This window comes from Nocardioides segetis (assembly GCF_051390595.1).
GTDB lineage: Bacteria > Actinomycetota > Actinomycetes > Propionibacteriales > Nocardioidaceae > Nocardioides.
Genome location: NZ_JBNINR010000002.1, coordinates 74,889 through 186,638, shown reverse-complemented (window position 1 = coordinate 186,638; position 111,750 = coordinate 74,889). Strand labels below are relative to the sequence as shown.

General features: G+C 72.9%; 115 protein-coding genes and 1 riboswitch (1 of these 116 cut by a window edge). Of the genes, 64 read left to right on the top strand and 51 right to left on the bottom strand.

The genetic code is table 11. The annotated features are described in order from the left end of the window. On the bottom strand, positions 1-479 hold the 5' portion of the coding sequence (locus ACPZVR_RS04560; protein ID WP_436698388.1) for a BCCT family transporter. It extends 1,339 nt beyond the left edge of the window; the window shows 479 of its 1,818 coding nt (coding positions 1-479); the start codon lies at positions 477-479; its stop codon lies off the left edge, out of view. Between the two features lie 238 nt (positions 480-717). Then, complete coding sequence (locus ACPZVR_RS04555) at positions 718-1,233, bottom strand: class I SAM-dependent methyltransferase (RefSeq protein ID WP_436698387.1); 516 nt, start codon at positions 1,231-1,233, stop codon at positions 718-720. A gap of 51 nt (positions 1,234-1,284) precedes the next feature. Between ACPZVR_RS04555 and dapB the strand changes: the two genes are divergently transcribed. Next, positions 1,285-2,061 carry a 4-hydroxy-tetrahydrodipicolinate reductase gene (dapB, locus tag ACPZVR_RS04550; protein WP_436698386.1) on the top strand — a complete coding sequence of 259 codons (777 nt, stop codon included), beginning with the start codon at positions 1,285-1,287 and terminating at the stop codon, positions 2,059-2,061. 188 nt (positions 2,062-2,249) lie between these two features. Here the strand turns inward: dapB and ACPZVR_RS04545 are convergent, their stop codons facing one another. Genes ACPZVR_RS04545 through ACPZVR_RS04535 form a run of 3 tightly spaced genes read right to left on the bottom strand, consistent with a single transcriptional unit; the run spans position 2,250 to position 3,793 of the window. Next, positions 2,250-2,555: an AzlD domain-containing protein gene (locus ACPZVR_RS04545; RefSeq protein WP_436698385.1), complete on the bottom strand. Its 306-nt coding sequence runs from the start codon at positions 2,553-2,555 to the stop codon at positions 2,250-2,252. Beyond that, complete coding sequence (locus tag ACPZVR_RS04540) at positions 2,552-3,250, bottom strand: AzlC family ABC transporter permease (protein ID WP_436698384.1); 699 nt, start codon at positions 3,248-3,250, stop codon at positions 2,552-2,554. The genes ACPZVR_RS04545 and ACPZVR_RS04540 overlap by 4 nt, the downstream gene beginning before the upstream one ends. A 6-nt stretch (positions 3,251-3,256) precedes the next feature. Next, complete coding sequence (locus ACPZVR_RS04535; protein WP_436698383.1) at positions 3,257-3,793, bottom strand: GNAT family N-acetyltransferase; 537 nt, start codon at positions 3,791-3,793, stop codon at positions 3,257-3,259. Between the two features lie 53 nt (positions 3,794-3,846). Here ACPZVR_RS04535 and ACPZVR_RS04530 point away from each other — a divergent pair, with 53 nt between their 5' ends. Beyond that, positions 3,847-4,857, top strand: coding sequence for an aldo/keto reductase family protein (locus ACPZVR_RS04530; protein WP_436698382.1), 1,011 nt, complete (start codon positions 3,847-3,849; stop codon positions 4,855-4,857). A 26-nt stretch (positions 4,858-4,883) separates the two neighbouring features. Here ACPZVR_RS04530 and ACPZVR_RS04525 read toward each other — a convergent pair whose 3' ends face one another. From ACPZVR_RS04525 to ACPZVR_RS04510, 4 genes are all read right to left on the bottom strand, one after another. Beyond that, a complete protein-coding gene (locus ACPZVR_RS04525; RefSeq protein ID WP_436698381.1) occupies positions 4,884-5,543 on the bottom strand; it encodes a hypothetical protein in 660 nt (219 codons plus the stop codon). A 10-nt stretch (positions 5,544-5,553) separates the two neighbouring features. Continuing rightward, positions 5,554-6,144 carry a DUF3043 domain-containing protein gene (locus ACPZVR_RS04520; RefSeq protein WP_436698380.1) on the bottom strand — a complete coding sequence of 197 codons (591 nt, stop codon included), beginning with the start codon at positions 6,142-6,144 and terminating at the stop codon, positions 5,554-5,556. 27 nt (positions 6,145-6,171) lie between these two features. Beyond that, on the bottom strand, positions 6,172-7,347 hold the full coding sequence (nadA, locus tag ACPZVR_RS04515) for a quinolinate synthase NadA (RefSeq protein ID WP_436698379.1): 1,176 nt from the start codon (positions 7,345-7,347) through the stop codon (positions 6,172-6,174). 62 nt (positions 7,348-7,409) lie between these two features. Next, positions 7,410-8,282, bottom strand: coding sequence for a GNAT family N-acetyltransferase (locus ACPZVR_RS04510; RefSeq protein ID WP_436698378.1), 873 nt, complete (start codon positions 8,280-8,282; stop codon positions 7,410-7,412). 35 nt (positions 8,283-8,317) lie between these two features. Between ACPZVR_RS04510 and ACPZVR_RS04505 the strand changes: the two genes are divergently transcribed. From ACPZVR_RS04505 to erpA, 4 genes are all read left to right on the top strand, one after another. Then, on the top strand, positions 8,318-9,403 hold the full coding sequence (locus tag ACPZVR_RS04505; protein WP_436698377.1) for a glycerate kinase family protein: 1,086 nt from the start codon (positions 8,318-8,320) through the stop codon (positions 9,401-9,403). Positions 9,404-9,456: 53 nt separating this feature from the next. Next, positions 9,457-9,927: a DUF4334 domain-containing protein gene (locus ACPZVR_RS04500; protein ID WP_436698376.1), complete on the top strand. Its 471-nt coding sequence runs from the start codon at positions 9,457-9,459 to the stop codon at positions 9,925-9,927. 67 nt (positions 9,928-9,994) lie between these two features. Then, a complete protein-coding gene (locus ACPZVR_RS04495) occupies positions 9,995-11,113 on the top strand; it encodes an NAD(P)-dependent alcohol dehydrogenase (RefSeq protein WP_436698375.1) in 1,119 nt (372 codons plus the stop codon). 71 nt (positions 11,114-11,184) lie between these two features. Further along, positions 11,185-11,601, top strand: a complete 417-nt coding sequence (erpA, locus tag ACPZVR_RS04490) for an iron-sulfur cluster insertion protein ErpA (RefSeq protein WP_238408528.1) — start codon at positions 11,185-11,187, stop codon at positions 11,599-11,601. Between the two features lie 120 nt (positions 11,602-11,721). Here erpA and ACPZVR_RS04485 read toward each other — a convergent pair whose 3' ends face one another. Next, on the bottom strand, positions 11,722-11,931 hold the full coding sequence (locus ACPZVR_RS04485; RefSeq protein ID WP_436698374.1) for a hypothetical protein: 210 nt from the start codon (positions 11,929-11,931) through the stop codon (positions 11,722-11,724). A gap of 140 nt (positions 11,932-12,071) precedes the next feature. Here ACPZVR_RS04485 and ACPZVR_RS04480 point away from each other — a divergent pair, with 140 nt between their 5' ends. Beyond that, entirely contained in the window at positions 12,072-13,007 is a 936-nt protein-coding gene (locus tag ACPZVR_RS04480) for a carbohydrate kinase family protein (RefSeq protein WP_436698733.1), read from the top strand. Between the two features lie 52 nt (positions 13,008-13,059). Here ACPZVR_RS04480 and ACPZVR_RS04475 read toward each other — a convergent pair whose 3' ends face one another. Both ACPZVR_RS04475 and ACPZVR_RS04470 read right to left on the bottom strand, forming a co-directional pair. Continuing rightward, complete coding sequence (locus ACPZVR_RS04475) at positions 13,060-13,287, bottom strand: sulfurtransferase TusA family protein (RefSeq protein ID WP_436698373.1); 228 nt, start codon at positions 13,285-13,287, stop codon at positions 13,060-13,062. After that, entirely contained in the window at positions 13,284-14,402 is a 1,119-nt protein-coding gene (locus tag ACPZVR_RS04470) for a cysteine desulfurase family protein (RefSeq protein WP_436698372.1), read from the bottom strand. Before ACPZVR_RS04470 ends, ACPZVR_RS04475 begins: the two co-directional genes overlap by 4 nt. A 138-nt stretch (positions 14,403-14,540) precedes the next feature. Between ACPZVR_RS04470 and ctaC the strand changes: the two genes are divergently transcribed. From ctaC to ACPZVR_RS04445, 5 genes are all read left to right on the top strand, one after another. After that, a complete protein-coding gene (gene ctaC, locus ACPZVR_RS04465) occupies positions 14,541-15,416 on the top strand; it encodes an aa3-type cytochrome oxidase subunit II (protein WP_436698371.1) in 876 nt (291 codons plus the stop codon). Further along, on the top strand, positions 15,413-17,101 hold the full coding sequence (ctaD, locus tag ACPZVR_RS04460) for an aa3-type cytochrome oxidase subunit I (RefSeq protein WP_436698370.1): 1,689 nt from the start codon (positions 15,413-15,415) through the stop codon (positions 17,099-17,101). Before ctaC ends, ctaD begins: the two co-directional genes overlap by 4 nt. Then, complete coding sequence (locus ACPZVR_RS04455; protein WP_436698369.1) at positions 17,101-17,517, top strand: cytochrome c oxidase subunit 4; 417 nt, start codon at positions 17,101-17,103, stop codon at positions 17,515-17,517. The genes ctaD and ACPZVR_RS04455 overlap by 1 nt, the downstream gene beginning before the upstream one ends. A gap of 476 nt (positions 17,518-17,993) precedes the next feature. Next, complete coding sequence (locus tag ACPZVR_RS04450; RefSeq protein ID WP_436698368.1) at positions 17,994-19,205, top strand: L,D-transpeptidase; 1,212 nt, start codon at positions 17,994-17,996, stop codon at positions 19,203-19,205. 24 nt (positions 19,206-19,229) lie between these two features. Next, on the top strand, positions 19,230-20,126 hold the full coding sequence (locus ACPZVR_RS04445; RefSeq protein ID WP_436698367.1) for a class I SAM-dependent methyltransferase: 897 nt from the start codon (positions 19,230-19,232) through the stop codon (positions 20,124-20,126). Here the strand turns inward: ACPZVR_RS04445 and ACPZVR_RS04440 are convergent. The 11 genes from ACPZVR_RS04440 to ctaE all read right to left on the bottom strand — a co-directional run bounded on the left by ACPZVR_RS04440 (position 20,119) and on the right by ctaE (position 32,449). Next, positions 20,119-20,646, bottom strand: a complete 528-nt coding sequence (locus ACPZVR_RS04440) for an acyltransferase (protein WP_436698366.1) — start codon at positions 20,644-20,646, stop codon at positions 20,119-20,121. The genes ACPZVR_RS04445 and ACPZVR_RS04440 overlap by 8 nt on opposite strands. A 6-nt stretch (positions 20,647-20,652) precedes the next feature. Next, positions 20,653-21,645, bottom strand: coding sequence for a hypothetical protein (locus ACPZVR_RS04435; RefSeq protein ID WP_436698365.1), 993 nt, complete (start codon positions 21,643-21,645; stop codon positions 20,653-20,655). Positions 21,646-21,854: 209 nt separating this feature from the next. Beyond that, positions 21,855-23,069: a glycosyltransferase family 4 protein gene (locus ACPZVR_RS04430; protein WP_436698364.1), complete on the bottom strand. Its 1,215-nt coding sequence runs from the start codon at positions 23,067-23,069 to the stop codon at positions 21,855-21,857. Then, positions 23,066-24,136, bottom strand: coding sequence for a glycosyltransferase family 4 protein (locus ACPZVR_RS04425; protein ID WP_436698363.1), 1,071 nt, complete (start codon positions 24,134-24,136; stop codon positions 23,066-23,068). Before ACPZVR_RS04425 ends, ACPZVR_RS04430 begins: the two co-directional genes overlap by 4 nt. Before the next feature lie 41 nt (positions 24,137-24,177). Beyond that, positions 24,178-25,323 carry a glycosyltransferase family 4 protein gene (locus ACPZVR_RS04420; RefSeq protein ID WP_436698362.1) on the bottom strand — a complete coding sequence of 382 codons (1,146 nt, stop codon included), beginning with the start codon at positions 25,321-25,323 and terminating at the stop codon, positions 24,178-24,180. Next, positions 25,316-26,368: a glycosyltransferase gene (locus ACPZVR_RS04415; RefSeq protein WP_436698361.1), complete on the bottom strand. Its 1,053-nt coding sequence runs from the start codon at positions 26,366-26,368 to the stop codon at positions 25,316-25,318. The genes ACPZVR_RS04420 and ACPZVR_RS04415 overlap by 8 nt, the downstream gene beginning before the upstream one ends. Before the next feature lie 79 nt (positions 26,369-26,447). Beyond that, on the bottom strand, positions 26,448-27,911 hold the full coding sequence (locus ACPZVR_RS04410; protein ID WP_436698360.1) for a sugar transferase: 1,464 nt from the start codon (positions 27,909-27,911) through the stop codon (positions 26,448-26,450). Positions 27,912-28,057: 146 nt separating this feature from the next. Continuing rightward, positions 28,058-29,773: a cytochrome bc1 complex cytochrome b subunit gene (qcrB, locus tag ACPZVR_RS04405; RefSeq protein WP_436698359.1), complete on the bottom strand. Its 1,716-nt coding sequence runs from the start codon at positions 29,771-29,773 to the stop codon at positions 28,058-28,060. Then, positions 29,763-30,866 (bottom strand): cytochrome bc1 complex Rieske iron-sulfur subunit, encoded by a 1,104-nt coding sequence (gene qcrA / locus ACPZVR_RS04400; protein WP_436698358.1) that lies wholly within the window; start codon positions 30,864-30,866, stop codon positions 29,763-29,765. Before qcrA ends, qcrB begins: the two co-directional genes overlap by 11 nt. Next, positions 30,863-31,738 (bottom strand): cytochrome bc1 complex diheme cytochrome c subunit, encoded by an 876-nt coding sequence (qcrC, locus tag ACPZVR_RS04395; RefSeq protein WP_436698357.1) that lies wholly within the window; start codon positions 31,736-31,738, stop codon positions 30,863-30,865. Before qcrC ends, qcrA begins: the two co-directional genes overlap by 4 nt. Positions 31,739-31,795: 57 nt before the next feature. Further along, positions 31,796-32,449 carry an aa3-type cytochrome oxidase subunit III gene (ctaE, locus tag ACPZVR_RS04390; protein ID WP_436698356.1) on the bottom strand — a complete coding sequence of 218 codons (654 nt, stop codon included), beginning with the start codon at positions 32,447-32,449 and terminating at the stop codon, positions 31,796-31,798. A 106-nt stretch (positions 32,450-32,555) separates the two neighbouring features. On the opposite strand from ctaE, the gene ACPZVR_RS04385 reads away from it, so the two are divergent. Genes ACPZVR_RS04385 through trpD form a run of 3 tightly spaced genes read left to right on the top strand, consistent with a single transcriptional unit; the run spans position 32,556 to position 34,982 of the window. Continuing rightward, positions 32,556-33,521 carry a cytochrome c oxidase assembly protein gene (locus ACPZVR_RS04385; RefSeq protein WP_436698355.1) on the top strand — a complete coding sequence of 322 codons (966 nt, stop codon included), beginning with the start codon at positions 32,556-32,558 and terminating at the stop codon, positions 33,519-33,521. A gap of 10 nt (positions 33,522-33,531) precedes the next feature. Then, positions 33,532-33,933 carry an Rv3143 family two-component system response regulator gene (locus tag ACPZVR_RS04380; RefSeq protein ID WP_436698354.1) on the top strand — a complete coding sequence of 134 codons (402 nt, stop codon included), beginning with the start codon at positions 33,532-33,534 and terminating at the stop codon, positions 33,931-33,933. A gap of 26 nt (positions 33,934-33,959) precedes the next feature. Then, positions 33,960-34,982 (top strand): anthranilate phosphoribosyltransferase, encoded by a 1,023-nt coding sequence (gene trpD / locus ACPZVR_RS04375; protein ID WP_436698353.1) that lies wholly within the window; start codon positions 33,960-33,962, stop codon positions 34,980-34,982. Between the two features lie 44 nt (positions 34,983-35,026). On the opposite strand, the gene ACPZVR_RS04370 is transcribed toward trpD, so the two are convergent. The 4 genes from ACPZVR_RS04370 to ACPZVR_RS04355 all read right to left on the bottom strand — a co-directional run bounded on the left by ACPZVR_RS04370 (position 35,027) and on the right by ACPZVR_RS04355 (position 39,864). Next, the gene (locus ACPZVR_RS04370; RefSeq protein ID WP_436698352.1) at positions 35,027-36,448 is read right to left on the bottom strand and encodes a hypothetical protein; all 1,422 of its coding nucleotides are present in this window, start codon (positions 36,446-36,448) and stop codon (positions 35,027-35,029) included. 5 nt (positions 36,449-36,453) lie between these two features. Beyond that, positions 36,454-36,732: an Lrp/AsnC family transcriptional regulator gene (locus ACPZVR_RS04365; protein ID WP_141798319.1), complete on the bottom strand. Its 279-nt coding sequence runs from the start codon at positions 36,730-36,732 to the stop codon at positions 36,454-36,456. After that, a complete protein-coding gene (locus ACPZVR_RS04360) occupies positions 36,729-38,450 on the bottom strand; it encodes a DEDD exonuclease domain-containing protein (protein ID WP_436698351.1) in 1,722 nt (573 codons plus the stop codon). Before ACPZVR_RS04360 ends, ACPZVR_RS04365 begins: the two co-directional genes overlap by 4 nt. 64 nt (positions 38,451-38,514) lie before the next feature. Then, positions 38,515-39,864 carry a glycosyltransferase family protein gene (locus ACPZVR_RS04355; protein ID WP_436698350.1) on the bottom strand — a complete coding sequence of 450 codons (1,350 nt, stop codon included), beginning with the start codon at positions 39,862-39,864 and terminating at the stop codon, positions 38,515-38,517. Positions 39,865-39,958: 94 nt separating this feature from the next. On the opposite strand from ACPZVR_RS04355, the gene ACPZVR_RS04350 reads away from it, so the two are divergent. The 4 genes from ACPZVR_RS04350 to ACPZVR_RS04335 all read left to right on the top strand — a co-directional run bounded on the left by ACPZVR_RS04350 (position 39,959) and on the right by ACPZVR_RS04335 (position 44,059). Further along, the gene (locus tag ACPZVR_RS04350) at positions 39,959-40,165 is read left to right on the top strand and encodes a hypothetical protein (protein ID WP_282399995.1); all 207 of its coding nucleotides are present in this window, start codon (positions 39,959-39,961) and stop codon (positions 40,163-40,165) included. A 166-nt stretch (positions 40,166-40,331) separates the two neighbouring features. Beyond that, positions 40,332-40,496, top strand: a riboswitch (cyclic di-AMP (ydaO/yuaA leader). A gap of 26 nt (positions 40,497-40,522) precedes the next feature. After that, entirely contained in the window at positions 40,523-41,518 is a 996-nt protein-coding gene (locus ACPZVR_RS04345) for a C40 family peptidase (RefSeq protein WP_436698349.1), read from the top strand. After that, positions 41,515-42,750 carry a hypothetical protein gene (locus ACPZVR_RS04340; protein WP_436698348.1) on the top strand — a complete coding sequence of 412 codons (1,236 nt, stop codon included), beginning with the start codon at positions 41,515-41,517 and terminating at the stop codon, positions 42,748-42,750. Before ACPZVR_RS04345 ends, ACPZVR_RS04340 begins: the two co-directional genes overlap by 4 nt. A gap of 4 nt (positions 42,751-42,754) precedes the next feature. Beyond that, positions 42,755-44,059, top strand: a complete 1,305-nt coding sequence (locus ACPZVR_RS04335) for a M48 family metalloprotease (protein ID WP_436698347.1) — start codon at positions 42,755-42,757, stop codon at positions 44,057-44,059. Here the strand turns inward: ACPZVR_RS04335 and ACPZVR_RS04330 are convergent. From ACPZVR_RS04330 to ACPZVR_RS04285, 10 genes are all read right to left on the bottom strand, one after another. Then, positions 44,049-44,198, bottom strand: a complete 150-nt coding sequence (locus ACPZVR_RS04330; RefSeq protein ID WP_436698346.1) for a Flp family type IVb pilin — start codon at positions 44,196-44,198, stop codon at positions 44,049-44,051. The genes ACPZVR_RS04335 and ACPZVR_RS04330 overlap by 11 nt on opposite strands. Before the next feature lie 128 nt (positions 44,199-44,326). Further along, the gene (locus ACPZVR_RS04325) at positions 44,327-44,515 is read right to left on the bottom strand and encodes a Flp family type IVb pilin (RefSeq protein WP_436698345.1); all 189 of its coding nucleotides are present in this window, start codon (positions 44,513-44,515) and stop codon (positions 44,327-44,329) included. A 176-nt stretch (positions 44,516-44,691) separates the two neighbouring features. After that, on the bottom strand, positions 44,692-45,354 hold the full coding sequence (locus ACPZVR_RS04320) for a response regulator transcription factor (protein ID WP_436698344.1): 663 nt from the start codon (positions 45,352-45,354) through the stop codon (positions 44,692-44,694). After that, complete coding sequence (locus ACPZVR_RS04315) at positions 45,351-46,925, bottom strand: sensor histidine kinase (RefSeq protein WP_436698343.1); 1,575 nt, start codon at positions 46,923-46,925, stop codon at positions 45,351-45,353. The genes ACPZVR_RS04320 and ACPZVR_RS04315 overlap by 4 nt, the downstream gene beginning before the upstream one ends. Positions 46,926-46,955: 30 nt before the next feature. Beyond that, on the bottom strand, positions 46,956-47,876 hold the full coding sequence (locus tag ACPZVR_RS04310) for a type II secretion system F family protein (protein WP_436698732.1): 921 nt from the start codon (positions 47,874-47,876) through the stop codon (positions 46,956-46,958). After that, on the bottom strand, positions 47,876-49,825 hold the full coding sequence (locus tag ACPZVR_RS04305) for a type II secretion system F family protein (protein WP_436698342.1): 1,950 nt from the start codon (positions 49,823-49,825) through the stop codon (positions 47,876-47,878). Before ACPZVR_RS04305 ends, ACPZVR_RS04310 begins: the two co-directional genes overlap by 1 nt. Beyond that, a complete protein-coding gene (locus tag ACPZVR_RS04300) occupies positions 49,825-51,384 on the bottom strand; it encodes a TadA family conjugal transfer-associated ATPase (protein ID WP_436698341.1) in 1,560 nt (519 codons plus the stop codon). Before ACPZVR_RS04300 ends, ACPZVR_RS04305 begins: the two co-directional genes overlap by 1 nt. Then, a complete protein-coding gene (locus ACPZVR_RS04295) occupies positions 51,384-52,571 on the bottom strand; it encodes a CpaE/TadZ family protein (protein ID WP_436698340.1) in 1,188 nt (395 codons plus the stop codon). The genes ACPZVR_RS04300 and ACPZVR_RS04295 overlap by 1 nt, the downstream gene beginning before the upstream one ends. A 9-nt stretch (positions 52,572-52,580) precedes the next feature. Continuing rightward, positions 52,581-53,273, bottom strand: coding sequence for a CpaB family protein (locus tag ACPZVR_RS04290; RefSeq protein ID WP_436698339.1), 693 nt, complete (start codon positions 53,271-53,273; stop codon positions 52,581-52,583). Positions 53,274-53,488: 215 nt separating this feature from the next. Continuing rightward, on the bottom strand, positions 53,489-55,279 hold the full coding sequence (locus ACPZVR_RS04285; protein WP_436698338.1) for an AMP-dependent synthetase/ligase: 1,791 nt from the start codon (positions 55,277-55,279) through the stop codon (positions 53,489-53,491). Positions 55,280-55,319: 40 nt separating this feature from the next. Between ACPZVR_RS04285 and ACPZVR_RS04280 the strand changes: the two genes are divergently transcribed. The 5 genes from ACPZVR_RS04280 to ACPZVR_RS04260 are packed head-to-tail and all read left to right on the top strand — an operon-like array spanning position 55,320 to position 59,347. Further along, positions 55,320-55,775, top strand: coding sequence for an SRPBCC family protein (locus tag ACPZVR_RS04280; RefSeq protein WP_436698337.1), 456 nt, complete (start codon positions 55,320-55,322; stop codon positions 55,773-55,775). Positions 55,776-55,783: 8 nt separating this feature from the next. Next, positions 55,784-57,001: an ArsA family ATPase gene (locus ACPZVR_RS04275; protein ID WP_436698336.1), complete on the top strand. Its 1,218-nt coding sequence runs from the start codon at positions 55,784-55,786 to the stop codon at positions 56,999-57,001. After that, positions 56,998-57,426, top strand: a complete 429-nt coding sequence (locus ACPZVR_RS04270) for a hypothetical protein (RefSeq protein WP_436698335.1) — start codon at positions 56,998-57,000, stop codon at positions 57,424-57,426. The genes ACPZVR_RS04275 and ACPZVR_RS04270 overlap by 4 nt, the downstream gene beginning before the upstream one ends. Next, positions 57,423-58,379 carry an ROK family glucokinase gene (locus ACPZVR_RS04265; protein ID WP_436698334.1) on the top strand — a complete coding sequence of 319 codons (957 nt, stop codon included), beginning with the start codon at positions 57,423-57,425 and terminating at the stop codon, positions 58,377-58,379. Before ACPZVR_RS04270 ends, ACPZVR_RS04265 begins: the two co-directional genes overlap by 4 nt. 2 nt (positions 58,380-58,381) lie before the next feature. After that, entirely contained in the window at positions 58,382-59,347 is a 966-nt protein-coding gene (locus ACPZVR_RS04260; RefSeq protein WP_436698333.1) for an ROK family protein, read from the top strand. 37 nt (positions 59,348-59,384) lie between these two features. Here ACPZVR_RS04260 and ACPZVR_RS04255 read toward each other — a convergent pair whose 3' ends face one another. Both ACPZVR_RS04255 and ACPZVR_RS04250 read right to left on the bottom strand, forming a co-directional pair. Further along, positions 59,385-59,828: a hypothetical protein gene (locus ACPZVR_RS04255; RefSeq protein ID WP_436698332.1), complete on the bottom strand. Its 444-nt coding sequence runs from the start codon at positions 59,826-59,828 to the stop codon at positions 59,385-59,387. Positions 59,829-59,837: 9 nt separating this feature from the next. Beyond that, positions 59,838-60,635: an alpha/beta hydrolase gene (locus ACPZVR_RS04250; RefSeq protein WP_436698331.1), complete on the bottom strand. Its 798-nt coding sequence runs from the start codon at positions 60,633-60,635 to the stop codon at positions 59,838-59,840. An 85-nt stretch (positions 60,636-60,720) separates the two neighbouring features. Here ACPZVR_RS04250 and ACPZVR_RS04245 point away from each other — a divergent pair, with 85 nt between their 5' ends. The 6 genes from ACPZVR_RS04245 (at position 60,721) to ACPZVR_RS04220 (ending at position 66,164) form a co-directional block, all read left to right on the top strand. Further along, entirely contained in the window at positions 60,721-61,440 is a 720-nt protein-coding gene (locus ACPZVR_RS04245) for a lysophospholipid acyltransferase family protein (protein WP_436698330.1), read from the top strand. An 11-nt stretch (positions 61,441-61,451) separates the two neighbouring features. Further along, on the top strand, positions 61,452-62,579 hold the full coding sequence (macS, locus tag ACPZVR_RS04240) for a MacS family sensor histidine kinase (protein WP_436698329.1): 1,128 nt from the start codon (positions 61,452-61,454) through the stop codon (positions 62,577-62,579). Next, entirely contained in the window at positions 62,576-63,088 is a 513-nt protein-coding gene (locus tag ACPZVR_RS04235; RefSeq protein ID WP_436698328.1) for a flavin reductase family protein, read from the top strand. The genes macS and ACPZVR_RS04235 overlap by 4 nt, the downstream gene beginning before the upstream one ends. A gap of 98 nt (positions 63,089-63,186) precedes the next feature. Further along, positions 63,187-64,539, top strand: coding sequence for an alpha/beta hydrolase family protein (locus tag ACPZVR_RS04230; protein ID WP_436698327.1), 1,353 nt, complete (start codon positions 63,187-63,189; stop codon positions 64,537-64,539). A 28-nt stretch (positions 64,540-64,567) separates the two neighbouring features. Then, positions 64,568-65,218, top strand: a complete 651-nt coding sequence (locus ACPZVR_RS04225; RefSeq protein ID WP_436698326.1) for a response regulator — start codon at positions 64,568-64,570, stop codon at positions 65,216-65,218. A 55-nt stretch (positions 65,219-65,273) separates the two neighbouring features. Beyond that, positions 65,274-66,164, top strand: coding sequence for a hypothetical protein (locus ACPZVR_RS04220; RefSeq protein ID WP_436698325.1), 891 nt, complete (start codon positions 65,274-65,276; stop codon positions 66,162-66,164). 45 nt (positions 66,165-66,209) lie between these two features. On the opposite strand, the gene ACPZVR_RS04215 is transcribed toward ACPZVR_RS04220, so the two are convergent. Continuing rightward, positions 66,210-67,028, bottom strand: coding sequence for a DUF1028 domain-containing protein (locus ACPZVR_RS04215; protein ID WP_436698324.1), 819 nt, complete (start codon positions 67,026-67,028; stop codon positions 66,210-66,212). Between the two features lie 35 nt (positions 67,029-67,063). Here ACPZVR_RS04215 and ACPZVR_RS04210 point away from each other — a divergent pair, with 35 nt between their 5' ends. Continuing rightward, the gene (locus tag ACPZVR_RS04210; protein WP_436698323.1) at positions 67,064-68,092 is read left to right on the top strand and encodes a 6-phosphofructokinase; all 1,029 of its coding nucleotides are present in this window, start codon (positions 67,064-67,066) and stop codon (positions 68,090-68,092) included. On the opposite strand, the gene ACPZVR_RS04205 is transcribed toward ACPZVR_RS04210, so the two are convergent. Continuing rightward, a complete protein-coding gene (locus tag ACPZVR_RS04205) occupies positions 68,049-68,858 on the bottom strand; it encodes an endonuclease/exonuclease/phosphatase family protein (RefSeq protein ID WP_436698322.1) in 810 nt (269 codons plus the stop codon). The genes ACPZVR_RS04210 and ACPZVR_RS04205 overlap by 44 nt on opposite strands. On the opposite strand from ACPZVR_RS04205, the gene ACPZVR_RS04200 reads away from it, so the two are divergent. The 3 genes from ACPZVR_RS04200 (at position 68,851) to ACPZVR_RS04190 (ending at position 72,575) form a co-directional block, all read left to right on the top strand. Further along, positions 68,851-69,549, top strand: coding sequence for a nucleotidyltransferase domain-containing protein (locus ACPZVR_RS04200; protein WP_436698321.1), 699 nt, complete (start codon positions 68,851-68,853; stop codon positions 69,547-69,549). The two genes, ACPZVR_RS04205 and ACPZVR_RS04200, sit on opposite strands and share 8 nt — an antisense overlap. A gap of 43 nt (positions 69,550-69,592) precedes the next feature. Continuing rightward, a complete protein-coding gene (locus ACPZVR_RS04195; protein ID WP_436698320.1) occupies positions 69,593-71,038 on the top strand; it encodes an APC family permease in 1,446 nt (481 codons plus the stop codon). 199 nt (positions 71,039-71,237) lie between these two features. Next, a complete protein-coding gene (locus ACPZVR_RS04190) occupies positions 71,238-72,575 on the top strand; it encodes a class II 3-deoxy-7-phosphoheptulonate synthase (protein WP_436698319.1) in 1,338 nt (445 codons plus the stop codon). 39 nt (positions 72,576-72,614) lie between these two features. On the opposite strand, the gene ACPZVR_RS04185 is transcribed toward ACPZVR_RS04190, so the two are convergent. From ACPZVR_RS04185 to pknB, 3 genes are all read right to left on the bottom strand, one after another. After that, positions 72,615-73,661 (bottom strand): discoidin domain-containing protein, encoded by a 1,047-nt coding sequence (locus ACPZVR_RS04185; RefSeq protein WP_436698318.1) that lies wholly within the window; start codon positions 73,659-73,661, stop codon positions 72,615-72,617. Positions 73,662-73,712: 51 nt separating this feature from the next. Continuing rightward, positions 73,713-74,195, bottom strand: a complete 483-nt coding sequence (locus ACPZVR_RS04180) for an SRPBCC family protein (protein ID WP_436698317.1) — start codon at positions 74,193-74,195, stop codon at positions 73,713-73,715. A gap of 92 nt (positions 74,196-74,287) precedes the next feature. Next, positions 74,288-76,414 (bottom strand): Stk1 family PASTA domain-containing Ser/Thr kinase, encoded by a 2,127-nt coding sequence (gene pknB, locus ACPZVR_RS04175; RefSeq protein WP_436698316.1) that lies wholly within the window; start codon positions 76,412-76,414, stop codon positions 74,288-74,290. A 185-nt stretch (positions 76,415-76,599) separates the two neighbouring features. Here pknB and ACPZVR_RS04170 point away from each other — a divergent pair, with 185 nt between their 5' ends. From ACPZVR_RS04170 to ACPZVR_RS04160, 3 genes are read left to right on the top strand one after another with little or no spacing between them, the layout of a single operon-like run. Beyond that, positions 76,600-76,971 (top strand): Rv2175c family DNA-binding protein, encoded by a 372-nt coding sequence (locus tag ACPZVR_RS04170; RefSeq protein WP_436698315.1) that lies wholly within the window; start codon positions 76,600-76,602, stop codon positions 76,969-76,971. A 10-nt stretch (positions 76,972-76,981) separates the two neighbouring features. After that, positions 76,982-77,494, top strand: coding sequence for a guanyl-specific ribonuclease (locus ACPZVR_RS04165; protein ID WP_436698314.1), 513 nt, complete (start codon positions 76,982-76,984; stop codon positions 77,492-77,494). Next, positions 77,491-77,907 carry a barstar family protein gene (locus ACPZVR_RS04160; RefSeq protein ID WP_436698313.1) on the top strand — a complete coding sequence of 139 codons (417 nt, stop codon included), beginning with the start codon at positions 77,491-77,493 and terminating at the stop codon, positions 77,905-77,907. Before ACPZVR_RS04165 ends, ACPZVR_RS04160 begins: the two co-directional genes overlap by 4 nt. A gap of 28 nt (positions 77,908-77,935) precedes the next feature. On the opposite strand, the gene ACPZVR_RS04155 is transcribed toward ACPZVR_RS04160, so the two are convergent. After that, positions 77,936-79,024, bottom strand: a complete 1,089-nt coding sequence (locus ACPZVR_RS04155; protein ID WP_436698312.1) for a polyprenyl synthetase family protein — start codon at positions 79,022-79,024, stop codon at positions 77,936-77,938. 76 nt (positions 79,025-79,100) lie between these two features. On the opposite strand from ACPZVR_RS04155, the gene metF reads away from it, so the two are divergent. Further along, positions 79,101-79,991, top strand: coding sequence for a methylenetetrahydrofolate reductase [NAD(P)H] (metF, locus tag ACPZVR_RS04150; protein ID WP_436698311.1), 891 nt, complete (start codon positions 79,101-79,103; stop codon positions 79,989-79,991). A 3-nt stretch (positions 79,992-79,994) separates the two neighbouring features. Here metF and ACPZVR_RS04145 read toward each other — a convergent pair whose 3' ends face one another. Then, positions 79,995-81,311 (bottom strand): phytoene desaturase family protein, encoded by a 1,317-nt coding sequence (locus ACPZVR_RS04145; RefSeq protein WP_436698310.1) that lies wholly within the window; start codon positions 81,309-81,311, stop codon positions 79,995-79,997. Positions 81,312-81,317: 6 nt separating this feature from the next. Beyond that, positions 81,318-81,797 (bottom strand): YbaK/EbsC family protein, encoded by a 480-nt coding sequence (locus ACPZVR_RS04140; RefSeq protein WP_436698309.1) that lies wholly within the window; start codon positions 81,795-81,797, stop codon positions 81,318-81,320. 47 nt (positions 81,798-81,844) lie between these two features. On the opposite strand from ACPZVR_RS04140, the gene ACPZVR_RS04135 reads away from it, so the two are divergent. From ACPZVR_RS04135 to ACPZVR_RS04110, 6 genes are all read left to right on the top strand, one after another. Next, positions 81,845-82,390, top strand: coding sequence for a hypothetical protein (locus ACPZVR_RS04135; RefSeq protein WP_436698308.1), 546 nt, complete (start codon positions 81,845-81,847; stop codon positions 82,388-82,390). Between the two features lie 73 nt (positions 82,391-82,463). Next, entirely contained in the window at positions 82,464-82,922 is a 459-nt protein-coding gene (locus tag ACPZVR_RS04130) for an SAV_6107 family HEPN domain-containing protein (protein WP_436698307.1), read from the top strand. Between the two features lie 47 nt (positions 82,923-82,969). Then, on the top strand, positions 82,970-83,686 hold the full coding sequence (locus tag ACPZVR_RS04125; RefSeq protein WP_436698306.1) for a methyltransferase domain-containing protein: 717 nt from the start codon (positions 82,970-82,972) through the stop codon (positions 83,684-83,686). A gap of 48 nt (positions 83,687-83,734) precedes the next feature. After that, positions 83,735-84,940: a DNA polymerase IV gene (gene dinB, locus ACPZVR_RS04120; RefSeq protein WP_436698305.1), complete on the top strand. Its 1,206-nt coding sequence runs from the start codon at positions 83,735-83,737 to the stop codon at positions 84,938-84,940. A gap of 140 nt (positions 84,941-85,080) precedes the next feature. Further along, entirely contained in the window at positions 85,081-85,503 is a 423-nt protein-coding gene (locus ACPZVR_RS04115) for an SCO2097 family morphological protein (RefSeq protein WP_436698304.1), read from the top strand. 265 nt (positions 85,504-85,768) lie between these two features. Next, the gene (locus tag ACPZVR_RS04110; protein ID WP_436698303.1) at positions 85,769-86,095 is read left to right on the top strand and encodes a DUF433 domain-containing protein; all 327 of its coding nucleotides are present in this window, start codon (positions 85,769-85,771) and stop codon (positions 86,093-86,095) included. A gap of 16 nt (positions 86,096-86,111) precedes the next feature. Here the strand turns inward: ACPZVR_RS04110 and ACPZVR_RS04105 are convergent, their stop codons facing one another. From ACPZVR_RS04105 to ACPZVR_RS04095, 3 genes are read right to left on the bottom strand one after another with little or no spacing between them, the layout of a single operon-like run. Continuing rightward, positions 86,112-88,463, bottom strand: a complete 2,352-nt coding sequence (locus ACPZVR_RS04105) for a transglutaminase TgpA family protein (protein ID WP_436698302.1) — start codon at positions 88,461-88,463, stop codon at positions 86,112-86,114. After that, positions 88,460-89,704 carry a DUF58 domain-containing protein gene (locus ACPZVR_RS04100; protein WP_436698301.1) on the bottom strand — a complete coding sequence of 415 codons (1,245 nt, stop codon included), beginning with the start codon at positions 89,702-89,704 and terminating at the stop codon, positions 88,460-88,462. Before ACPZVR_RS04100 ends, ACPZVR_RS04105 begins: the two co-directional genes overlap by 4 nt. A 10-nt stretch (positions 89,705-89,714) precedes the next feature. Next, entirely contained in the window at positions 89,715-90,650 is a 936-nt protein-coding gene (locus tag ACPZVR_RS04095) for an AAA family ATPase (protein ID WP_436698731.1), read from the bottom strand. 299 nt (positions 90,651-90,949) lie between these two features. On the opposite strand from ACPZVR_RS04095, the gene mraZ reads away from it, so the two are divergent. From mraZ to ACPZVR_RS04030, 13 genes are all read left to right on the top strand, one after another. Beyond that, entirely contained in the window at positions 90,950-91,396 is a 447-nt protein-coding gene (gene mraZ / locus ACPZVR_RS04090) for a division/cell wall cluster transcriptional repressor MraZ (RefSeq protein WP_425489756.1), read from the top strand. Positions 91,397-91,678: 282 nt separating this feature from the next. Continuing rightward, positions 91,679-91,831 (top strand): hypothetical protein, encoded by a 153-nt coding sequence (locus tag ACPZVR_RS04085; RefSeq protein WP_436698300.1) that lies wholly within the window; start codon positions 91,679-91,681, stop codon positions 91,829-91,831. Between the two features lie 5 nt (positions 91,832-91,836). Further along, complete coding sequence (gene rsmH / locus ACPZVR_RS04080) at positions 91,837-92,820, top strand: 16S rRNA (cytosine(1402)-N(4))-methyltransferase RsmH (protein WP_436698299.1); 984 nt, start codon at positions 91,837-91,839, stop codon at positions 92,818-92,820. Continuing rightward, complete coding sequence (ftsL, locus tag ACPZVR_RS04075) at positions 92,820-93,353, top strand: cell division protein FtsL (protein ID WP_436698298.1); 534 nt, start codon at positions 92,820-92,822, stop codon at positions 93,351-93,353. Before rsmH ends, ftsL begins: the two co-directional genes overlap by 1 nt. A gap of 24 nt (positions 93,354-93,377) precedes the next feature. Continuing rightward, complete coding sequence (locus tag ACPZVR_RS04070) at positions 93,378-95,201, top strand: peptidoglycan D,D-transpeptidase FtsI family protein (RefSeq protein WP_436698297.1); 1,824 nt, start codon at positions 93,378-93,380, stop codon at positions 95,199-95,201. Continuing rightward, entirely contained in the window at positions 95,198-96,742 is a 1,545-nt protein-coding gene (locus ACPZVR_RS04065) for a UDP-N-acetylmuramoyl-L-alanyl-D-glutamate--2,6-diaminopimelate ligase (protein ID WP_436698296.1), read from the top strand. The genes ACPZVR_RS04070 and ACPZVR_RS04065 overlap by 4 nt, the downstream gene beginning before the upstream one ends. After that, entirely contained in the window at positions 96,739-98,157 is a 1,419-nt protein-coding gene (locus tag ACPZVR_RS04060; protein ID WP_436698295.1) for a UDP-N-acetylmuramoyl-tripeptide--D-alanyl-D-alanine ligase, read from the top strand. Before ACPZVR_RS04065 ends, ACPZVR_RS04060 begins: the two co-directional genes overlap by 4 nt. Then, positions 98,154-99,224, top strand: coding sequence for a phospho-N-acetylmuramoyl-pentapeptide-transferase (gene mraY / locus ACPZVR_RS04055; RefSeq protein WP_436698294.1), 1,071 nt, complete (start codon positions 98,154-98,156; stop codon positions 99,222-99,224). The genes ACPZVR_RS04060 and mraY overlap by 4 nt, the downstream gene beginning before the upstream one ends. A 12-nt stretch (positions 99,225-99,236) precedes the next feature. Continuing rightward, positions 99,237-100,706: a UDP-N-acetylmuramoyl-L-alanine--D-glutamate ligase gene (murD, locus tag ACPZVR_RS04050; protein WP_436698293.1), complete on the top strand. Its 1,470-nt coding sequence runs from the start codon at positions 99,237-99,239 to the stop codon at positions 100,704-100,706. Continuing rightward, entirely contained in the window at positions 100,622-101,986 is a 1,365-nt protein-coding gene (gene ftsW / locus ACPZVR_RS04045; protein WP_436698292.1) for a putative lipid II flippase FtsW, read from the top strand. Before murD ends, ftsW begins: the two co-directional genes overlap by 85 nt. 25 nt (positions 101,987-102,011) lie before the next feature. Next, on the top strand, positions 102,012-103,106 hold the full coding sequence (gene murG / locus ACPZVR_RS04040; protein WP_436698291.1) for an undecaprenyldiphospho-muramoylpentapeptide beta-N-acetylglucosaminyltransferase: 1,095 nt from the start codon (positions 102,012-102,014) through the stop codon (positions 103,104-103,106). Then, positions 103,103-104,527 carry a UDP-N-acetylmuramate--L-alanine ligase gene (gene murC / locus ACPZVR_RS04035; RefSeq protein WP_436698290.1) on the top strand — a complete coding sequence of 475 codons (1,425 nt, stop codon included), beginning with the start codon at positions 103,103-103,105 and terminating at the stop codon, positions 104,525-104,527. Before murG ends, murC begins: the two co-directional genes overlap by 4 nt. 46 nt (positions 104,528-104,573) lie before the next feature. Beyond that, on the top strand, positions 104,574-105,275 hold the full coding sequence (locus tag ACPZVR_RS04030) for a cell division protein FtsQ/DivIB (protein ID WP_436698289.1): 702 nt from the start codon (positions 104,574-104,576) through the stop codon (positions 105,273-105,275). Here the strand turns inward: ACPZVR_RS04030 and ACPZVR_RS04025 are convergent. Continuing rightward, entirely contained in the window at positions 105,236-106,219 is a 984-nt protein-coding gene (locus tag ACPZVR_RS04025; protein ID WP_436698288.1) for a phosphatase PAP2 family protein, read from the bottom strand. The genes ACPZVR_RS04030 and ACPZVR_RS04025 overlap by 40 nt on opposite strands. Positions 106,220-106,497: 278 nt before the next feature. On the opposite strand from ACPZVR_RS04025, the gene ftsZ reads away from it, so the two are divergent. The 7 genes from ftsZ to ACPZVR_RS03990 all read left to right on the top strand — a co-directional run. Further along, positions 106,498-107,700, top strand: a complete 1,203-nt coding sequence (ftsZ, locus tag ACPZVR_RS04020; RefSeq protein ID WP_436698287.1) for a cell division protein FtsZ — start codon at positions 106,498-106,500, stop codon at positions 107,698-107,700. Positions 107,701-107,703: 3 nt separating this feature from the next. Beyond that, on the top strand, positions 107,704-108,429 hold the full coding sequence (locus tag ACPZVR_RS04015) for a purine nucleoside phosphorylase YfiH/LACC1 family protein (RefSeq protein ID WP_436698286.1): 726 nt from the start codon (positions 107,704-107,706) through the stop codon (positions 108,427-108,429). Then, the gene (locus ACPZVR_RS04010; protein WP_436698285.1) at positions 108,426-109,130 is read left to right on the top strand and encodes a YggS family pyridoxal phosphate-dependent enzyme; all 705 of its coding nucleotides are present in this window, start codon (positions 108,426-108,428) and stop codon (positions 109,128-109,130) included. Before ACPZVR_RS04015 ends, ACPZVR_RS04010 begins: the two co-directional genes overlap by 4 nt. Before the next feature lie 58 nt (positions 109,131-109,188). Then, the gene (locus ACPZVR_RS04005) at positions 109,189-109,695 is read left to right on the top strand and encodes a cell division protein SepF (RefSeq protein ID WP_436698284.1); all 507 of its coding nucleotides are present in this window, start codon (positions 109,189-109,191) and stop codon (positions 109,693-109,695) included. Between the two features lie 431 nt (positions 109,696-110,126). After that, on the top strand, positions 110,127-110,420 hold the full coding sequence (locus ACPZVR_RS04000) for a YggT family protein (protein WP_257423453.1): 294 nt from the start codon (positions 110,127-110,129) through the stop codon (positions 110,418-110,420). A gap of 144 nt (positions 110,421-110,564) precedes the next feature. Then, positions 110,565-111,344 carry a DivIVA domain-containing protein gene (locus tag ACPZVR_RS03995; RefSeq protein WP_436698283.1) on the top strand — a complete coding sequence of 260 codons (780 nt, stop codon included), beginning with the start codon at positions 110,565-110,567 and terminating at the stop codon, positions 111,342-111,344. A 187-nt stretch (positions 111,345-111,531) separates the two neighbouring features. Next, the coding region (locus tag ACPZVR_RS03990; protein ID WP_436698282.1) for a hypothetical protein at positions 111,532-111,750 on the top strand (219 nt) is incomplete at its 3' end.

Here is a 111,750-nt window from a genome sequence, read left to right as displayed (position 1 = left end):
CTGACGAAGTGCGACAGCGGCTCGCTGACGCCGTAGAACATGAGGCCGATGCCCATGCCCGCGCTGAACATCATCGCGATCCACGACGTGGTCCGGAACTCCGGCTCCTCGTCGTCGCGGCCCAGCGGGATGGTGCCGTACTTGCTCATCGCCAGCCAGATCACGAACACCACGAAGCCGCTCGAGGTCAGCACGAACAGCCAGCCGGTGTTGGTCATCACCCAGTCGAGCGCCTTGCCCGACGCCGTGCCGAGCGAGGTCGTGCTCGCCAGCCCCCACACCACGAAGGCGATGCTCACGGCCGCGGCCGTGCCGAACACCACGGGGTCGAGGCCGCGCCGGCCGGGCGACTCCGCCTCGACCGCCTGGTCGAGCGCCGGATGGGGGACGACGTCCGCGGCCGGCGTGCTCAGCGCGTCGGCGAGGTCGGAGGCTCGCGATGGATGCTTGCTCGGGGTCGTGCTGGAAGTCTGGGTCACGTCTCTCCAGGGTCTCGCCGGTCAGGACGCATGTCCGTTTCCGGCGGGTTCCCCGGAGGGCGCGGGCCCGACGTGACGGCGCGGAGGGGGAGCCACGCAGTCACGTCGAGTTCGAGACTCTCCGAGAGACAGGCCAGCCCGAATCGGGCATGCTGCCCCAGCAGGTTAACAACAGACGACCCGGTCACGGCCAATCGTGACCGGGCCGACCCGCGCTCGCGAGACCTTCGGGCAGCGCTCAGCGACGCCCGATGATGCCGATCACGGGAGGCATCTTCGAGTCCACGATGTAGACGCGGAACCCACTGTCGCGCAGTTGCGCGGAGGCCTTGGCGAGGATGTCGGGCACCTGCTCGGGTCGGGTCGCGTCGAAGAACAGATTCACCGAGCCGCCGGGCATCAGGCGCTCGTGGAGGAGGGCGATCTCCTCGTGGGCGTCGCGCACCCAGAACAGGTTGACGTCGAAGGCGAACACCTTCGTGAGGCGCTTGACCGGGACCCGCAGCGTCGCCAGGTCGATCTGGCGCACGGTGAGCTTGCCGGCGGCGATGTGCTCGGCGCACCGGGCCTTGGTGCGGTCAACCCCGGCCTCGGAGCGGTCGATGGCGAACATCTTGCCCTTGCCCTCGAGCCGGCGGCAGATCAGGTCGGCGGCGGCACCGTTGCCACAACCGATCTCCAGCACATGGTCGTTGGGCTGGACGTCCATGAAGTCCACCGCCCATCGGATCCGGGCCGGGATCTTGTTCACCATGGGGGTCAGCCTGCCAGAACGCGACGCGTGCCGACGCACTACCTTGGTGCCGTGAGTTCACGTGTCGCGGATCAAGCAGCGGGAGGGCGCCTCCGGGTGGGCGTTCTCGGAGCGCGGGGGAAGGTCGGGGCCGAGGTCGTCAAGGCCGTCCAGGCGGCCGACGACCTGGACTTCACCGTCGGCGTCGACCAGGGCGACCCGATCTCCTCGCTGGCCGACAGCGACACCCGCGTGGTGGTCGACTTCACCCATCCCGACGTCGTCATGGACAACCTGCGCCACTGCATCGAGCACGGGATCCACGCCGTCGTCGGCACCACCGGCTTCGACGACGCCCGCCTGGAGACGCTGCGCGGCTGGCTCGCCGACAGCCCCGGCACCGGCGTCCTCATCGCCCCCAACTTCTCCATCGGCGCGATCTTGATGATGCGGTTCGCCGGCGCCGCCGCGCCCTTCTTCGAGTCGGTCGAGGTCGTCGAGCTGCACCACCCGACGAAGGCCGACGCGCCCAGCGGCACGGCCGGGCGCACGGCCGAGCTGATCGCCGCCGCCCGGCGCGAGGCCGGCAGCCCGCCGATCCCGGATGCCACCAGCACCGGGCTCGAGGGCGCGCGGGGCGCCGACGTCGACGGGGTCCGCGTGCACAGCGTCCGGGTCCGCGGCCTGGTCGCGCACCAGGAGGTCATCCTCGGCGGGCTGGGGGAGACTCTCACCATCCGGCACGACTCCCTGGACCGGGTCTCCTTCACACCCGGCGTGCTCACCGGTGTGCGCCGGATCGGCGACTTCCCCGGCCTCACGGTGGGTCTCGAGCACCTGCTGTTTTGATGGGCCGAGCGTGTCGCCTATCGAGCGACACCGCACGGTCCTCGCTTCGCTCGGACCGCCGGCGCCACTGGATGCGCTGCGCGCGGGCGCCACGCTGCCGGCCGGAGCACCGCGCTGCCGGCCGGGCGGCGTGCGGGTCCCGGGCTGCTTGCCGGGCGCTGTGCGGGTCCCTGGCTGCCGGGCGGCGGCTACAGCATCCGGACGAGGGCGGCGGCTGCCGCTGATCCGAAGACCACGACCAGGAACGGCGCCCGGGCCAGCAGGAGCAGGACGGCCACGCCGAGGGCGAGCACGCGCGCGTCGAGCACGAGTGCGCGACCCTCGGGTGCCGCCAGCACCTGGACGGTCACCAGCGCCGCGAGCAGCGCGACCGGGATCAGGTCGGCGACCCGGGCGACGAGCGGGTTGCCGAGCACCCGGGCGGGCACGGAGAGGCCGGCGAGCTTGAGCAGGTAGCAACCGAGGCCGGCGCCGAGGACGGCCCACCAGATCATGACGCCTCCTCCGGCGCGCCTGGGCGACGGGGAGCCAGCACCGCGACCAGGACGGCGACGCCCGCCGCCACGAGCACCGGTACGCCGGCCGGGGTGATCGTGACCGCTCCCGCGGCGACCAGCGCGGCCAGCACCGCCGTCACCCGCAGGACCGGCGTGCTCAGCCGCGGCCAGAGCAGCGCGAGGAAGGCGGCACCCACGGCGGCGTCCAGCCCGAGGTCCCGAGGGTCGCCCAGCTGCTCGCCCGCCACCGCCCCGACGAGCGTGGTGAGGTTCCACAGCACGAAGATGGTCAGCCCGGTGGTGAGGAAGCCGGTGCGGGCCAGGGACCGGTCGGGGCGGGTCACGCTCATCGCCGTCGACTCGTCGATCAGGACCTGCGCGGCCGCGAGCCGCCGCCAGCCCCGGTAGCCGAGCAGCGGCGCCATCCGCAGCCCGTAGAGGGTGTTGCGGGTGCCCAGCAGCAGGGCGGTGAGCGCCCCGGCGAGTGGGGTGCCGCCCGAGCCCAGCACGCCCACGAGCGCGAACTGCGAGGCGCCGGTGAACATGATCAGCGACAGGGCGCAGGTCTGCGCCACGTCCAGCCCCGATGCCACGCCCACGGCGCCGAAGCTGAGGCCGTAGGTGCCGGTCGCGACCGCCACCCCCAGGCTGTCGCGTACGACGGCCCGCCGGGCCTCCTGCTCGACGCTCATCGGTCGTCAGGTGAGCGCGGTGTGCAGCCGGACCTGCTTGACCGAGCCGGAGCCGGCCTCGTCGGCGAGCTCGCGGCTCGCGCCGTCGGGCGCCCAGCCGGCGTCGGCGAGGAAGGCGCGGAAGACGTCGTCGGTGGCGTCGAGCCAGCACACGGCGCGGGTGAACCCGTCGGCGACCAGCGTGTCGACGCAGGCCTGGAGCAGGCGGGAGCCGTGCCCGGCGCGGGTCTCGGACGGATCGATCGTGAACTCCGCCATCTCGCCGTCCGCACCGCCCTCGGCGTCCGGGTCCGGGTTGGGACCGGTGACGGCGAAGCCGACGACGCGGTCGTGGGCCAGGGCCACCAGGGCCCGGTGGCGCGCCTCCGGCGGCCGGGCGAGCGACTGCTGCCAGGCGCTCGCCAACGTGTCCACGTCGAGCCCGCGCTCGGCGAGGACGGCCAGCCCGTCGTACCGCTCCCGCCAGGCGCGCAGCTGGACCGCGGCGATCCCGGCGGAGTCGGCCGGCCAGGCGACCCGAACGGAGACGTCAGCAGCGACCATGCCCGCCAGTCTGGCAGGGCGCAGGTGTGGCGTGGCGCACTAGGGTCGGCCCCATGGAGATTCGCAACCTCGGGGCGAGTGGCCTCCGCATCTCGGCCATCGCCTACGGCAACTGGATCACGCACGGCTCGCAGGTGGAGGAGGACGGTGCGCTGGCCTGCGTGCGCCGCGCGCTGGAGGAGGGGATCACGACCTTCGATACCGCCGACGTCTACGCCAACACCGCCGCCGAGACGGTGCTCGGGAAGGCTCTCGCGGGGGAGCGACGGGAGGGGCTGGAGATCTTCACGAAGGTCTTCTGGCCCACCGGACCGGGCCGGCATAACGACCATGGCCTGTCCCGCAAGCACATCATGGAGTCGATCGACGGCTCGCTGCGTCGGCTCGGCACCGACTACGTCGACCTCTACCAGGCGCATCGCTTCGACCACGAGACGCCGTTGGAGGAGACGATGGTGGCGTTCGCCGACGTCGTCCGGTCGGGCAAGGCGCTCTACATCGGCGTCTCGGAGTGGCGGGCCGAGGAGATCCGGGCGGCCGCGGAGCTCGCCCGGGAGCTGCGGGTGCCGCTGGTCTCCAACCAGCCGCAGTACTCCATGCTCTGGCGGGTGATCGAGGCCGAGGTGGTGCCGACCTCGAAGGAGCTCGGCATCGGCCAGATCGTCTGGTCGCCGATCGCCCAGGGCGTGCTCACCGGCAAGTACCTCCCCGGGCAGGCGCCGCCGCCCGGCTCCCGCGCGACGGACGAGAAGGGCGGAGCCAACGACATCAGCCGCTGGCTGCGCGACGACGTGCTCGAGCGGGTCCAGCTGCTGGTCCCCGTCGCGGAGGCCGCGGGACTCTCGCTCGCCCAGCTCGCCGTCGCCTGGGTCCTGCAGAACGACAACGTCTCCGCCGCGATCATCGGCGCCAGTCGGCCCGACCAGGTCACCGAGAACGTGAAGGCCGCCGGCGTGCGTCTCGACGAGGACACGCTGGCCGCCATCGACCAGGCTCTCGAGGGTGTCGTGACGACCGACCCGGCGCTGACCCGCTCGCCGCGTCGCTCCGAGATCCTCGGGTAGCGGACCCGTCCCGGCGTGGCGCCCGGTCAAAGGGTGAACACGTAGCGGCTGGTCGGCACCAGGTCCAGACCGTCGGCCGCGCCGAAGCGCGCGCAGCTGTCCATCAACGTCGTCAGCCGCCGGTGGAGCTCCTCCGCGTCACCGGCGCTGCCGTAGAAGGCGTGCTGGTCGGTCAGCGCGGCCATCGGGAACAGCTCCTCGACGATCCCCGCGACGTCGCCACCGCCGGGCGTGAGTCGCGCGACGACCGGGTTCTGGACGTAGCCGAAGGTGCCCTGGGTGTCGATCGCCACCTGGGTGTGCCGCTCCAGCCAGTCGGCCAGCCATGCGGCGTGGGGCATCGCCTCCGGCCGGCGCAGGAAGGCGAGGTTGGCCAGGGCGTCGGCGCGCTCGCCGTCCGGCACGGCCGGCGGGACCAGCGGCTCGCGCTCGTCGACCGACCACGCGTGCGCGTCCGGGTCGTGGCGTCGTACCAGGTCGAGGACCGGCTCCGGATCGCCGTCGGTCCACACCGACACCACGGCCGTGATCGGTACGCCGGGGCCGAACCGCATCGCGGGCGCCACGGCCTCGTCGTCCAGGTTGACCTGGAGCCGGGCGGCTCCGGTCGCCGCGACCCGGTCGCGGAACCCGGGGGCGAGCAGGGCGTGGTGGGCGGGACCGTGCAGCGCGGCGATGACCTTCACGCCGAGGAACCTACTTGTCGTAGTCCTCGGGCAGTGGCTGGCCGATCTTCACGCGCGCCTTGGGCAGCCGCATGAACTTCATCTGCATCGAGCGGGTCAGCGCGTAGTAGGTCGTCCCCTTGAGCGACTCGTCGGGGAACCGGCGGGTCAGCTCGCGCCGCAGCCGGAACCGGAGCAGCACCATGTCGGTCACGACGAACAGCACCGTGGCGAGCAGGACCATGCTGCTGGCCTGCACCAGCGCGGAGCTGCCGGTGTAGCCGAGCATCAGGCCGATGATCATCAGCGGGATGACCATCTCGACGATCGAGAAGCGCCGGTCGACGTAGTCGCGGATGAACCGGCGGACCCGACCCTTGTCGCGGGGCAGGAAGTACCGCTCGTCGCCGCTCTTCATGCCCTGGCGGATCTTGCGGCTCTCCTCGGCGCGGTGCTCGCGCTGGCGGCGCGCGGCCTCCTTGCGGTCCCGCGGGCCCCTGGCGCGCGCCTTCGCGGCCGCCTCGGCCTCCTTGCGGGTGGGCGTCGGGCGGCCCTTGCCGCCGGGCTTCGCCTCGGGGGCCGCCTGCTCCTCGGCGGCGGGGGACTTGGTGCGCTTGAACACGCTGGGACCTTTCGTGGCCGGGTGGGGTCAGTCGCGGTGGGACTTGCCGGGGAGGTCGAGCATCCGCTGCAGGGCGACGAGCGCCTCGGCCTCGGTCTGCGGGTCCACCTCGATCTGGTTGACGACGACTCCCTCGACGAGGTTCTCCAGCGCCCACACGAAGTGCGGCAGGTCGATCCGGTTCATCGTGGAGCAGTAGCAGACGTTGCGGTCCAAGAACATGATGTTCTTGTCCGGGTGGGCGTTCGCCAGGCGCTGCACGAGGTTGAGCTCGGTGCCGATCGCCCAGCTCGACCCGGCGGGCGCCGCCTCGATGGTCTTGATGATGAACTCGGTCGAGCCGACGAGGTCGGCCTTGAGCACCACCTCGTGCTGGCACTCGGGGTGGACGAGGACGTTGAGGTCCTCGACCTTGGCGCGCAGCTCGTCGATGACGTCGGCGGAGAACCGGCCGTGGACCGAGCAGTGGCCCTTCCACAGGATCATCCGCGCCCCGGCCAGCTCCTCGGGCGTCAGTCCGCCGTTGGGCTTGTGGGGGTTCCACACGACGCACTCGTCGAGGGAGTAGCCGAGCTGGAGCACGGCGGTGTTGCGACCGAGGTGCTGGTCGGGCAGGAAGAGCACCTTGGTGTCCGGCCCCTTCTGCGCGAACGCCCAGTCGAGCGCGACCTCGGCGTTGGACGAGGTGCACACGACGCCGCCGTTGCGCCCGCAGAAGGCCTTGATGGCGGCGCTGGAGTTCATGTAGGTCACGGGGACCACGGTGTCCTGGACGCCGGCGGCGGCCAGCGCCTCCCAGGCCCTCTCGACCTGCGCGATCCGCGCCATGTCGGCCATCGAGCAGCCGGCGGCGAGGTCGGGCAGGATGACCTTCTGCTGGGGCCCGGTGAGGATGTCCGCGGACTCGGCCATGAAGTGCACGCCGCAGAAGACGATGTACTCGGCGTCGGGGCGCGCCGCCGCGTCCCGAGCCAGCTTGAACGAGTCGCCGGTGACGTCGGCGAACTGGATGACCTCGTCGCGCTGGTAGTGGTGCCCGAGGACGAACAGCCGCTCGCCCAGCTTCTCCTTGGCGGCGCGGGCGCGCGCCACCAGGTCCGGGTCGGAGGGTGCCGGCAGGTCGCCGGGGCACTCGACGCCGCGCTCGGAGAGCCGGTCCGTGCCGCGGCCCAGAGGCAGCAGCGGAAGGTCCACGGTGGTCATGGCCACATCCTAGTTTGGGGTGCCCCGGCGCCTCCGATCGGTGCGGCTGCGCGGGACGCGGCTCACAGCAGCGCCCCGTGGTGGACGTACGGCGTCGGCGGCGTCATGCCGCGCAGGCCGAGATAGCCCTGGGCGCGCAGGTCCATCCGCGCCGCCAGCGCGACCTCGACCGCCCAGTAGTTCTCCGACGTCACATGGGGGATCTCGTAGCGCTCCCCGGCCCCGGCGAGGCACTCCCACAGCAGGCGGCGGGCGGCGTCGTCGTCCTCGGCGGCGAGCAGCGCCAGCGTCGCGCCGTTCGTGTACGCGTAGCCGGAGCGGTCGGTCGTCACGACCAGCCGCCCGGCGGCGAGCAGGCGCTCGTGGTCGGGGCCGTGCGGGCCGCCGCGCCGGGCGCGGTCGAGGTCGTCCATCCAGGCGAGATCGTCGGCGCCGCCCTCGCGCACGTCGCCCACCCGCGGCAGTGTCGAGCGCTCGACCGCGCCGTGCAGCGTGAGCTGGGGGTGCAGGCGGAATCCGGCGCGGTGATAGCGGCGCAGGGCGCGCGGGTCGACGGAGGCGGCGAGCATGCCGCGGGGGAGGTCGGCACCGTACGCGCGGGCGGGGTCGAGGACCTGGGCGCCGATCCCGGCCCCCTGCAGACCGGGCCGCACCGCGAACGTCGCCAGGCACCACACCCGTTCACGACGGAAGCTGGTGGCGAAGCCGACCACCTCGTCGCCCTTCTCGGCGACCCAGCAGCCGTCCGGGTCCGAGGCGAGGAAGCCCCGGGTGCGCGCGCACCAGGCGGCCCGGTGCTCGGGGGAGCGCCGTCGCGGCGCCGGGGCCGACGGGAGCCGATGGGCGGTGTCGAGGGCGAAGAAGGCGTCGTCGCTGATCTCCTCCGCGGTGGAGACGTCGGCATCGGTCATCGGTCGGATCCGGACGTCGGGCACGCAGGAGACCCTAGGTCTCCACCATGATGGGACGCATGCGGATTCTGGTGGCCCCCGACAAGTTCGCGGGCACGCTCACGGCGGTCGAGGCCGCCGAGGCGATCGCGGTCGGCTGGCGACGGCACGCCCCTGACGACGAGGTCGTGCTGGCGCCGATGTCGGACGGCGGGCCGGGGTTCGTCGACGTGCTGCACGCCAGCCTCGGCGGGCAGCTGCTCGCGGTCGTGGGGGAGGCGCCGCAGGGCCAGGAGGTCCCGGCCACGATCCTCAAGGTCGGCGAGACCGTGTACGTCGAGAGCGCCCAGGTCTGCGGGGCCCACCTCACGGGTGGGCGCCTCGGCGAGTTCGGCACGACGGTCGGCGTCGGCCGGCTGCTCCTCGAGGCGGTCGACGCGGGCGCGACGCGGGTGGTGGTCGGCCTCGGTGGGTCGGGCACCAACGACGGGGGCGCCGGCCTGCTGGCCGCGCTCGGCGCCGACGCGGACGTCGCGCTCGACGTCGGCGGCATCTTCCTCGACGGCGTGACCCGGGTCGACCTGAGCATCGCCCGGGGCCTGGTCGACGGCGTCGAGATCGTCGCCGCGACCGACGTCGACAGCCCGCTCACCGGCCTGTTCGGCGCGAGCAAGACGTTCGGCGCCCAGAAGGGCATCGACGAGGAGACCCAGGTGCTGCTCGACGGCTACCTGGAGAGCTTCGCGGCCGCGACGGACCGGCGACTGGCGCTCGAGCCCGGCGCCGGCGCCGCTGGCGGTCTGGGCTTCGCCCTGATGCTGCTCGGCGGCACCCGGGTCTCGGGCATCGGCCTGGTCGCCGACGCCGTCGGGCTGGCGCGTCAGGCGCGCTCGGCCGATCTGGTCGTCACCGGCGAGGGAGCCTTCGACTTCAGCAGCCGGGCCGGCAAGGTGCCCGCCGGGGTGGCGGCCGTCGCCGCCGAGGCACTCCGGCCGTGCGTGGCGCTCGCGGGCCAGGTGCTCGTCGGGGCGCGGGAGATGCGGGCTCTCGGCATGGATGCGGCGTACTCCCTCGTCGAGGCGGTCGGCGAGGAGCGCGCTTTCGCGGACCCGGCCGGCGCGCTGTCCGACCTGGCCGCGCGGGTGGCCCGGACCTGGTCGCGCTGATCCGCGGAGCGTCACCCCTCGCCAACAAGTGGAACGTGTTCTAGATTGCTCGCGTGACGGACATCAGGACGCGCTTCGACGACCTCCGGGCGGCCGAGCATGCGGCTCCCGCCGACCTCGACGCCCTCTGGGCCGACCTCGCGACCGTCCGGGTCGACGAGATGCTCGGCGCGTGGCGCGGGGGCGACTTCGCCACCGGCCACGTCGCCAGCACGGTGCTGAAGCAGGTGCGGTGGCACGGCAAGCGGTTCGACAGCCCGCTCGCGGCGGTGCCGCTGGTCTGCCGCGACGACGCCGGCGAGCTCTACTCCAATGTCGACGCCGGTGGCGGCGGCGAGGCATCCCTGTGGCCGGTCGGCTTCCGCGGCGAGGTCACCGCCACGATGGTCTACGACAAGATGCCCGTCCTCGACCACTTCAAGAAGGTCGACGGGGAGACGGTCATGGGCATCATGAACGGCAAGCTGGCCGGGACCTTCGGCATCGACGACCTCTACTACTTCTGGCTGGAGCGTGAGGCATGACCACCCCACCGAGTTCTGCGCTTCCCCCGCTGCGCTCCTCCAGCGCACAACTCGTCGGGGACCCCGGATGAGGACGACCGCCTTCGTCGTCGAGGAGCCGGGCGGCGACTTCGTCCCGGCAGAGCTCGAGCTCGACGAGCCCCGTGACGACGAGGTCCTGGTCCGGGTCGTCGCGACCGGCCTGTGCCACACCGACCTGACCGTCCCCGCGATGCTGCCGCCGGAGATGCTGCCGACCGTCGTGGGCCACGAGGGGACCGGCGTCGTCGAGAAGGTGGGCGCGGCGGTCAGCGGCATCGAGGTCGGCGACCACGTCGTGATGAGCTTCCGCTCCTGCCGCGCCTGCGGCCCCTGCCGGGCGGGCGACGTCGGCTACTGCGAGCAGTCGCTCCTGCTCAACTACATGGGCATGCGCGCCGACGGCTCGACCACGCTCGCGCGTCGCCGCGAGGACGGGGAGAGCCAGACGGTCTTCGGGAGCTTCTTCGGCCAGTCCAGCTTCGCCCGGCACGCCCTCGCCTACGCCGACAACTGCGTCGTCGTCGACCGGTCGCTCGACCTGACCCGACTGGCCCCCTTCGCGTGCGGCTTCCAGACCGGCGCCGGGACGGTGCTCAACGTGCTGCGGCCCGAGCCGGACGACAGCATCGTCGTGTACGGCGCCGGGGCGGTCGGCCTCGCCGCGGTCGCCGCCGCCCGCGGAGCGGGCGTGGACACCGTCGTCGCCGTCGACCCGGTCGCCGCGCGGCGCGAGATCGCCGCGGGATACGGCGCCACGGCCGTCGACCCGGGCGAGGAGGGCGCCGCGCCGGTCGAGGAGCGGGTCCGGGAGCTGACCGGCGGCGGGGCGGCGTACGCGATCGACACGACGGCCATCGCGGCGGTCGTGCTCCAGGCCCAGCGCTCGCTGCGCCCGCGGGGCATGCTGGTCGCCCTCGGCCTGGGTGCGCCGGAGTACACCATCGACGCGATCGACCTGCTGCAGTCCGGCAAGGTCGTGCGCTCCTCGATCGAGGGGGAGGCCGATCCGCTGGTGACCATCCCGGAGCTGATCGCGCTGCGCGCGGCCGGCCGGTTCGACGTCGACCACCTCGTGACGACGTACCCGTTCGAGAAGATCGCGGACGCCGTGGCGGACTCCAGGGCCGGCGCCGTGGTCAAGCCGGTGCTCGTCTGGGGGGAATAACCACGACTGTGCGACCATTGGGATGGTCGAACACCATTCGGCTACCCAGCCTGACACACCCTGGAGTGAGCATGAGCGACAGCTGCTGCGGAGGCGGCCACAGCCACGAGGCCCCCGGCGCGACCACGACGGTCGCCGCCCCGGTGGACTTCGAGCGCCGTGAGGACCAGATCAACCTGAGCCCGGTGGCGGCCACGAAGGTCAAGAGCCTGCTCGAGCAGGAGGGCCGCGACGACCTCTCCCTGCGGATCTCGGTGCAGCCGGGCGGCTGCTCCGGTCTGCGCTACCAGCTCTTCTTCGACGAGCGCACCCTCGACGGCGACGTCGTGACCGACTTCGACGGCGTGGGCGTCGTGGTGGACCGGATGAGCGTCCCCTACCTCAACGGCGCGGTCATCGACTTCGTCGACACCATCGAGAAGCAGGGCTTCACCATCGACAACCCCAACGCCACGGGCTCGTGCGCCTGCGGCGACTCGTTCAACTGAGTTCGTCTGGCCGAGCGTGTCGCTGATCGAGCGGCACGCTGTCGGCCAGCGGTTGACTGAGCACAGCGAAAGCGCCGCCGGCGACAAGCCGGCGGCGCTTCGCTATTCCTGCGGGCGCTTCTAGTCCAGGTGCAGGTGCAGCGCGTTGGCGAGGCGCTGGGCGGCCTCGGAGATCTCGATCTCGCGCTTCGGCGTCTCCCGCGGCAGCTCGTCGAAGTGGATGCTCGGCGCCGGACGGGTCGCCCGCACGGCGGCCTCCTGGAGCCGGCGGCTGACGGCCTGGCAGTCCGCGTGCAGCTCGGCGGGCGTGGCGATCTCCTCGTAGGGCATGCTCTCGACGCTAGGCGTTACTTTCGGGTAGTCCCAGAGGGAACGACGTCGCGGCGACGACGGCTCGGTTAACCTTCCGTATCGTGACTGCACCCACGGGCTCCCTCCTGATCGCCGGCTCGATCGCGACCGACCATCTGATGACCTTCGGCGGCAAGTTCGCCGACTCCCTGGTCGTCGACCAGCTGGACAAGCTGTCGGTGTCCTTCCTGGTCAACGACCTGGAGATCCGGCGCGGCGGCGTGGCGCCCAACATGTGCTTCGGCCTGGCCCGGCTCGGGCTCCGCCCCGTGCTCGTCGGTGCGGCCGGCGAGGACTTCGCCGACTACCGCTCCTGGCTGGAGCGCAACGGCGTCGACTGCGACTCCGTGCACATCTCGGAGAGCAAGCACACGGCTCGCTTCGTGTGCACCACCGACACGACGATGGCCCAGTTCGCGTCCTTCTACCCCGGCGCGATGAGCGAGGCCAGCCAGATCGAGCTGCTGCCGATCGTCGAGCGGGTCGGCGCGCCGGCGTACGTCCTCATCGGCGCCGACGACCCCGACGCCATGAAGCGGCACACCGAGGAGTGCCGCCAGCGCGGCTACGCGTTCATCGCCGACTGCTCCCAGCAGCTGGCCTTCGCGGAGGGCGACCTGATCCGCGACCTGATCGACGGCGCCGCGATCCTGTTCTCCAACGAGTACGAGTCGCACGTCATCGAGAAGAAGACCGGCTGGAGCGGCGAGGAGGTCCTGGCCCGGGTCGGCCTGCAGGTCACCACGCTCGGCAAGGACGGTGTCCGGGTCACCTCCAGCGACGGCACGTCCTTCGAGGTCCCGGCGGCCAAGGACGTCGCGGCGGTCGAGCCCACCGGCGTCGGCGACGCCTTCCGCGGCGGCTTCCTCGCCGCGCTCTCCTGGGGCACCTCCCTCGAGCGGGCCGCCCAGGTCGGCTGCGTGCTCGCGGCGTACGTCGTCGAGACGGTCGGCACCCAGGAGTACGACTTCACCCACGAGCAGTTCGTGGCCCGCATCCGCGACTCCTACGGCGACCACGCGGCCGACGAGGTCGGCAAGCACCTCGGCGTCTGAGCCCGGCGACGCCGGCGCCCCGGCGCGGCCGAGCCGACCCGTCCGCTGCCGGTCAGCTCAGGCGGCGCACCACGTAGCGGGGCGCGCCGTCGTCGGCGACCTCCTCGCCGACGTACTCCTGTCCGCGCATCCGGCACCACGCGGGTATGTCGTGCCGCGCGGCCGGGTCGCGCGCGACCACGGCGAGCAGGTCGCCCACGGCGACCGTGGGGAGCGCCTTGGCCAGCTCGATGATCGGGCGGGGGCAGGGCAGGTCGCGGCAGTCGATCTCGGCGGTCACAGCCCCGCCTCCGACCGGATCCGACCGACCTCCTCGGTGAGGGCGGCGCAGAACCCCTCCACCTGCTCGACGGTGGTGTCCCGGCCGAGCGAGACCCGCACGTTGCCGTGGGTCAGGGCGCCCATCGCGGCCAGCACGTGGCTCGGCTCCAGGGTGGACGCGGTGCAGGCGGAGCCGCTGGCGACGCCGTAGCCGCGGCGGGCGAGCGCGGAGACGATCTCGTCGCCACCGACGTAGAGGCAGGAGAAGGTCACCAGATGGGGGAGCCGGGCGACCGGATCGCCGACGACCTCGGTGTCCGGCAGCGCGCCGGCCGCGGCCCGGATCCGGTCGACCAGGGCGAACTGGCGGGCGGCGACCTCCTCGCGCTCGGCGAGGGTGGCCTGCAGGGCCGCCGCCGCGGCCAGAGCGGCCGGGACGTCGGGGAAGCCGCCCCACTGCTCGAGGCCGTCGTCGCCGGGGAAGGGGTTGGTCCACCGGGTGCCGCGGCGCACGACCAGGACGCCGACGCCGGCCGGGCCGCCCCACTTGTGCGCGGAGGCCGTCAGCGCGTCCCAGCGCCGCGGGAGGGGCACGTGACCCACCGCGGCCGCGGCGTCCACGAGAAGAGGTACGCCGGCGGGCAGGTCGACCTCGTCCACCGGCTGGAGCGTCCCCACCTCCTGGTTGGCGGCCTGCAGGGCGACCGCGCCCACGCCGGGCCGCGCGGCCGCCTCGGCGAGCGCATCCACGTCCACCCGGGCGCTCGGGTCGACCCCGACGGCCGCATGGGCGGGGGAGGGCCGCCAGGCGACGGCGTGGAGCACCGAGGAGTGCTCGACGGCCCCGTGCACGATGCCGTCGCGTCCCGTCGCCGCGGTGAGCCCCAGCAGGCCCCGGTGCACGGCGTCGGTGCCCGACTGCGTGAAGCCGACCTCGTCGGGGCGCGCGTCGAGGCACTCGGCGATCACCGCGCGGGCGTTGTCGAGCAGCAGCCGCGCGTCACGGCCGGCGGCGTGGAGGCGCCGCGGGTCGCCGTACCCCCGGTCGAGCGCGGCCAGCAGGGTGTCCCGCGCGGCCGGGTGGAGCGGGGTGGACGAGGCCGAGTCGAGGTAGACCTCGGGGGTGCTGCTCACGTCTGCACCCTAGTTGAGCCCGGCTTGTACGCTCCCGGCCCGCCGCACGCGCCCCGGAAGACCCACCCGGCGCCCCGGTCGGGGGCGCCCTCCGCTAGTGTTCGCAGTGGTTCTGACCCTCGAGAGGAAGGCTCGTTCGTGGGCTGGTGGCACCCCGAGCGCACGCGTGGCGCGCAGCGACGTACCCGTCGCGCGATCCCGCTCGCCGGATTCGTCGTACTCGCGCTCGCGCTGTCCGGCTGCTCGACCGATACCCAGTGGGAGCGGTTCGGCATGCCGGAGATCAAGTCCGAGCAGGGCGAGCACATCCTGCAGCTGTGGCAGGGCGCGTGGATCGCCGCGCTGGTGATCGGCGTGATCACCTGGGCGCTCATCATCGGTGTGCCGCTGTGGTTCCGTCGTCGCAGCGACGACGAGGTCCCGGTGCAGACCCGCTACAACCTGCCGATCGAGATCTTCTACACGATCTTCCCGGTCATCATGGTCATCGCGTTCTTCGCGCAGACCGTGCGGGTGCAGAACATCGCGCTCGAGCACGTCAACCCCGACGTCGTGGTGAAGGTCGTCGGCCAGAAGTGGTCGTGGACGTTCAACTACCCCGACTCGGTCGAGACCGACGAGGGCACCAATGTCTTCGTCTCCGGCACCGGTGAGGACATCCCGACGCTGGTGATCCCGGTCGACAAGACCGTCGAGTTCCAGCTCTACAGCCCCGACGTCATCCACAACTTCGGCATCCCGGCCTTCGCGATGCGCATGGACGTCGTGCCGGGCAACGAGAACTCCTACCAGGTGACCCCGACCGAGACCGGCACCTACGCCGGCAAGTGCTACGAGCTCTGCGGTGCCTACCACTCGCGGATGCTGTTCAACGTCGAGGTCGTCACCCAGTCCGAGTACGACGCCTACCTGGCCGACCTCGCCGAGGACCCCGCGCACATCTCGGAGGAGCCCGTCGTGGGTGGCAAGTACTCCACCGAGCTCATCACCGACGACGAGGGAGAGCACGAGTGACCACTCTCGCGCGTTCCGCGGACCTGAGCCAGCGCAAGCCGCTGGGCCAGCAGCTCGTCCGCATCATGACGACGACCGATCACAAGCTGATCGGCAACCTGTACTTCGGCACCGCCATGGCCTGGTTCATGGCGGGCGGCATCATGGCGCTCCTCATCCGGTCCGAGCTGGCCTACCCGGGCAGCCAGATCGTCAACGAGGAGCTCTACAACCAGCTCTTCACCATGCACGGCACGATCATGCTGCTGCTGTTCGCGACGCCGCTGTTCTTCGGCTTCGGCAACGCGATCATGCCGCTGCAGATCGGCGCGCCCGACGTGGCGTTCCCGCGCCTCAACATGTTCAGCTACTGGCTGTACCTGTTCGGCGGCCTCATCGCCGGCGCCGGCTTCCTCACCCCGGGCGGCGCGGCCTCCTTCGGCTGGTTCGCCTACACGCCGCTGTCCGACTCCGTCAACAGCCCCGGCGCCGGTGGCGACCTGTGGATCATGGGTCTGTGGATGGCCGGTCTCGGTACCATCCTCGGCGCGGTCAACTTCATCACCACGATCATCTGCATGCGTGCGCCCGGCATGACCATGTTCCGGATGCCGATCTTCGTGTGGACCGTGCTGATCACCGCGATCCTGGTCCTGATCGCCTTCCCGATCCTCGCCGGCGCGCTGCTCTCCCTCGAGGCCGATCGACAGCTCGGGGCACATGTGTTCGACACATCGCACGGTGGTGCGATCCTGTGGCAGCACCTGTTCTGGTTCTTCGGGCATCCCGAGGTCTACATCATCGCGCTGCCGTTCTTCGGCATCGTCTCCGAGATCCTGCCGGTCTTCAGCCGCAAGCCGATCTTCGGCTACATCGGCCTGGTCGGCGCGACGCTCGGCATCGCGATCCTCTCGGTCGCCGTGTGGGCCCACCACATGTTCGTCACCGGGCAGGTCAACCTGCCGTTCTTCTCGGGCATGACGTTCCTGATCGCGGTCCCGACCGGCGTGAAGTTCTTCAACTGGATCGGCACGATGTGGGGCGGGTCCGTACGCATGGACACACCCATGCTCTGGTCGATCGGCTTCCTCACGACCTTCCTCTTCGGTGGCCTGACGGGCATCATCCTGGCCAGCCCGCCGCTGGACTTCCACGTCTCCGACTCCTACTTCGTGGTGGCGCACTTCCACTACACGGTGTTCGGCACGGTCGTGTTCGCGATGTTCGCGGGCTTCTACTTCTGGTGGCCGAAGTTCACCGGGCGGATGCTGGACGAGCGGCTCGGCAAGATCCACTTCTGGCTGCTGTTCATCGGCTTCCACACGACCTTCCTCATCCAGCACTGGCTGGGCATCGAGGGCATGGCCCGTCGCTACGCCGACTACCTGCCCAAGGACGGCTTCACCACGTTGAACCAGATCTCGACGATCGGCGCGTTCATCCTCGCCTCCTCGATGCTGCCGTTCTTCTACAACGTCTACGTCTCCCGCAAGGGTCCGTTGGTCAACACCGACGACCCGTGGGGCTGGGGCCGGTCGCTGGAGTGGGCCACGAGCTGCCCGCCGCCGCGCCACAACTTCCACTCGATCCCGCGGATCCGCTCGGAGTCGCCGGCGTTCGACCTCCACCACCCGGAGATCGCCGCCATCGAGATGTACGACGAACCGGTCGCCGCGGGCTCCGGTGCCAAGGAGGTCGACGCCTGATGAAGGTCGAAGCATGGATCTTCGGCGTGACGACGGTCTTCCTGGTCCTCGTCAGCCCCGCCTACTGGTTCATCACCGACGCCAGCGACCAGGGTGCCGACTGGACCGGCACCTCGGCGCTGGTCATGACCACGCTGCTGTGCGCGATGGTCACCCTCTACATCGGGTTCCACGCCAACCGGATGGACGCCCGCCCGGAGGACCTCAAGGACGGCGAGATCGCCGACGGCGCCGGTGAGCTCGGCTTCTTCCCGCCGTTCTCCTGGTGGCCGCTGTGGTGCGCCGCCACCCTGAGCCTGATGGTCTTCGCGCTCGCGGTGCTGGCCTGGTGGCTGTTCATCATCGGCCTCGTCCTCGGTGCCATCGCGCTGACCGGCTGGATCTTCGAGTACTACCGCGGCGAGTACGCCCACTGATTGTCGGGGCCGAGCGCGTCGCATACGGCCGCTGCCGCACGGACCCTCCGGGCCCGCGGGCAGCGGCCGTGCCGCTTCGCGGCCGTGCGCCGCGCTGCCGGCCGCGGCGGGCCCGCGGCCGGCACTCGACGCGCTTCGCGCGGGCGCCGCGCTGCCGCGCACGCGGTCGAGGCGGTCTCGGGACCGGTCGTCCGGCGGCCTACGCTCCGCGCTTCGCGGCCGTGCGCCACGCTGCCACGCGTCGAGCATGCGCGGTCACTGCCCTGCCGGCCGCTGGGGTTTGCGTCGGACGTCGCGCTGCCGCGCACGCGGCCGCGGTGGGCTCGGGGGCGTCGCCCGACGCGCTTCGCGCGGGCGCCGCGCTGCGGTGCCTCGGGCCGCCGGGTCCTGGGGCGCTGCCCCGCCGCGTCGGCGGTGTGACACCGCCGACGTTCTCCTAGCCGGGATTCGGCGGGTCCGGCAGGTACGCTCTTTCGGTGCCTTCCCCGTCGACACCTCTCTGTCCGCGCGCCCTGCGCGCTGCCGCGGCCCTGGTGGCCGTGGCGCTCGTCGCGGCCGGTTGCGACGGGTCGGGCCTGGTCCCCGGTGCCGGTCCCGCCGACGACGAGACCACCGCGGCTGCCGCGTCCGAGGCCGTCGTGACGACCAATGTCGCCGACGACGCCACCGGCGTCGCGGTCGACAAGGTGGTCAAGGTCAAGGCCGAGCAGGGCACACTCACCTCGGTCGTGCTCAAGTCGAAGGACGGCCGCGTCGACGGGGAGATCCGCGCCGACGGGACGCGCTGGAGCTCCACGGGCGGGCTCGAGCCCGGCGTGCGCTATCGCGTCCGTGCGGTCGCCGAGAACGCCGACGGCAAGCGTGTCGAGAGCGTCTCCTCGTTCACCACGCAGGCGTTGAGCCTCGACCAGCAGACCTACCCGTCGATCGCTCCGCTGCAGGGCGAGACGGTGGGCGTCGGCATGCCGGTCGTCGTCACGTTCGACCTCCCGGTCACCGACCAGGCCGCGTTCGAGCGGCACATGACCGTCACCTCGACGCCCGCCCAGCCCGGCGCCTGGCACTGGATCAGCAGCACCGAGGCGCACTGGCGCCCCGAGGCCTACTGGCAGGCCGGCACGAAGGTCAGCGTCGACGTCGCCGTCAACGGCGTGAGCGCCGGCGGCGGCATCTACGGCCAGGAGGGCCGCACCGTCGACTTCGAGGTCGGTGCCGCCCACATCTACAAGGTCAACGCGAAGACCCACCAGATGAAGGTCTTCGAGAACGGCAAGCTGCTGCGCACCATCCCGGTCACGACCGGCAAGCCCGGCTTCACCACCCGCTCCGGTGTGAAGGTGGTCATGGAGAAGTACGACCAGAAGCGGATGAACTCCGAGACCGTCGGCATCTCCCGCGGCTCTGCCGAGGCCTACGACATCGACAACGTCAAGTGGGCGATGCGACTGACCAGCTCCGGCGAGTTCATCCATGCCGCGCCCTGGTCCGTCGGCTCCCAGGGGCGTGCCAACGTGTCCCACGGCTGCACCGGGCTGAGCACCGACAACGCCGGCTGGCTCTACTCGATGACCCGCCGCGGGGACGTCGTCGAGTACGTCGGCACCGACCGCCCGATGGAGCCCGGCAACGGCTGGGGCGACTGGAACGTCCCCTGGAGCGAGTACGCCGCGGGGTCCGCTCTCAGCTGAGTGCCGTCCGAGCCCGAGACACCGATGCTGCATCAGTTCTACAGTCGGTTGCCGCCCCGGATCCGCGCGAAAGGCAAGGAGTTCCTGGGCGCATCGGGCCACAGCAGAGGTGTGTTGGACGCGATGAAGGCGCGCAAGGATGCTCAAGGACGCAAGCGTCTCGACAACACCCTCTTGTCGGTGACGGAGTGTCTCGGGCGTTCCTACCTCGATGAGCTGGCCGGGGCTACCGTTGTCGACTTCGGCGCGGGCTACGTCCCGATGGACGGGATCGCGATGTGGCTCCTCGGCGCCGAGCGCGTCGTCGCCGTCGACTACAACGAGATCGCCGACTTCCGAGCGGTGGCCCGCGGCGTGCGGAAGGCGGATCTCGCCCGGGCGAGGGAGATCTTGGAGCACCTTTCTCCGGACGTCGACTGGCCCAGCCGCCTCGTCACCCTGGTCGAAGCTGCGCGGCGCGACGCGGTGGCCGATGTGGTCCCCATCGAGTATCTGGCTCCGCTCGACGTGACGAGCACTCCTGAAGCGCTTCCGCGATTCGACCTGTTGTGGTCACTCAGCGTGCTGGAGCATGTTCCGCCCAGCAGGATCGTCGCCCTGCTGGCGGTCTTGTCGTCGAGGGCGCGGGAATCCGGGGTGCAGCTGCACCGCGTCGATCTTCGCGATCACCACGACTTCGATCACGATCCGTACAGGTTCCTGGCGGCTGATGCCAACTTCGATGCCGAGCACGAGGCTGACGTCCGCGGCAACGGCATGACCAGTGGGGACTGGGCGACGGTGCTCTCGGCCCACCCGCACCTCGAACTGACCGTGGTGGATCGCGTGCCCGGCAGACCCCATCTCCTTCCGGACGCGGTCCGGGCGGGTGTCGCAGCCGACGGCGTCGACGACTTCGTGACCATCGGGCCGGTCAGATGAAGTCGACTCGGTAGTCGAGCTCGTAGTGGAGATCCGGGTTGCGTGCTCGAACAACCCGGGCCGGCACGCCGGCCACCATGGTGAAGGGCGGAACGTCCCGGGCGACCACCGAGCCGGCGGCGACGACTGCTCCTTCGCCGATCCTGACATCGGCCAGGACGAGGACGCGCTCGCCCAGCCAGGCGCGGTCACCGATCTCGATCGGCCCGTAGGAGTCGGCGAACGAGGGCGAGTCCGCGTCGTGCTTCGCCGTCTGCAACGCGCACTCACTGCCGATGTTGACGTTGGCGCCGATGCGGATGCCGCCGCGCGCGTCGAGGCGACACCTTCGGCCGATCACGCTGTTGCGTCCGATGGCCAACCGCGCGGGTGCGTTGAACTCCACGTGCATCATGATCATTCCGTTGGACCGGAGGTCGAGCGTGGTTCCCGCTCTTCGGTAGATCCAATGCCGGAGAGCAGCGAATGGCACATGACCCACGAACTCGTTGAGCAGGTACTGCAGGATTCGCTGCTTCAATCGTCGTCACCTCGTTCTGTCGCGAAGGTAGAACCACGTCATCAGGGCCAGGACGCAGGACTCGGCGAGGACCGCCGCCAGGGCGACCCCGGTCGCATGGTGCCACGCGGCGAGCGGGGCGGCGAGCGTCAGGAAGAGTACGGCTCCGATCACGCTGCTCAGTGACACCGCACGTACGTCGTCCAGCGCTGGCAGGCACGCCAGGCCCAGCACCGAGGAGACGACACCGATCCCGACGACGAGACCGACGAGGACGCTCAGCACGAGGCTCGGGTCGATGTCACCTTCGGAGAGCACACGGGATCCCAGCTGTGCCAGGACCGGGAACACCATGCCGACCAGGCAGCCGATGCCGAGGGCGGCCACGAAGGCGCGGTCGGTGCGGCGTCGGGTCTCGGCGCGCTCCGGGGAGATGACGCCTCCTTGAGCGACCTGGACGACAGGTCCGAGCGCTGTCAAGGCGAACGTCTTGAAGCGGTCGAGCAGGGCGTAGGGAGCCAGGCTGGCCGGGGCCAGCGCGGCCACGAACACGACCGGCAGGGATGAGTAGACGGTGACGGCCACGGTCACCGCCAGTGACGGCAGGGCGTCCCGGACGCCGATGAGGGACCGGCGCAGCGATGGGACGGGCACCGGACCCGTCCTCGCCACCGCCCGCCAGGTGGCAGCGAGTGCCAGAAGGGAGCCGATGAGCAGCGAAGCAGGCACGAGGAGCAGCGAGCCGCCCAGCAGGACGCCGACAGCCCCCGCGAGGGAGCTGGATGCGCGGGGCAGCGTCTCGCACCGGAACAGGCTCCGGGGTGAGCCGAGCGCCGTGAAGTACCAGGACGCGTTCAGCCCGTACGTCGCGCTCGCCGCGGCGACGAGTCCCGTCGTCCATCGATGGTCGGGCACGATGGCGTACCCGACCGCCAGGGAGGCGGGCAGAGCGACCGCGAGCGCTGCTCCACGCGCTCCGAGGGAGTGTGCGTAGTAGCGACGACGTTCTGCGTCGGACATGACCGCGGCGCGGGCTGGACCCGCGACCCCCCATCCCAGACTGACAAGCATGGCGGCGATGCCGCCGACGACCTGACCGACGGCCACAGCGGCCCAGGGCGCCGCTCCCACGCCTCGGATGATCAGCGGGATCGATACCAACCCGGCTGCCGAGGCCACTCCGACGTTGAGCGCGAAGCCCCCCAGTCGCTTCGCCACCTGGGAGCGAGTCACCGATGCCGCCCGGCGGCCAGGTCCGAGCACAGCACGACCAGGTCACGCAGCGCGCGATCCCACACGAATTCCTGGACGAGCTCCCTCACCTCGGTCCGGTCGACCTCGTCCCGTTGCCTGAGCGCGGCGACCAGGGCGCGGGCGAACTGCTCGGGCCGGTCGGTGACGGTGAGGTAGGGACCGCGGAGCGTCTCCAACCCGAGTGCTCCCCGTCGGGTGGCGACAACCGGCGTCCCGGCCGCCAATGCCTCCAGGATCTTCAGTCGGGTGCCTCCTGCGGCGAGGAGCGGTGCCGTCGCCACGGCGGCGGGGCCGACGAAGTCCAGTGGATCGTCGACGTCGCCGTGGATGCTCACGCCCGGCAGCGCGCCGAGCGCCAGCACCTCACGGTCGGGGCGGGCGCCGACGATCCACAGCTCGGCGGAGGGGCGTGCGCGCTGCACCTCGGGCCACACCTCCCGCGCCAGCCAGCAGGCGGCATCGATGTTCGGCCGCCAGGAGAGGAGCGCCACGAACGCGACGGCATCCTGGCGCGGCCAGCTTCTGGAGAAGGCCGCCGCAGTCACGCCGTTCGGGGCGTGCACCAGGGGAAGCGGACGGAAACCGTCCAGTGCATGGAGCGCGGCGGCGTCAGACGCGCTGACCACGGCACCGGCGGTGAACGTCACGCCGAGGCGAGTCTCCACCCGTCGCAAGCCACGGGCATCCCAGCGTGCCCACAGCTGCCTACCGAGGCCGCGCGGGCTGTGGTCGCCGGCAATCGACCGGGCATAGCTCTCCGCGAGCGCACTCTCGACGTTGTGGAGGTCGATCACCACGGGACCTGGCAGAATCGGCCGGTAGGCCGCCATCGTGCTGTACTCCAGCACCGCGAGGCGGTAGTCCGTGGAGGAGCGTAGCCGCACGATCCTGGCGACCATCCGCCAGCTGACCGTGCGCATGACCGTCGGGCTTCTCGTGCCCAACGCGGTCGCCAGCACGCGGAGGAAGCCGAGCAGCGTTCGTAGCAGGTGTGGCTTGGCTGCTCGTTCGGCCCCGATCGAGCTGCCGCCGGCGACCGGCCATCGCCACACGACGTCGGTCGGCCCCACCGAGGCGCGAAGCGCGGCGGCGACAGCGGCCGTTCGCAGGGGACCGCCGCTGCGTGGACGGGTGTGGTCGTGCATCGTGACCATGAGCACGGGAGATCCGGAGGTCTGATCGGCCGTCATCGACCGTTCCCCTCCCAAGCGCGACGGTAGACCGACGCATAGCGTTCGCACGCGCTGGTGAGGGAGAACGTCGATTCGAAGGCCGCGCGGGCACGCCGGCCGGTTGCGATCACCTCATCGCGCTCTGCCGCCAGCTCGCCGAGTCGGGACGCGATCGCTCGCGCGTCGGCGTGGGCGTCGACGGTGAAGTGCGCGCCCGGCAGGATCTCGTCGACGCCCTCGATGCCACGACGTACGAGGCTGGCACGCCCCAGTGCAGCGGCCTCCATGACGACGATCGGGCATCCCTCGGCGGTGGACGGCAGGACAAGCAGGTCGGCTGCGGCCAGAACATCTGTCGGGTCGGCCAGATGACCGTGGAAGCGGACGGCCGGTGCGGTCAGACCGCGCGCCCGTGCCTGGTCCTTCAACGGGGCGAGCAGGGGGCCGTCGCCCGCGAAGTCGATCCTGACCTCCACGCCCCGCGCTCGAGCGTCGGCCACGGCCTCCAGCAGCGTCAGCGGGCGCTTCTGCTCGACCATGCGTCCCACGAAGGCGACCGCCAGTCCGCGATGGGCCGGTGGCGGCCGGTCGCCGCGGTCGCGTACGCCTTGGACAAGCGGCCGGACCGCGACGATCCCCAGCAGTCTTCGCCGGGCCAGCGACGCGGCCGCCCGGCTCGGCGCATAGACCTGGGCGCCGCAGAGCCGCAGTGCTGTCGCCTTGAGGACTCGTCGTATCGCGATGATGCTCTGGGAGGCCGTATGCCGGCCTCGGGGCTCCGACGGGAGGTGCAGAGTAACCAGGATCGGCGTCCGTCGGCGTCGCCCGCGCCACAGGAGTCGCGCCGACCAGTCGAGCAGGGTCGGGGAGTGGAGGTGAATGACGTCCGCGGAGCGCATGGCGGCGCGCAGGCCCGCTGTGTTCGCGGCTGTGACGACGTCGAGGCCGCCGAAGATCGCCGGGACCGGACCGTCCCCGACAACGGCGAGCGTGACCTGGAACTCGCCGCCATCGAGGCCGGTGGCGGCGTCGCGGACGACGGTCTCCAGCCCACCGATCTGGTCCGCTGCCCGGACGACGAGCAATAGCCGCACGGGACCGGTTCGGCGCGGTGCCGGAACGCGCCTCATCGCTCCACGACCGCCTTCACGGCGCAGACGTAGTCGGCGGCCACGCGGTCCCAGCCGTGGTCGGTCGACGCCGCGGCGAGTGCGTTGCGCGAGCACTCGGCGTAGCGGTCGGTGTCGTCGAGCAGGTGGGACACCGCCGCCGCGATGGCCGCCGGATCGACGGACGCCGCGACGAGTCCGCAGCCGGTGGCCTCGATCTGCTCGACGAGACCGCCGACCGGCGTGCCCACGACGGGGACGCCCTCCGCCAGGGCGATCGACAGCACCCCGGACTGCGACGCCTCGCGATAGGGGAGCACGAGGACGTCGAAGTCGCCCACCACCTGGTTGGTCAGGTCCTCGGGCACCCAGCCGAGGTTCCACTCCACGCGATGGCCTGCGTGGCGGAGCTCCGGCGGGACGGTGCCGTCGCCGTGGATCCGGGTGACGGCGGGAACCCCGCGCCGGGCCAGGACGGTGGATGCCGCCACCAGGATGTCGAGGCCCTTGTAGGGAAGGAGCCGACCGAAGAAGCCGACGACGGGCGGGTCGTGCCGAGGTGCCCGCCGCGGCGCCGTCGGGCTCTGGTCGCCGAACGCCCCGTGGACGGTGACGAACACGGGAAGGCCGCCCTGTCGTCGACGGAGGTCGGCGGCCACCGTCTCCGACAGGGTGACGACGGCGTCCGCCCGGCCGATCTCAGCAGCGCGCGCCCACAGCTTCACGACGTGGTCGTCACCGGCATGGGGAGTCGCGTCGTGGACGGTCACCACGAGCGGGGTCCGGCGTGGCAGCAGGAGTCTGATCGCGAGGGAGTGCCACAGGCTGTACATCGGCGTCACCACGACATCGGCCTCGGTGGCGCGGAGGAACCGCCGGAACCTCAGCACGTTGGCCATGAGGCGCGGCAGTCCCAGGACCACGCCCCTGGCAGTGGTGTAGGTGGCGACGGCGAGCCGCCGTACGCCGAGGTCCGCGACGTCGGCGTCACGCTCGGTGCCGGCGACGTCGGAGATCGAGAGCCGGATGTCCGTGCGGCTCCGGAGTGCGCGGGCGAGCTCGTAGGTGAGCCTCGGTCCGGCTCCGTTGCGCCCCCAGTGCAGCAGGACGACCGAGAGCGGCCGGCCGTCGGGGCCGGAGGGATCCTGGAGATGCTCAGGCAACGCCGTACGCCTCCAGGAGCCGGGTCCGCTGCACGTCGGGGGAGTGCTCGGCGAGGGCGAGGTCCCAGAGGCGACGGTTCTCGTCGGCCGGACCGCGGGAAGGACCCAGGAGCTCGGCGGCCAGGGCGGCCAGCTCGCGCGGGCTGTCTCCACGCACCGCTGCGGGCAGGTGGCGGAACGCGGCGATGTCGCGCACGACGATCGGCAGGCCGACCCGGTGGGCCTCGAGGACGGACATGGGGAAGCCCTCCCAGGCGGCCGTGTGGAGATACAGGTCGGCCGAGGCGAGCAGGTCGAGTGCGCGGTCACGCGGGACCCAGTCGGTCACCTCGACGCCCGCCGCCTCGAGACGGGCAGATCCCGCGAGGTCGCCACCGCCGATCCAGCGCGCGCGGACCTCCCGTCCGTGCCGCCGCAGCTCGTGCAGCGTCGCACGGAAGAAGTCGGCGTCCTTCTGGGCGGAGATCCGCCCGAGGGCGACGATCGTGGGCGAGGCCAGGCCCCGAGACGGGAGGTCGGCCCGGCTCACGGCCGCCACGTTGGGGACGTGGACGGCCCGGCGGCAGGTCCGCCAGGACCGCGCCGTATGCGCCTCCTCGACCGAGCAGCCGGCGATCGCGCTGGTGTTGACGGCGAGGAGCCACTCGGCGAGCCGAAACACCCGGCGTGTCGTCGGGGAGATGTCGGTGCGTTCGAAGCCGAAGCAGTGGGGTGTGTAGACGACCCGCACAGGTCGGCCGGCGCGGACCGCCAGGCGAGCGTACAGGCCGGCGAAGCTCGAGTGGGCGTGGATGACGTCGGGCGCCAACCGCCGGACGGCCCGCCGGACGGACCCGATGCTCCGGACCGCTGACGCGGGCAGCTCGGCCACGGTCGTGAACAGGGACTCCTCGCCGAAGGGGACGTAGTCGTCGCGGATCCGCCGGAGCAGATGGTGCTCGAGGTCGGGGGTGCTCCGGACGTACTGGACGGTCGCGGTGAGCGATCCGCTTCCGTAGCTCTCGATCACGTGGAGCACGCGGACGGACGAGGCTCCTGTCACCATGCTCCTCGCCTCGCCCCTCTCAACCGGGCGTCCCCACGCGCCGCTGGCTCCGGACCCGCAAGATATCGCGACGCGACGCTCAGAACGCGCCTTCGCCGCGCACGACCGCGCGTGCCGTCCGGGCGAGGATCGCGAGATCGCTGGTCATCGACCAGTTCTCGACGTACGAGAGGTCCAGGCGCTCGGCCTCCGCGGCGCTCAGCTCCGCGCGGCCGGACACCTGCCACAGGCCGGTCATCCCGGGGCGCACCCGCAGCCGACGGTGCATGGCCGGGCTGTAGCACGCGACCTCCTCGGCGACCTGGGGGCGCGGACCGACGAGGCTCATCTGACCGGCGAGGACGTTGAGCAGCTGGGGGAGCTCGTCGAGCGACCAGCGGCGCAGGACGGCGCCGACGCGGGTCACCCGCGGGTCGGCGGGCAGCTTGAAGAGCAACGGCGTCGCAGCGTGGGCTCCGACGAGCGCCGCGTGCCGCGCGGCGGCGTCCGGCACCATGCTGCGGAACTTCCAGAGCCCGAACTCCCGGCCGTCGAGCCCGATCCGGCGATGCCGGTAGAGCACCGGGCCGCCGTCATCGAGCTTGACGGCCGCGGCGACCGCGAGCAGGAGCGGAGCGAACACCAGGAGCAGCAGGGCCGCGCCGACGCGGTCGAACACCGCCTTGCCCCAGCGCAGGGCCCGGGCGACCTGTGGTGGGTCCACATGGACGAAGGGGAGGCCGGCGACGGGGCGCAGCCGGATCCGAGGGCCCGCCACGTCGATCAGGTTCGGGACCACGACGAGGTCGATGTCGGTGTCCTCGAGCTCCCAGCCCAGCCGACGGAGATCGAGCGAGGAGGAGAACGAGCCGTTGGCGATGAGCAGCGTGTCGGCGTCCTGCTCGCGGCACGTCTCGACAGCAGCACCGGGTCGACCGAGGACCGGCACCGGGAAGGACGGGGCGGAGCCCTCGACGCAGGCTCCGACGATCCGGTATCCCAGCTCCGGCTGCCGGGCGAGGGCGGCACCCAGCTCGCTGACAGCGACCGCGTCGCCGACCACGACCATCCGGTTGACCAGGCGGTGGCCGCGTCGCAACCGGGCGACGACCCGGCGTACGGCGTACCGCTCCAGCAGCAGGCCCGTGGTGCCGATGCCCCAGGTCAGTGCGAAGTAGCCCCGCGACATGTCGTAGTCGACGAGGTACGCCGCCATCGCGACGACTCCCGCGCCGGCGAGCGAGCCGCGGAGCAGCGCCTTGAGCTCCTCGCCGCCGCGGGCGAGGGTCCGGGAGGACCAGGCGCCGGCGAGAGCCAGCGCGCCGAGCCAGACGGGGAGCACCCATCCGAAGTCGAGGAGCGGGACGCCCGTGACCCTGTCGACGTCGGCGGGCGGCCAGGTGGCGAAGCCGAACTTCACGGCGACGGCGACCAGGGCGGCGAGGCCGAGCGTGACCACGTCGAGCCCGACGACGACCGCCCGGATCCGGGTGAGACGGCGCGCGGTGGCGCTCCGCAGGCGCGGGCGCGCCGGGGCCAGGGGAGAGGTCAGCACTGCCGTCATCGCCCCGCCCTTCCGCGTCGTCCCCACACCGTCGTGAGCACGCTATGCGGCGGGTCGCGCCACCGGGATCCGTCGATCCGCCGGAAATGCCGACAGGCTCTAGTCCTTTCGGACTAGGACGTGGGAGACACGCCCTCGCCGTCGGATCAGTGCTCGGCCGGACCGTGCCGGTTGGGGCCGGCGGCGATCTGCGACTCGAGCTCGTGGAGCTCGTGCTCCGCGTGGTGCTGAGCCTCGTGCAGCTCCTCGGCCGTGGGCTTCTGGACGTTGTCCGCGAAGAACACGGTGGCCAGCTTGGCGCGCAGCTTGCGCAGGCGCAGCCGGCGTCCGGTGACGCCCGAGGCCTCGATCTCCTCGGCCGTCTCCGGCCGCGGGTCGTCGTCGCGAGCGGTGAGCGTGTAGGCCTTGCCCTCGGGGAGCGGCAGGTGCTTCTCCGCGTAGCCGCCCTCGGGCGAGCGGACCAGGACACCGGACTCGTAGCCGTGGAGCAGCTTGCCCTCGTCGTGACGCTGGAGCGAGATGCACCAGCGCCGCGTGATGATGAAGGCGATCACCGGGCCGATGATCACGGCCCCTCGCATGAAGTAGGTGATCTGGTTGATGCTCAGGTGGAGTTTGATCGCGATGATGTCGTTGCCGCCCGCGGCCCAGGACAGGCCGTAGAAGGTCATCAGCGCGACCATGATCGCGGTCCGCGTCGGCGCGTTGCGCGGACGCTGGAGCAGGTGGTGCTCCCGCTTGTCGCCGGTGATCCACGACTCGATGAACGGCAGCGCCATCAGCAGCATCAGCAGCAGCGGCGGCATCACCAGGATCGGGAGCATGACGTTCCAGGAGAGCGTGATGCCCCAGATGTGGGTCTCCCACGGCGGGATGATCCGCAGCAGGCCGTCCGGCCAGCCCATGTACCAGTCGGGCTGGGAGCCCGCGGTCACCTTGGACGGGTCGTACGGACCGATCTTCCACACGGCGTTGATCGAGAACAGGCCGCCCAGCATCGCGATCGTGCCGAACACGATGAAGAAGAAGCCGCCCGCCTTGGCCGCGTAGACCGGGAGCATCGGGTAGCCGACGACGTTCTGCTCGGTGCGGCCGGGCCCGGGCCACTGCGTGTGCTTGTGGTAGACGAGCAGCAGCATGTGCGCGGCCACGAGCGCGAGCAGCAGGCCGGGGATCAGCAGGATGTGCACGGCGTAGAACCGGGGGATGATCGAGTCGCCGGGGAACTCGCCGCCGAACACGAAGAACGACATGTAGGAGCCGACGACCGGCGACGCCTTCATGAAGCCGTCCGCGGCCCGCACGCCGGTGCCCGAGAGCAGGTCGTCGGGCAGCGAGTAGCCGGTGAAGCCCTCGAGCGTGCCGAGCAGCAGGAGCAGGCAGCCGATGACCCAGTTCAGCTCGCGGGGCTTGCGGAACGCACCGGTCAGGTAGACGCGGAGCATGTGGATCATCATCGAGGCGATGAAGACGTGCGCGGCCCAGTGGTGCATCTGCCGCATGAGCAGACCGCCGCGGACGTCGAAGGAGATGTCCATCGTCGAGGCGAAGGCCGACGACATGTGGACCCCGCGCAGCGGGTCGTAGGCGCCGTTGTACTGGACCTCGGTCATGCTCGGGTCGAACCAGAGCGTCAGGAAGACGCCGGTCAGCAGCAGGACGACGAAGCTCCACAGGGCGATCTCGCCGAGCATGAACGACCAGTGGTCCGGGAAGACCTTGCGGATGTTCTTCTTCATCGCCGTGCCGAGGCCGAGGCGCTCGTCGGCCCAGGTGGCGATGGCACCGGCGGCCTTGCCGCCCTTGGCCGTGGCGGGCGTCGTGCCGTTGGTCGAGGCGACCTTGCTCACATCAACGCTCATAGTAGTCACGCTCCCAGAAGCTCGGGCCGACCGGCTCGTCGAAGTCGCTCTGCGCGACCAGATAGCCCTCGTCGTCGACGGCGATCGGCAGCTGGGGCAGCGGCCGGCCGGCGGGGCCGAACACCACCTTGCCGGAGTCGGCGAGGTCGAAGGTGGACTGGTGGCACGGGCAGAGCAGGTGGTGCGTCGTGCGCTCGTTCAGCGAGATCGGGCAGCCGACGTGGGTGCAGATCTTCGAGTAGGCGACGATCCCGTCGACCGCCCAGTTCTCCCGGCTGTCGCCCTTCGCGTCCTTGCCCGGGATGATGTCGGCCGGGTTCATCCGCAGCAGGATGAGCGACGCCTTGGACTTGTGGATCTGGAGGTTCACGCCCTCGACCTCGGTCGGGTCGATGTCGTAGCGCTCCGGGTTGTGCAGGGCGTCGGGCTGGCAGTTGACCAGGTCGCCGATCTCGAGGTCGGAGGCGAGGATCGGGGTCCAGATGCCGTCGCGGACGATCCGCATCGGCTTGTCCTTCAGGCCCTTGCCCCAGATCGTGTGGTACAGCTTGTCGCCCGGCAGCGGACCGAGGTCGCGCAGCAGGACCACGGCCGGCAGACCGAGCAGGCCGACCGCGCCGAGGAGCGAGTTGCGGATCAGCGGCCGGCGGCCGATGCCGGACTCGTTGAGCCCGTCGGTGATCGCCTTGACGGCGACCTCACGGTCGTCGTCGGGGGAGCGGGCCGGGTGTCGCAGCTCGACCATCTCGTGGTCGGCCATCAGCTTGCGGGCCCAGTGGATGACGCCGACGCCGATGAACATCAGGGCCAGGCCGAGGGTCAGGCCCAGCGCCATGGTCGAGGCGCCGAAGCCGGCGATGACGTGCCAGTCGTCGCCGATGTCGAGGGTGAAGTAGGCGACCAGGAAGAGGACGGTCGAGACCGCGGAGAGGCCGAACAGCGTGGCGACCTGGCGCTCGGCCCGCTTCTCCTTGGCCGGGTCGACGTCCGTGGGCCGCCACTGGTGCTCGGGCAGGCCCGGGTCGGGGATCGGCCCGGCGACCGCGAGCTCGCCCCCCTGCGGGTCGGAGTGGGTGTCGTGTGCGTCGGTCACGCTGCCGCCTCGTCCTTCTTCTTGCTCGAGCGGGTGGTGTGCGCCGCGATCCAGACGGCGAAGCCGACCAGGAGGCCGATGCCGCCGATCCAGGCGATGATGCCCTCACTCACCGGGCCCAGGCTGCCCAGCGTGAAGCCGGAGTAGCTCGGGCTCTCGTCGAGCTCGTTGAGGTAGGCGATGACGGCCTTCTTGTCCTCGGGCGGGATGTTGCCGTCGGAGAAGGTGTCCATCGACTGCGGGCCGGTGAGCATCGCCTCGTAGATGTGCTTGGAGTCGACACCGCGGATCTTGGGCGCGTAGCCGCCGCGCGGCATGGCGCCGCCGGAGCCCTCGAAGTTGTGGCACGCGGTGCAGTTGGCGAGGAAGATCTGGCCGCCGCGGGCGACGAGTTCCTGAACCTCCTTCTCGCTCATGCCCTCGGTGGAGTAGAGCTCCTTGTCCGGGATCGCCGGACCGGTGCCGAGCGTGGCGACGAACGCCGACAGCGCGGCGGTCTCCTCCTTGGTGTAGACGACCTCCTTGCGCGGCGCCTGCGCACCGGGCTGGGCCATCGGCATGCGGCCGGTGCCGACCTGGAAGTCGACGGCGGCGGCGCCCACGTCGGTCAGGGCCGGGCCGTACTGCGAGCCGCCCTGGGTCAGCACGCCCTCGCCGTTCTGGCCGTGGCAGAACGCGCAGCCGACCAGGAAGAGCTCGCGACCCTCCTTGACCAGCTCCGCCTGGCTCTGGTCGGTGTCCGCTTGGGCCGGCGCGAGCGCCGCGTAGAGACCGCCCGTCAGCAGCAGGCCACAGACGAGCACCAGGAGTCCGGCGATCGGACCGCGGCGGTGCCGCGAGAGTCGACCGGCGGATCGGTTCAGAAGGCGCACATTCAGTCCTTGTCAGTCCGGAAGATCCAACAGCTCTTCGTCATCGGGTCCGCCTCGTCACTTGATCAGGTAGATCGTCGCGAACAGGCCGATCCACACGACGTCGACGAAGTGCCAGTAGTAGGAGACGACGATCGCGCTGACCGCCTGCTCGTGGGTGAAGCGCTTGGCGGCGTACGTGCGGCCGAGGACGAAGAGGAAGGCGATGAGGCCGCCGGTCACGTGGATGCCGTGGAAGCCGGTGGTCAGGTAGAACATCGTGCCGTAGGCGTCGTTGGGGATCGTGACGCCGTGGTGGATGAGCTCGGCGTACTCGAGCGCCTGTCCGCCGATGAAGATCGCGCCCATGACGTAGGTCAGGATGAACCACTCGCGCAGGCCCCACTTGCCGACCTGCAGCAGCGATCCCGCGCGCGAGACCTGCCCGCGCTCGGCGGCGAAGACACCGAGCTGGCAGGTGAACGACGACAGCACCAGGATCGTGGTGTTGACCGACGCGAACGGCACGTTCAGCAGCTCGGTGTTCTCCGCCCACATCTCGGGCGAGACCGAGCGGATCGTGAAGTACGCGGCGAAGAGGGCCGCGAAGAACATGAGCTCGCTGGACAGCCAGATGATGGTGCCGACGGCGACCATGCTGGGTCGGTCGTGCTGGCCGTGCAGGCGCGAGGCCGGAAGTGTTGCCGAAGCTGAGATCGCCACGGGCGCCATTATGGCGTCTAACGCTCCGGGGCGGCACCCGACCCCCCGTTCTGAGCGATAACCACGCACGACCTAGGCTCGAACAGGTCCTGACGGGGGCAGGGAGGTACGCGTGGTGCTGGTGTGGTCATCCGGCGCGGCCGGGGTCGAGGACCTGCCCCCCTTCGACGGCGGAGCGCTGCTCTCCGAGTGGGGCCTCGCGCCGCTGCCGCTCGTGGTCACGGTGTGGGCCGCCGGTCTCTACGCCCTGGGGGTGCTCGCGCTGCGCCGCCGAGGCGACCACTGGCCCGCCGGTCGGGCCGTCGCCTGGGGCCTCGGCCTGCTCGCGTTCTACCTCGCGACCTCGTCCGGCCTCGCCGCCTACGACACCGTGCTGCTCAGCGCGCACATGGTCCAGCACATGGTGCTGTCCATGGTCGTGCCGCTCTCGCTCGCGCTGGGCGCTCCGGTCACCCTCGCGCTGCGCACCCTGCCGCGCCGCCCCCGCGGCTGGCTGCTGGCCGTGCTGCACTTCCGCGTGGCGAAGGTGCTGGGCTTCCCCCCGTTGACCTTCGGTCTCTACGTCCTGTCGCCCTGGGCGCTCTACTTCACCGGCTGGTACGACGCCTCGCTCCGCTCGACCTACGTCCACGAGATGATGCACGTCCACCTCGTCGCCGTCGGTGCGCTCTTCTTCTGGCCGATCGTCGGCGTCGACCCGCTGCCGGGGCGGGTCGCGCACCCGTTCCGGGTCCTGCTGACCGTGATGACCCTGCCGTTCCACGCGTTCCTCGGCGTGACGATCATGGGTCAGAAGACGCTCCTGGGCGGCGACTGGTATCCCAGGCTGCACGACGGCCCGCTCGGCGCGTGGCTGCCCGACCCGTACGACGATCAGAGGCTCGCCGGCGGGATCCTGTGGGGAGCCGGCGACCTGGTCGGTGTGGGCTTCTTCGTGGTGCTCTTCGCCCAGTGGGTGCGCGCCTCGATGCAGGAGGCCCGCCGCGAGGACCGGCGCCTCGACCGCCTCGAACGGCAGCAGGACCGGGAACGGCGCGCCGCGACCGAGGTCACACCGACGGACGGCGCGTCGTCCGAGTAGCATCACGCGGGTGACTACTCCTGCGACACTGAAGGTGCTCGTCTACAGCGACGACGTCCACACCCGCGAGCAGGTCATCCTGGCCCTGGGGCGGCGGCCCCACCCGGACCTGCCGGAGCTGGAGTACGTCGAGGTCGCCACCGAGCCCGTGGTCATCCAGAACATGGACGCAGGTGGTCTGGCCCTCGCCATCCTCGACGGCGAGGCGGTCCCGGCCGGCGGCATGGGCATCGCCAAGCAGCTCAAGGACGAGATCCTCGACTGTCCGCCCCTCGTCGTCCTCACGGGGCGCCCGCAGGACGCCTGGCTGGCGACCTGGTCGCGCGCCGACGCCGCCGTGCCGCACCCGCTCGACCCGATCCAGCTCGCGGAGGCCGTGATCTCGCTGCTGCGCGCCCGCGTCCCGGCCTGAGCGGGCATGGAGCGGAAGACCCAGCGATGACCTGGCCCGACGTCCTCGGCACCCTCGTCGCCGGGGAGGACCTGACGCCTGCCCAGTCGGCCTGGGCGATGGGCGAGATCCTCGCCGGCGAGGCCACTGCGGCCCAGATCGCCGGCTTCATGGTCGCCCTGCGCGCGAAGGGGGAGTCGATCGACGAGCTGACCGGGCTCGTCGAGGCCATGTACGCCGTGATGACGCCCATCACCGTCCCCGGCCGGCTCCTCGACGTCGTGGGCACCGGCGGTGACCGCTCCTTCTCGGTCAACATCTCGACCATGTCCGCGATCGTCGCGGCCGGCGCCGGTGCGCGGGTGGTCAAGCACGGCAACCGGTCGGCCTCGTCGCAGGCCGGCACCGCCGACGTCCTCGAGGCTCTCGGCGTCCGGCTCGACCTGCCCGCCGACCGCGTCGCCGAGGTGGCCGAGGAGGCCGGCATCACCTTCTGCTTCGCCGCCGCCTTCCACCCGGCGATGCGCCACGCGGCCGTGCCGCGCAAGGAGCTGGGGATCGGTACGGCGTTCAACGTGCTCGGCCCCCTCGCGAACCCCACCCGGCCCGCGGCCCAGGCCATCGGCTGCGCGGACGTGCGGCTCGCGCCGATCATGGCCGGCGTGTTCGCCCGGCGCGGCGTCGACGCCTGGGTGTTCCGCGGCGACGACGGACTCGACGAGCTCACCACGACCACCACCTCGCGGCTGTGGGTCGTCCACGACGGAGAGGTCGACGAGGTGACCGTCGACCCGGCGCGGTGGGACATCGCGCGCGCGACGGCCGAGGACCTGCGCGGCGGCGACGCCCGGCACAACGCCGGCGTCGTCCGGGACCTGCTCGCCGGCAGGTCGGGTCCGGTGCGCGACGCGGTGCTGCTCAACGCCGGTGCGGCGCTCGCCGTCTACGACGCCCCCGGGACGGCGTACGACGAGGCGCTGGGCGCGGGCATCGCCCGGGCCGCCGAGGCCATCGACTCCGGTGCGGCGCAGGCCACGCTGGACCGCTGGGTCGCCGCCGCCGGACGCTGAGCCCTCGGCACGGCTCCGGCTCGGCGGGGCCCGCCGGATGCGTCTCAGGGACGCTCGGCCGGCGGTGGAGCGAGGAGCACCATGCCACCGTCGCGCTGCTCCACCGACCAGTCCCGGTCGGCGAGCGCGTAGGTCACCGGGTCGTCGAGGGGGAGCAGCGCGGCGTCCGGCGCCAGCCGCGCCAGCGTCGCGTCCCAGCCGGGCTCGAGACGCGCCAGGTCGGCGTACCGCTCGAGCTCGGCGTCGGTGTAGACGTCGCCGTATCCGTGCAGCGGGATCTCCAGGTGCGGCTCGGTCCAGAGCAGGACGCTGCCGACCCGCCAGTCGGTGACGACGACACTGCCCGGCGGCAGCTGGTCGAGCGCGGCGGTGAACGGTCGGACGTCGTCGGCGGGGTCGTCCAGGACGGACTGACTCGGGATCACCGCCAGCACGAGGACCGCGAGGGCGGCCAGACCGGCGCCCTCGGGCCAGGTGATCCGGGGCGCCGGCCGTCGCGCGGCGCCTGCGACCACGCAGGCGAGCACGATCAGAGCCAGCGGCAGGGTGCGCTGGGAGTAGACGGCGAACACGCCTCCCATCCCCAGCAGGCCGATGTCGTAGGGCCGGGCGCCGCGGCGCACGAGCAGCAGCACCGCTGCCACCAGGAGTCCGGTCACGGGCAGCGCGCCCACCGTGATCAGCTCGGGGGAACGCCACTCGTGGAAGTACTCGGCCCGTGAGTTCACCAGCAGCACCGCCGAGAGCAGCCGCGGGCCGACCGGCGTGACCAGGCCCGCCAGCAGCATCGCGACCGGCACCGCCAGCAGGGGCAGGGTCGCGCGCCGGAGAGGGCGGCGCTCGACGACGACGGCGACGGCGAGCACCGCGCTCGCGCCGACGCCGAGGACCCACATGCCGTGGCAGGTCGCCCACACCCAGGCAAGCGGGACCAACAGCCAGGGCGCGCGGCCCGTGCGGCGGGCCCGGTCCCAGGCCGCGACGACGGCGACGAGGAACAGGTAGCTGAGCACCTGGGGGCGCAAGGAGAGGCTGGGCAGCCAGCCGGCCACGACCACCGCGGTGAGCGTCGCGGCGGTGGCCGGGCCGGCCCGGTGGCGCAGCAGTAGGTAGAGCGTGCCGGCCAGCGACGTCGCGGCGGCGCCGAGGAGGATGACCAGCCCGGTCGTGCCGGCGACGTCGTCGACCCACGACAGCCCCACCTGGGGGAGCCACTGGGTCGGCACCCAGTCGTTGGTGGAGGCGCTGCTGAGCTGACCGGGGTGGGCGATGGACCAGCCGTGCCGGAACTCCTCGCCGAAGCGGAGGTGGAAGTAGGTGTCGAAGGCCCGGAACGGGCGCCGGGCCAGCAGGACCAGGAGGAGCGCGAGCAGGCACCCGACGAGCACCGGGATCGCCCGGCCGAGCAACGGGAACCGCGACGGCGTCGCGCCGGGCTGCTCGGCCCGGGGCCCGGCGTCGGACACGTCGGTCAGTCGAGGCCGAGCGAGAACGCCGCCTCGAGGTCGTGACGGGAGTAGGCGCGGTAGGCGATGTGGGTCTCGGTGTCGACGACGCCGTCGACCTTGTTGAGGCGGTCGGCGACCACCGCGGCGATGTCGTCGTGGGAGCTCACCCGGACCAGGGCGATCAGGTCGATCTGACCGGTCACGGAGTAGACCTCGCTGACGCCCTCGAGCGCCGCGATCGCCTCCGCGACCTCGGGGATCCGCGCGGTCTCGGCCTGGACGAAGACGATGGCGGTGATCATGGGGCCACCCTAGTGCGCTCGAAGGCCGGCGCGTGGCGGCCCGCGCCCTGGACCGGACAGGCCCACTCGCCGACGACGTCGACGAGGCGCACCCCGGGCGACTCGAGCCAGCGCAGGATCCGCTCGGACTCCTCGGCGCTCGCCGCGGGGGTGGGGCCGATCGCCGGCAGCACGGTCTCGGCCGAGGCGCGCAGGCCCTCGACGTAGGCGAGGGCGTCGGCGCCGGAGGGGATCACGCCGGCCGCCGCGAGCCGCCCGTGGCGCACGACGTGGACGGCCCAGCGACCGTCGTCCTCGCGGCGGGCCGCGACCACCTCGGGACATCGGGTGAGCGCGCTCAGCCGCTGGGTGCGGGCCGCCGCGCGCACGAAGTCGGCGAGCCGGTCGCGGTGGCGGGCGGCCTCCTCGAACCGCTCCTGGGCGGCGAGGTCCGACATCCGTGCGTGGACGAGGTCGACGACGTCGTCGGGACGGCGCAGCAGGGTGTCGCGCAGCTGGCGGACGACGGCGGCGTAGGTCTGGGGGTCGACGCTCCCGTCGCAGGGGGACAGGCAGCGGGCCATCTCGGCCAGCACGCAGGCGCTGCGTCGCGGCTGTCGGCCCAGGCGGTCGTTGCACTGGCGGATCGGGAAGACCTCGTGCAGCGCGGCCAGCGAGCTCTCGGCGGCCGCGCGTGAGGAGAACGGGCCGAGGTAGTCGGCGTCGTCGTCGAGCACCCGCTTGACCAGCGACAGCCGCGGCCAGGGCTCCCGGGTGAGCTTCAGCCAGGTGACCTTCTCCGGGTGCCGGGAACGGCGGTTGTAGGGAGGCTTGTGCTCGGCGATCAGGCGGAGCTCGCGCACCGACGCCTCGAGCGGCGTCGCGCACTCGACCGCGCTCACCGACGACGCGATCTGGACCATCTCGCCGATCCGGGTGCGCTTCTCCGAGGCTGTGAAGTAGCTGCGGACGCGCCGCCGCAGGTCGCGTGAGGTGCCGACGTAGAGCACGCGGGAGCGGTCGTCGCGGAAGAGGTAGACGCCCGGAGCGTGGGGCAGGTGCTCGGCGAGATGTCGTTTGCGGCGGGCCGCGCTCGCGACCTTGCTGGAGTAGCCCTGGAGCTCCTCGAGGGTGTGGACGCCGAGCCCGCCGAGGCGCTCCATGAGGCCGTGCAGCACGTCGACGGTGGCGCGGGCGTCGGCCAGCGCGCGGTGGTTGGGGGTCGTGCCGGACCGGAAGACGCGGGCCAGGGACGAGAGCTTGTGGTTGGGCGCCTCGTCACGGGTGACCACGTGCCGGGCGAGCTTGACCGTGTCGACGACCTCGAAGTCCGGCCAGGCGATGTCGAGCCGGAGCGCGTCGTGCTTGAGGAAGCCGACGTCGAAGCGAGCGTTGTGGGCCACGATCACGGACCCCGCCGCGAACTCCAGGAACGCGGGCAGCGCCGAGCGGATGGATGGCGCGTCGGCGACCATGCCGTTGGTGATCCCGGTGAGGACGGCGATGAACGCGGGGATCGCCGTGTGCGGGTTGACCAGGGTCTGGAACTCCCCGAGCACCTCGCCGCCGCGGACCTTCACGGCGCCGATCTCGGTGATCATGTCGCCGTCGCCGGGAGAGCCCCCGGTCGTCTCGAGGTCGACGACGCAGAAGGTGACGTCGTGCAGCGGACGGCCGAGCTCGTCGAACCCGCGCTGCGCATCCCACCGTCGCGTGCCGCCGAGGGGTGCTGCCGTCATGTCCCCGACGGTAGGCGTCACCTCCGACGCAACCCGGGAGCCGCGCCCGGGAGCCGACGCTCGCTCAGTTGCTCGGCTCGTCCGTGCGCAGGAACATCCGGGACAGCAGGACGACCAGGCCGACGCTGATCGCCACCCACCCCCACAGCAGCGGGACGTCGCGCAGCCCGGAGGCGAAGGCGTTGTCGGTCCATTGGTGTCGGAACGAGAGTGTGGGCCGGTTGAGTACGCCTCCGAGGGCGAAGGCGGCGAACTGGAGGCCGACCGTGGCCTGGAGCATGACACGCGTGCGCTGCCCCGCCTGAGCGGCGGCCACGACCAGGGCCGGGGTCGCACAGGCGAGGAACTCCAGGCCGTGCCGGTAGCCGTAGATGCCCTCGCCGCCGTGGAACGGGGCGACCGCACCCTGGAACAGGGTGTACGCCACACCGGCGAGGAGGAGGGCCCGGGTCCAGGCCGGTTGGGTGCGCCAGGTGCGGACGACCAGCGGTAGCAGGAAGACGAGCATCGGCGTCCAGACCAGGATGCCCCGATCCAGCGAGAGCCACATCGCCGCCTCGTTGCGCAGCAGCCCGCCGAGCGTCTGGTTGAAGTCGTACTGCGCGCCCGAGCCCCGGGACAGGTAGGGGGTCGGGGCGTAGCCGCCGGACGGCGTCCAGCGACCGTAGAGCCAGAAGGTCCACAGGCTGGCTCCGAGCGTGAGCGCGGCGCCTACTACCGCGACGCGGACCACGATCCCGGGCCGTCGCTGGAGCCACGCGCACGTGAGAGCGACGGCTGCCGTCACCAGAGCGGTGTGGGGTCTGCCCCACACCGCGATCCCCCCGAACAGCCCGACCAGCAGCCAGCGGTCGCGTGCCGCGCCGAAGGCCGTCCCGCTGATGCCGAGCACGGTGAGCGTGTGGGTCCACATCCCGTCGGCCGCCACCGACCAGACCGGTGTCGCCAGCGCGAACACCAGGGCGGCGGCGGTCGCGTTGCGTCGGCTGGTCAGCCGGAGCAGCGCACCCCACATGAGGAGCACGCTGAGCGCCGTCAGCACGGCCGCGGTCACCGTGGGCGGCACCGTGGAGAAGTCCTCGGCGTCGGGTCCGGCGTCGCTCACCCACTGGCGCAGCGCGTATCCCGGCACGCCGGCCGCGATGACGCCCGGCGATCGGGCGATGACGGTGCGCCCGTCGTGGACGGTGGAGAACAGGTCGACCCGGCTGCGGTTGATCGAGGAGGTGTCGAGCCCGTCGATCGAGGGCGTGCCGGTCGCCGCGATCCGCCAGGCGCCCACATCCGCGGAGAGGACGTCGATGTGGACGCGGTGGTAGCCGGCGGTCGAGACGTAGAGCACCGTCGTCAGCAGGAACAGCGCCCACCCGACGCGGGCCGTCCGGCGGGCCCGGGCGCGGTGCTCGACGCTCACGCGGGGGATTGTGTCAGTCGCGCAGGGGCGCGGGAGGCGGTACGCGCGAGTCCGCCGCGGGGATTGTGTCGGGGGCCGGTGCGAGTCTCGCCCCATGACGACGAGGATCGACTGCGACACCTGCGTGGTGCGAGGCCTGGCCTGCCACGACTGTGTGGTGACGGTGCTGCTCGGGCCACCTCCCGAGCTCGTGATCGGAGACGACGAGATGGCCGCGCTCGAGGCGTTGGCCGACGGGGGCCTGGTGCCCCCGTTGCGCCTGGTCCAGCCGGTCGACGGCCCCCGGGTGGAGTCGGCGTGACCAGGGTGACCAGCGTTGTCCGTGGGGCAGATGTGACTGCTGAGGCGCGGGGGACCCCACGTTCGTCCCCAACACGCCCGAGACGGGTTTGGCGCGACCGGGGCCTGTGACTAGGCTGCTCGCTCAGGTGTCCGAGGAGTGGGTCGACCGACCCGCGCGGGCACCGCGCTGAGTCCGGAGCCGCTCGGGGGTCCGGAGCCGGGGACCCAACCACTCTGGGGTGAATCCCGCACGAGGCGCGAGGGCAGCGGTCCGACCGGGCCGCGGTCCGCGCGAGGAGTGCGGGTAGGGCGAGTCGTGCCCGAACCCGTCAGCTCACCCGGTAGGCGTACGACGACCAGAGGGGACCGCCAGCTCGTGCTGAACGGCCGGACACGCACCACCGCCGCACTCGCGGCACTCGCCGTCACCGGAGCGATCACGCTGTCGATCAGCGGCGCGACCACCCCCGCGCAGGCGGAGCCCGACATCACCACCGTCCAGGCTCGCGTCGACCGGCTCTTCCACGAGTCGGAGCAGGCGGCCGAGCGCTACAACGACGCCGAGCTCGAGCTCGCCGAGCTCAACGACGACCTGGCCTCCCTCGAGGCCGACCAGTCCCGCCAGGGCGACGCGCTCGCCGGCGTCCGCTCCGACGTGCGCGACTCGCTCATCCAGCAGTACCAGTCCGGCAACCTCGGGCCGACCGGTGAGCTGTTGGCCTCCGACTCCCAGGGCTTCCTCGACGAGCTCTCCACCCGCTCCACCGTGGAGGGGCTCCAGGACTCGCTCCTCGCCGACTACGACGCGGAGCTCGAGGCCTACGACATCCGCCGGGACCAGACCGCCGAGCGCCGTGACGACATCCGGAAGCTGCAGGCACAGCTGGCCGAGGAGAAGAAGACCGCCGACGCCAAGCTGGCCGAGGCCCAGGACCTGCTCTCGCAGCTCGAGGCGGAGGAGCGCGCCGCGCTCCTGTCCCGCAACGCGGGCCGCCCGATCGACGCCACGTCCATCCCTGCGTCAGGTCGCGCCGCCGCGGCGATCGAGTACGCCCTCGCCCAGGTCGGCGACGCCTATGTCTGGGGCGCCGCCGGCCCCAACGCCTTCGACTGCTCGGGCCTGACGATGATGGCCTACGCCCAGGCCGACGTCAGCCTGCCGCACTCCTCCCGTGCCCAGTACGGCACCGGCACCCGGGTCGCGAAGAGCGACCTGCAGGCCGGCGACCTCGTCTTCTACTACAACCCGATCAGCCACGTGGGCATCTACCTCGGCAACGGGTTGATCGTGCACGCGGCCAACCCTGGCGCCGGCGTGAAGGTCTCCGACCTCGACGAGATGCCCTACACCGGAGCGGTCCGGCCTGGGTGAGCCACCCGGCAGCGCGACGAGGACGCTCCCTCGCCGCGGTCCTGACGGCGGCAGCCCTCCTGGCGGGCGGCTGCTCCGGCGACGACTACGTCGCGCCGCCGCCGGTCGTCACCAGCGACGTCGCGGACGCCGCCGCGGCGTCCGCGACCCTGGCCGGCCTCCAGGAGGCGATCCGTGACGGCGACGGGCGCGCCGCCGCCGAGCTGGCGGCCGACGCCGCCGCGCGGGACCTCCTCATGGCCGCGGTCGCCAACGCCGACGCACTCGGGCTCGTCGACGTGACCCTGCGCTATGTGACGGAGACCGGCCGCACCAGCGGTGCCGACGCCTGGGACGGCCAGGTGGCGCTGACCTGGCGGGTCGACGACATCGACGCCGTCCCGGCCCGGACCGAGCTCCCTGTCACCTTCGCCGGCGCCAGCACCGGCAGCGGGGTCGCGATCGCCGCGGTGGGCGGCACCGGTGCCCGCCTCCCGCTGTGGCTGAGCGGTCCGCTCGCCGTACGTACCGACGGGGAGGTGGCGGTCGCGGTCGCGGGCGACGACGCGGATGCCGAGCGCTACCTCCGGGTGGCGCGCCGCGCGGTCGAGCAGGTCCGCGCGCTGGTGCCCGGCGACGGCGGTCTCGTCGTGGAGGTGCCGGCCGACGCCGACGGGCTCCGGCGCGCGCTCGACACCGAGCCGGGGCAGTACGACGCGATCGCGGCGATCACCGCGCCGGTCGACGGCACCGAGGCCGCCGGGAGCCCGGTGCACGTGTTCGTCAACCGGAGTGTGTACGACGGTCTCGACCGGGTCGCGGCCCAGGTCGTGATGACCCACGAGGCGGTGCACGCGCTCACCGACGCGGTGGCGGCGCGCCGGGCGCCCCTGTGGCTGGTCGAGGGCTTCGCCGACTACGTGGCGCTGCGTGACGTCGATCTGCCCCTGACGACGACGGCGGGCCAGATCGCCGCTCAGGTCGATCGGGACGGCCCGCCGGCACAGCTGCCCGCCCCCGGCGACTTCGACCCGACGGCCAGCCACCTCGGGGCCGTCTACGAGGCGGCCTGGCTCGTCTGCGCCACCCTCGCCGAGCACGCGGGGGAGCGGGCGCTGGTCGAGGTCTACGACGACGTCCTCGGCGGCCGCGGTCTCGCGAGCGCGCTGCGCGAGCACGCCGGTTGGACGGAGGCGGAGCTCACCTCGGCCTGGCAGGACCGCCTCGCGGCGTTGCCGGGCGTGGCAGGCTGACCGCGTGCTCGACAACACCGCGGCCGTGCGCCGCGTCGCGCTCGGCACCGCGTTGCTGGGCGCCGCCGCCTTCGTGCTGATCGCGCTGGCCCGCGTGCCGTGGCATCCGGTCCCGGGCGGCCTGCCCGATCCGGTCACGGCCTCCTCGGTGTTCACCCCCGAGCAGATCGAGCGCGGCGAGCACTACGCCCAGTGGGCGCGGGTCTGGAGCTGGTCGCGCCTCGCCGTCTCCCTCGGCGTGGCGGTGTGGCTGGGCTTCGGACGCGCCGGCCGGCGCTGGGTGAGCCGCCTGCGCGGGTGGTGGTGGGCCCGGGTCGTCCTCGTCGTGCTGTCGCTGAGCGTGGTCGGCGAGCTGGTCGCCCTGCCGTTCGGCGTCGCCCTGCGGCTGCTCGGCCTCGACGAGGGGCTGGTGGCCGGGACCTGGGCCGAGTGGAGCGTCGACCGGGTCAAGGGCCTGCTGGTGACGGTCGTCGGGACGTCGATCGCCGTCATCGCACTCGTCGGCTGCATGCGCCGCCTGCCGCGACTGTGGCCGGCGGTCGCGGGGCTGGCGGCCGCGATGCTGGTCATGCTCGGCTCGTTCGCCTATCCGATGGTCGTGGAGCCGGTGTTCAACCGGTTCGCATCGCTGCCCGACGGCCCGCTCCGCTCGGAGGTGCTCGCGCTCGCCGACGCGGAGGGCGTCGCCGTCGACGACGTGCTGGTCGCCGACGCGTCGCGCCGCACCACCACCCTCAACGCCTATGTGTCGGGCTTCGGGCACAGCCGCCGGGTCGTCCTCTACGACACGTTGGTCGACGACTCGCCTCGCCACGAGGCGCTGTCGGTCGTCGCGCACGAGCTCGCGCACGCGAAGTACGACGACGTGCTGACCGGCACGCTCCTCGGGGCGTCCGGCGCACTGCTGGGTGTGGGACTGCTCGGCCTCGTCCTGCCGGGCCCTCGGCGCGCGCGCCCGGACCGGGAGCCGCCGCCGAACCACGAAGAAACGGCCGACGGGGCAGCCGACGGGGCGGCCGACGAGGTGTCTGCGGTGCCCCGGATCCTGGCGCTGGTCGCGCTGGCGACGGTGCTGACGGCGCCGGCGCAGAACGGGATCAGTCGCGTCCTGGAGACGCGCGCGGACCAGACGGCGCTGGAGGTGACCAACGCCCCCCAGGCGTTCGTCGACCTCCAGCGCCGTCTGGCCCTGCGGTCCCATGCCGACCCCACGCCCCCGGCATGGTCGCAGTGGTGGTTCGGCTCGCACCCGACGGTGCTGCAGCGGATCGGGCTGGCCAACCGCTTCGAGGCGCGGCCTACGGAGTGACCGCGTTGTCGATGCTGGCGTTGGTGTGCTCGAAGAGCCCGACGACCTCGCCTCGGAACACCAGCACGGAGAACACGATCGCGGCGGCGATCAGTGCGACGAGGAGGCCGTACTCGACGGCGGTCGCGCCACGCTGCACCGTGCTCCTTCCCCTGGTCGGCGTCCTCGGGACGATCGATCCGCTTGTCGCGCCTGTCCGGAAAAGACTCACGAGGGCCGGGCGCCGCACCTGCAACACCGGACCCTCGCTCGTCGCTTCGCGCTGCGTCAGCGCTTGTCGATGCTGTTGGCGGTGTCGGTGAAGGCATCCTGGATGGAGCCGCGGAGCAGCAGAACGGCCGCGATGATGGCCGCCGCGATGAGGGCGACGAGCAGGCCGTACTCGACGGCCGTGGCGCCGCGCTCCTCCATCTTGGCGAGGCGGGCGTTGATGAGAAGCTGGAGGTACTGGATCATCGGGTTCTCCCTGTGTGCACTGGTGCTGCCTTGTCCCCGGGGAGTGCTCCCCGATAGCGGGAACTCTGCCGGAATCGCGCCGGTGGGGGATCGGGAGTTCGTCTCCTCGCGGCTAGTCACTTCTGACTAGCGCCGGACCGCGTGCTAGGGGTCCCGGCTCGCCGGGGCGGACCGGGTCAGCGGGCGGAGGGCTGGACGGTCGAGAGCAGACCGATCCGCATCGCCGTGACCAGCGCCTGGGCCCGGTTGGCGGCGCCCAGCTTCTGGTAGATCCGGGCGATGTGGGACTTGGTCGTCGACTCCGAGAGATAGAGCCGCTGACCGATCGCCGCGGCGTTGAGGCCCTCGGCGAGCAGCAGCAGCACGTCGTGCTCCCGCTCGGTCAGCGCCGTCGACTCGGCCGACTGGCGGCGCATCATCGCCCCGACGAGGCCGGCGCAGACGAAGGCCTTGGGGGAGACCGCGGCATGCCGCGCCGCCTTGATCACCTCGGTCGACGGCGCGTCCTTGCCGACGAAGCCGGAGGCCCCCGCCTGCATGGCGGCGAAGATCTGCTCGTCGCCGGAGTGCATGGTCAGCACGATCAGGCCGACCTCGTCGCTCTCCTTGCGCAGCGTGCGGACCACGTCGAGTCCGGTGCCGTCCTGCATCTGCAGGTCGGTGATGACGACGTCGGGGCGCACCTCCCGGTAGCGCTGCACCCCCTCCGCGACGGAGCCCGCCGTCGCCACCACATTCAGGTCGGGCTCCAGGTCGATGACCGCGCCCAGACCGTCGCGGATCAGCTCGTGGTCGTCGATGAGCAGGACGGTGGTGGGGGCGCCGGCGGGGTGGGTCATCGTTGCTCCGTGAGGATCGGGGAGGCGTCGTCGCTGGCGAGCGCGCTCCGGGGGATCTTGAGGGCGACCGTGACCGTCAGGCCCCGGCTGGCGTTGTCGCGGACGACGAGCTCCGCGCCGATCAGTCTGGCACGTTCGCGCATGATCTTCAGCCCGTGCGAGTCGGAGCGTGCCGCCTGCATGCCGACGCCGTCGTCGGTGACGGTGATGATGGCCTCCGGCGCGTAGACCTGGCAGCGCACGTCGATCGAGGTGGCCCGGGCGTGCTTGACGGCGTTGTTCATCGCCTCCTGGGCGATCCGGAAGAGCTCGGCCTCCACCTCGGGGCGCAGCCGGGTCGGCTGCTCGTCGAGGCGCACCCGGATGGGGATGCCGGACGATTCGGAGAGATGACGCGCGACATTGCTGATCGCGGCGCCGAGGCTCTCGCTCTCGCCGATGCTGGTGCGCAGGTTCATCACCGACTGCCGCACCTCGGCCACGACCTTCGTCACGCGGTCGCGCAGCATGCCCAGTGCCTTCGCCTGCTGCTCGTCGGCCGGCCGGGCGGCCAGGGCGTCGATGATGTAGCCGAGGGACGCGATGTCCTGGGCCACACCGTCGTGCATCTCGCGGGCGAGTCGGTTGCGCTCGTCGGCGGTCGCGGCATCGCGGAACTGCGCGAAGAGGAGGGCCGCGTCGAGCTTGACCGCGATGTCGGCGAGATCGCGGGCCACCGCGGCCAGCGGGAGCGGGCGCCCGACGTCCGAGCCGGCCGGGCGCAGGCCGGCGACGATGGCCTGCTCGCTGACCCGGAAGGCGAAGCCCTCGCCGATCTCGACCGGGTGGCCGGCGTCCGGCGCCTGCAGCCGCACGTCGCCGGCGAGCGTCTCGACGGCGACCGCGTCGGCCGCGCCGAGCTCGACGGTGGACGCCACAGGCGACAGGGTCTCGCCGCGAGGGACGTACAGCACGAGGGCCCGGTTGGGGATGTCGTCGCCGACCTGGCTGAGCAGCTCGCCGCCCAGGGCGCCGACGTCGAGGCCCGAGCTCAGGCTGCCGGCCAGGTCGATGAGCTGCTTGAGGTGCTCCTGGGCGTCGCGATAGGGCGCCAACGGGTCGGTGACCCGGTCGGAGGAGAAGGTGACCGCGGCGATCAGGCTCAGTCCCAGCCCCGCCATGGTCCAGGTGAAGATCGCCACCGCCTGGTCGGCGGTGACCGACTCCCACCACATCAGACCGAGCGCGACCACGGTGATCAACTCGACGAGGACCGTCCGGAGCATGGTCCGGACCCCGGCGATCGCCGTGGCATAGAGCGGCGGCACGACGAGCGCCGCGAGGATCACCGGAGAGTCGGCCATGCCCAGTGCGCAGACCACGCCGATCGCCGCTGCCTCGGTCGCCGGGCTCAGCGACAGCTCGAGCTCGCGCCGGGTGGCGGTCACGCCCTGGTAGATCCAGATCCCACCCACGACGGCGAGCGCGAGGAGCCCCTGTTCCTGGTGGAACCAGGCGATGGGACCGCCGATGGCCAGCAGCGCGAAGAGGCGCGCCGCGCCCACCACCGCGTAGGTCTGGCTGCTCGGCATGGTCTCCACCCTAGTGCCGCTGCCGCCCGCTCACTTGCCGTTGAACGCGTCCATCGCGTTCAACACGGCCGGGCCCATCACGACGACGAACAGGCACGGCAGGATGAACAGGATCAGCGGGACCATGATCTTGACCGGCACCTGCTGGGCCTTCTCCTCGGCGTACTGGCGCCGCTTCACCCGGATCTCGCCGGACTGCACGCGCAGCACCTGGCCGATCGGGATGCCGAAGGCGTCGGCCTGCACCATCGAGCCCACGAAGGTGTTGAGGTCCTCGACGTTGCTGCGTGCCCCCATCGACTTGAGCGCGTCGGAACGGCTCATGCCGAGCTGCATCTCGCGCAGCACCCGGGAGAACTCCTCGGCCACCGGGCCGGTCGTGTTGCGCGCGACCTGCTGGACCGCGGCGTCGAAGCCGAGGCCGGCCTCGACGCTGATCGTGAGCAGGTCGACGGCGTCGGCCAGCGACCGGCGGATCTGGTCGGCCCGGTGGGCCGCCTTGTTGTAGAGGTAGAGGTCGGGCGCGAAGAAGCCGAGCGCGGCCGCCGCGACGGCGATGATGACCAGGGTGGGGATCGACCCGCCGAGCAGGGCGCCGTAGGCGACGACGAGGACCGGGAGGGCCACCGCGCAGAGGACCTTCAGCGACAGCACCCGGTCGATGGTCCAGCCGCGCGGGTTGCCGGCGAAGTCGAGCCGGCGCCGGATCCGGTCCGCCTTGTCGGCGCCGGTCAGACGACGACCGACGCTGAGGGCCCGGGCCTGGAAAGGCGCGAGGATACGGTCCGCGAACGGGCGGTCCGCCTCCTCGGCGAGTTCGCGACCGGGCTGCCCGGAGCGCTCCAGCGCCTCGAGCGCGCGGGCGAGGCCGTCGGGCTGCTCCTTGGCGAACGCGGCACCGACGGCGGCGATGGCCCCGAGGAGGAGGATGAAGGCGAGCAGGAGCAGCATCACGCCTCCACCTTGACCATGCGCGACATCCAGAACGACCCGATCGCCATCCACACCACGCCGAAGCCGGACAGGATCCAGCCGCGCGGGTCGTTGATCAGCGGGTCGAGGAACTCCCGGTTGACGAGCAAGAGGAACAGCAGGAACAGGACCGGCAGGGCGCACAGGATGATGGCGGACATCCGGCCCTCGGCGGAGAGCGCCCGGACGTGGCGGCGCAGGAACTGCCGCTCGCGCATGGTCGCGGCGACCGTCGTCAGCAGCTCGGCGAGGTTGCCGCCCACCTGGCGCTGGATCCGGATGGCCATCACGGCCCAGCCGAAGTCCTTGCTCTGGAAGCGCGCGGCGACGCCCTCGAAGGCGTCCTCGATCGCCACCCCGATCCGCGCCTCGACGAGGACCCGCTTGAACTCGGAGGCGATCGGCTCGGGGCCCTCGCGCACGACGGTGTCGACCGCCTGGGCCAGCGACAGGCCGGCACTCAGCGCCCCGGACAGCAGCTGCAGGACCTCGGGCAGGGCGGCGTCGAACGCGCGGCGGCGCCGTCCCGCCATGGAGGCCAGGTAGAGCGGAGGCAGGAAGAACGCCAGCACCAGGAACAGCAGGCCCACGATGATGCTGCCGCGGCCGAGCAGGAGACCGATCACGCCGCCCGCGAGCACCGTGCCGATGTGGAGCAGCAGCCACTCGGACGGCTTGAACTCGCTGCCGGCCGCCGCGAGGCGCCGCGTCATGCGGTCGTTGAGGGCGCTGTTGCGCTCGAGGATGCCCGCGGCCGCGGCCTTGGCCTGGTCGAGGACCGGGTCGGCCTGTGGCTTGTGCTGCTCGCGCTCCTCGAGTCCCGACACCCGTGTGCTGTACGCCGTCACGCGGTCCGCGATGCTCATCGGCGCCGGTCGCGGCGGGACGAGCAGGAGCGCAACCGCGACCAGGCCGAACGCGAACACGCCGATGCCGACCCACAGCAGCCAGGCCGGCGCGGTCCAGCCGGCGCTCTCCGCGGAGATGGTGGGCAGCGGCGCGGCGGCCCCCGGAGTGCTGGCGGCCTCGATCTGGGCCAGGGCACGTGCCACGACCGGCTCGCCGGCACTCGTCGGGAGGGTCACCTGGACCGTCGCGACATCGGCCGAGAACCCCTCCGGGAGCGGCGCCGTGACGAGCACCTGGTCGGCCAGCGCCTCGGCCTGCTCGGCGAACGCCGCGGCCAGGGCGGCGCCGCTGGACGTGATCACGTCGCCCTCGCCGGCCGCGGCGACCGTGCGCAGCGGGGCGAGCTGGCCGGCGGGGAGGTCCAGCCCGACGATGTGGACCCGGGTGCCGGCGTCCTCGATCGCGGCGGTCGCGTCCTCCAGCGTGGTGCTGCTGCCCGCGTCGGCACCGTCGGAGAGCAGCAGCAGGGCCCGCTGTCCGCTGGTGCCGGCCACCTCGGTGGCGGCGATGATGCCGTCGTAGAGCAGGGTGTTGCGCTGCAGGGTCAGGCCGCCGATCACCGTGCGGGCCGCGACCCGGTCGGTGGTCGGCTCGAGCGCGACCTCGACGGTGCTGTCGAAGGTGACGATGCCGACCTCGACGTCGTCGGGGACGGTGTCCAGATAGGTCGTGGCGGCTCGCTGGGCGGCCTCGAAGCGGCCCTTCTTGCGCATCGAGTTGCTGGTGTCGATGAGCAGCACGGTCGTGCGCCGCACCGCGGAGCCGGCGTTGGTGCTGGTCGCGGTCGCCTCCAGCCCGGCTCCGTCCAGCGTGGCGCTCACGCCGGACAGGTCCACCCGCACGCCGGCGGGGACGTCGACGAGGATCCGGATCCCGTCGCCGGTCGACTCCACGTGGGCGATGCCGCCGTCGACGGCGTACGCCGGTGCGGGCACCAGCGGGGCGAGCAGGGCGACGAGGACGGCCAGCAGCGACGCGACCGCACGGGCGCGCCCGCGGACAGTGCGCTGCCCGCGCATCAGATGCGTTCCGTCCGGAAGATGGTCGGGTCGACCGCGACGTTGGCGTAGGCGAGCTTCTCCAGGAACTTCGGTCGCAGACCGGTCGAGCGGAGCCGGCCGAGGACCCGGCCGTTCTCGTCGAAGCCGGCGGAGTTGTCGAAGACGAAGACGTCCTGGAGCGTGATGATGTCGCCCTCCATCCGCTCCACCTCGGTGATGTGGGTGATCCGGCGCGAGCCGTCCTTGAAGCGGGTCTGGTGCACGATCAGGTCGACCGCCGAGGCCACCTGCTCGCGGATGGCGCGGATCGGGAGCTCCATGCCGGCCATCAGGACCATCGTCTCCATGCGCGAGAGCGTGTCGCGCGGGCCGTTGGAGTGCAGGGTGCAGATGGAGCCGTCGTGGCCGGTGTTCATCGCCTGCAGCATGTCGAGCGCCGAGGCGTCGCGGACCTCGCCGACGACGATGCGGTCGGGGCGCATGCGCAGGCTGTTGCGTACCAGGTCGCGGATCGTCACCGCACCCTTGCCCTCGATGTTGGCGGGCCGGGACTCCAGCCGGACGACGTGGTCCTGCTTGAGCTGGAGCTCGGCGGCGTCCTCGATCGTCACGATGCGCTCGTCGGTGGGGATGAAGGACGACAGCACGTTGAGCGTGGTCGTCTTCCCCGCTCCGGTGCCGCCCGACACGATGATGTTGAGCCGGCCGCGCACGCACGCGTCGAGGAAGTCGGCCGTCTGCGGCGTCAGCGAGCCGAAGTTGATGAGGTCCTGCACGGTGAGCGGGTCGGTCGAGAACTTCCGGATGGTCAGCGCGGACCCGTCGATCGCCAGGGGTGGCACGATCGCGTTCACCCGGCTGCCGTCGGGGAGGCGGGCGTCGACCATGGGGGAGGACTCGTCGACGCGCCGGCCGATCCGCGACACGATCTTGTCGATCGTGCGGCGCAGGTGGGCCTCGTCGGCGAAGTGTGCCTCGACCTTGACCAGGCGGCCGTCCTTCTCGAGCCACACGTCGTCGTGACCGTTGACCATGACCTCGGAGACCTCGGGGTCGCGCAGGTAGGGGTCGATCGGGCCGTAGCCGAGGATGTCGTCGGTGATCTCCTGCGTGACCCGGGCGCGGTCGGCTGCGCTGAGCGGCCGGTCCTGGGCGCCGAGGACGTCGGACAGCACGGTGCGGACGGTCCGGTCCAGCTCGTCCTGGTCCATCTCGGCGTCGTAGAGGTGGGGGCCGAGCTCCTTGATCAGCTCCACGTGCACGCTGGACTTGAGGTCCTCGAGGCGGTCGGAGTCGCCGGCGATCCGGCGCCCGCCCTTGCCGTCGCCGGCCGCGGCGGCGGCGCGCGAGGACAGCGGGCCGGGGGCCTTGCGCTCGCCGCCCACCGATCCCGGGGTGGCGGGCGCCGCGGGCGGGGTGCTGGTGGTGACGCCGGGGAGCCGTGCCCCGGCGGCCGGCTCGGTGGCGGAGACGACGTCGGCGAGGAGCTCGGCGTCGGCGCCCGGCGTGGCGGCGTGCCGGCCCTGGGCCGCGGCCTCACGGCGGGCGGCGGCGAGACGCTCGGAGAGACTGGACACTAGCTCCTCCCGCGCCGGAACAGCCCGCGCGAGCGCGGCGCCTCGGTCTGCTGGGGCGCCGCGGCCGCCGGCGCGGGGATCGGCTCGCCGGTCACCGACGCCGCGAGGTGCGCGTAGGCGAGGCTCGCCGGGTGGCCCGGCTTGTGCGAGACGATCGGCGTGCCGGCGTTCGTGGCAGCCGCGATGTCGACCGCCGTGGCGACCTGGGCGCTGACCGGCATGCCGAGGATCGCCTCGACCTTCTCGACACTGATGCCGACCTGGTCGTCGGCGCGGTTGAGTAGCAGGTGCCGGTGTCCCCGGGCGATGCTCAGCATGTCCATCGTCTCGAGGGCGACCTTCACGTTCTTGAGCGTGGGTACGTCGAGCGTGGCGACGATGACGCACTCGTCGGTCTCGTCCAGCGCCGTGAGGGTCGCGTCGTCGAACGAGGGCGACGTGTCGACGACGATGTAGTCGAAGCCGTCGCGCAGGGCGCGCAGGATCCGGGAGATGAGCAGCGGGGTCACCCGCTCCCGCACGTCGGGGTGGGCCGGCGCGGCCAGGACCGTCAGCGTGTCCTGGTGCCGCGTCAGCAGTCCTTCGAGCATGGCGAGGTCGATGGAGTCCTCGGAGCCGACCGCCTGCTCGATCGAGTGGGTCGGGAAGAGCTGCATCGTGATGGCGACGTCGCCGAAGGCGAGGTCGAGGTCGACCAGGCACACCTTGCGGGCACCGCGGTCGGTCAGCGCCAGGGCGAGGTTGACCGACGAGGTCGTCTTGCCGACACCCCCCTTGGGGGAGAAGACGGTGACGACCCGGCCGAGCTGGCGGGCGCCACCCGGACCGCGCAGCGCCTGGTAGAGCTGGTGGGCGCGCTCGATGGCGCTGGTCAGGGCCTTCTCGTCGCCTCCGGCGACGACGACGTCGCGCACCCCGGCGTGCATCGCGCGGGTGAGCACCTCGGTGTCGAAGTGGTCGCGGACCAGGACGACGCTGACGGTCGGTCGCTTGATGCGCAGCTCCTCGGCCGTGGCCAGGGCCGCGAGCAGCTCGACCGACGGGCCGAGCGCGACGACGTACTCGTCGGGGTGCTGGTCGAGCCAGGCCAGCGCGCGCTCAGTGGTGGCGACGGCCTGCGAGCCGGTGGGCATGGCCCGGACCAGGCTGTCGACGACGGTGGGATCCTGTTCGACCAGAACCGGCATGAGACGACCTCACTCGCTGTCGCGGATGGTGGCGCAGGGTCCTGTCTTGTCGAGCTGGACCTCGCTCTCCGAGTTGAGCAGCGCGACGGAGAGCTTGCCGCGCTCCCGGCCGTCCTGGAGCCACTCGAACTGCTGCTGGGTGACTGCGAGGTGCAGGGCCGGGGCGCTGCCCTCGGTGACGCCGTCCTCGACCGCGGTCGTCGTCTGCGCGCCCTTGGACAGGACGGTCACGCGGTCGATGAGCAGACAAGTCGGGGTCGCCGGGTTGATCGTCAAGAAGACGGCCAGCTGCGAACCGGGCTCGATGAACGAGCCGACCGGGAGGTCGAAGGACTCGGGCTTGGCGATCATCCCCTGCGGCAGGGGGAGCGACGCGACGTCGACGGTGTCGCCGACGCCGCCGAACTTCGTCGACAGCAGCTGCTCGCCGGCGTACAGCGTGGTCAGCGCGACCTTGCCGTCGAGGTCGCCGAGATCGCTCTGGCGCAGGGCGTTCTCGAGGACCTGCCCCTGGGGGACCTCGGTCTCGGCGAGCTTGCCGGTGTCGAGGGCGGACTTGATGCTCTCGCCGGGGAGGACGGTCTTCCCCGCCGCGACCGTGACGACCCTGGTCGTCTGGTACTTCTCCGCCGCTCGGGACTCGGCGCCGCGGGCGAACACGAAGACGAGCCCGACACCGAGCGCGGCGATCACCGCTGCCACGACGAGCAACAATCTGCGACGGTCCACTTCAGAGCCCTCCCGCTCCCCATGTGTGAGTCCCGCTGCTCCCGGCTGCAGCGCACCGCGAGGCTAGCGAAGACGGCGCCGGTGGAGGGAGCGAAATCGCCAAATGCAGCCGAATGATGTCCGATCGCAACCTGCGGGATGGTCCGTCGGGACTATGGTCCCCCGCGGGTCCCGTGGGATAGGGACCCTCAGCCGTAGAGCGCGGCGATCTCGTCGCGGAACTCGCGCATGACGACGTTCCGCTTCAGCTTCAGGCTCGGCGTGACCTGCCCGGCCTCCTCGGTCCAGTCCGTCGGCAGGATCGCGAACTTCCTGATCGACTCGGCCTTCGACACCGCCTTGTTGGCCTCGTCGACCGCCGCCTGGACCTCGGCCCGAAGGTCCTCGTCGTCCACGAGGTCGGCGACCTTGCCGGACTTCCCGTGCTGCTCGGCCCAGGCCGGGAACGCCTCCTCGTCGATGGTGACCAGCGCCGCGATGAAGGGCTGGCCGTCGCCGACGACCAGGCACTGGCTGACCAGGGCCGCGGCCCGCACCCGGTCCTCGAGGACCGCGGGGGCGACGTTCTTGCCGCCGGCGGTCACCAGGATCTCCTTCTTGCGCCCGGTGATCCGCACGAAGCCCTCGTCGTCGACCTCGCCGACGTCACCGGTGTGGAACCAGCCGTCGGCGTCGATCGCCTCGGCCGTCGCCCGCGGGTTGTTCCAGTAGCCGGTGAAGACCTGGCCGCCACGGAACAGCAGCTCCCCGTCGTCGGCGATCCGTACGGCGGTGCCGGGGATCGGGCGCCCGACGGTGCCGACCTTCTGCGCGTCGGGGAGGTTCACGGTGAGCGCGGCGGTGGTCTCGGTCAGGCCGTAGCCCTCGAGCACGGTCACGCCGATCCCGCGGTAGAAGTGGCCGAGCCGGTCCCCGAGCGGAGCGCCGCCGGACACGGCGAACGCGCAGTTCCCGCCGAGTGCCGTGCGGAGCTTGCCGTAGACGAGCCGGGAGAAGAGCGCGTGCTGGGCGCGGACCCGCATCGGCACCCGACCACCGTCGAGCGCGCGGGAGTAGGCGATCGCCGTCTCCGCGGCCCGGTCGAAGATCTTCCCCTTGCCGTCGGCGGTGGCCTTCTGTGACGCGGTGTTGAACACCTTCTCGAAGACCCGCGGCACCGCGAGGATGAAGGTGGGACGGAAGGTCGCCAGCTGGGGGAGGAGGTTCTTGATGTCGGCGCTGTGGCCCAGGCGGGTGCGGGACTTCACGCACCCGACCTGGATGATCCGGGCGAAGACGTGGGCCAGCGGCAGGAAGAGGAGCGTGGAGGCGCCTTCGGCGACGAAGAGCCGCTCCAGCTCGGCCACGGCGACGCAGAGCTCGGTCTGGAAGTTGTCGTGGGTCAGCATGCAGCCCTTGGGGCGTCCGGTGGTGCCGGAGGTGTAGATCAGGGTGGCGAGGTCGCCGGGACCGACCGCCGCACGCCGCGCCTCCAGGTCGGCGTCGCTGACCCCCGCACCGAGCGCGGTGAGCGTGGCGACGGCGCCGTCGTCGAGCGTCCACAGGTGCTCGAGCGCGGGCAGCTGCTCCCGCGTCGCCTCGACGCGCCCGCGGTGCGCGGCGTCCTCGCACACGATCGCCCGAGCGCCCGAGTCGGAGAGGATCCAGTTGATCTGCTCCTCGGAGGAGGACTCGTAGATCGGGACGGTCGCCGCGCCGGCGAACCAGATGGCGTAGTCGAGCAGCGTCCACTCGTAGCGGGTGCGAGAGATGATCGCGACCCGGTCGCCCGCCTGCAGGCCCGCGGCCAGGAGTCCCTTGGCCACGGCGGTGACCTCGGTGAGGAAGTCGGCGCAGGTGACGTCGTCCCAGCCGCCGTCCGCCGTGGCCCGGCTGAACTGCACGGCCCGCGGTGCCTCGGCCGCGTTGCGGACCACGTCGTCGGTGAGACTGCCGGTCGTGGGGATCTCGATGGTCTGCGGGGTGGAGTACTCGCGCACCTGGGCAGATTACCGCCGGCCGGTCCGGTAGCCTTCCCGCATGGCCGAGCAGACGTCCTCGTCGATCGTCGTCGACGCACCCGCCGCGGATGTGATGGCCGTCATCGCCGACTTCGCGGCCTATCCGCTGTGGGCCAAGGGCGTCACCATCGCCGAGGTCCGCTCGTCGTACGACGACAGCGACCCGGCCCAGGCGGGCCGCGCCCGCGAGGTGTTCTTCGCCCTCGACGTGTCGCCGATCAAGGACGAGTACACCCTGTCCTACGTCTGGGACGGCGACCGACAGGTCACCTGGAGCCTGGTCGAGGGCAAGATGCTCAAGGCACTCGAAGGCGCCTACGTCCTGCGCGAGACGAGTGGTGCGACGGAGGTCACCTACCGCCTGGCCCTCGACGTCTCGATCCCGCTCATCGGCATGCTCAAGCGCAAGGGCGAGAAGATCCTCATCGACACCGCGCTCAAGGGCCTGAAGAAGCGCGTCGAGTCCGGCGGCTGATCCCCGGCGTGCGGATCGTTCTCTTCACCGGCAAGGGCGGCGTCGGCAAGTCCACCGTCGCCGCCGGGACCGCCGCCCTCGCGGCGGCACGCGGCCTGCGCACGCTGGTGATCTCCACCGACGCCGCGCACTCCCTGGCCGACGCCTACGGCGCGGTCGGGGTCTCGTCGGGCTCGACCAACCCGGGGGCCGAGCCGACCGAGGTGGCACCCGGCCTCCACCTCCAGCAGGTCGACGCCCAGTTGCGGTTCGAGCAGTCGTGGGCGGACATCCAGCGCTACCTGCTCTCCGTGCTGGACGCCGTCGGCATGGATCCGGTGGCGGCGGAGGAGATGACGGTCATCCCCGGCGCCGAGGAGGTGCTGGCCCTGCTGGAGCTGCGCCAGCACGCCCGCTCCGGGCGGTGGGACGTCATCGTCGTCGACTGCGCGCCGACCGCCGAGACCCTGCGCCTGCTGGCGCTGCCCGAGGCTCTCGGCTGGTACCTCGAGCGGCTGCTGCCGATCCAGCGCCGGCTCGTCAAGGCGCTGCGCCCCGTGCTCAACCGCGCGGCCGGCGTGCCGATGCCGGGGGACGCGGTCTTCGAGGCGATCACGCGCCTGCACGGCGAGCTCGACGACGTCCACGCGCTGCTCTCCGGGCCGGGGGCCAGTGTGCGGCTGGTGCTGACGCCCGAGCAGGTCGTGCTCGCCGAGGCCCGTCGCGCCTACACGAGCCTGTGCCTCTTCGGCTATCGCGTCGACGGCGTCGTCGCCAACCGGGTGTTCCCGGCGGGCGACGGCGACCCCTGGCGGGCCGGCTGGGTGGCGGCCCAGACCGAGGTACTGCGCGAGGTGTCCCAGTCGTTCGGCGGCCTGCCGGTGTGGGCCTCGGAGTACCAGGCCACGGAGCCGGTGGGCGTCGACGCGCTCACCACCCTCGCCACGGGCCTCTACGCCGGGGCCGACCCGCTCGCCGTGCCGACCGGGGAGGGCCCGTTCCGCGTCAGCCGCGGCCCGTCGGGCGCGGTCGCCCACCTCGCGCTGCCGTTCGTCTCCCGCGCCGAGGTCGACCTGGCCCGCAACGGCGACGAGCTGGTGATGACCGTCGGCTCGTACCGCCGCCTGATGACGCTCCCGCCGGGTCTGGCCCGGCTGCGGGTGGCAGGCGCCAGCGTGGTCGAGGGAGAGCTGCGGGTACGGTTCGCGGAGCCCGATCCCGTGGCGACCGGGAAGGAGGCCCGATGACCGACGAGCAGCCGAACGACCGGCCTGACGGCCGGAGCGGACACGACGACGTCGGCAGCGTCGGCGAGGAGGCGATGAGGCTCCTCGGCGCCTTCGCCGACCTGGCGCGGCAGCACACCGGTGACGCGGCCGGGGGACTGGGCGGTCTCGCGGGCCAGGCCGCGGCGATGGCCCACGACGTCAATGAGCACCTCGCGACCGACGCGACCGAGTGCCGCTACTGCCCCCTGTGCCGGGTGGTCCATGCGGTCCGGCAGACCTCGCCCGAGGTGAAGGCCCACCTGGCGGTCGCCGCCTCGTCGCTGCTCCAGGCCGCGGCCGGTCTCCTCGAGACGGCGCCCCGGCCGCCCGACGGCTCCGGCGCCGCGCGCGGGCCCGAGGTGCAGCACATCGACCTCGACGACGGGCCGGACGCGCAGCCGTGACCGGCGACCTGACCTGCGGGATCGACATCGGCGGCACGAAGATCGCCGGTGCCGTCGTCGCTGCGGACGGGACGGTCGTCGCCGAGGCCAGGGTCGAGTCACCGGCCGCCGACCCCGCCGCGATCGGTACGACGGTCGCCGGTCTCGTCGCGGACCTGGCCGGCGGAGCGGGCGGGCGCCCGGTGCGTGCGGTCGGGGTGGGGGCGGCCGGCTACGTCGCGGCCGACCGCTCGACCGTGCTCTTCGCCCCCAACATCGCCTGGCGCAACGAGCCGCTCGGCACGGACCTGGCCCGCCGCACCGGACTGCCGGTCGTGGTGGAGAACGACGCCAACGCCGCCGCCTGGGGCGAGTTCCGCCACGGCGCGGGCCGCGAGGCCGACGACCAGCTGATGGTCACCGTCGGCACCGGCGTCGGCGGCGGCGTGGTCACCGGCGGTCGGCTGTTGCGCGGTGCCCACGGCGTCGCCGCCGAGATCGGCCACCTGTGCGTCGTACCCGACGGGCTCCCGTGCGGCTGCGGCAACCGGGGCTGCCTGGAGTCCTACGCCAGCGGCACGGCCCTGGTCCGCGCCACCCGCGCGGCCGCCATCGCCGACCCCGCGGCGGCCGCCGACCTGCTCGCCCGGGCCGGCGGGGGCCCGGAGTCCATCACCGGCCCCCACGTCACCGCGGCGGCGCAGGACGGCGACGCCTTCGCGCTCGCCCGGCTCGCCGAGCTCGGCGGCTGGCTCGGGCACGGCATCGCCTCGCTGGTCGCGGTCCTCGACCCGGCCGTCGTCGTCGTCGGCGGCGGCGTGGCCGCGGCCGGGGACCTGCTGCTCGACCCGATCCGTGCGGCCTTCGACCGCGAGCTGACCGGCCGCGGCTACCGCCCCCGCGCCGCCATCGTGCCCGCGGTCCTCGGCAACCGGGCCGGCGTGATCGGCGCGGCCGACCTCGCCCGGGTGTGAGGATGGGCGAGACGTACGTCGGCGTCGATGTCGGCGGCACCAAGGTGCTCGCGGTCCGCCTGTCCGCCGCGGGAGTCCTCGAGGCGACCGCGACCCGGCCGATGCCGGGGGTGTCCGCCGGCCCGGACGCGGTCGAGGAGGCGGTGGCCCTCGCGGCGCGAGACGTGTACGCCGCCGGCGCGCCCGCGGCCCTCGGCGTCTCGGCCGCGGGCCTGGTGGACGCCACCGGGGAGCGCTTCCTCTTCGGCGCCCACCTGCCCTGGCGCGACGCGCCCGTGCGGCGCTCGATCGAACGGCGCCTGGAGCAGATGGAACGGGGGTCTGGGGGCGGAGCCCCCAGCGGCGGTCCCCGGGGGCCGAACCCCCGGGTGGTCCTCGACAACGACGCCAACTGCGCGGCGTACGCCGAGCTGGTGGCCGGCGCCGCGCGCGGGGTGCGGTCCGCGCTGCTCATCACGATCGGGACGGGCATCGGCGGTGCGGTCGTCCTCGACGGCCGGGTGATCCGCGGCGCCCACGGCCTGGCCGGGGAGTTCGGTCACATGCAGGCCGTACCCGACGGCCTGGCCTGCGAGTGCGGCCTGCGCGGCTGCTGGGAGCAGTACTGCAGCGGTCGCGCGCTCGAACGGGTCACCCGGGTCGCGCTGGGCCGCCATCTCGACGGCCCCGAGGTCACCGCCCTGGCCCTCGCGGGCGACCAGGTGGCCCTGCACTCGTTCGCCTCGATCGGTACCTGGCTCGGCGTGGGCACGGCGGCGCTGGTCTCGGCCTTCGACCCCGAGGTGGTGGTCGTCGGCGGTGGCGTCTCGGCGGTCGGCGACCTGCTCCTCGGCCCGGCCCGGCGCGCGCTCGCGGGCTCGCTCCAGGGCACCGCCTACCGCTCGGTGCCGGAGCTCGTCCCCGCGGGGCTCGGCCCGGAGGCCGGGGCGATCGGCGCCGCGCTCCTGGCGCGGGACGGCCGCTCCTGACCGTCCGCGTCGGGACGGTCGGTCCACGGGTCGAGGCTCAGACGCGCGCCCCGTCGTCCCACGGGTCGCGGGGCGGCCCGGGGGAGCGGACGACGAGATAGCAGAATCCGCCCACGAACCAGGCGACGAGCAGCCAGCCCAGCCAGGACGGCATGCCGAGGCCGAGGATCAAGAAGACCAGCAGCACCGCCGGCGCGCCGAACACCCCGAGCCAGGCGAGCATGCGGTCCGGCGGCGGCACGGGGACGGGCGGCGCCTGCGCGGGGACGAAGCGCTCGTCGTCGAACGGGTCGAGGTCGTCGTCGTACCGGTCGGCGTAGCGGTCGTCGTCGACGGACGCGGGTGCCGGGCCCGGGTCGGCGTCGTCCTCGGCGCCCTCGGCGGCATCGTCGTCGCTCGCCTCCAGCTCGACGCGCTCGCCGTAGTTGTCGACGATGGCCTGCCAGGCCGCGTCGTCGTAGTCCGGGTCGTCCCGTTGCACGTCCTCAGGCTACGCCCCCGCCGGGGACGTCACCCGGGCGACGAACGCCCCCGACTCCTCGAAGATCGTCGGGGCGTCGTTGTCGAGGGTCGCCACGTGGTAGCTCTCCGGCAGCGCGACCCGGGTCACGTCGGTCGACGAGACGCCCTCGAGGACGATCGGCTCGGAGGCCTCGTCGACGACGTGGTCGTGGGCCGAGCGGAAGTAGATCAGGGGAGCGGTGATCCGGTGCAGGTCGCCGACCAGTCCCGGCCAGGCCCGCATCAGCGAGTGGATGGCCTTCAGCGGGGTCCGGTCGTAGCCGTGCTCCACCACGCCGGCCTTCTTGATGTCCCCGGCGATCGCGGGGAAGGACGGCACGAGGTGCTTGAGCACGGGGAGCAGCTTGACGTCGAGCCGCTTCGTGGCGACCGCGGGGTTGACGACCATGACGCCGGCCACCTCGTCGGGCCGGTCGGCCGCCAGCCGCAGGACCAGGGCCCCGCCCATCGACAGCCCGCCGACGACGACCGCGTCGTGCTCGGCGCGCAGGGCGTCGAAGGCGCGGGTGATCTCGGCGTACCAGTCGTCCCAGCGCAGGCGGTTGAGCTCCTGCCAGGTGGTGCCGTGACCGGGCAGGATCGGGACGGCGACGCCGTACCCGAGGGTGCCCAGGTGCTCGCCCCACGGCCGCATGGAGGCCGGCGAGCCGGTGAACCCGTGGCTGAGCAGGACGCCGATGCGCCGGCCGCCGGTCCGCTCGGGGCGGGCCGGGATCGTCAGCGGTGCGGTCTGGTCGGTCCCACGGTCGGGGGCGCTCGGCGGCATGGCGAGATTGTGCCGCACCACCGCTAGGATCCGTCTCAGTGCGTCCGTCCGGGCGGGTGCTGGTCGATGGGGAAGGTTCGGTCGCTTGTTCTACTGGTTCCTGAAGTTCGTCGCCCTCGGGCCGCTGCTGAAGGTCGTCTTCCGCCCCCGGGCCGAGGGTGTCGAGAACGTGCCGGCCACGGGGCCGGCGATCCTGGCCAGCAACCACCTGTCGTACGCCGACTGGCTGTTCATGCCGCTGGTGATCCCTCGGATGGTGCGCTTCGTCGCCAAGGCCGAGTACTTCACCTCGCCGGGCGTCAAGGGCTGGCTGCAGAAGAACTTCTTCAGCGGCACCGGCAACATCCCGATCGACCGGGCCAGCGGGGACGCCGCGTCCGGTGCGCTGGTGTCGGCCAAGCGGGTCCTCGCGGAGGGCGAGCTGTTCGGGATCTACCCCGAGGGCACCCGCTCCCACGACGGCCGGCTCTACCGCGGCAAGACCGGCATCGCCCGGCTGACCCTCGAGACCGGCGTCCCGGTCATCCCGGTCGCCGTCGTCGGCACCGACGTGGTGGCGCCGCCCGGCAAGAAGTTCGGCCGGGTCACCCGCCCGACCGTCCGCTTCGGCAAGCCGCTCGACTTCTCCCGCTACGCCGGCATGGAGAACGACCGCTTCATCCTGCGCTCGATCACCGACGAGATCATGTACGAGATCATGCGGCTCTCCCAGCAGGAGTACGTCGACATGTACGCCACGCGCGCCAAGGCCGAGTCCCGTCGTGACCGCCACGACGGTGGCGAGCAGGGGAAGCTGGCGTCCTGACCGACGGGACCGTGAGCGACGGGGCGACCACCACCCGGGCCGCGATCGCGGTCGAGGACCGCATGTTCCGCGCCCTCGCGGTGCTCCGCGTCGTCGTCCTCGGCTATGCGGTGGCGATCAACGTCTACCGCGACAACTTCGACCATCCGCTCCTCGGTTGGACCTGCGTCGGGGTGATGGTCGCCGCCACCGGCGCCGCGATCGTCGTGTACGCCGCCCCCGAGCGGCGGGTGCCGGGCGTCCTGCTGGCCGACCTGGCGCTCGCCGTGGCGCTGCTGCTCGCGACGCCGGTGGTCAAGGGCGCCTGGTTCCAGGCGACCATCCCCGGCTACTGGATCGTCGGCGCGCTGCTGGCCTGGGCCATCCGCTACGGGTGGCGCGGCGGCACGGTCGCGGCGGTCCTGCTCGGTGCGGTCGACCTGCTCAGCCGCTCCCACGTGGCCCAGAAGGACTGGGGCAACGTCTTCCTGCTCCTCCTGGGCGGGTCCATGGTCGGCTTCGTCTGCGAGTCGCTGAAGGCGATGGCCGCCGAGCGGGACCGAGCGCAGCGGGAGGCGGCCGCTGCGGCGGAGCGGACGCGGCTCTCCCGCGCGGTCCACGACGGCGTGCTCCAGGTCCTCGCCCTGGTGCAGCGCCAGGGCGGTGAGCTGGGCCGTGCCGCCGGCGCGCAGGAGCAGGCGTTGCGTGCCCTGATCCGCGCCCAGGACGCCGTCCGCTCGACCTCGCCGGGCGCGGCCGCCGGGCGGGCGGACCTCGCCGCGGCGCTGACCGCCCTGGGGTCGCGGCCGCGCACGGAGGTGGGCCTGCCGGCGGGCCCGATCGACCTGCCGGCCCACAGCGTGACCGAGCTGGTCGCCGTGGTCCGGGCCTGCCTCGACAACGTCGACCGCCACGTCGGCGTGGACGCCCCCGCCTGGGTGCTGGTCGAGGACCTCGGCGACCGGGTCGAGGTGAGCGTGCGCGACGACGGGCCCGGGATCGCCGACGGCCGGCTCGCCGCCGCCGAGGAGGAGGGCCGGTTGGGCGTCGTCGAGTCGATCCGGGGCCGGATCCGGGACCTCGGCGGGAGCGCCACGCTGGACACCGGCTCGTACGGCACCGAGTGGACGTTCGCCGTACCCCGACGGGAGGACCGATGACCATCCACAGCAGTCACCCGTTCGCGGCCGCCGACCCCGATCCCGCCCGACGGTTCCGTGGTCGCGTCGGCGGTGCCGTCACCTTGTGGACCTCCGGCGGCGAGGCGGATCGCGCCGGGCTGACGGTCACCTCCCTCCTGGTCGCCCTCGGACCCGAGCCGGCGATCCTCGGACTGATCGACCCCGACTCCGACTTGCTCGAGGTGCTCCGCGACACCGGGCGCGGCGTGGTCCAGCTGCTCTCCTGGGCCGATCGGCAGCTCGCGGAGGCCTTCGCCGGCACGGCGCCGGCGCCCGGTGGCCCGTTCCGGCAGGCGGAGTTCGTCGCCACTCCCGACGGCCCCCGGCTCGCGACGGCCCGGACCTGGGCCGGCGTGCGGCTCGTCGACGAGCGCGTGATCGGCTGGTCGGTCGAGGTCACCGCGCTCATCGAGCGGGTGGAGGTCGGCGAGGACGAGGCCGGCGACGACCCGCTGCTGCACCGGCGCGGGCGCTTCCACCGGGCGTGAGCGCAGGCCGCGCCCGGCGGAGCGGGGACGCCCCCTAGGGGGACGGTCCGGGGACCTTCCCGATGTGTGGCGTACCCGCCCGGACCTAGCGTCGCCGCATGCCACGACAGACCCCCCGACTCGCCGTGCTCGTCCTTGCCGTCCTCGCCCTCGTGCTGACGGCCTGCTCGGCGGACGAGAAGGAGCCCGAACGCGGTGCACCCCGGAGCCTCGACGGCGACTGGGCCGGTGTGATCGAGGTGCCCGGTGCGCCGATCGACGTCGGCATCACCTTCGCCGGCGGTGGCGCCAGGATCACGATCCCCGCGCAGGGGCTGAGCGACGCCGAGCTCACCGACGTGCGCACGACGAGGACCGACGTCGCCTTCGCGGCGCCGCAGGTCTCGCCGGATGCCACGTTCGCCGGCACCTACAGCTCCTCGACCGACCGGATCACCGGCGAGCTGTCCGCCGGCGGCCAGACTCTCGGTGTGCGGCTCGAGCGCGGCAAGGTGGCCGCGCCGAAGCGGCCGCAGGAGCCCGCGACGCCGTTCCCCTACCGCGTCCAGGCGGTCACCTTCGACGCCGGCGAGGTCACCATCGCGGGCACCCTGACCACTCCCGAGGGCACCGGCCCGTACCCGGCCGTGGTCCTGCTGACCGGCGCCGGTGCGCAGGACCGCGACGAACAGGGCTTCGGCCACAAGCCGTTCCTGGTGCTGTCCGACGCGCTGACCCGCGCCGGGTACGCCGTGCTGCGCACCGACGACCGCGGGGTCGGCGGCACCTCGGGCAGCGACGCCGACGCGACGTACGACGACCTGACCGCCGATGCGCTCGCGATGACCGACTTCCTGCGTGAGCGGTCCGAGATCGACCCCGAGCGGATCGGCCTGCTCGGCCACAGCCAGGGCGGCTACCTGGCGCCCCTCGCGGCCTCGCGGGCGCCCGACAAGGTCGCCTTCGTCGTGCTGCTGGCCGGGCCCGCGCAGACCGGATGCGAGGTGCTGACCTACCAGGGCCGGGCCCAGCTCGAGCTGCGGCAGGCCCCGGCCGAGGAGCTGCGCGCCAGCGACGAGTCGACCCAGCGGCTGTGCGACCTGCTCGAGCGCGGGGACCTCGACGGCGCCCGCGCGCTCCTGCGCGAGGGTGCCGACGCCGTCACGCCGACGATGGCCGCGCAGACCACCTACGACCCGGAGCCCGCCCTGCGCGCGCTGGACGTCCCGACACTCGCGATCTACGGCGAGAAGGACATCCAGGTCCCGCCCTCCCTCAACGCCGCGCCGATGCGCCGTTTCCTGCAGGACAACGGCGACGCCACCGTGCACGTCGCCGAGGGCGTCAACCACCTCATGCAGCCCGCCGCCTCCGGTCTGCCCGACGAGTACGCCCAGATCACCACCACGATCGACCCCGGCGTGTTGAGCGACCTCACCACCTGGCTGCAGGAGCACGTGCCGCTCGCCTGACCACTCATCGAGGCTAAGGTCCCTTCCCATGACGGACCGGATCCGGGTCATGGTCGTCGACGACCACCCCATGTGGCGCGATGCGGTCGAGCGTGACCTCCAGGCGGCGGGCTTCGACGTCGTCGCGGTCGCGGCGACCGGCGCCGAGGCCATCGTCCGCTTCCAGGCGACCCGGCCGCAGGTCGTGGTCCTCGACCTGCAGATCCCCGCCCCCAGCGGCGTGGAGGTGACGGCGCAGGTGCTGGCCGGCGAGCCGTCCTCGCGGGTGCTGATCCTGTCGGCGTCGGGAGAGCAGGACGACGTGCTGGCGGCGGTCAAGGCCGGCGCGACCGGCTACCTGGTGAAGTCGGCCTCGCGCGAGGAGCTCGTGGCCGCCGTACGCCGCGTGGCGGCCGGCGACAGCGTCTTCACGCCGGGGCTCGCGGCGCTGGTGCTGGGCGAGTTCCGGCGGATGAACGAGCCGGCCACGCCGCCGGGGGAGCGCCTCACGGATCGCGAGACCGAGATCCTCAAGATGGTCGCGAAGGGGCTGTCCTACAAGCAGATCGCCGAGCGGCTCGTCCTCTCCCACCGCACCGTCCAGAACCACGTGCAGAACACCCTGCGCAAGCTGCAGATGCACAACCGGGTCGAGCTGACCCGCTACGTCATCGAGCAGGGCCTCGACGACGAGGTCTGACCGACCGGGGCAGCGGCGGCCGACCGGCCGATGAGGGATCTGGAAGACTCCGAGCGTGGCCGACCTGCTGGAGATCGCCGACGAGCTCTACGCGCTGCCGCTCGCCGAGTTCACGCCGGCCCGCGACGCGCGCGCGAAGGAGCTCAAAGGCTCGCCGCTGGCGGCGCAGGTGAAGTCGCTGCGCAAGCCCAGCACCGCGGCCTGGGTCGTCGACCTGCTCGTCCGCCGTGAGGCGGCCCAGATCGACCAGGTGCTCAGCGTCGGGGCGGCGCTGCGCGAGGCCCAGCAGGCGATGTCGGCCGGCGAGCTGCGCGCCCTGACCCGACAGCGTCGACAGGTCACCGCCGCCGTCACCACCCAGGCGCGGCGCCTCGCCGCCGACGAGGGGCTGCGCGTCACCGAGGCCGTCGCCGAGCAGATCGAGGCCACGCTCACCGCGGCGATGGTCGACGTCGAGTGTGGCCGCGCGGTCCGCAGCGGGCTGCTGGTCAGCGCGCTGCGGACCACCGGCGTCGAGCCGATGGACGCCGACGACCTGGCGAGCGCCGTGGCGGTCCCCGAGGCACTCGGCTTCAGCGCGACCCCGCGCGAGGCCCCGCGGCCGGGCCCGCCCGAGCTGCATCTCGTCCCCGATCCGGACCGGGTGGCCAAGGCGATCGCCGCCGCCGAGGAGCGCCTCGCCGCCGCCACGGAGGAGTACGACGCCGCGCGGGCCACCCACGACGACGCGTCGGCCGAGGTCGAGCGCCTGTCCGCGCGCTCGCTGCAGCTGGAGGCCGAGACCGACGAGCTGCGTCGCCGCCTCGCCGATCTCGAGGAGCAGTCGGAGGCGCTGGAGGAGGAGCTCGCCGAGGCCGAGGAGGTGCGCGACGGTGCCGCCGCCGACCTGCGGACCGCCGCGGCGGAGCGGGATGCCGCGCAGGCCGCGCGCGACCGACTGGGCTGAGTCCCAGGAGTCGCCGGTCGACCGGTGACTCCAGCGCTGCCCGGCTCAGCCGTCGCCGCGGACGATCGCGAGCACCCGCCGGTCGATCCAGGCCAGGTCGGCGGCGACCCGCATCTCGTAGTTCTCGGTGCCGACCCAGGTGTGGAAGTCGCGGTGGCCGGCCGCGGCGGCGAAGGTCTCCAGCTCGGCGCGCAGGGCGTCGTCGACCGGGACCCGCTCGTCCTCGGTGGACGCGGTCAGGTAGAGGTCGTGCAGGTCGAGCAGCCGGGTCAGCTCCTCGATCGGCGTCGGGTGGTCGTCGACGCGCAGGTCCACCGCGACGTCGTCGAGCCCGCCGTACCCGGCGCCGTCGCGTACCACGAGGATCGCCGCGGACTGCCGGCCCCGACGGTCGCCCCCGGCGGCGTCGCCGGCGGCGAGCGCGGCGAGCAGGCGGTCCTGCAGCGGCGCGTCCGGGGCGCCGGCGAGCCAGGCCGCCTCCATCGCCTCGACCACCTCGGCGCCGGCGAGGCAGTTGCCCTGGACGGCGTACCCGTCGCCGGTCAGGCCGCCGGCCCACGGGATGCACTCGGCGCCGGTGTGCGAGGCGGCGGTCCCGTCGAGGTCGACGATGCCCACCTGGCGGTGCGCGCGACCGTCGTCCTCCTCGAGCAGCCGCTGCAGCGCGACGGGCGCGGTCGCGCCCTCGTCGAGGTGGGACAGGGCGAGTCCCTTGTAGGCGACGTTGGCGTCGGCCTGGGTCGCGACGGCACCGACGCCCGCGACGGCGGCGGGGACGGCCGAGCCGACGGCGAGGAACTTGGACGCGACGGCGACGCCCCAACTGTCGCCGTCGGCGGAGCGGGCCACGATCGAGAAGGTCATGGTCCGCAGCCTAGGTGTCCACGTAGGTTGGTTCCATGCGCGTCGGAGTGCTGACCGGGGGCGGAGACTGCCCGGGCCTGAACGCCGTGATCCGAGCCGTGGTGCGCAAGGGGGTGAACGAGCACGGCTTCGAGTTCGTCGGCTTCCGCGACGGCTGGCGCGGCCCGCTGGAGGGCAGCACGATGCCGCTGGGCATCGAGCAGTGTCGCGGGATCCTGCCGCGGGGCGGCACCATCCTGGGCTCCTCGCGGACCAACCCGTTCGCCGTGGAGGGCGGCGTCGAGCGGATCACCGCCCATCTCGCCGAGGCGGGGGTCGATGCGCTCGTCGCGATCGGCGGGGAGGACACCCTCGGGGTGGCAACCCGGCTTGCGGAGCTCGGCGTCGCCGTCGTCGGCGTCCCCAAGACCATCGACAACGACCTCTCGGGCACCGACTTCACGTTCGGCTTCGACACGGCCGTCAACATCGCGACCGAGGCCATCGACCGGCTGCACACGACAGCGGAGTCGCACCACCGGGTGCTCGTGGTCGAGGTCATGGGCCGGCACGCCGGGTGGATCGCCCTCCACGCCGGCATCGCCGGTGGCGCGAGCGCCGTGCTCATCCCCGAGGTGCCCTTCGACATCGCGGCCGTCTGCGCGCACGTCGAGACCCGGTTCCGCAGCGAGTACGCCCCGATCATCGTCGTCTCCGAGGGCGCGGTGCCCGCCGACGGCAGCGGCATGACGCTCGTCAGCGGGGAGAAGGACGCCTTCGGTCACGTCCGCCTCGGCGGCATCGGCGACCGGCTGGCGCACGAGATCGAGCGGCGCACCGGCAAGGAGGCCCGCGCGGTCGTGCTCGGTCACATCCAGCGCGGCGGCACGCCCTCGGCGTTCGACCGCTGGCTCGCGACCCGCTTCGGCCTGCAGGCGATCGACGCCGTCGCCGAGGGCGAGTACGGCGTGATGGTGGCCCTGCGCGGCACCGAGATCGTCCGGGTGCCGCTGGTCGAGGGCACCGGCGAGCTGAAGCTGGTCACCCCGCGGGAGTACGCCGAGGCGCAGGTCTTCTTCGGCTAGTCGCCTGCCGGAGGTCCAGGTCGACGAGCAGCGCCCGGTGGTCCGACAGCGCCATCCGGCGCGCCGTCGACCGGGCGGCCAGCGGCGGGTCGGCCAGGACGTGGTCCAGCTGCTCGCGCGGCCGGTCGGCGGGGAAGGTCGCGTGCTCGGCCAGCGGCGTGAGCCCGCTGACCCGCGCCGCCCGGGCCAGGCCCATGTTGAGATCGCCCGTCAGCACGAGCGGCCGCTGCGCTCCGGCGAGCGAGCGCGTCAGCCGCCCGAGCTGGCGCCCGTTCCACCAGTGGATGAAGGACAGGTGGGTGGTGGTGACGGTGATGGGGCCGTCCGGTGTCTCCACGGTCGCGCTCACCGCGACCCTCGGCTCGTCGCGCACCCAGGTCGGCAGCAGCCGGCCGGGGAAGCGCATCGGCACCTGCGTGGGCACGGCCGGGAGACGGATCACCTGCCATCCGCTGATCGGCATCCGGCTCAGCAGGGCGATGCCGTACGCCGCGTCGCCGGGCTGCTCGTCGCCGGTGGCGGCCGTCCAGGTGGCGCCGGGGCTCCCGGCGAGCGCGGCGACGAAGCGGTGGTCGGTGGCCCCCATGGCCTCGGCGGCGAGGGCCGTCAGGTCCGCGTGCCCGGAGCGCTGGAGCAGGTGGTCGACCTCCTGCAGCGCGAGCACGTCGGGATCCAGGTCGGCGATCGCCCGCTGCAGCACGGCCACATCGACCTCGGCGTCGTGCTGGGTACGGCCGCCGAGGATGTTGAACGTCACGATGCGCATCGCCGCAGCGGTACCCCACGCGCCGCATGTCAGCCCGGAGGGCGGGTACCACTGCGACGTGGACGAGGCAGGGGAGGGTGCGGTGGGCTCGAGCCACCTGCGGGAGGCGCTCAAGCTGGTCGCGGTGTTGCTGAAGGAGGCGGGGGTGCCGTTCGCGTTGGCCGGCAGCTACGGCCTGTGGGCGCGGGGAGGACCGGAGCCCGACCACGACGTCGACTTCATGATCGCCGAGGAGGACGCGCCGCGGATCGAGGACGTCCTGGTCGAGAGCGGGCTCGACGTCGTCCAGCCGCCGGAGGACTGGCTGTTCAAGGTCTTCGTCGACGAGGCGATGGTCGACGTCATCTTCCGGGTCCGCAACGACCCGATCCAGCGCTCCCGCTTCGGCGACGCCGACGAGATCGAGGTCGAGTCGGTCCGGATGCCCGTGCTGTCCGCCACCGTGCTGATGACCGACAAGCTCACCTCGCTCGAGGAGCACGCGTGCGACTTCACCGCGGTGCTGCCCGCGGCCCGGGCCGTGCGCGAGCAGGTCGACTGGCGCGCCGTGGCCGCCGGGACGGCCGGGAACCCCTTCGCCCGCGCCTTCCTAGGCCTCCTCGACGCCCTGGGCGTCGCGCCGCGCCACGATCCCGACATGCCGCCACCCCGGGCAAATGCTTCCCAATCGGAGCGGCCTGCGCGAAGGTGAAGCCCGGGGAGTGACTTTCCACCTCGGGAAAGGAAGGACGCAGATGTCCACGGAGACCACCGGAGAGACGACGCAGGGCGGCCACGGCCAGCCGGAACTGAAGCGGGTCCTCGGACCCGGCCTCCTGCTGCTGTTCATCGTCGGCGACATCCTCGGCGCCGGCGTCTACGCCGTCACCGGGCGGCTCGCCGGCCAGGTCGGCGGCATCGCGTGGCTGCCGTTCCTGGTGGCGTTCGCGATCGCCACGCTGACGGCGTACTCCTACCTCGAGCTGGTCACGAAGTACCCCCAGGCCGCCGGCGCCGCGCTGTACGCGCACAAGGCGTTCGGCATCCATTTCGTGACCTTCCTCGTCGCCTTCACCGTCGTCTGCTCGGGCATCACCAGCGCCTCGACGTCCTCGGGCCTGCTGGCCTCCAACCTGCTGATCGGACTCGGCAACGACGCGCCCAGCAAGGAGCTGGTGCTCGTCGTCGCGCTGGCCTTCATGCTGATCCTCGCGCTGATCAACCTGCGCGGCGTCGGCGAGAGCGTGAAGTTCAACGTCATCCTCACCATGGTCGAGATGGCGGCGCTCGCGATCGTGATCGCGATCGGCATCTGGGTGATCGGCAAGGGCGACGGCGACCTCGACCGGATCACCGTCTTCGAGAGTCCCGACGACAAGGGACTGTTCATGGCGGTGACCGTCGCGACGGCGATCGCCTTCTTCTCCATGGTCGGCTTCGAGGACTCGGTCAACATGGTCGAGGAGACCAAGGATCCCGAGCGGATCTTCCCGCGGATGATGCTGACCGGCCTCGGCATCGCGGTCATCATCTACATGCTGGTCGCGATCTCGGTCGTCGCGGTCATCCCCGCCGACAAGATCGGCGCGCCCACCAATGCCGAGGCGGGCATCCTCATCGACGTCGTCAAGCTCGGCGCGCCCGACCTGCCGATCGACGACATCTTCCCGTTCATGACGGTGTTCGCCGTCGCCAACACCGCCTTGATCAACATGCTGATGGCCAGCCGGCTGATCTACGGCATGGCCCGGCAGCGCGTGCTGCCGCCTGTCCTGGGCAAGGTGCTGCCCGGCCGTCGCTCGCCGTACGTCGCCATCGGCTTCACCACGCTGCTGGCGTTCGGGCTGATCGCCTACGTGCGGCTGGCCTCGGAGAGCACCATCGTCGGCGCCCTCTCGGGCACGACCGCGCTGCTGCTGCTCGCGGTCTTCACGATCGTCAACGTCGCCTGTCTCGTCCTGCGGCGCGACCCGTCGCGCGGATTCCGGGCCCCCACGGTGGTCCCGGTGCTCGGCGCGCTCCTGTGCGCCTACCTCCTCGGTCCGTGGGCCCGGCTCGAGGCCGACATGATCCAGTACAAGATCGCCGCCGGGCTCCTCGGCATCGGCGTCCTGCTGTGGCTGCTCACCCGGCTCTTCTACAAGCCGGAGGGCGGTCACTTCTCCGACATCGAGCACATGGACATCGACCCGACCGACTGACCTCCGTCCTTGGTTGGGCCGAGCGTGTCGGAAATCGACCTCGCCGCCCGGTCCTCGCTGCGCTCGGACCGCGGGCGTCGGTCGATGCGCTTCGCGCGTCCGCCACGCTGCCGGCCGTTCCGGGGCTGACGCTGGGCTTCGCTGTCCACGGGTGGCCGCCGACTCGGCGGCCGCTCGACGGGCGCCGTACCCTTGGGGCGTGAGCACCCTCCCGTCCCTCGAGCAGTTGCACGCCATCGGAGCGAAGCAGCAGCCGTCGTACGACGACCCCGCGGCCCTCGCCGCGACCGTCGAGCGCCTGCGCACGCTGCCTCCGCTGGTCTTTGCGGGCGAGTGCGACGAGCTGAAGGCGAAGATCGCGGCCGCCAGCCGGGGCGAGGCCTTCCTCCTCCAGGGCGGCGACTGTGCCGAGACCTTCGTCGGCGCCACGGCCGACAACACGCGCAACAAGCTGCGCGTGCTGCTGCAGATGGCCGTCGTCTTGACCTACGCCGCGTCCGTGCCCGTCGTGAAGGTCGGCCGGCTCGCGGGACAGTACGCCAAGCCCCGCTCCTCCGACACCGAGACGCGCGAGGGCGTGACCCTGCCGGCCTACCGCGGCGACGCGGTCAACGGCTTCGAGTTCACCCCCGAGTCGCGGCGGCCCGACCCCCAGCGCCTGCTCGACGTCTACCACGCGTCGGCCTCGACGCTGAACCTCGTGCGGGCCTTCACCACCGGCGGCTACGCCGATCTGCGCCAGGTCCACACCTGGAACTCCGAGTTCGTCCGCAACAGTCCCGTCGGCCAGCACTACGAGGCGATGGCCGCCGAGATCGACCGCGCGCTCACCTTCATGCAGGCGATCGGCGCCGATCCCGAGGAGTTCCACCGGGTCGACTTCTACTCCTCGCACGAGGCACTGCTGCTGGAGTACGAGCACGCGATGACGCGCATCGACTCGCGCACCGAGAAGCCCTACAACGTCTCGGGCCACATGGTCTGGATCGGCGAGCGGACCCGACAGATCGACGGCGCCCACGTCGAGTACTTCCGCCACATCAGCAATCCGATCGGCTGCAAGCTGGGCCCGAACGCGACCGCGGACGACGCGCTCGCGCTGGCCGCCAAGCTCAATCCCGCCAACGAGCCGGGACGGCTGACCTTCATCACCCGCTTCGGCGCGGCCAGGATCCGCGACGGCCTGCCGGCGCTGGTCGAGAAGGTCACGGCCGAGGGCGTCGACGTGGCGTGGGTGTGCGACGCGATGCACGGCAACACGTTCGAGGCGTCGAACGGCTACAAGACCCGCCGCTTCGAGGACGTCCTCGACGAGGTCCAGGGCTTCTTCGACGTGCATCGCGCGCTCGGCACGGTGCCCGCCGGGATCCTCGTCGAGAACACCGGCGACGACGTCACCGAGATCGTCGGCGGCGGCGAGGAGCTCGACGAGCAGGGCCTGGCCCACCGCTACGAGTCGGTCGTCGACCCGCGCCTCAACCGCGTGCAGTCGCTGGAGATGGCCTTCCAGGTCGCCAGCATGCTGCAGAAGCGCTGACGCCGGTCCGGGCCGCGCGGGGCCGCCCGGTGCGCGACCTCACGCGGGCGCGCCGCGCAGGCGGACGTCGCTGATCGCGGTGAAGTCCCGGCCCGCCGGTCCCTCGCCGGGAGCGGTCACCTCGACCAGGCGCAGCACCACCCGCGTGGTCGCCACCGGCCCGACCGGCAGGGACTGCAGGGCCCGGCCGTCGGTCAGCCTCTGGGTGATCCGGGTGCCGTCGTCGAACTCCCACTGGACGACGCGGATCCGGCGGTTGCCGAGGTACCAGTTGTCGGCGCCGTCGATCTTGGCGTAGCCGTTGACCAGGCCGACCTCGGTCAGCACGACCTCCTCGCCGAGGTCGAAGACGAGGGTCGCGCCGGTGCCGTCACCGGGCATCCGCCACGCGGTGCGCGGACGGTCGTCGAGCATGTTCTCGGCGTCGTACGTCACCGGGCGGTTGCGCCGGTCGCGTGACGGGGGAGCCGTCGCCGGGACCTGGGCCCGGGCCGTCGACGTCAGGTCGGAGACCTCGTCGTCGGGCGGCTCGGCGACCGGACCCGTCGTGCCGGTGCGGTCCGGCCGTGGCCGACCGGACGGGTCGGGGCGGGTCGGCTCGGTCTCGTCCGTGCGTCGATCGGTCGCCGTGCCGGTGCGATCGTCGTCGGCGCGCTCGCCGTCGTCGCCCCCTGCGGCGACCAGCAGGAACGTGCCGACGCCCGCGACGAGGGCGAGCATCAGCACGCCGATCGCCCACGGCAACCACCGCCGGACCGAGCGGTCGCCCGCCCGAGGCGCGCCCGGTGGCGGGGCCGGGGGTGCCGGGGCGGGCTCCGGGACGGGCCGGGTGATCGCCGCCGGCGCGGGACCGGGCGCTCCCGGCGGTGCTGAGGGTGGCGCCGGTGGCAGGACGGTGGGCGCGTCGGCGTAGAGCGGGTAGCGCGCGGCCGGCGGCAGCTGACCGGTCGGCGGAGGCACCACGGGCGCGCCCGCAGCGGGCGCGGCCTCGGGGTGCCGGCCGGGGACGGGCTGTCCGCAGTTCGTGCAGAACCGGCCGACCCCGAGCTCGTGCCCGCAGCTGGCGCAGTGCGTCGGGGTGGTCATCGCGGGGCTCACCGTACCCCGACGGCCCGTCGAGGTGTCAGAACCGGGAGATCAGGAGGAGGCCGCCCGTCGGCAGGCCTCGGCCTCGATGTCCTCCAGGTCGTGCTCGAGCACCTTGCGGGTGCGGTCGTAGCTGAACCCGCCGAACATCGCCCACATCGCGCGCGACAGAGCGGAGCGATGGCTCATCTCCACGGTGGTCGTCATCGCGAGCCGGGTGCCCGTCGCGTCCGGGCCCGAGGGGGTGAGGCGATAGGCGGTGCGGATCACGTCGTTGCCGACCTCGGCCTCGACGACGGTACGCCGGGGCGGCTCCGACTCGACGACCTGCAGCTGCTCGGGACCGTGGTGCCCGAACACGGTGCGGCGCTCCCGCCAGGCCGTGCCGACGTCGTACGCCCCCTCGGTGAGGAGCTCGGTCTCGCTGACGCTGCGCAGGACGTCGTCGGCGTGGGCGATGTCGGTGATGACGTCCCAGACCTGCTCCGGCGGCGCAGGGATGGTGGCGTGGACGTGGATGATGTGACCGGCCATGTCGACTCCGTTGGGTTGGGATCCCCCCGCGTCCCATGGTGCGCCAGTCCGGGCCGGTTGACCAGCCTCCCGCCCGCCGCCAGGCGACGCCGTCAGACGACGTTGAGGATCACGGTGCTGCCCTTGCGCACCTTGGTGCCGCCGCCGGGACTCGTGCTCCAGGCCACGCTGCCGTTGATGTAGATGTCGGCGCGCTCGATCTTGACGACCAGGCCGAGACCCTCCAGCAGGGCGACCGCGTCGTCGGTCGCCTTGAGCCGCACCGAGGGCACCGTGACGAGCTCCGGCCCCTTCGACACGACGAGCTGGACCGGGTCGTTGCGGTACAGGGTGCCGGAGTCGGGGGTCTGGCTGATGATCCGGCCCTCGGGTACGTCGTCGCTGTACTGCTCCTCGGCGACCTCGACCCGGAGTCCCTTCTTCTCCATCGCCGCGGTGGCCTTGTCGGCGTCCTTGCCGACGAAGCTGCGGACCGTGATCGGCTTGCGGCCCTTGGAGACCACGAGCGTGACCGCGGTGCCGACGGGCAGGGCCGCAGCCTCGGGGGTGCCGAAGGCGGGCTGGCTCTGGATCACCCGGCCGGCCTCGACCGTCTCCGACCAGCGCTCGACCGGCCGGCCGGCCACGAACTTCACCTCGGCGAGCGCCGCCTCCGCCTCCTCGACCGTCTTGCCGGCGAGGTCGGGGACGTCGTAGCGCTCCTTGCCGAGGGAGACCGTCAGGGCGACCTCCCCGTCGGGGAGGATCCGCGCGCCGGGACGGGGGTCGGTCGCGATCACCAGGCCCTTCTCGACGCTCTCGGAGTAGACCTCCTCGCCGACGGTGACGCTCAGGCCGGTCTTCTCGAGCTTCGCCTGCGCAGCGGCCTGGTCCAGTCCGACGACTCCGGGCGTCGTCGTGAACCGTCCCCAGCCGACCCACCAGGCGGTGCCGCCGACGGCGGCCGCGAGCACGACCAGCACGAGCGCGATCGCGACCCGCCGCCCGCGCCGCCGCTTCTGCCGCGGCGGGGGCGCGGGCGGCTCGGCGATGACCGAGGTCTGCTCGTGCGGTGAGGTCGGCGGTGGGGGAGCCGCGGAGCGGACGGCCGTGCGGACCGCCGTGCGCTGGGCCGGCTCCTCGGCGACCAGGTCGGGCATGCCGTCCCACAGCGAGCTCACCGGCTCGGGCGTCGTGTCGCCGCCGACGCCCGTGAGGGCGCCGGCCTCGACGGCGCGGGCCGCGGGCAGCAGGTCGGCCACCAGCTCGGGATCCTCGCGGACGCCGTCGCGGAGGGCCTGGGCGACGCGGCGCACGTGGTGCAGCAGGACGGTCGCGTCGGCGGGTCGGAGGCTGGCGTCGCGGGTGGTCGCCCGGACCACGAGCGCGTCGACGTAGTCGGGGATCCCCGGCACCACGGTGGAGGGCGGCGGGACGTCCTCGTGGACGTGGCGATAGGCGACCGCGATCGGCGTCTCGCCGGTGTGCGGCTTGGTGCCGGTCAGCAGCTCGAAGAGGATCACGCCGGCGGCGTACACGTCGGCGCGGGCGTCGGCCCGCTGCTCGACGACGAGCTCGGGGGCGAGATAGGAGACGGTGCCGATGAGGACGCCGTTGGTCGCGGTGTGCTGGGTGTCGGCACTGACCGCCTTCGCCAGACCGAAGTCCGCGACCTTGATCCGCGTCGCGCCCGAGTGCGGGTCGGCGGAGATCAGCACGTTCTCGGGCTTCACGTCGCGGTGGATCAGTCCGGCGCGATGCGCCGCGCCCAGCGCGGAGAGGATCGGGTCGAGCAGGGCCAGCGCCCGCTCGGGCGTCATCGGCGCCTCCTTGCCGATGGTGTCCCGCAGGGTGTGGCCCGGCACGTACTCCATGACGAGGTAGACCGTGCCGTCGCTGTCGTCGCGGCCCTGGTCGAACACCGCGACCACGTGGGGGTGGGAGAGCCGGGCCGCGGCCTTGGCCTCGCTCACGAACCGCCGGGCGAACGACTCGTCGTCGCGTGTCGTCGCGTCACCCAGCCCCGGATGCATGATCTTGACGGCCACCGTGCGGTCGAGCCGGGTGTCGACGGCCTCGTAGACGCTGGCCATCCCGCCGCGGGCGATCCGCACGCCGATGCGGTACCGCTCGTCGAGCAGCCGGCCGTACTGGTGGTCCTCGACCCGCGGCGACCGGGCGGGCGAGGGGTCGCCGGACCGCGCGGCGGCGGCGCCGCGGGCGCGCTGGTCTTCGTGCACAGCGACCCTCCTGTGCATGTTCTTCCGGCCCGGCCGGGGAAGTGACCGGAAGGACCATCGTACGGGGAGGGGCCACGTCCGCCCGCAGCCACGCCGGTGGGGGAGGATGGGCCCATGGACCACCCCACCCGCTTCTCCGCCGCTCCGGTTCGCTCCTCCGCGAACGACCGACCGGGGACCCCGCGATGAGCGAGCCGCGCCTGGCCGACCACGACCTGGCCGTGCTCGTCGAGGACTGGCTGGACTGGGACCAGGCCGCCGCCGAGCTCGGCGTCACCCCGGCCAAGGTGCGCACCATGGTGCGTGAGCACCAGCTCGCCGCCGCGAAGCCCGGTCCCGGCCGCCCCCAGGGCGTCCCGGCGCTCTTCCTCGTCGACGGCGAGCCGGTCAAGGGCCTGCCCGGGCTGTTGACCCTCCTGCACGACAACGGCTTCGACGACCGGGAGTGCATCGCGTGGATCTTCCTCGACGCCGATCTGCCCGGCCGCGCGATCGACGCGCTGCGGGAGAACCGCGGCTCGGAGGTCAAGCGCCGGGCCCAGGCCCTCGCGCTCTGAGGACGCGCCCGTGCCGCGGCTGAGCCGGCGCACGACCCAGGTCGTCTCCACGCTCGTCACCGTCGTCCTGCTGGTCGGGGTCTGGTGGCTGCAGTCCGGCGGCTCCGACGACGCCGACCCGGCCCGGGCGAGCGACGGCCCGAGCGTCTCGGCCTCGCCGAGCGCGACCCACCAGGGGACAGCCGAGGCGACGCCGGAGGAGACGGCGGAGGAGGCGCCCGGGGCCGACGAGGACGGCATCGCGTACGTCGACCTCGCCGACCTGCCGCCCGAGGCCGCCGCGACCGTGGCGCTGATCGAGACCGGCGGCCCGTTCCCCCACCCCGGCAAGGACGGCTCCACCTTCGGCAACTTCGAGGGCCTGCTGCCGGACCGGCCGCGCGGCTACTACGCGGAGTACACGGTCGACACGCCCGGTCTCGACCACCGCGGCGCGCGCCGGATCATCGCCGGCGACGCGGGAGAGCTGTACTGGACCGCGGACCACTACGAGTCGTTCGAGCGCATCCGGGAGAGCCGGTGAGCGGCCTCGCCGCCGTCCTGGCCGGGCGGCACGCCCCGGGCGTGCACCGCTGGGAGTCGGGGCTCGACGTCGCCGACGTCCGGCGCGCGGTCGAGCACGCCGGCTGGCGGTTCGGGTACGCCGACACGCTCGCCCTCGACGCCTCGCAGCCCGTCCTGCGGGTGATCGGCGATGCCGTCGGCGTCGCGGACCACTTCGCCGGGCGCAGCCTCGACGCCTTCAACGACGTGCTGCGCGACCTGGCCGGGCCGACCGTCCTGCTGTGGGAGGGCTGGTCCGGGTTCGCCCGTGCCGAGCCGGCCCGCTTCGAGCTGGTGGTCGAGGTCCTGGCGCAGCGCGGCGAGGCCGATCCGGCGATCGAGGTGCTGCTACGCGGTCCCGGCCCGCAGACCGGCCTGCCGCTGCTGTCGTAGCCCCGTCGCGCCGCGCGTCTCGGGACCGTCAGCGGGTGCGGCGGGTCGCCGCGGCGGCCAGCTGCTCGAGCACCCGGCACGCCTCGGCGTCCCAGCCGGCCTCGGCCTGTCCGCTGCGCAGGGCCGCGACCGCCTCGCGGGCGAGATCGTCGATCATCGTCTCGACCCGCGCGCGGGCGCCGCAGCCGTCGATGATCGTGCGCAGGTCGGCGACCTGGTCCTCGGACAGCGCGGTGCCGAGCGCGGCGTCGAGCCGCTCGGCGTCGGCCGGGGCGGCGTGCGCCAGGGCGTGCGCGACGAGGACGGTGCGCTTGCCCTCGACCAGGTCGTCGCCCGCGGGCTTGCCGGTCGTGGCCGGGTCGCCGAACACGCCCAGCAGGTCGTCGCGCAGCTGGAACGCCTCGCCGAGCGGGAGGCCGAAGGCGCTGAGCCGCTCGAGCGTGGCGGCGTCCGCGCCGGCGAGCGCCGCACCGACGTGGATCGGCCGCTCGATGGAGTACTTCGCGGACTTGTAGCGCAGCACGGTCATCGCCTGGGCGACATCGGCCCGGCCGCGTGCCTGCACCGAGACGTCGAGGAACTGCCCGGCGATCACCTCGGAGCGGCACAGGTCGAAGACGTCGAGGGCGGGTCCGACCCGGTCCCAGCCCAGCCCGCAGCGGCGCAGCAGCTCGTCGGACCAGGACAGCAGCAGGTCGCCGAGCAGGATCGCGGCCGCGGCGCCGTACTGCTCCGGGTCGCCGCGCCAGCCGTCGGCGCGGTGCGCGCCCTCGAACGTGCGGTGGGTCGCGGAGCGGCCGCGCCGGGTGTCGGAGGCGTCCATCAGGTCGTCGTGGACCAGCGCGCTCGCGTGCAGCAGCTCCAGCGCGGCCGCGGCCCGCCGTACCGCCTCGGCCTGGGCCGCGGCGGGAGCGCCGGCGATCGCGGCGTACCCCCAGTGGCAGAACGCGGCGCGGAACCGCTTGCCGCCGGTCACGGTGACCCGCGCCTCGGACAGCAGCCGCGCGGCGTCGCCGCCGAGCGGGGCGAGGCGGGTGGCCTGGTCGGCCAGGAACGCGTCGAGCGTGGCCTGGACCTCGGTCCGGAAAGCGGTCGGGTCCCACGCCTGCTGTGTCACCCGAGTGAGCCTAGTGACACCCGGGATCGGCGAGATGCCCGGCCCCGACCCCGTTCGGCCACCTACACTGCGGCCCATGACTACCGGTGCCGGACGCTCCCTCGGCGAGATCCTCCGCGAGGGCGGGCGATCCTTCTCCTTCGAGTTCTTCCCTCCGAAGGACGAGGCGGGTGAGGCCCAGCTGTGGGACGCCATCCGCGCCCTGGAGCCGTACCGGCCGACCTTCGTGTCCGTCACCTACGGCGCCGGCGGCAGCACCCGCGACAAGACGGTCGCGATCACGGGGCGGATCGCCCGGGAGACCTCGATGGTCCCGATGGCGCACCTGACCTGCGTCGGCCACACCCGCGAGGAGCTCGAGGGCATCCTCGACTCCTACGTCGCCGAGGGCGTCAGCCACGTCATGGCACTGCGCGGCGACCCGCAGGAGGGCCCGCGCGCCGAGTGGACCCCCACCGAGGGCGGGCTGAACTACGCCGTCGACCTGGTCGAGCTGGCCCGCTCGCGCGGCGACTTCCGGGTCGGCATCGCCGCCTTCCCCGAGGGCCACCCCTCCGCGGAGTCCCTCGACGCCGATGCCGATGTGCTGGTCGCCAAGGCCCGGGCGGGCGCGGAGTTCGCGGTCACCCAGATGTTCTTCCGCGCGTCCGACTACTTCGCGCTGGTCGACCGGGTCCGCGCCCGCGGCGTGGACATCCCGATCCTCCCGGGCATCATGCCGATCCTGAACCTGGCCGCCATCCGCCGGCAGGGGGAGCTGATCGGCACGAGCGTGCCCGACGACATCGTCGCGCGGATCAGCGCCCACGACGGCGACCCCGCCGCGGTGCGTGCCGAGGGCATCAAGGTGGCCGCCGAGCTGTGCGACGAGCTGCTCGCCGGCGGCGCGCCCGGGCTGCACTTCTACACGCTGAACCGCTCCAAGGCGACGCTGGAGATCTTCGAGGCCCTCCAGATCACGGTCTGAGTCTCAAGCGGGACCGACGAGCTGCGCGACGAGCGCTGCCGACTGCGTCACGAAGGGCACGCCCGCGCCCGGCGCCGTGTGCGCGCCGGCGGCGTAGACGCCCGTGATCGGGGTGCCCGGGCCGATCCGGCGGCGGACCGTGCCGCGGCCCTGCCAGAGCACGCCCATCGGCGAGCCGCGCCACTGCTCGACCTGATCGCGGGGGGAGAGGTCGACCCGGGTCACGACGTTCTCGCGGATGTCGATCCTGTGCCGCGCCAGCGCGTCGAGGAGGTCCTCGGCGATCTTGCCGCGGCCGTGGATCGTCCAGGCGGCGCCGCCCTCCGGCGCGATGCCGCCGGTCCGGACGGTGAGCAGCGGCTCCTCGTGAATGACCAGCTCGTGGGGCAGGTCGGGCAGCTCGCCGGTCAGGCCGACGTGCGCCACGACGGGCGGGATCGCGGGCATCGTGCGCTCGACGTACGGCGCCAGCGCGGGCAGGCGCCGCGGGTCGATCGCGACGACCACGACGTCGGCGTCCGCGTCGCCGTCCGACGTGCGCACCGCGGCCACGCGCCCGTCGCGGACCACGAGGTCCTCCACCTCGACCCGGGTGCGGACCTGCACGCCCCGGGTCTCGAGGCGCCCGCCCAGCAGGGTCGCGATCCGGCCCATGCCGCCGGGCACCCGCCACCCGCCGAAGCGCTGCTCCAGGAAGGAGGTGACGCCCACCCACGACGGAACGTTGCGCAGGTCGTGCCCCTCGGCGATCGCGGGGTGTCCCGCGACGAGCGCCAGCCGCTCGTCGCGGAAGGCGTGCCGGAGCCGCTTGTAGAGGGTCTCGCGGATGTCGAACAGCCCGTTGAGCTCCTTCGGGACCGTGCCCTTGCCGCGCGGGTCCCAGGGCTCCTCCACGTAGTGGCGGCGCAACACGTCCCAGACCGGGCCGTAGACGTCGACGTGCTCGGTCCACTTGGCGCCGAGACCGGCGCCCAGCTCGTCGAACGCGGCCATCTGCTCGGCTCGCGATCCGCCCGGGAGTCGCACCGACGTACGGTCGGCGAACCGGTGCTCGCGCAGCACGGGGAGCGGCTCGAGATCGGCCCCCAGCTCCTTCTCGAGCGGGCGTCCCGACTTGCGGAACAGGTCGCGCAACGCCGCCGGCAGCAGCGTCGAGGCCGGACCGGCGTCCCAGACGTGACCGTCGCGCTCGACCGGGGCGATCGCCCCGCCGATCCGGTGGGACGCCTCCAGCAGCGCGACCTCGTGGCCCAGCTTGGCCAGTCGTGCGGCCGCGGCCATGCCGCCCAGGCCGCCGCCGACGACGACGATCCGTGCCATGTCGCCTCAGTCCTTCGCGACGTCGATCGGCGTGGCGCCGGTCAGCTCGAGGAGCTCGTCGTAGGTCGTCGAGAAGACCGCGGCCGGGTGGCCCGCGGCCGCCCAGACGACGTCGTGACGTCGCAGCCAGGAGTCGAGGTAGGTCGGCACGGGGGCGGGATGGCCGATGGGGGACACCCCGCCGATCACCTGGCCGGTGTGCTCACGGACGAACTCCGGCTGGGCGCGGCGCAGCTCGGGACCGCCGATGGTCGCCCGGACCAGGGCGGTGTCCACGCGGTGGGCGCCCGAGGTGAGGACGAGGACCGGGCTCGCGTCGGCGTCGAAGAGCAGACTGTTGGCGATCGCCCCCACCTCGCACCCCAGCGCCTCGGCGGCGAGTGCGGCCGTGTGGACCGAGTCGGGCAGAATGACGATCTCGCCGGTTCCGCCCCGGCGCTGGTGCTCGTCGCGGAACCGGGTGATCGAGGGATGCTCGGCCGACATGGGGACGACCCTACCGAGCACGACACCACCCACGGACTGGAGGAAGCATGCCCGAGACCGAGCAGCAGGCCCGGCCGCCCGCCGTCGTGATCGCGTGCTGGCTGTTGTGGTTCCTGGTCGCGGCCGGCCTGCTGGTGTGCGTGCTGGTCGTCGCCCGCCGCGACGACCTGGGCAGCGTGTGGTCGCCGATGCAGGTCGGTGACAGCACCGTGCAGCCGGTCGAGTTCGTGCCGGTGATCCTGGTCCTGTACGGCGTCACGGCCGTGCTGGCCGCGACGCTGATCGCGCTCTTCCGCACCGGCTACGACTGGGCGCGCCACGCGCTGGCGGCGATCGTGGTCGGCGTGATCCTCGTCGCGGTCGCGACGGTGCGCACCGACCCGCCGACGATGGTCGACGGGATGGCGATCGCCGCCGCCGTGATCGGCGCGGTGACCCTGGTCTTCCTGTGGCACCCGCAGAGCGCCGGGTACGTCCGCGAGGCCGGCCGGGGCGCGAGCCGCCCGGGCGACGCGGAGCCGGACGCGCAGGGATCGGGGGAGTCGGCGCCCGCCGGCCGTGGCGGGAAGAGGCCCGGCCACCCGGACGCTTGAGTCGTGTCGGACCCGGGGTGTACCTTCGAGTCGTTCGAACAGGTGTTCGAATCCACTCGAAGGAGGAGCCGCCGTGGCCCAGCAGTCCGCCCCCGTCACGGTCAGCCCGCACGCGCTGCCGGCGACCACCCACAACTACCTCATCCGGTCGGCAGAATCCCTGAGTGAGGCGGTGGCGGCCCGCGACGTGGCCACCCGCTACGCCTGCGCGCATGTCGCCGCGCTGCGGGCCGCCGCAGCGCTCCTGGCCGCGCGCGCCCGGCCCGCGGCCGGGCGCCGCCGGGCGCAGCGCAACGCCTGGGTGCTGCTCGCCGAGGTCGCCCCCGAGCTGTCGGAGTGGGCCGCCTTCTTCGCGGCGGGCGCGGCGAAGCGCGCGGCCGCCGAGGCCGGCTCGGCGCGGGCGGCGAGCGAGCGCGAGGCCGACGACCTGGTCCGCGACGCGGACCGCTTCCTCGCCCTGGTCGAGCAGGCTCTCGGACTGACGCCCCATGTCCCGCTCGGCGAGCAGCTCGCCGGCCTCGCGGTCGGGTGACGGAGCGCCTGCCGGCCTGACTCCCGGATGCCACTAATGTTCGGCCCATGGCCTCTCGCGAGCAGCGTGGATCGGTCCGCACCGCGGTCGTGTGGGACGCCCTGGAGTCGGCGCTCGCGGACGGACCGCGGGAGGTGGTCGACCTCGGTGGCGGCACCGGCGGCTTCGCGGTGCGCCTGGCCGAGTCCGGCCATCGGGTCCGCGTCGTCGACCCGAGCCCGGACGCCCTGGCGGCCCTCGCGCGGCGAGCCCAGGAGGTCGGCGTCGAGGTCTCCGGGCTCCAGGGCGACGTCGCCGACCTGGTCGACGTGGTCGGCGCCGGCAGTGCCGACGTCGTGCTGTGCCACGGCGTGCTCGAGGTCGTCGACCCGGCGCTCGCCCTCGACCGGATCGGCCAGGTGCTGCGGCCGGGCGGGCTGCTCAGCCTGGTGGTCGGGCAGCGTCACGCCTCCGTCATCACCCGGGCCATGGCCGGGCACTTCCAGCACGCCCGGGCACTGCTCGACGACCGCGCCCCGGTCGATGCGCGCACCGGTCGCCGGTTCACGGCCGACGAGGTCGCCGCACTGCTCGCCGAGCACGGCTTCGGCGCGGGCTCGGTCCACGCGGTGCGCGTCTTCGCCGACCTGGTCCCGGCCGCTCTCGTCGACCAGGAGCCGGGTGCGGCCGCGGCCCTCGTCGAACTCGAGCGTGCCGTCGCGCAGCGCCCGGAGTACCTCCCGCTCGCCACGCAGCTCCACGTCCTGGCGCACGCCGCCTCCTGACCCGGGCCCGCGGCACCCGGCCCGCCGACCCCGCTCCAGGAGCGGGCCGTGAGCGTCGCCTGCCCGATCCTCCACGTCGACATGGACGCCTTCTACGCGTCCGTCATGATCCGCGACCGACCCGAGCTCCAGCACGTCCCCGTGGTCGTCGGCGGCGGGCACCGCGGCGTCGTCCTCTCGGCCAACTACCCCGCTCGCCGCTACGGCATCCGCTCCGGGATGCCCGGCGCCGAGGCGGCGCGCCTGTGCCCCCACGCCGTCACCATGCCGCCCGACTTCGGCCTGCTCACGCCGGTGTCCAAGGCGATCATGGAGACCTTCCGCACGATCACACCGGTCGTCGAGGTCACCTCGCTCGACGAGGCCTTCCTCGACGTCCGCGGGGCGGTCCGGCTCTTCGGCCCACCGGAGGCGATCGCCGAGCGGCTGCGCTCCCGCGTACGCGCCGAGCACGGCATCACCTGCTCGGTCGGCATCGCCGCCTCGGTCTCGGTGGCCAAGCTCGCGAGTCGACAGGCCAAGCCCGACGGCGTCCGGGTGATCCGCCCGGAGCGGTTCGTGGCCGAGGTCCATCCGCTCGACGTCGGTGACCTCTACGGCGTCGGCGAGGCCACCCGCCGGCGCCTGCACCGGCTCGGCCTGATCACCGTTGGCGACGTCGCCGCGATCCCCGTCGACCTCCTCCGCCGGATGGTCGGTCACCACCTGGGCGGTCACCTCCACGCCCTGGTGTGGGGGACCGACCGCACGGAGCTGGTCGCCGGCGGCGCAGGCGTCTTCGGTTTCGGGGAGGGCGAGCCCGAGGGCAGCATGGGCGCCCAGCACACCCTCGCGTTCGACATCCGCGACCGGGCCGCGCTGCGCCGCGAGCTGCTCCGCCTGACCGCCCGGGTGGCGGCCCGGGTCCGCGGCGCGGGACGCACCGGCCGGACCGTCACGGTCACCGTCCGCTTCGCCGACTTCACCACCGTGCAGCGATCGCGCACGCTGCCGGAGCGCACCGACGTCACCCAGGAGGTCTACGCCGTCGCGGTCGTCCTGCTCGACGGTCTCCTCGACGCCCGGCGGCCCCGGTCCGCGGCCGTGCGCCTGGTGGGCGTGCGCGTCGAAGGGCTGCGGCACGAGCGCGCCGGGGACGGGCGCCAACTGGCCCTGGGGGAGCGCGACCCGGGGTGGATCGACGCCGACCGGGCCGTCGACCGGGCCGTCGACCGGTTCGGTCACAGCGCCGTGCGTCGCGCGAGCCTGCTCTGATCCCGGCCGTCTCGCGAAGGGTCCGCAGCGAGCCCACCCGACAATTTCGGGGGACGCCCCTACCCCCGCTGGAGATGCCTGCCTACACTTGGAGGAAGAGTCATCGGCGGAGAACCGCCTCACACGTGTCGGAGGATTCGGTGCCACTCTCGGAAGAGGAGCTGCGACTGCTGGAGCAGATGGAGCGCGCCCTCAGCGAGGAGGACCCCAAGTTCGCGTCCACCCTGCGGGGCACGACCCTCCGGCAAGCGGCCCGTCGCCGGGCCATCCTCGCCGGCGTCGTCTTCGCCGTCGGCGTCGCCGTGATGATGGGAGGAGCCGTCAGCGGCTACTGGCCCGTCGGTGTCGCGGGGTTCTTGATCATGCTCGCCTCCGCCACCATCCTGCTCGGCTCCCTGCGGGGCCAGCGCCCCGGTGCCGCGCCGCATGTCTCGTCCCACCCGTCCGGCTTCGGTGTCGTCGACGGCGGCCGACGCGGCCGCAGCCACGGGCACGGCCGGTCCTCGGGCTTCATGGACACCCTCCAGGCGCGGTGGCGCCGCCGCAAGGACCGCGGGTTCTGAGTCTTCGGGCCGAGCGTGTCGGATATCGAGCTCGCCGCCCGGTCCTCGCTGCGCTCGGACCGCGGGCGTCGCCCGATGCGCTGCGCGCGTCCGCCACGCTGCCGGCCGCGCGGTTGACCCCGGCGGAACCCCGGTCCGCCCGGCGGCCACGCGGAGTCTTCGGGCCGAGCGTGTCGCCTCTCCACCGGCACCGCACGGCCCTCGCCGGCTCGACCCGTATCGGAGCAGGTGCCGGTACGCTGTCACCACAGGAGGTGCCTTCGCGATGACGGTCGCGGCAATCGAACCCGAGCCGGTTCCGCTGGTCCGAGACGAGGCCGGCAGGCTCATGGTGCCTGGCACCCGGATCTCCCTCGACATCCTCGTGGCCGCCTTCAAGCGGGGTGAGTCACCCGAGGCGATCCACGACGACCACGAGATCGTTCCGTTGGCCGATGTCTACGCGATCTTCTCCTACTACCTGCGTCATCGGGCCGAGGTAGAGGCCTACCTGAGCGAGCAGTTGCGGCTCGGCTCCGAACTCCAGACCCGTCTCGAGGAGACCTACCCGCCGGAGGGCCTGCGAACCAAGCTCCTCGCGCCACTGCGGTGACCAGCGGGCCCTGGGTCTAGCGGCGCCAGACCGAGAGCGGGATCCAGCGCGCCCGGCGCCGTACGCCCGGCGCGACGCCGGCCTCGAGCGCCGCGACCACGCGTGCGCCGTCCTCGGCGAGGGTGGTGCGCTCCTGTGTCGCCACCGCTGAGGGACGCGCGTAGCGGGCCCGCTCGACGGCGAGCACCAGGCGCTCGAGTGCGTCCGCGGCCTCCGGCGCGGCCTCGGCGCCGGTGCGCGGACGCTCGGCGGTGGCGTCGCCCGGGGCGCCGAGGTGATCGAGCAGGAGACGTCCGGCCTCGCGGGGGGAGCGGCCGTCCGGCCAGGGCCGGCCCAGGTCGAGGGCGGTCGCGCGTACCTCGCTCCACACGTCGTCGGGCGAACCGGCGAGCCGACGCCGCCGGGCGCGGGCGCGGACCGATGCCGGGCCGCCGAGAGCCGCCCCACCGAGCAGGACGAGCACGAGGACGACCAACCCGCCCACGAGCAGGGGAGTGGGGATGCCTCCGTCGTCGCCGGTCGCGGCGGTGCCGGGGTCGCGGTCGATGTCGGGGCGCCGGCTCGGACCCGCGCTGGGTGCGACGGTGGCGGTCGCGCCCGGTGTCGCGGACGAGGCCGCGGTCGGACCGCCGCGCGGGTCGTCGCTGCCGCCGGCGACCGGCACCCGCGTGTAGGCGGGAACGTCCTCGACGCGCCCGGAGGGCGTGGGTTCGAAGCGCACCCAGCCCGAGCCGGCGAAGTACAGCTCCGGCCAGGCGTGCAGGTCGTGACTGCTGTACTCCCAGCTGTCGTCGCCGATCCGGTCGGGCTGGAGGAAGCCGACCGCCACCCGCGCGGGGATGCCGAGGGTCCGCGCCATGACGGCCATCGCGGAGGCGAACTGCTCGCAGTACCCCACCCTGCCGTTGCGGGCCAGGAAGCCCTCCAGCGTCTGGTTCCCCGTTCCCTCCGGGGCCTTGGTCAGGTCGTAGGTGAAGCCGCCGTCCTGGCGGAACCACCGCTGCAGCAGCAGGGCGCGCTCGTAGTCCGAGGTCGCGCCCTCGGTGACGTCGATGGCGAGATTGCGCACGATCGGCGGCACGTTGCCCGGCAGGTGCAGGACCTCGTCCGCCACGTCGTCGGCCGCGGAGTCGCGGAAGAACCGGCGCTCGGTGCCGAAGTCCAGGCTCAGCGCGGTCATCGTGTAGTCGAGCTCGCGGGTGTCGAGATCGTCGTCGGCGGCGAGGAAGTCCATCGTGGAGGGGTCGAAGCGCCAGTCGCCGGGCGCGTCGACGGCCGCGACGGGATACTGGGTCGGCAGCCAGGTCGAGTCGAACTCCTCGGTGATCGCGACGTCGTACTCGTGCTCGGTGCTCCGCACCTCGGTCGATAGCCCGGGTGGACGTGCCACGGCACCGTCGGCACGGTCGTCGCGGGCCACGTCGCGGTCGCCGCTGCTCCACTCGTCGCCGGTGTAGCGGTTGAGCACGGAGACCCGCAGGTACGACGGGGCCGGGTCGTCGGTCCGGATCCGGATCAGCGGCACGTCCCGCCCCCGCTGCAGATCGCGGCGCATGTCGGCGATCGGCTTGCGGATCCGGATGTCGCCGTTGCCGCCCCCGGTCCCCAGGTCGAGCACGTTCACGCCCGCCGACGGCAAGAAGGCGGGGATCACCAGCGCGAGGGTGGTCGCCGCCACCCCGATCCGGCCGGCGCCGGCGCGCATCGCCTCGCGCAGCGGATCGCCCCGCCACAGCAGGTCCTCGTCGGGGCCCACCGTGCGTCCCCAGCGCAGGAGTTGGTCACGGGACTCGAGATGCAGCAGGGCCAGGAACCCGGCGGCGGCGCCGACGAAGCTCCACACGTCCGGGCCTCCGTCGAGCACGCCGCTGGGCAGCGCGTAGACCGCGAGCAGGACCAGTCCCGCGGCCGGCACCTTGCGTAGCGTGCACGCGAGCGTCTCGACGAGCAGGAGGACGGCGGCGCCCGCGACGACCAGGAGCGGCCAGACCGGTGGCACCTGCTCGCCGATCGGCGCGGCGTAGCGGCGGGCGCTGTCCACCGAGATCTCCAGGGCGTGCCAGATCGCCGAGGCGGTGTCGCCGGTGGGCACGAGGGAGCCGGTGACCTGGCGCGCGACCACGAGCAGCGTCAGCGCGGTCTGGACGAGGGTGGTGAGCCAGCGGGGGGTGCCCAGCCAGCGCAGCGTGGCACCGCTGGCCGCGAGCAGTCCGGCCAGGATCGCGAGCGGACGGAGATAGGTGCCGGGGATCTCGACGAAGCCGCGCCAGGCCGTGAGCGCCGCCCAGGTCGTCAGGACGGCGAGCACGCCGGTCAGCAGCGACGGTCCGAACGGGCCGCGCCGCTCGCTCCTGGGGGACCGGCTCATCCGCGCGCACCTCCGCGGACGGGCGCCCGGCCGAGCTCTCGCCACGACGCGTCCAGCTGGTCGCGCGGGCCCAGCGCGGTGGCCCGCCAGGCCAGTGACGTGACCGGGGCGGCGGCGTCGCCGCCCAGCCCCTCGCGGCCGGTCGACCACTGGCCGACGTCGAGCACGAGGGCGAGCGCGACGCCGGCGTCGTGCCGGATCCGGCGCAGTGCGGCCGTGTCGTCGGGGAGGAAGCCGCCGAGGACGGCCACCACGACCCCTCCGCGGGCCTGCTCGCCCGACCAGCCGACGTCGAGCGTCGCCCGGTGGGACATCTCGAGGACGGCCAGGTGCTCGAGCGCGCGTTCGGCGCCCACCGTGGGATCGCCGAGGGCCCCGCCGCCGATCCCGTCGGCGGTGCACAGCTGCACGACGTACCCGTGCTGCTCGAGGTGGACGGTCACGGAGGCGGCGGCGATGACGGCCGTCTCGAGGCTGGACGCCGCTCCCTGGCCGCGGTGGGCGAGTCGACGGTTGTCCAGCAGGACCGTCGCGTGGGCCTCCCAGGGCTGCTCCTCGCGGCGCACCATCAACTCGCCGATCCGGGCCGAGCTGCGCCAGTGGACCCGCCGCAGGTCGTCGCCACGACGGTACTCCCGGACGCTGACGTCCTCGGCGGACCCGGACGCGAAGGCCTGGGGGCGGTGGTCCCCGGCGCCCTGCCAGCCGCCGGTCAGCGGGATCGAGGGGAGCGGGACGACCCGGGGGGTCACGGTGAGCTGGGCGGTGCCGCCGATCGGTCGGCGGCGCTCCACCAGCCCGAACGGGTCCGCGAGCCGGGCCACGACGGGGCCGACCTCGTAGCGGCCCCGGATGTCGGACCGGACGGGATAGGACACGGTGCGCTCCCAGGCGCCTCCGAGTCCCTGCAGTACGAAGCGGGCGCGCCCGCCGAGCGCGTAGGGCACGGTGTCCTCGACCAGCAGCGCGCCGTCGGCGCGCTTGCGGTCACTGGAGATGGTGAGGTCGATCCGGGCGGTCTCGCCGGCACGGAGCAGACGCGGCCAGACGACGCGGGCCACCTCGGGGTCGTGCCGCCGACGGCTCACCACGAGCGCCGCCAGCAGCGGCAGCGCCATCATGAGCACCCCGACCCGGGTCAGGGCCGGCTGGCCGAAGCCGATCGCGCACACCACCGCCGTCGCTCCGGCCGCCAGGAACGCGCGACCGCGGAGGGTCAGGGAGGACAGATGTCGCCGCATCGGGCACAGCTCACGACGACGGTTCGGGCACGGGGACCTGGGCGGCGATGCCCTCCAGGATGGTCGCCACCGTGCGACCGCCGATCGCCGCCTCGGCGCTGGGGAGCAGCCGGTGGGCGAGGACGGGCTGCACCAGGGCGCGCACGTCGTCGGGGAGGACGTAGTCGCGCCGGTGCAGTGCGGCCCGCGCCTTCGCGGCGCGGACCAGGTGGAGGGTGGCGCGCGGGGACGCGCCGAGGACCAGCTCGGGTGTCTGCCGGGTGGCGGCCGTGAGCGCGACGGCGTAGCGCTGCACGGTGTCGGAGACGTGGACCTGGCCGACGATCGCGCACATCTTGCGGATCTCGGCGCTGTCGGTGACCGGTTCGAGGTCGTCGAGCGGGCTGACCTCGCCGTGGTTGGCCAGCATGGCGATCTCCGCGGCGGGCACGGGGTAGCCGATCGAGACCCGGGCGAGGAAGCGGTCGCGCTGCGCCTCCGGCAGGGGATAGGTCCCCTCCATCTCGACCGGGTTCTGCGTCGCGATCACCATGAACGGCGACTCGAGGTGGTAGGTGACGTTGTCGACGGTCACCTGGCGCTCGGCCATGCACTCGAGGAGGGCGGACTGGGTCTTGGGGGAGGCCCGGTTGATCTCGTCGCCGATGACCACGTTGGCGAACACGCCGCCGGGGCGGAACTCGAACTCCCGCGTGGACTGGTTGTAGACCGACACGCCGGTGATGTCGGAGGGCAGCAGGTCCGGCGTGAACTGGATGCGGCGGACCGTCGAGTCGATGCTGCGGGCGAGCGCCTTGCTCAGCATGGTCTTGCCGACGCCCGGGACGTCCTCGAGGAGCAGATGGCCCTCGGCCAGGAGGACGACGATCGCGGCGGAGACGACCTCGCCCTTGCCCTCGATCACCTTCTCCACATTGGCCTGGATGCGGCCGGCGACGCGCGCCACGCTGTCGACGTCGGTGCTCGGCGACTCCACGGCGTTCTCCCTCTCTCAGCAGCCACCTCGCTGCGGTGGAGCAACCCTACGGCGCGGCTGGTCGGCGTGGCGGGTCCGACGCGGACATCCTCGCGCGCCCCACCGGCGCCCCACTTCTCCTCCACTTCGCTCCACCACCGCCACCAAGGCGCTGACCTGCGCATTTGGGGGCGCGGGTGGTGCACCACGCCGCGCGAAGGGGAGCGTCGGTGGTTGACGGTGGGGGAAAGTGGAGTAGTGTGGGGGAAAGTGGAGGACGGCGGAGTCCGGTGGGACGGCTGGGGGTGGCCCGGATGCTCTTCATGGGCACCTACACCCCGAAGCTCGACGACAAGGGCCGCCTCTTCCTCCCGGCGAAGTTCAGGGATCGACTGGCGGAGGGCCTCGTGGTCACACAGGGACAGGACAAGTGCCTGGTCGTCTGGCCGACCGATGTCTTCGCCGAGGAGGCCGAGCGGCAGGCCGCCCGGCCGATGACCAACCGCGCCGCCCGGCGCTACGCCCGGGTGCTCTTCGCCGGCGGCGACGAGAGCACCCCCGACAAGCAGGGACGGATCGGCATCCCGGCCCACCTGCGTGAGTACGCCGGACTCGAGCGCGACGTCGTCGTGATCGGTGTCCGGGACCGCCTGGAGATCTGGAACCCCGCCGCATGGCGCGAGTTCCAGCTCGAGGCGCTGGAGGAGTTCGCCGACCTCGACGAGGACGACGACTGAGCCGCCACCGGCACCACCCCGGCCCCCCGGGCCGACGCAGCACCACCGACAACACAACAGCGGATCCGCAGGACGAGGTCTCAGCCCGTTCCCGCTCCCGAGTCCTGTCTCCTGTAGCACCTTCCCCGGCCACAGGCGACAGGCGAACCACCGCCTTCTGGGGCACCTTCCCCGGCACCAGACGGCATCCCGAACACCGGAACGGGAGCGGGCCGGGACCTGGCTCTGCGGATCCGCCCCATTTGGCAGCCAGTCCAGTCCCAGGGTCGAGGGGTCGAGAGCATGAGCGTCGTTCGCACGCAGTCACCGGAGGTCTCCGGTGAGCGCCGCGTCCGCGAGCAGGCACGCGACGCCCTCACCCTGATGGCCTTCTCGGCCGCGCTGTCCGTGGGCTGCGTGCTCCTGCTGGTCCTGACCCACCTGGCCGGGCGCTGAGGACCATGGGCAGCCCGCGCCACGTCCCCGTCCTGCTGGACCGGGTCGTCTCCCTCCTCGCGCCCGCGCTCGAACGCGAGGGCAGCGTCCTCGTCGACTGCACGCTCGGGCTCGGCGGCCACAGCGAGGCGGTCCTCGAGCGCTGCCCCGGCTCCCGCGTCATCGGCATCGACCGCGACCCCCGTGCGCTCGCCATGAGCAGGGAGCGGCTGGCGCCGTACGGCGACCGGTTCACCGGCGTCCAGGCCGTCTACGACGAGATCGCCGAGGTCGTCGCCGGTCAGGGCCGGACCGAGGTCGCGGCCGTGCTCTTCGACCTCGGCGTCTCCTCGATGCAGCTCGACCTGCCCGAGCGCGGCTTCGCCTACGCCGTCGACGCGCCGCTCGACATGCGGATGGGGGACAGCGGCCCGACCGCGGCCGACGTCCTCAACACCTACTCCGCCGCCGAGCTGGCCCGGGTCCTCAAGGAGTACGGCGAGGAGAAGATGGCGCGCCGGATCGCCGACGCCGTCGTGCGCGAGCGCCAGGTCGAGCCGTTCACGAGCTCGGCCCGCCTCGTCGCGCTCCTCTACGACGTGATCCCGGCCCCGGCCCGGCGGACCGGCGGCCACCCCGCCAAGCGCACCTTCCAGGCGCTGCGGATGGAGGTCAACGACGAGCTGCGGGTGCTGGAGCGCGCCCTGCCCGCCGCGGTCGACGCGATCGGCGTCGGCGGCCGGGTAGTCGTCGAGTCCTACCACTCCCTGGAGGACCGCATGGTCAAGCGGGTCTTCGCCGCCGCGAGCCGGCTCGACGTGCCCGACGACCTGCCGTTCGTGCCCGAGGGCGCCGAGCCGTCGTACCGGCTGGTGACCCGGGGCGCCGAGCAGGCCACGCCCGAGGAGGTCGAGGAGAACCCTCGCGCCGCCTCCGTCCGACTGCGCGCGATCGAGCGCACCAAAGCGACCACCCGTCCGAACACGTCGTCTGGCAAGGGAGCCGTCTGATGTCCTCCACCTCGCCCCTCCGCAACCGGCTCCCGTACGTCGCCCCGCGCCTCGCGCAGGCGGCCCTGCAGCGGGCCCGGCTGACCGTCGTCCCGCGCCGCCGCACCCAGGCGCCGCGGGTGCCGTTCGTGACCTTCGTCAGCATCATCCTGCTCGGCGGCGTGGTCGGGCTGCTGATGTTCAACACCTCGATGCAGCAGGCCTCCTTCCGCGAGACGGCCCTGCAGAACCAGGCCACCGACCTCGGCGCCCAGCAGGAGGCGCTCGAGATGGACCTCCAGCTGCTGAACGACCCGGCGCACGTCGCCGCGGCCGCCGAGAAGCTCGGCATGGTGCTGCCGACGACCGGGGCCGGCGTCCTGCACCTCGGCTCCGGCAAGATCAGCGGCGACCCGCAGCCGGCCACGGGCGCCGACCGGCTCCCGCTCGAGCCGCCCGGCCCGCGCCGCCCGGCGGACCTCGACCCGCCGCCGGTCAAGCAGAAGGTGACGGCGTCGGCCGGCGCGGACGGCGTGCCCACCACGGTTCAGTGACCCGTGAGCCGTAGGTTGGAGCGCGTGAGCCGACCCGCCCCCAGCCGCCTGCGGCGCCGCACCGGAGACGTCCTCCGGGGCTCGCCGCACCGTCGGATGCGGATCGGCTTCCTGCTCATCGCGATGGTGCTGTCGGTGTTCGCGGCCCGCCTGGTGCAGCTGCAGGGGGTCGACCCCCGCTCGTACGCCCAGATGGCCGCGGCCGAGGGGCAGCGGGTCGTGGACCTCCCCGCGACCCGCGGCGAGATCCTGGACCGCAACGGCAAGCCGATGGCCGACACCGTCGACGGCCGGATGGTCGTGGCCGACCCCAAGGTGACCGCCGAGGTCGCGCCCGAGCTGGCGACGATCCTGTCGGACCGCCTCGGCGTCGACTACTTCGAGACGCTGCGCCGGCTGCGGGTCGAGGACAGCCGGTTCCAGTACATCGCCCGCCAGGTCCCGGCCAGCAAGGCCGAGAAGGTCGTCTCCGACGTCCAGGAGCAGTTCAAGGACGACAAGGGACGCCCGTTCGCCGGCCTGATGACCGAGCGGGACCCGCTGCGCACGTACCCCAACAAGTCCGTCGCGGCGAATCTCGTCGGCTTCCTCGGCGAGAACGGCAAGGAGGGCGAGGAGCGCGCCATCGTCGGCCTCGCGGGGCTCGAGGACTCCTTCAACACCTACCTGTCCGGCAAGGACGGCGAGGCCCGCTACGAGGTCGGCGCCGGCAACCAGATCCCGCTCGGCGACAACACCGTGACCCCGGCCGTCGACGGCAAGGACCTGACGCTCACCATCGACCGCGACCTGCAGTACTACACCCAGCGCGTGCTCCAGCAGACCGTGACCCGGGCGGGCGGCGAGTCCGGCATCGCGGTGATCCAGGACACCCGCACCGGCGAGCTGCTGGCCCTGGCCGACTACCCGACGTACGACGCCGCGGACCCGTACCGCTACGACAAGGAGCTCTACCGCTCCTCCGCGCTCACCGACGTCTACGAGCCCGGCTCGGTCGAGAAGGTGCTGACCGTCAGCGCGCTGGTCGACGCGGGCCTCGGCTTCAAGGAGCAGCGGTTCAAGGTGCCGGGCCAGCTGAACCGCCAGGACCGTCCGATCGGCGACTACTGGGACCACGGCACGCTCAAGCTGACCCTGGCCGGCATCCTCGCCAAGTCCTCGAACGTCGGCACCGTGCTCGCCGCCGACCAGTTCAAGCGGGGCCAGCTGCGCGACTACCTCACCCGCTTCGGCCTCGGCGCGCGCACCGGCCTCGGCCTCGGCGGCGAGACCCGCGGGATCCTGCCGCAGGGTGCGGCCTGGACCTCGCAGGTCGGCGACCGCATCGCCTTCGGCCAGTCGCTGTCGGTCAACGCGGTCCAGATGACCGCCGCGGTCAACACCATCGCCAACGGCGGGGTCCGCGTCGACCCGACGCTGGTCAAGGGCTCGGCCCGCGCCGACGACGGCACGACGATCGGCACCGACGTCGCCACCAGCCGCCGGGTGATCAGCGAGGACGCCGCTCGCGAGACCATGCTGATGATGGAGCGGGTCGTGCAGCCGTCCCCGATCGGCGTCGCTCCCGGGGCGCAGGTGCCCGGCTACCGCGTGGCCGGCAAGACCGGCACCGCCCAGCGCGTCGTCGACGGTCGGTACGACGGCAGCCTCTCGGTGTCCTTCGCCGGGTTCGCGCCGGCGGACGACCCGCGCTTCACCATCTACGTGGTCGTCCACGCCCCGCGGGCCGGCAGCGGCGGTGGCAGCGTCGCCGGTCCCGCGTTCGCCAAGCTGATGAGCCAGACCCTGCGCCGCTACGGCGTCGCGCCCACCGGCACCGAGCCCAACCAGACCCCGGTCACGTGGTGACCCGCTCGACGACCCGCCCCGCACACCCGCCCCTGACGCCGCTCGACGACGTCGCCCGGGCGCTGGGTGTCGCTCCGGGCTCTCCCGGCGTCGAGGTCCGCGGCGTGACGCTCGACTCGCGTCGCGTCGAGCCCGGCGACCTGTACGCCGCGCTCCCGGGCTCGCGGGCCCACGGTGCCACCTTCGCCGAGCAGGCCGCGGCGGCGGGCGCGGCGGCATTGCTCACCGACGCCGAGGGGGCGGTCCTGGCCGCCGGCGCCGGGCTGCCCGTCCTCGTGGTCGCCGAGCCGCGCGCGGTGCTGGGGACGGTGGCCGCACTCGTCTACGACCGGCCGGCCGCGGCGCTGCGCACCGTCGGCGTCACCGGCACCCAGGGCAAGACCACCGTCACCCGCCTGCTCGACGGCGGCCTGCTCGCCGCGGGCGTGCGCAGCGCGGTGATCGGCACGGTCGGCACCCGGATCGCCGGCGCGGAGGTGCCGACGGCGCTGACCACGCCCGAGGCGCCGGACCTGCACGGCCTCTTCGCCCGGATGCGCGAGCTCGACGTCACGGCGTGCGCGATGGAGGTCTCCAGCCACGCCCTGGTGATGGGCCGGGTGGACGGCGTCGTCTTCGACGTCGCGGTCTTCACCAACCTCGGCCGCGACCACCTCGACTTCCACGCCGACGTCGAGGACTACTTCGCCGCGAAGGCGTCGCTCTTCACGCCCGAGCACGCCCGCCTCGGCCTGGTCTGCGTCGACGACGAGCACGGTCGCCGGCTCGCGGCCGAGGCGCCGATCCCCGTGCGCACCTACGCCGTCGGCCGCGGTGTCGACGGGGCCGACTGGACGGTCTCCGCGATCGACCAGCGTCCGGAGGGCTCGACCTTCACCGTGCACGGCCCCGGCGGACGGACGCTGGCCGGCTCGGTCCCGCTGGCGGGGGAGTTCAACGTCGCCAACGCCCTCGCGGCGATCGCCGCCGCGGCGGAGGCGGGCTTCGACCCCCAGCAGGTCGCCGACGGGATCGGCCGCTCCGGCGGCGTACCGGGCCGTCTGGAGCGGATCGAGACCGACCGCGACCTCACCGTCGTCGTCGACTACGCCCACAAGCCGGACGCCGTCGACGCCGTGCTGCGCACGCTGCGACCGGTGACCCGTGGCAGGCTGGTCGTCGTGATCGGCGCCGGGGGAGACCGCGACCGCGGCAAGCGTCCCGTGATGGGGGCGATCGCCGCGGAGCTCGCCGACGTGGTCGTGGTGACCGACGACAACCCCCGCACCGAGGACTCGGCCGCGATCCGGGCCGCCGTGCTGGAGGGCGCCCGTCCCGCGGCCGCACGGACCGGCAGCGAGGTCCTCGAGATCGGCGACCGGCGCGAGGCGATCGCCGCGGCCCTGCGCCTGGCCGCTCCCGGGGACGTCGTCCTGGTGGCGGGCAAGGGCCACGAGGCGGGCCAGGAGGTCGCCGGCGTCGTGCACCCCTTCGACGACCGCGACGTCGTGCGCGCGCTGCTGGCCGAGCTGCCCGGTCCTCGACCCGGCGGTGAGGAGTGATCCCGCTCCCGCTCTCCGCGATCGCCGACATCGTCGGCGGGACGCTCCACGGCGACGACGTCACCGTCTCCGCGCCCGCGTACGTCGACAGCCGCGCGCCGCTTCCCGGCGGCCTGTTCGTCGCCGTCGTGGGCGAGCGCGTCGACGGGCACGACTACGCCGACGGCGCCCACGCCGTGCTCGGCAGCCGGCCGACGACGGCACCCACGGTCGTCGTCACCGACCCGGTCGCGGCGCTGGGCCGGCTGGCCCGGCACGTGCTCGACCGGCTCGACGCCACCGTGCTGGCGATGACCGGCTCCCAGGGCAAGACCGGCACCAAGGACTATCTCGCCGCCGTGCTGCGGCTCCTGGCCGGCGAGACGGCCGTCGTCGCCACCGCGGCCAACAACAACAACGAGCTCGGCGTCCCGCTCACCGTGCTGCGCGCCGACGCCGCCACCCGCTTCCTCGTCGTCGAGATGGGCGCGCGCGGAGTCGGTCACCTGTCCTACCTGTGCGACATCGCACCCCCGTCGATCGCGGCCGTGCTCAACGTCGGGACCGCCCACGTGGGCGAGTTCGGCGGACGGGAGCAGATCGCCCGGGCCAAGGGCGAGATCGTCGAGGCGCTGCCGCCCGAGGGCACGGCCGTGCTCAACGCGGACGATCCGCTCGTCGCGGCCATGACGCCGCGCACCCGTGCGCGGATCGTCACCTTCGGCGAGACCGGCGACCTGCGCTGGCGCGACGTCCGCCTCGACCCGCTGGGCCGCCCGGCCGTCGTACTCGAGAGCGGCGACGAGCGGCACGCCGTCCGGCTGCGCCAGTCCGGCCTCCACCAGATCCCCAACGCCGTCGCGGCGGCCGCCATGGCGGTGGCCGCGGGCTTCCCGCTCGCCGACGTGGCGGGCGCCCTGGGCGAGGCCGAGGCCGCCTCGCGCTGGCGGATGGAGATGAGTGAGCGCGCCGACGGCCTGGTCGTCGTCAACGACGCCTACAACGCCAACCCCGACTCGATGCGGGCCGCCCTCGAGGCGCTGGTGGCGATCGGCCGCGGCGACGCGAGCCGGCCCCGCCGTACCATCGCGGTCCTGGGCGAGATGCGCGAGCTCGGCGAGGAGCACGACGCCGCGCACCGCGCCGTCGGCCGGGCGGCCGCCGAGCTCGGCGTCGACGTCCTCGTCGTGGTCGCCGAGGCGGCCCGCGGCATCGCCGAGGGGGCCGCGGGCGGTGCCGGTGAGGTGATCGTCACGGCGGGGCGCGAGGATGCGACGGCCTGGGTGCGGCAGAATGCCGGGGCGGAGGACGTCGTCCTCGTCAAGGCGTCGCGCGGCGTCGCCTTGGAAGTCGTGGCAGAGGCGATCTTGACGAACAGCCGGACGAGTGGCCTGACGAGTGGCCGGACGAGTAGCACCGAGGAGACGACGGCGTGAGAGCGATCCTGCTCGGCGGTGGCATCGCGCTGCTGATCTCGCTGCTCGGCACCCGGGTCGCGATCACCGCCTTCACCAAGCTGGGCTACGGGCAGGAGATCCGCGACGACGGGCCCACCAGCCACCACACCAAGCGCGGCACCCCGACGATGGGGGGCGTCGTCATCATCCTGGCCGCGGTCATCGGCTACTTCGCGGCGAAGCTGATCACGCTGACCGCGCCGAGCGCCTCGGCGCTGCTGTTGCTCTTCCTGTTCGTGGGGATGGGCCTGGTCGGCTTCCTCGACGACTTCATCAAGATCTACAAGCAGCGCAGCCTCGGCCTGCGCAGCAAGGCCAAGATGGCGGGCCAGACCGTCATCGCCCTGGTCTTCGGCTGGCTCGCCCTGTCGCCCTGGCTGGAGGACTCCCACGGCCGCACCCCGGCCAGCGAGAAGGTCTCCTTCCTGCGCGAGCTCGACTGGTTCGTGCTGCCCACGGTCCTCGCGCTGCTGCTGATCTGGCTGTTCGTCGCGGGCTTCAGCAACGCCGTCAACCTCACCGACGGCCTCGACGGCCTCGCCGCCGGCGCGTCGGTGATGGTCTTCGGCGCCTACACCCTGGTCAACATCTGGCAGAGCAACCAGTTCTGCCAGGAGGAGCCGAGTGCCACCTGTTACAACGTGCGCGACCCGCTCGACCTCGCGATCATCGCGGCGGCGATCACCGGGGCCTGCTTCGGCTTCCTGTGGTGGAACGCTTCGCCGGCCAAGATCTTCATGGGCGACACCGGCTCGCTGGCGCTCGGCAGCGCCCTGGCCGGGTTCGCGGTCCTCACGCGGACCGAGCTGCTCCTGGTGATCCTCGGCGGGCTGTTCGTCCTGGAGACCGTCTCCGTCATGCTGCAGGTCGGCTTCTTCAAGCTCTCCAAGGGCCGGCGGATCTTCCGGATGGCGCCGATCCACCACCATTTCGAGATGCTCGGCTGGGAGCAGGTGACCGTGGTGATCCGGTTCTGGATCATCACCGGTCTCTTCGTCGCCACCGGCCTCGGCATCTTCTACGCCGAATGGGTCTCCCGTCTATGAACCACCCCGCCGATGCCTGACGTCACCCGCCTCGGCCGCGGCGACTCCTGGGAGGGCGTGCGCGCCGTCGTCGCCGGGTTCGGCACGAGCGGCGCCGCCGCCGTGGACAACCTGCTCCACCTCGGCGCCTCCGTGCACGCCGTCGCCGAGTCGCTGAGCCCGCGGCTCGCCGAGCGGGCCGAGCTGCTGGAGGTGCTCGGCGCCCGGATCGACGCGCGCGAAGGCGCCACCGCGAGTCTCCCGGCGGAGGCCGACCTGCTCGTCGTCTCGCCCGGCTTCCGTCCCGACTCGGCGGTCGTCGCGGCGGCACGGGAGCGGGGGATCCCCGTGTGGGGCGAGGTCGAGCTCGCCTGGCGGCTGCGCGACCCCGAGCGGCCGGCGCCCTGGCTGTGCGTCACGGGCACCAACGGCAAGACCACGACCGTGCAGATGCTCGACAGCATCCTGCGGACGGCCGGGCTGCGCAGCGTCGCGGCCGGCAACGTCGGGCTGCCGCTGACCGAGGCCGTCATGGACCCCGAGCCCTACGACGTGATCGCCGTCGAGCTGTCGAGCTTCCAGCTCCACTACACCGAGTCGATGTCGGCCGAGAGCGCCGTCGTGCTCAACGTCGCCGAGGACCACCTCGACTGGTACCTCGGTCCGTCGGGCATGGACGACTACGCACGCGACAAGGGCCGGATCTACGAGCACGTCCAGCGCGCCTGCGTCTACAACGCCGCCGACCCGGTCACCGAGCGGCTGGTGCGCGAGGCCGACGTCGTCGAGGGCGCGCGCGCCATCGGCTTCACGCTCGGCACGCCCGCAGCAGGCATGCTCGGCGTGGTCGAGGACATCCTGGTCGACCGGGCGTTCATCGAGGAGCGCGCCACGAGCGCGGCCGAGCTGTGCACGCTCGACGACCTCGCCTCGCGGGCGCCGCACTTCGTGGCCAACGCGCTCGCCGCGGCCGCGCTGGCGCGGGCCCACGGCATCAGCCAGGCCGCCGTACGCGACGGGCTGCGGGCGTTCCGTCCCGACGGCCACCGGATCGCCGTGGTCGCCGAGCACGCGGGCGTCACCTGGGTCGACGACTCCAAGGCGACCAACCCGCACGCGGCCGCGTCGTCGCTGTCGGCCTTCGAACCGGTCGTGTGGGTCGCCGGCGGGCTGGCCAAGGGGGCGTCCTTCGACGATCTGGTCCGCGCGGTCGGCGGCGGGCTGCGCGCGGCGGTCCTCATCGGTCGCGACCGTGGGGTGATCGCCGCGGCGCTTTCGCGACACGCCCCCGATGTGCCCGTGATCGAGGTGGAGACACCCGAGACTGGAGCCGTCGGAGAGCTCGACCTGATGAGGCGCGTCGTCGCCGCCGCTGCCGGGGCCGCCCAACCGGGCGACACAGTGCTGCTGGCGCCGGGATGCGCCTCGATGGACCAGTTCACCGACTACGCCGCGCGGGGCGACGCGTTCGCCGCGGCGGTGCGGGACCACGTCAGCGGCTGAGCAGCAGCCGGGCAGGAGCAAGGGGGAGCGACATCACCACCGCCAACCCCGAGACGACCAGGCCCGGGCGACTCCGCCTCGGCCTTCGCGCGCGGACCCGCCGGCCCGGCTGGCTCAGTGCCCTCAAGGACGCGCTCGACCGTCCGCTGACGACCTACTACCTGCTCCTCGGCGCGACCGCGCTCCTGCTCGTGATCGGCCTGATCATGGTGCTCAGCGCCTCCAGCGTGCGGGCCTTCCGCGAGACCGGCGACTCCTACACGATCGTGCGCCGCCAGCTGATGTGGGTGGTGATCGGCGTGCCCTGCGCCTTCATCGCCTCGCGGGTGTCGGTGCGGTGGGTGCGCGGCCTGGCCTACCCCGCGTTCTCGCTGTCCCTCGCCCTGCTCGTCGTGACCGCCTTCGCCGGACGCGAGGTCAACGGCAACACCAACTGGCTGGTGCTCGGGCCGATCCAGATCCAGCCGTCCGAGATCGCCAAGCTGTCGCTGATCATCTGGGCCAGCCACATCTACGCCAACAAGGAGCGCCGCCTCGGCAGCCTGCACCAGATGCTGGTGCCGGTCGTGCCCGGCATGGTGCTCGCCACCGGTCTCGTCGTGGTCGGCAAGGATCTCGGCACGGCGCTCATCTTCTTCGCCCTGCTCGTCGCCATGCTGTGGGTCGTCGGGGCGCCGGGACGGCTCTTCGGTCTGGTGTTCGCCGTGGTGAGCGTCGCGGCGCTCGCCCTCGCCGCGACCTCGCCCACCCGACTGGCCCGGATCGCGACCTTCGCCGACCCGTTCCAGGACTACCACGGCACCGGCTGGCAGCCGGCCCACGGGCTCTACGCCATGGCCAGCGGCGGCGTCCTCGGAGAGGGGATCGGAGCGAGCCAGCAGAAGTGGGGCCAGCTGCCCGAGGCGCACACCGACTTCATCTTCGCCGTGCTCGGCGAGGAGCTCGGCCTGATCGGCACGCTGCTGGTCATCGGGCTGTTCCTGGTCCTGGCCTACGCCGGCATCCGCGTCGCCCGGGAGACGACGCAGCCGTTCGTGCGCTACTGCACCTTCGGCATCGTGGTGTGGCTGCTGTGCCAGATGATGATCAACGTCGGCATGGTGCTGGCCCTGCTCCCCGTGATCGGCATCCCCCTCCCGCTGGTGTCGTACGGCGGCTCGAGCCTGCTGCCGACCCTGAGCGCCCTCGGTCTGGTCATCGGCTTCGCCCGGCGCGAGCCGGCGGCCGCGCGCGCCCTCGCCCAGCGTCGCCGTGCCCGCTCCGCCGGCATCAGTGCGTGAGCCCGCCCGCGATAGGTTCTGCGGCGTGAGGATTCTTCTGGCCGGCGGGGGGACGGCGGGGCACACCTCGCCGCTGCTCGCCACCGCGGACGCACTGCGCCGACTCGACCCGGGCGCCGAGATCACCTGCCTCGGGACTCCGCGAGGGCTGGAGAACAGGGTCGTGCCCGCGGCCGGCTATCCGCTGCGGCTGGTGCCGCCGGTGCCGCTGCCGCGCAAGCCCGGCAAGGACCTCGCCCTCGTGCCGCAGCGCCTGCGGGGCGCGGTCAAGGCGGCCCTCGACGTGATCGACGACGTCCGGCCCGACGTGATCGTCGGCTACGGCGGCTACGTCTCGATGCCGGCGTACGTCGCCGCCCGGCGCCGCCGACTGCCGCTGGTGGTCCACGAGCAGAACGCGCTGCCCGGCATCGCCAACAAGGTCGGCGCCCGCGTCGCCGCGCGGGTCGCGGTGAGCTTCCCCGCGACGCCGTTGCGCGGTGCGGAGTACGTCGGCCTCCCGATCCGGCGGATGATCTCCACCCTCGACCGGGCCGCCGTGCGCGCCGAGGCGCGAGCCTTCTTCGGCCTCGACCCCGACCTGCCGACCCTCGTCGTCACCGGCGGCTCCCAGGGCGCACGTCGGCTCAACCAGGCCGTCACCGGCGCGGCGGCCGCCCTCGGCTCCGCCGGCGTCCAGGTGCTGCACGTGATCGGCCCGAACGGAGCGAGCGACCCGAGCTGGCGCGAGCCGGTCCCGACCGGCGTGCCCTATGTGGTGCTGCCTTTCGTCGAGCGGATGGACCTCGCCCTCGCGGCGGCCGACGTCATGGTCTGCCGCTCCGGCGCGTCGAGCGTGGTCGAGGCCGCGGCCACCGGCGTGCCGGCCATCTTCGTCCCGCTGCCCATCGGCAACGGCGAGCAGGCGCTCAACGCCCGCCCCGTGGTCGACGCGGGGGGAGCGTTGCTCGTCGAGGACGCCTCCTTCACCGCCGACTACGTCGCCGACACCGTGCCCGCGCTGGCCCGGGACGCGGACCGCCTGGCCCGGATGGGTGCCGCGGCCGCGGACCTCGTCCCGCGCGACGCGGACGACCGGCTCGCCCGCATCATCCAGGACGTGGCCGGAGCCGCCAGGTGAAGATCCCCGTCCCCGACGAGATCCTCCCGGCCGACCGCCTCGGCCATGTCCACTTCGTCGGCATCGGCGGCGCCGGGCTGTCCGGCATCGCCCGCCTGATGCACCAGGCCGGGGTCCCGGTCAGCGGCAGCGACGCGAGCGACTCGCCCGTCGTCCGAGCGCTGCGCGACGAGGGCATCACGGTCCATGTCGGCCATGACGCGGCCCACCTCGACGGCGTCGACACCGTGGTCGCGACGACCGCCGCGCGCGCGGACAACCCGGAGATCGCGGCCGCGGTCGACCGTGGCCTGCGCCTGTGGCCGCGCTCCGCGGGGCTCCAATCCGTCCTGCTCGGCAGGGACGTGGTCGCCGTCGCCGGCACGCACGGCAAGACCACGACGACCGCGATGACCGTCGTCGCACTGCAGGAGGCCGGCCTCGACCCCACCTTCGCGATCGGCGCCGAGGTCGAGAGCCTGGGCACCAACGCCCGGCTCGGCACCGGAGCCGTCGCGGTCGTCGAGGCCGACGAGTCCGACGGGGCCTTCCTCGTCTACACCCCGCGCATCGCCGTGATCACCAACGTCGACGCCGACCACCTCGACCACTGGGGCACCGAGGAGGCCTACGAGGCCGCGTTCGCGGAGTTCGCGCGTCGTGCCGAGGTGACCCTCGCCGAGCGCGCCGACCTGGCCGACCGCACCGTGGGGTTCGGCCCGGACGCGCGGCTGCGCGGGCACGAGCTGAGCGTCGCGGGGGGCCGGACGCGGTTCCGGGTCGAGGAGGGAGGCCGGGACCTCGGCACGGTCGAGCTCGCCGTCCCCGGCCGTCACTACGCCCAGGACGCCCTGCTCGCGCTGGCGGTGGGCCTCGAGCTCGGCCTGGACTCGGCCCGCCTCGCCCGAGGCCTGGCCAAGCACCGCGGCGCCAAGCGCCGCATGGAGCTGATCGGATCGGTGGGCGACGCCGGCAGCGCCATCCGCGTCTACGACTCCTACGCCCACCACCCCAGCGAGATCCGCGGCGACCTCGAAGCCGCCCGCTCGCTCGTCGAGGGCCACGGCCGGCTCGTCGTGTGCTTCCAGCCCCATCTCGTCTCCCGCACCCGCATCTTCGGCGAGCAGATGGGCCACGAGCTCGGTGCCGCCGACGACGTCGTGGTCATGGACGTGTACGTCGCCCGTGAGGATCCCGACCCCGCCGTCACCGGCGCCCTGGTGGCCGCCGCCGTGCCGCCGCCCGCCGGCGCCCGCTTCGTGACCGACCGCGACGACGTCGTGGAGACCGTGGTCGCCCTCGCCCGGCCGGGCGACCTCGTGCTCACCCTCGGCGCCGGCGACGTGACGGAGCTCGCTCCCCGGCTGCTCGCCGCCCTCGCGGAGGCGAGGCCGCGCGGGAGCGAGGCGACCGACCGCAGGCGGGGCGATGGCGAGGGGTAGCGGTCGCGGGCGCACGCGCGGCGCGAAAGCGGGTCCGCAGGAGCGGATGCGCAGGGCGTTCGCGCGCCGTCAGCGCGCCCGGCGCTGGCTCACCTGGCGCTACGTCCTCGCCGGCGTGCTGCTCGTCGCGGCCGTCGGCCTCGGCACCTATGCGGTCTACTTCTCGCCGTGGCTGCGCGCCGACGCCGTGCAGGTGATCGGCAACGCCCAGCTGTCGGAGAAGCAGGTGCTCGCGACAGCCGACGTACCCCTCGGCGGGCCGCTCGCGACCGTCGACCTGCGCGCGATCGAGGTGCGCCTGCGCTCGCTCGCGACCGTGAAGTCGGTCGACGTCTCCCGCACCTGGCCCCACGACGTGCGGATCGAGATCGTCGAGCGCACGCCGGTCGCCGTCCTCGACCGGGGCGACCGGCTCACCAACCTCGACGCCGCCGGCGTCGCCTTCGGCCGCCTCGCCAAGGCGCCGGCGGGCCTGCCCCGGGTCAAGGTCGGTCCCGAGGCGGACGGCGACGCGCTCGCCGAGGGGGCCGCGGTCGTGGTCGCGCTCGACGCCGCCGTCTCCGAGCTCGTCGACTTCGTCGAGGTGCGCACGGTGGACGAGATCGACCTGCACCTGCGCGACGGGCGGCTCGTCCGCTGGGGGAGCGCGGAGCAGGCCGACGACAAGGCCGCGGTGCTCCTCGAGCTGCTCGACGTCGACGCCCAGGTCTACGACGTCTCGGTGCCGGGTGCGCCGACCACGCGCTGAGGAGCGCGACCGCGGCGCCGTTCCCACGCCGCCCAGCCGAGCAGCACGACCGCCACACAGATGCCGCCGGCGATGATGTCGACGACATAGTGCTCGGCGTAGTAGACGAGCATGAAGGACATCGCGAGCGGATAGAGCGCCAGCAGCCAGCGCGCGCGTCCGCGCAGGCGGCTGATCGCCCAGGCGGCCACGAGGATCGCGATGCCCGCGTGGAGCGACGGCATGGCGGCGACCTGGTTGCCCACCGCCGAGATGGTCTGGTGGGTGCCACCACCGCCGCCACCGCCGCCGCGCCCGAACTCCCACCAGCCACGGCCCGTGATCCGGGCGATGTCGTCGGAGAGGTGGCCGTCGCGCGAGGCCATCCAGGGCGGAGCCATCGGGTAGACGATGTAGATCACCAGTGCGAGGAAGTTGAGCGACACGTAGCGGCGCATGTAGCGGATCCACTCCGGCCGGTCGCGCATCCACAGCACCGCGGCGATGGTCAGCGCCACGAAGAAGTGCGAGTAGTAGACGGTGGTGAGCAGGACGTCGTACCAGGCGGGCGGCGAGGCGCGGATGCACGGGTCGCCGCACAACCGGGCCTGCAGCCACTCGGTCGGCACGACGCCGCCGAACAGCCAGCGGTCGGCCTCGATCGGCTCGGTCACGTGCACCGAGACGAACCCGAGGTCGTCGGAGATCCCGCGGCTGTAGAGGTAGAGCAGGAGCAGCGCGACGGGCAGCGACCAGTCGCGCAGGAACGCCAGGTGCTCACGGACCGGCTTGCGCACGTCCCACGCGATCGTGAGCAGCCACAGCCAGATGATCGCGACCCAGGACTGCTTGGGCAGCCCGACCGTGACGACGTACGCGCTCAACGCTCCGGCGTACACCAGCAGCGGGACGACCCGCACCGCGATCGGGGAGAGGGCCTCCGCCCTGCCCGTGGCCTCTGTCACTGTCACCTCCGCGGTGAAGACTAGGGCGTGCCGCCGACGGCCTGCCCGCGGGGGACTTTCGCGGCCGTTCGACCGCCGGTCGGCGTGTCTGCGCGATCGGGTGACGCGCCGTCCCTACTGTCGTGACCACGACGAGGTTGACATAACTATAACCCTCAGGCTGAGGGTAAGGGTTGTGCGACACGCCGGGCCGGCCGCCGGGGAAGGGTGGCCGACCGCTCCGCTCGACGACACAGACGACGACTGACAGACAACCACCCTGGAGAGGTGACCCCGCCGTGGCAGCTGCACAGAACTACCTGGCCATCATCAAGGTCGTCGGCATCGGCGGTGGCGGCGTCAACGCCGTCAACCGGATGATCGAGGTCGGCCTCAAGGGCGTCGAGTTCATCGCCATCAACACCGACGCGCAAGCGCTGCTGATGAGCGATGCCGACGTCAAGCTCGACATCGGCCGCGAGCTCACCCGCGGCCTCGGGGCCGGCGCCAACCCCGACGTCGGCGGCAAGGCGGCCGAGGACCACGCCGAGGAGATCGAGGAGGTGCTCAAGGGCGCCGACATGGTCTTCGTGACCGCGGGTGAGGGTGGCGGCACGGGCACCGGCGGCGCTCCCGTCGTGGCCCGCATCGCCCGCTCGCTCGGCGCGCTGACGATCGGCGTCGTGACCCGGCCCTTCACGTTCGAGGGCGCGCGCCGCAAGAAGTCGGCCGACGAGGGCATCGAGCGACTCCGCGAGGAGGTCGACACCCTCATCGTGATCCCCAACGACCGGCTGCTGCAGATCTCCGACCGCAACGTGTCGATGCTCGACGCGTTCAAGCAGGCCGACCAGGTGCTGCTCCAGGGTGTCTCGGGCATCACCGACCTGATCACCACGCCCGGCCTGATCAACGTCGACTTCGCCGACGTCAAGGCCGTGATGAGCAACGCCGGCTCCGCCCTCATGGGCATCGGCTCCGCACGCGGTGAGGACCGGGCGCTGGCCGCCGCCGAGATGGCGATCAGCAGCCCCCTGCTCGAGGCGTCGATCGACGGAGCCCACGGCGTCCTGCTGTCCATCGCGGGCGGCTCCGACCTCGGCATCTTCGAGATCAACGAGGCCGCGGCGATGGTGGCGGACGCGGTGCATGCCGACGCCAACATCATCTTCGGCACGATCATCGACGACGCCCTCGGCGACGAGGTCCGGGTGACGGTCATCGCCGCCGGCTTCGACGGCGGCCTGCCCAAGCGTCGCGAGGAGTCCGTCGTCCGCCGCCCGCAGCAGTCCACGTCGGCACCCGCCCGCTCGTCGTCCCCGTCGTCCTCGGCTCCGTCGACCGCCGCTCCGGCGTCCGCGGCCACCTCGACGCCGGCCCGGGAGGCCGCGCCGGCCACCGAGCAGCAGTCCGACCCGCAGCCGGTCGGCGCCCGCACCACGCCGGCGCCGATGCAGTTCGACGACGGCGACGACCTGGACGTGCCCGACTTCCTGAAGTGAGCCGTGTTCGCCTTCCGTGAGACCCTCGCCCTCGACCCGGACCCCGCCAGCGGGAGCCGGGTCGAGGTCGCGTTCACGGACTCCTCGCTCGACCTGCGCGAGGGCGACCGGCTCGCCGGAGCCCTGGCCGCGCTGAGGGACGCCACCGGTGCCACCTTCGCCCGGCTGGACCAGGTCCACGGCGCGGACGTCGTCGCGATCGACCGAGTCGAGGGGCGTGACCGTGTCCGGGAGCCCGAGGCGGCCGCCGATCGGCTCCCCGCGGCCGACGGACAGGTCGCCGCCGCCCCCGCGGTCGGTCTGATGGTGCGCGTCGCCGACTGCGTCCCCGTCGTCCTCGCCGACCCGGCCGCCCGCGTCGTCGGCGTCGCCCACGCGGGGCGTCGCGGGGTCGAGCTGGACGTGGTCACCCGCACCGTCGAGCGGATGCGCGACCTCGGCGCCGCCGACATCGCCGCCTGGGTAGGTCCGCACATCTGCGGACGGTGCTACGAGGTTCCCGCCACGATGCGTGAGGAGGTCGCGGCGGCCGTGCCGACGACATTCGCCCGGACCAGCTGGGGCACCCCCGCCCTCGATCTCGGCGCGGGCGTGACCGCCCAGCTGGCCGCGGCCGGCGTCGCCGTCACGACGGTGCCCGGGTGCACCCTGGAGGACGACAGGTTCCACTCCCACCGGCGCGACGGGGCCGCCGCCGGGCGCTTCGCGGGGCTGGTGTGGCTGTCGTGACGACCGACCGCGCCGCCGAGCTGCGCGCCAACCTCGCTTCCGTCCGCGACCGGATCGCGCGCGCCGCCGCCGACGCCGGCCGCGCCGCCGACGACGTCGGCCTCGTCGTCGTGACCAAGTTCTTCCCTGCCTCCGATGTACGCCTGCTGGCCGGGCTCGGCGTCACCGACGTGGGGGAGAACCGCCACCAGGAGGCGGAGGCCAAGGCGGCCGAGTGCGCCGACCTCGGCCTGCGCTGGCACTTCATCGGCGGCCTGCAGTCCAACAAGGCCGCCGCCGTGGCCCGCTACGCCGACGTGGTCGAGTCGGTCGATCGCGCCGCTCTCGTGCCGCGACTGGCCCGGGGCGCCGCCGATGTGGGACGGGTCGTCGACGTGCTGCTCCAGGTCAGCCTCGACCCGCCCGGTCGCGACCACCGGTCCGGTGCCGACCCCGCCACGCTGCCGGCCCTGGCCGACGAGGTCGCCCGCACGCCCGAGCTCCGACTGCGGGGCCTGATGGCCGTCGCGCCGCTCGACGACGACCCGGCACTGGCCTTCGCCCGGCTCGCCGGGATCCGTGCCGACTTCCTGTCCCGGCACCCCGATGCGACGGATCTGTCGGCCGGGATGAGCGGCGACCTGGAGGCGGCGATCACCGTCGGCGCGACACACGTGCGCGTCGGCTCCGCGGTCCTCGGATCGAGGCCCGAGGTCAAGTAATGTCCACAACATCAGACGTCCCCGGGACCCGGGGACGCGGATCACGGAGGCAAGAGCCATGAGCGGTGCGATGCGCAGGATCGGCGAGTACCTCGGCCTGCTGGAGGACACCGGCTATGACGAGGCCGGCTACGACGACGCCGACACGACCGAGTCGACCCGTGGGCGCGCCACGCGCGAGCCCCGACCGGAGCGCCCGGTGCGCGCCGTACCGTCGGGCACCGTCGCCGACCTCGAGGAGCGCCGCCGTCCGGTGGCCGTCGCGCCCCAGCCCGTCGTCGCGGAGCTCTCCCGCATCACGACCCTCCACCCGACGACCTACAACGAGGCGCGCTCGATCGGCGAGGAGTACCGCGAGGGCACCCCGGTGATCATGAACCTCACCGAGATGGACGACGCCGACGCCAAGCGGCTGGTCGACTTCGCCGCCGGGCTCATCTTCGCGACCCGCGGCAGCATCGAGCGCGTCACCAACAAGGTGTTCCTGCTCTCGCCGCCCAACGTCACGGTCGCTGCCGAGGACAAGCAGGCCATCGCCGCCGACGGCTTCTTCAACCAATCTTGATCGGCCGAGCGTGTCGCCGATCGAGTGAGGCCGCACGGTCCTCGCTGCGCTCGGACCGCGGGCCACACTCGATGCGCTTCGCGCGGGCGCCACGCTGCCGGCCGCGCAGTTGCCGCACGTAGGTCCACCCTCCGCCTGGCGGCACGAGCTGAGTTTGTGGCGCGAGCGTGTCGCCTGTCGGCCGGTGTCGCACGGTCCTCGCTGCGCTCGGACCGCGGACCCCGACCGACGCGCTTCGCGCGGGCGCCACGCTGCCGCGCTCGCAGTCGACCTGGGTAGATGGTGGCGTTCGCCTGGCGGCAAGACCTTCGTCACGGCGCGAGCGTGTCGCCTGTCGGCCGGTGTCGCACGGTCCTCGCTCGATGCGCTTCGCGCGGGCGACGCCGGTGGGCGCTGCGTCCGCCGGTGGCGCACCCGGTAGGTTTTCGGGTGTGACGACTGTCGGCTGGATCATCGAGGGCGTGCTGTTCGCCTTCATCGCGTTCCTGTGGGTTCGCTTCATCACCGACTGGGTCCAGGTGTTCGCGCGGGCATGGGAGCCGCGGGGGCCGGTGCTCGTCTTCCTGGAGCTCGCCTACACCGTCACGGACCCGCCGATCAACGGCCTGCGCAAGGTGATCAAGCCGATCCGGATCGGCAACTTCGCCCTGGACATCAGCTTCATCCTGGTGATGATCCTGGCCTACGTGCTGTTGTCGGTGAACCGCTCGGCGCTGCTCCTGTGATACTCCTGTGACGCCAGTGGTCACGACTCCACTGGACCGGACCGCGTATCGCGCGGGGGCCGCGGATGCCGTCCTCGCCCGGGCAAGCGCTATGGTTCGTGAAGGCATATTGTCGAAGTTTCTTCCGCATAGATTGGTGAGGTCATGCCCCTGACGCCTGAGGACGTGAGCAACAAGCGCTTTACGCCGGTTCGGCTGCGCGAGGGCTACGACATGGGCGAGGTCGACCAGTTCCTTGACGAGGTGGAGGCCGAGCTCGCTCGCCTGACCCAGGAGAACGACGACCTCCGCGCGAAGCTCGCCGCTGCGCAGGCCGGGACGTCGCCCGCGACGCTCGACGCGCCCACCCAGCTGGCGCCCGTGCCGGAGATCGTTCCCGAGCCGCCGGCCCCGGTCGAGGTCCCCGCTCCGGTCGAGCCCGTCGCCACTGCGCCCGTGCCGGTCCCCGCCGCCACCGGCGGCGTGGAGACGATCCGCGTCGAGACCGTCCCCGAGGCGTCCAACGCCGCGGCCCGTCTCCTCGAGATCGCGACCCGCAACGCCGACGAGCTCGTCGAGGACGCCAAGAACGAGGCCGACAAGATCGTCGGCGAGGCCCGGACCAAGTCCGAGCGCCTGGCGTCCGAGGCCAAGATCAAGTCCGACCGTCTCGAGTCCGACGCCCGCACCCGCGCCGAGATGCTCGACGCGGAGACCGCCGAGCGTCGCGCCCAGCTCTTCGGTGACCTGGAGAAGGAGCGCGACAAGCTCTCCGCCGAGGTGGAGACGCTGCGCTCGTTCGAGCGCGAGTACCGCTCCCGGCTCAAGAGCTACTTCACCCAGCAGCTCGAGGCGCTGCAGACGCCGGGTGACACCCTGGCGCCCGTCGAGGAGACGCCCGCGCCCAAGCGGCTGCGATCCATCCTCGGCGAGGAGGAGGCCTGAGCCACCGGCTCACCCCGCTGATCGCTCGATGAGACCGGTCGGCCCGCGTCGCGGGCCGACCGGTCTCGCCGTCTCGGCCACCGACCCCCGCGGTGTGGCTGCTTGGACCGCATCGCCGCACCCGCTACCCTCCGCAGCACGCCCACCGCTCCCTGGCGGGTGGGTCGCCGCCCGTGAGGAGTCCGTCATGGCCCGCAGCACGAAGAAGTCGTTGGCCGGTCAGGCCGCATCCGCCGCCCGGAAGATCATGCGCCCACGGAAGGCGACCGCGGCCTCCGCCGGCCCGGCCAAGAAGGCGGCCCCCGCGAAGAAGGCGGCTCCAGCGAAGAAGGCGGCTCCGGCGAAGAAGGCGGCTCCGGCGAAGAAGGCGGCTCCGGCGAAGAAGGCGGCTCCGGCGAAGAAGGCG

Bases quoted from the DNA above. Each gene is read 5' to 3' on its own strand.
- ACPZVR_RS04555 (WP_436698387.1), bottom strand. From the start codon at position 1,233: ATGGTGAACAAGATCCCGGCCCGGATCCGATGGGCGGTGGACTTCATG.
- ACPZVR_RS04545 (WP_436698385.1), bottom strand. From the start codon at position 2,555: ATGATCTGGTGGGCCGTCCTCGGCGCCGGCCTCGGTTGCTACCTGCTC.
- ACPZVR_RS04540 (WP_436698384.1), bottom strand. From the start codon at position 3,250: ATGAGCGTCGAGCAGGAGGCCCGGCGGGCCGTCGTACGCGACAGCCTG.
- ACPZVR_RS04535 (WP_436698383.1), bottom strand. From the start codon at position 3,793: ATGGTCGCTGCTGACGTCTCCGTTCGGGTCGCCTGGCCGGCCGACTCC.
- ACPZVR_RS04530 (WP_436698382.1), top strand. From the start codon at position 3,847: ATGGAGATTCGCAACCTCGGGGCGAGTGGCCTCCGCATCTCGGCCATC.
- nadA (WP_436698379.1), bottom strand. From the start codon at position 7,347: ATGACCACCGTGGACCTTCCGCTGCTGCCTCTGGGCCGCGGCACGGAC.
- ACPZVR_RS04505 (WP_436698377.1), top strand. From the start codon at position 8,318: ATGCGGATTCTGGTGGCCCCCGACAAGTTCGCGGGCACGCTCACGGCG.
- ACPZVR_RS04495 (WP_436698375.1), top strand. From the start codon at position 9,995: ATGAGGACGACCGCCTTCGTCGTCGAGGAGCCGGGCGGCGACTTCGTC.
- erpA (WP_238408528.1), top strand. From the start codon at position 11,185: ATGAGCGACAGCTGCTGCGGAGGCGGCCACAGCCACGAGGCCCCCGGC.
- ACPZVR_RS04485 (WP_436698374.1), bottom strand. From the start codon at position 11,931: ATGCCCTACGAGGAGATCGCCACGCCCGCCGAGCTGCACGCGGACTGC.
- ACPZVR_RS04480 (WP_436698733.1), top strand. From the start codon at position 12,072: ATGACCTTCGGCGGCAAGTTCGCCGACTCCCTGGTCGTCGACCAGCTG.
- ACPZVR_RS04455 (WP_436698369.1), top strand. From the start codon at position 17,101: ATGAAGGTCGAAGCATGGATCTTCGGCGTGACGACGGTCTTCCTGGTC.
- ACPZVR_RS04445 (WP_436698367.1), top strand. From the start codon at position 19,230: ATGCTGCATCAGTTCTACAGTCGGTTGCCGCCCCGGATCCGCGCGAAA.
- ACPZVR_RS04435 (WP_436698365.1), bottom strand. From the start codon at position 21,645: ATGTCCGACGCAGAACGTCGTCGCTACTACGCACACTCCCTCGGAGCG.
- ACPZVR_RS04430 (WP_436698364.1), bottom strand. From the start codon at position 23,069: ATGACGGCCGATCAGACCTCCGGATCTCCCGTGCTCATGGTCACGATG.
- ACPZVR_RS04415 (WP_436698361.1), bottom strand. From the start codon at position 26,368: ATGGTGACAGGAGCCTCGTCCGTCCGCGTGCTCCACGTGATCGAGAGC.
- ACPZVR_RS04410 (WP_436698360.1), bottom strand. From the start codon at position 27,911: ATGACGGCAGTGCTGACCTCTCCCCTGGCCCCGGCGCGCCCGCGCCTG.
- qcrB (WP_436698359.1), bottom strand. From the start codon at position 29,773: ATGAGCGTTGATGTGAGCAAGGTCGCCTCGACCAACGGCACGACGCCC.
- ctaE (WP_436698356.1), bottom strand. From the start codon at position 32,449: ATGGCGCCCGTGGCGATCTCAGCTTCGGCAACACTTCCGGCCTCGCGC.
- trpD (WP_436698353.1), top strand. From the start codon at position 33,960: ATGACCTGGCCCGACGTCCTCGGCACCCTCGTCGCCGGGGAGGACCTG.
- ACPZVR_RS04365 (WP_141798319.1), bottom strand. From the start codon at position 36,732: ATGATCACCGCCATCGTCTTCGTCCAGGCCGAGACCGCGCGGATCCCC.
- ACPZVR_RS04360 (WP_436698351.1), bottom strand. From the start codon at position 38,450: ATGACGGCAGCACCCCTCGGCGGCACGCGACGGTGGGATGCGCAGCGC.
- ACPZVR_RS04350 (WP_282399995.1), top strand. From the start codon at position 39,959: ATGACGACGAGGATCGACTGCGACACCTGCGTGGTGCGAGGCCTGGCC.
- ACPZVR_RS04325 (WP_436698345.1), bottom strand. From the start codon at position 44,515: ATGATCCAGTACCTCCAGCTTCTCATCAACGCCCGCCTCGCCAAGATG.
- ACPZVR_RS04320 (WP_436698344.1), bottom strand. From the start codon at position 45,354: ATGACCCACCCCGCCGGCGCCCCCACCACCGTCCTGCTCATCGACGAC.
- ACPZVR_RS04315 (WP_436698343.1), bottom strand. From the start codon at position 46,925: ATGCCGAGCAGCCAGACCTACGCGGTGGTGGGCGCGGCGCGCCTCTTC.
- ACPZVR_RS04310 (WP_436698732.1), bottom strand. From the start codon at position 47,876: ATGCTGCTCCTGCTCGCCTTCATCCTCCTCCTCGGGGCCATCGCCGCC.
- ACPZVR_RS04305 (WP_436698342.1), bottom strand. From the start codon at position 49,825: ATGCGCGGGCAGCGCACTGTCCGCGGGCGCGCCCGTGCGGTCGCGTCG.
- ACPZVR_RS04295 (WP_436698340.1), bottom strand. From the start codon at position 52,571: ATGCCGGTTCTGGTCGAACAGGATCCCACCGTCGTCGACAGCCTGGTC.
- ACPZVR_RS04280 (WP_436698337.1), top strand. From the start codon at position 55,320: ATGGCCGAGCAGACGTCCTCGTCGATCGTCGTCGACGCACCCGCCGCG.
- ACPZVR_RS04270 (WP_436698335.1), top strand. From the start codon at position 56,998: ATGACCGACGAGCAGCCGAACGACCGGCCTGACGGCCGGAGCGGACAC.
- ACPZVR_RS04260 (WP_436698333.1), top strand. From the start codon at position 58,382: ATGGGCGAGACGTACGTCGGCGTCGATGTCGGCGGCACCAAGGTGCTC.
- ACPZVR_RS04250 (WP_436698331.1), bottom strand. From the start codon at position 60,635: ATGCCGCCGAGCGCCCCCGACCGTGGGACCGACCAGACCGCACCGCTG.
- ACPZVR_RS04235 (WP_436698328.1), top strand. From the start codon at position 62,576: ATGACCATCCACAGCAGTCACCCGTTCGCGGCCGCCGACCCCGATCCC.
- ACPZVR_RS04230 (WP_436698327.1), top strand. From the start codon at position 63,187: ATGCCACGACAGACCCCCCGACTCGCCGTGCTCGTCCTTGCCGTCCTC.
- ACPZVR_RS04225 (WP_436698326.1), top strand. From the start codon at position 64,568: ATGACGGACCGGATCCGGGTCATGGTCGTCGACGACCACCCCATGTGG.
- ACPZVR_RS04215 (WP_436698324.1), bottom strand. From the start codon at position 67,028: ATGACCTTCTCGATCGTGGCCCGCTCCGCCGACGGCGACAGTTGGGGC.
- ACPZVR_RS04210 (WP_436698323.1), top strand. From the start codon at position 67,064: ATGCGCGTCGGAGTGCTGACCGGGGGCGGAGACTGCCCGGGCCTGAAC.
- ACPZVR_RS04200 (WP_436698321.1), top strand. From the start codon at position 68,851: ATGCGCATCGCCGCAGCGGTACCCCACGCGCCGCATGTCAGCCCGGAG.
- ACPZVR_RS04205 (WP_436698322.1), bottom strand. From the start codon at position 68,858: ATGCGCATCGTGACGTTCAACATCCTCGGCGGCCGTACCCAGCACGAC.
- ACPZVR_RS04195 (WP_436698320.1), top strand. From the start codon at position 69,593: ATGTCCACGGAGACCACCGGAGAGACGACGCAGGGCGGCCACGGCCAG.
- ACPZVR_RS04185 (WP_436698318.1), bottom strand. From the start codon at position 73,661: ATGACCACCCCGACGCACTGCGCCAGCTGCGGGCACGAGCTCGGGGTC.
- ACPZVR_RS04180 (WP_436698317.1), bottom strand. From the start codon at position 74,195: ATGGCCGGTCACATCATCCACGTCCACGCCACCATCCCTGCGCCGCCG.
- ACPZVR_RS04170 (WP_436698315.1), top strand. From the start codon at position 76,600: ATGAGCGAGCCGCGCCTGGCCGACCACGACCTGGCCGTGCTCGTCGAG.
- metF (WP_436698311.1), top strand. From the start codon at position 79,101: ATGACTACCGGTGCCGGACGCTCCCTCGGCGAGATCCTCCGCGAGGGC.
- ACPZVR_RS04145 (WP_436698310.1), bottom strand. From the start codon at position 81,311: ATGGCACGGATCGTCGTCGTCGGCGGCGGCCTGGGCGGCATGGCCGCG.
- ACPZVR_RS04140 (WP_436698309.1), bottom strand. From the start codon at position 81,797: ATGTCGGCCGAGCATCCCTCGATCACCCGGTTCCGCGACGAGCACCAG.
- ACPZVR_RS04135 (WP_436698308.1), top strand. From the start codon at position 81,845: ATGCCCGAGACCGAGCAGCAGGCCCGGCCGCCCGCCGTCGTGATCGCG.
- ACPZVR_RS04125 (WP_436698306.1), top strand. From the start codon at position 82,970: ATGGCCTCTCGCGAGCAGCGTGGATCGGTCCGCACCGCGGTCGTGTGG.
- ACPZVR_RS04110 (WP_436698303.1), top strand. From the start codon at position 85,769: ATGACGGTCGCGGCAATCGAACCCGAGCCGGTTCCGCTGGTCCGAGAC.
- ACPZVR_RS04105 (WP_436698302.1), bottom strand. From the start codon at position 88,463: ATGAGCCGGTCCCCCAGGAGCGAGCGGCGCGGCCCGTTCGGACCGTCG.
- ACPZVR_RS04100 (WP_436698301.1), bottom strand. From the start codon at position 89,704: ATGCGGCGACATCTGTCCTCCCTGACCCTCCGCGGTCGCGCGTTCCTG.
- ACPZVR_RS04085 (WP_436698300.1), top strand. From the start codon at position 91,679: ATGAGCGTCGTTCGCACGCAGTCACCGGAGGTCTCCGGTGAGCGCCGC.
- rsmH (WP_436698299.1), top strand. From the start codon at position 91,837: ATGGGCAGCCCGCGCCACGTCCCCGTCCTGCTGGACCGGGTCGTCTCC.
- ftsL (WP_436698298.1), top strand. From the start codon at position 92,820: ATGTCCTCCACCTCGCCCCTCCGCAACCGGCTCCCGTACGTCGCCCCG.
- murD (WP_436698293.1), top strand. From the start codon at position 99,237: ATGCCTGACGTCACCCGCCTCGGCCGCGGCGACTCCTGGGAGGGCGTG.
- ftsW (WP_436698292.1), top strand. From the start codon at position 100,622: ATGCGCCTCGATGGACCAGTTCACCGACTACGCCGCGCGGGGCGACGC.
- ACPZVR_RS04030 (WP_436698289.1), top strand. From the start codon at position 104,574: ATGCGCAGGGCGTTCGCGCGCCGTCAGCGCGCCCGGCGCTGGCTCACC.
- ACPZVR_RS04005 (WP_436698284.1), top strand. From the start codon at position 109,189: ATGAGCGGTGCGATGCGCAGGATCGGCGAGTACCTCGGCCTGCTGGAG.
- ACPZVR_RS03995 (WP_436698283.1), top strand. From the start codon at position 110,565: ATGCCCCTGACGCCTGAGGACGTGAGCAACAAGCGCTTTACGCCGGTT.